The sequence below is a fragment of the Pseudomonas sp. HP_14 genome (assembly GCF_055283875.1).
Genome location: NZ_JBTOQI010000002.1, coordinates 115,343 through 216,239, shown reverse-complemented (window position 1 = coordinate 216,239; position 100,897 = coordinate 115,343). Strand labels below are relative to the sequence as shown.

The window sequence follows — 100,897 nt, the reverse complement described above, 5'->3', positions numbered from 1 at the left end:
TTTTGTTTTCTCCGTGCCCGCCCGGGGGGGTGCTGTTTTGTTTTATAACCCCCCCCCCCCCCCCCCCCCCCCCCCGCTGCTCGTCAGCTCCTACAGCCGGTGTTTACGGCTCGATGACGGGAATGTTAGCGTGCTACTCATCTGTAACCCTTTATAAAAAGCGTGCGAGAGTAGCTACCCCATGAAAAAGACCGTACTTGCCTTCAGCCGTGTATCCCCCGAAATGGCCGAACGGCTGGAACAGGATTTCAACGTGATCGTGCCCGACCCGAAGCTCGGCGATCTGAATGCGCAGTTCAATGACGCGCTGCCCAAGTGCCACGGCATGATCGGCGCAGGTCGACAGCTAGGGCGCGAACAGCTGGCAGCGGCCACTCAGCTGGAGGTGGTGTCGAGCATTTCCGTCGGTTACGACAACTACGACGTCAGCTACTTCAACGAGCGCGGCATCATGCTCACCAATACTCCGGATGTGCTGACTGAAAGCACCGCTGACCTGGGCTTTTCCCTGATCATGAGCAGCGCCCGTCGGGTTGCAGAACTGGACGCCTGGACCAAGGCCGGTCAGTGGAAGCGCAGCGTTGAAGCCGCGCAATTCGGCACGGATGTTCACGGCAAGACGTTGGGCATCGTCGGTATGGGCAACATTGGCGCAGCGGTTGCGCGTCGTGGTCGTCTGGGTTTCAACATGCCGATCCTGTACAGCGGCAACAGCCGCAAGACCGAGCTGGAGCAGGAACTGGGCGCGCAATTTCGCAGCCTGGATCAACTGCTTGCCGAGTCGGACTTCGTCTGCCTGGTGGTGCCGTTGAGCGAGAAGACCAAACACCTGATCAGCAGCCGTGAACTGGGCTTGATGAAGTCCAGCGCAATTCTGATCAACATCGCCCGTGGCCCTATCGTCGACGAAGCAGCGCTGATCGAGGCCTTGCAGAACGGCACCATTCGCGGTGCAGGGCTGGATGTCTACGAGAAAGAACCACTGAGCGAGTCGCCGCTGTTCAGCCTGAAAAACGCCGTAACCCTGCCACACATCGGCTCGGCCACCACGGAAACCCGACAGGCCATGGCGGATCTTGCCTACACCAACCTGCGCGCCGCGTTGCTGGGTGAGAAGCCGAAGAACCTGGTGAATCCGCAGGTGTGGAAGGGTTGAATTTTATCGGCGTTTGAAACATCGCTATCGCGAGCAAGCTCACTCCTACAGAGGTATGTGAATCTGTAGGAGTGAGCTTGCTCGCGATGGCGTATTAGCTGACCCCGCCGACTCAAGCCAGCTTCGCCCCCGCCGGCACCACCCCCTTGGGCTTCCTGAACACCAGCACATTGCCCAGCATCACCAACACCAGCCCCATCAATGCGGGTGCAGTCCATTGGTAGCCTTCGGCGAAAGCCGAGATGTTCAGCGCCACCACCGGGAACAGCACCGTGCAATACGCTGCACGCTCCGGGCCCATGCGGCCGACCAGAGTCAGGTAGGCGGTGAAGCCGATCACCGAGCCTGGAATGACTAGATACAGCAACGAACTGACATAACGGGTCGTCCACTCAAACCCGAACGGCGTGCCACTGAGCAAGCAATACAGGCTGAGCATACTGGCGCCATAAAACATGCCCCAGGCATTTGTAGTCATCGGGCGTAGACCGGCTTTCTGCTGCATGCTCGACAACATATTGCCCGCCGAGAAACACATGGTGCCCAGTAAAGCGAGGCCCAGCCCCATCAGTGTCTCTTGGCTGGCGCTGTGCCCGGACAGTTCAGGCCAGAACAGACAGCCCAGACCGATCAGCCCCAGAGCGCCGCCTGCCAGCACATTGCGGGCGATTTTCTGTTTGAAGAACACCCGCGCATTGAGTGCATTCCACAGGGTCGCAGTGGAGAACACCACGGCGATCAGTCCGCTGGGGATCCACTGGCTGGCGGTCAGGAAACACATGAAGTTGATGCAGAACAGACACAGTCCCTGTGCAACGCAAAGCATGTGCCCGCGCTGGTTGACCTTCTGCAGCTTGCCGCTGAGCAACAGCATCGCAAACAACACCACCGCCGCGAGACCGAATCTGTAAACGATGGAAACCGCAATTGCCACCTCGCCGAGCTGCAACTTCAACGCGATCCAGGTGGTGCCCCAGATCAGGACGGTAAGCAAATAAAGCGAAATGTTCATGACGCGACTCCCAATGTGAGGCATCAGTCTGCGGCGAGCATGAGCCGGTCATTTGCATAATCTTGCGCATTTGCTTCAGCGGTGGCTGGCAGAGAGTGCTGTAAGGCGTAGGATGCGAGCCATGCCAGCCATCGAATCCATCCAGGTCTTTCAGGCCCTGAACAGCTCACCCCATGCTCAACTGGAGCAGAGCGCGGTGCTGGGCGATGGTTTGGTCGCAGCGTTATGGAACAACCGTCACGACTCGCAGGAGTATCACGGCCCCAGCCATCACACGCTGTCGTGCTACATCGACGGCGGCACGGGCACGTTTCGTCGCGATCGGCCTGACCAGAAAGGTAGCCCCGACAAACTGTGCACCCTGCCCGCCGGGCATGAGTCAGCGTGGGTGATCAACGGCGAAATTCGTCTGGCGCACCTTTACATCAGCCCGGAACAGTTCGCCCTGGGCTGCATCACTCTATTGGACCGCGAGCCTCGTGAGCTGCAATTACGGGAGAACACGTTTCACGATGACCCGGAGCAGGCCCTGCGCTTTCGTCAGTTGATCCAGATGAACTGGAATGAGCCCGGCGAACGCTTGCTGACCAGCAGCATGGCCCACGAAATGCTCAGCCGCGCGCTGTTTGATCAGGTCGGCATGCGGGACGGTTTGCGTTTGAAAGGCGGCCTGGCAGCGCATCAGCGTCGACATCTGGTGGAGTTCATCGAAACTCACCTCGCCGAACCACTGAGCCTTGGGCAACTGGCCGGGCTGTGCGCACTGTCTGAATATCACTTCGCAAGGATGTTCCGCGAAAGCTTCGGTTTGCCGCCCCATCAATACCTGCTTGCCCGGCGCCTGAACCACGCTCGCCAGTTGCTGCGCACTACGCACATGGCATTTGGAACGATAGCGCTGGAATGCGGCTTTGCCAGTGCCAGCCATTTCAACAACCGCTTCCGGCAAGCGATGGGGGCTACGCCGGGGGAATACCGGTTGGCGTTTTCCGGGAAACATTTCGCCTGCTCCCTGTAGGAGTGAGCTTGCTCGCGATTCGGTCTGTCAGGCGATGAATACATCACCCGAGATGACGCTATCGCGAGCAAGCTCGCTCCTACAGGGTAGTGTTACAGCGCGACAGTGCAACATCACGCCAGCATCTGATTAATAAAAATCAGCGGCCCGACCAACACCACTGCCGCCGCGAGCACCAACACCAGTCGTGGCAGAAACGGGATAAGGAACACCAGCAACAGCGCACTGGCCATCAACGCCGCAAACCATTGCACCACGCCCATACCCGAGGGTGTGGAAGCCATCGCCGCCCACAGCGAGAGCAACAGGCACAACCAGCCAATGCTCTTTAACAAACGGCTGCGAGCAGGGCTGAGCTTGCCGTGCAGCAATTCACCGTAGTGTTTGGTCATGGACAGGCAGAGCGCCGTGAAGCCCACGTAACACAGCAATGTCGCCAGCAACATCAGTGAACCTCGCTTTCAAGTCGGGCCGACGGTGAATGTCTTTCAACCGTAGCCGTTGCTATCGGCCGCAACGGGCGGAATTTTCTGGCGCCCCAAGCCATGAAGAGCCCGGTAAACAACACTGTCAGATCAAAACCAATCAATACCCAATCATGCTTCTGCACTGAAGCGAGCAAGTAGTGGCCGCTGGTAACGATGTCCAGCAGCGGCAGACCGACAAATAACACCGCACCCAACATCAACTGCTCGCGCCACGCCTGACGGCCTTTGCGCAGCAACGCATGAAACACTGAAAGGCCCCAGACACTGAAGAACAGATTGATCTCCCAATCACTGCGCTCGGCCAGCCCGACCGGGAGCAAGCGATTACCCCAGAAGAATGCAGCAACGGCAAGCATCAACCCGGCCATGCCTGCGATGTTGAGCACTTCCACCAGTCGCAGCTCAAAAGGCAAAACGCCGGCCTTGGCGTGTTTGACCTGACGCTTGGCCAGCCACATCACCAACCCGGTGCCGATCATGGCCGTCCCGGCAATACCAAATACGAAATACAGCCAGCGCAACAATGGCCCGGCAAACTCACCCAGATGCAGCCCGTACATGGCGCCGGACACCAGCAATGGTCCGGAACGCTGAGTTGGCAACGTCAGCACCTCACCACTTACCCCGTTGAACACTACGTTAATACCCGGATCATGAATGACGCTGCTGCCAGCACCGGGCGACACCACGACCGTTGCCGCTGCATCACCCGGGTTATAGACCACCAGGCGACCCACCTCTTTGTCCGGCCACTGCTGCCCAGCCGCCCGCACGATCGGCGCAAGAGGTGCAAGGGCCGCAGCCGTGCCGGTTGCCTTACTAGTGTTGGTATTCGGAAAAACATCAGCAAAAAACGCCTGGGTGTCCTTGCCATAAGAGGCAACGATACTGGCAGGCATGACCAGCGACATGAAGATCACCAGGCTGCTGTAGGTAATCATCAGATGAAATGGCAGCGCCAGAACACCAATTGCGTTATGCCCGTCCAGCCAGGAGCGTTGACCTTTGCGCGGCCGAAAGGTGAAGAACTCCTTGAAGATTTTCTTGTGGGTGATGATCCCGGTGATCAGCGCAATGAACATCAACATGGCGGCAATGGTCGACAACCAGCGACCCCAGGGATGCGGCATTTGTAGCTGGAAGTGGAACCGGTAGAAAAACTCTCCGCCCATGCTGCTGCGCGTCTGGATTTCTTCGCCGGTTTGCGGATCCAGGCTCTTGCGCATGAACGCGCCACGCTTGCCCTCTTGTTCTGCGGTCTGCCACATCAGCCCCAAGGCAGGCTTGCGCTCATCGGGTAGATCGATAAACCAGCGCGTGGCATTCGCCGCGTGTTGCTGCAGATAAGCCTGGGCCCGATCGACACTGGCCTCGGTGTCGACCACCCGAGCCGGGATTTCCGGATGAGTCCAGCGGTTAATTTCGTCCTTGAAGTAGGACATTGTTCCGGTCAGGAATATCGCGAACAACAGCCAGCCGAATACCAGTCCGATCCAGGTGTGCAGCCAGGCCATTGCCTGACGAAAACCTTCCTTCATGACAACCACCGTCCCAGACCGAAAACAACCGCCAGAATGGCCGCAGGCAGCAGGATGCCTGCCCATGCCCGCCATGCCGTACGGCACGCAAAGCACCAGATCACCGCCAACAGATAGGCCACAAATGACAGCATCATGCCGGTGACAACCGCATCGGCGCGGGACATCGGCACCCATTGGGTGATGCACACGCTGGTCAACGCCGCGATCAGATAACCGCCAAACAGTGCGGCCACGATACGCGAAGCGACCGCCAGCCGATAAGCCAGGGAGACACCGGCAGCTTTGGCTTTAGGCGTTCGTTTACGGGTTTGAGGAGCGTCCATCGTCGCGTCGTTCATCAATGAGCAATCGTCAGTAAAGGACAGCGCCCAGTGAAACATGAGCGTTGAATCGGCATGGGGATATCCTGATCGGGAGGCTATCGAGCAGGACATTCTTTGACGTCCCGCACGAACAGAACGCAATATTAATGATAAATATTCTCATACGCAAAAGAGTCTGCCAGAATCCGCGCAATTAAATGGTTCATTGCGGACTGCAGCAGTCATGCCCCTCGCCCAATACGCGCTCAACGAAACTGTCGAAGGCCTGTATCACGCCCATCACAACTGGCTGACGGGCTGGTTGCGGCGTCGGCTTGGCTGCCCGCACAGCGCTGCAGACCTGGCTCAGGATACATTCGTCAAAGTCCTGCTGGCCCGCGATACGCCGCAGATTATCGAACCCAGAGCATTCCTGACCACCATCGCCAAGCGCGTATTGTTCAACCACTACCGCCGTCAGGACCTTGAGCGCGCCTATTACCAGACGCTGGCAGAGATGCCGGAATGTGTCGCGCCTTCGGAGGAAGAGCGGGCGATCATTCTGGAAACATTACTGGAGCTGGACCAGTTGCTCGATGGCCTGCCTGTTGCGGTCAAGCAGGCGTTCCTGTTGTCGCAAGTCGACGGCCTGAGCCACGGTGAAATCGCCACACAACTGGGCATTTCCATCGCCACGGTCAAACGGCATCTGAGCAAGGCGCTGTTGCGCTGCTACTTCGCACTATGAATCCGAACAACGAATCCCTGAACAAGTCAGACATCGCGCCAGCAGTGGCCGAGCAGGCAGTGAGCTGGCTGATCGAAATGCAGAGCGGTGCCCTCGCTCCGCTACGCCAGCAGGCCTGGCAGTTGTGGTTGAACAGCAATACCGAGCACCAACGAGCCTGGGCACATATCCAGCGGGTCAATCAGCGCTTGAGCGGGCTTTCGTCGCCATTGGCGCATGCCGCCATTAATGCACCGAGGTCCAGCAGCCGACGCCAGGCGCTGAAATTGCTCTTACTGCTGGGCGCGGGGTCCGCAGCAGGCTGGGGTTTGCGCGATCAGCTTTCGCTGCAACCGTTGCTCGCCGATTACCACAACGGCGTGGGCGAGCGGCGCAAGATCGCGCTCGACGACGGCAGCGAAATCCACCTGAACACGGCGAGCGCCATTGACCTGCGTTTCGATGCCGAACAGCGCCTTATCAAACTGCTGCAAGGCGAAATCATGCTGACCGTCGCGGACGATCCCCGGCCGCTGAAACTGACCACGGCCGAGGGCAGCATTCACCCGATATCGGCAGCAAGCCGTTTCGACGTGCGCCAGCTCGAAGGTAAAACGCAGTTGGCAGTATTCAGTGGCGCAGTGCAGTTGAACCCGACAACGTTCACCGGCCCTGGCTTGCAGTTACAGGCCGCGCAGCAGGTCGTGTTCAACCGCAATGCATGGGGGCCGGTAAAGGCGCTGGACGCCAACAGCGGCGCCTGGGCCGATGGCATGCTGGTGGCAGCGCACATGCGTCTGCAGGACTTCCTCGCCGAACTGAGCCGCTACCGTCGCGGCCATCTGCAATGCGATGCGAAAGTGGCTGACCTGCTTATTTCAGGGAGTTATCCACTGGCCAACAGCGAGCGGATTCTGGACTTGCTGGAGGTGGCATTGCCGGTGCGCGTCAAACGGTTTACCCGGTATTGGGTGAGTGTTGAGGCGCGAGTTTGAGCGTCAGGTCACAGCCTGATTTGAAGTGAGACGTCTGTAGGAGTGTGCTTGCTAGCGTTAACGGTAAATAGGTTGAGAAATTACCGTCTGCCCTGACGCTATCGCGAGCAAGCTCACTCCTACAGGGCCCGTGTTTGCTGCGCGACAGCGCGGCTGTCTGGACGACGGGGGCGCTCCTGCAGAGGCCAGCTTTTGCAGAAAGAAAGCGGCGAGTCAGCAAACTGATAATTATTTTTCAAAACCGGTGAGCCGTTTTCGATAGCTCGCGTGACAGACAGGGAAAGCACCTTAATCCTCTCGCCCAAGGACTCCTGTATGTCAGTTCGCCCCAGCCGTTTGTCTCCCCTGTCTCGCTCGTTGCGGCATATCGTATTTGGTGCCGGTCTTTCGCTGTGCAGCGTGCCGCTGGTGTATGCGGCTGATGCGGACAGCAAGACGTATCACATTGCCCCAAGCCCGCTTGAGAACGCACTGAATCAGTTCGGGCGCGAAGCAGGCGTGCTGATTTCTTTCGGCTCGCAAGTCACCAGTGGTTTGCAGAGCCGTGGACTGGAAGGTCAATACACGCCTGAACAAGGCTTGGCAGCGCTGCTCGAAGGAACAGGCCTGCAAGCCAATCCCGATGGGCAGAACGGCTTCACCTTGCAGCCGGTGAGCGCACAGGCCAATGGTCCGATTGAGCTGGGCGCGTCGACCGTCGTCGGAGACTGGCTGGGCGAGGCGCAACAAACTGACGTCTTCGAGCACCCAGGCGCGCGTGACGTGATCCGCCGCGAAGAAATCGAGCGGATGGGCGCCAGCACTGCACGGGAAGTGCTCAATCGCATCCCTGGCGTCAATGCCCCGGAAAACAATGGCACAGGCAGCCATGACATGGCACTGAACTTCGGCATTCGTGGCCTCAACCCACGTCTGGCATCGCGCTCGACGGTATTGATGGACGGCATCCCGGTGCCCTTCGCACCTTATGGTCAACCGCAACTGTCCTTCGCGCCGATCAGCATGGGCAACATGGATGCGGTAGACGTGGTCCGCGGTGGCGGTGCGGTGCGTTACGGCCCGCAGAACGTCGGCGGGGTCGTCAACTTCGTGACCCGCGCCATCCCCGATGAGCCAACGCTCAAAGGCGGTTTCCAGACCGAAACCAGCCCTTCCTCCAGCCACGACGGCTTCAAGACCACGGGTAACGTGCTGGCGGGTGGCACGGCCGACAATGGTCTGGGAGGTGCGATTCTGTACACCGGCGTGCGCGGCGGCGACTGGCGTGAGCACAGCGATACCCAGATCGACGACTTGATCCTCAAGGGTAAATACCAGATCGACGATGCCAATAGCGTTAACGCCATGGCTCAGTATTACGAGGGCGAAGCGGATATGCCGGGCGGCCTGAACGTCGCCGCCTACAAGGAAGATCCCTATCAGTCGACGCGCTTGAAGGACAAGTTCTGGGGCCGTCGTACCATGGTCAACTTCGGTTATCGCTACGAAGAAGATGCACGGGTTTTCACTGCCAATACATTCTTCACCAAGACGTTACGCAGCGGCTATCTGGAGCAAGGCAACTTCGTTTCGCTGTCGCCTCGCGAGTATTGGGTACGTGGCCTGGAGACGCGCTTCTCTCAAGGGTTTGCGTTGGGCGAAAGCTGGCATGAAGTCGGCGTAGGTTATCGCTACATCAACGAAGCCGGGCACGAATTGCGTTATCGCGAAAACACCGTGAACAATGTGCTGCCGACCACCAGCAGCCCTTACGACCGCGATACCCGTGGCGCGACTGAAGCCAATGCGATCTACATTGATGACCGTATCGATATTGGCAAGTGGACCATCACGCCGGGCATTCGCTACGAAAGGATCGATACGGCGCAGTCCGATAACTTCAACAACCTCAAATACAAGGGCGACTACAACACCGCCCTGCCCGCTTTGAACGTGCTGTATCACCTGACCGATAGCTGGAACCTGTATGCCAACACCGAAGGCTCGTTCGGCAGCGTGCAGTACAGCCAGATGTCAAGCCGCATTGCCGGGGGCGAAGTCAAACCCGAGAAAGCCCGCACCTGGGAATTGGGTACGCGCTACGACAACGGCAACCTGCGTGCCGAGATCGGCGCATTCCTGATCAACTTTGATAACCAGTACGAGACCAACCAGACCGACAGCAGCGTGATCGCCCGTGGTGAAACCCGTCATCAGGGTATCGAGACCAGCGTCAACTATGCGCTAGCTGGCCTGAACCCTGCGCTGGCGGGCTTCGATGTGTACGCCACCTATGCCTTTGTAGATGCCACTATTCGCGAAGACGGCCCGAACAAAGGCAACCGCGTACCGTTTGCGTCGAAACACAAAGGCACCCTTGGCGTGGCGTATACCGAAGGCCAGTGGAAGCTGAATCTGGACAGTTCGTACCAGAGCGATCAATTCGCCGATAACGCCAACACCCGTACAGAAACAGCCAATGGCGCTGCTGGCAAGATCCCGGGTTACATGCTGTTCAGCACGCGTGCTGCTTACGACTTTGGCCCGCAGCTATCTGACTTGAACGTCGCGGTCGGGGTGAAGAACATCTTCAACCACGAGTACTTCACCCGCTCGTTTGACGACAACAACCGAGGCAAATACGTCGGCGAACCACGCACGGTGTATGTGCAGACGTCTGTGGCGTTTTGATACACCGCGTCGCCTGAATCGTCGGAATGCCGCCCAGACCAAGCCTCGCTCCCACAGTGATCGCATTCCCCCTGTAGGAGCCGGGCTTGCTCGCGATGAACGATTGCGTCTCATGCATCGTCGGAATGCCGCCCAGACCAAACCCGGCTCACACAATGGTTGGGTTGCGCTCAGTGTCCGTTTTTACCAGCGATACGTCGCACTCGCCTGTACGGTGCGTTGCGAGCCGTACCAGCACCAGCCGTAACCGCTACAGGACGCAACGTATTCCTTGTCGGCCAGGTTGGTGACGTTCAGCGCCAGACGCAGGTTGTCCATCGGGTTGTACAAACTCGGGATGTCATAGTGCGCGGCTGCGTCAAACAGCGTGTAGCCAGGCACTTTCAAGGAGTTGGCATCATCCCCCCACGTCGCCCCGACGTAGCGTGCACCGCCGCCGACACCGAAGCCTTTCATCTGACCATCACGGAAGGTGTAATCAACCCAGGCCGAAGCGGTATGACGCGGAATGGCGATGCTGGTCTTGCCTTCGGCAGACTCGATTGCACCACTGGCGAGACCACTTCCAGGCGTTACTCTGACGGTGTTGTTCGACTTCGTCGTCTGGTTATCCAGATAGGCATAGGCCGCCGTGATATCCAGGTTGTCACTCAAGCTGGCTTTACCTTCCAGCTCGAAACCACGCGACTGCACTTCGCCACTCTGTACCTGACAACGGCTGCCGTTACACCGAGGCGTAATGTCCGGATCCAGCGTCAACACATTGGATCTACGAAGATCGAATACAGATGCCGTAATGAAGCTGTTGCTGCCGGGTGGCTGGTACTTGATACCCAGTTCGTATTGCGTGCCTTCGGTTGGGTCAAACGGCTTGTTGCCCAGGCCGGTACCCGATTGTGGCTCGAAAGATTCGGAATAGCTGATATACGGGGCCAGGCCGTTATCGAATAGATAAACCAACCCCAGTCGCCCGGTGAACGCCTCGGCTTCAGTTGAGCTTTTGGTTTTAACTTTGGTGGCGATGTTCTGCGAACTGTTGGTGCTGTCAGCCCAGTCGTAACGGCCACCGGCCAGGAACACCCACTTGTCCCACTTCATCTGCTCTTGCAGATAGAGGCCCTTTTGCTGGCTGCGGCCTGTGGCGTCGGTGAGATAAGGAGGTGTCGTCACGGCACTGCCGTAGACAGGATCGAAGATATCCAGGGTTGCGGTCGCGGGAAAACCGGATGCCTTGGTATCAGTGCTGGTGTTCTGATAATCAGCCCCAAATAACACAGTGTGCTGCAAAGGCCCCGTGGCAAATTTAGCCTGCACCTGGTTATCGATCGTGTAGGAATCAAGATTCACATCAGTCGCGATGACGCTGCGATTGAGTGTGCGGAAATCTGCTTGCAGAGCGCTGTTGTAAACGCTGCGATAGAGACCCTCACTGCGTATGTATCGAGCGTTCTGGCGAATCGTCCAGACATCGTTCAGATGATGCTCGAACAAGTAACCGACGGAGTGGTAATTGCGGTCGCTTTTCTCGACATCCTTCTCGCCATCATAAAAATCGACATCGATGTCACGACCCGTCGGGCTTCTCAGCACCGAGCCAAACGCCGGCACCGCACCGTAGGATGCCCCCTTCGGATCAGCCTGATAATTGGCCAGCAACGTCAGCGAAGTATCTTCACTCGGCCGCCAGGTGAACGCACCGGCGATGGACTGACGACGGGTTTCGGTGTGCTCGACCTGGCCATCAGCATCGTCGTACAAACCGGAAAGACGGTATGAATAAACCCCTTGATCATCGATCGGGCCACCGAAATCGAAGGTCGTACGTTTCTTGTTGAAGGTGCCGTAGGTCAAGCCGATTTCATGAAACGGTGTCTCGGTCGGCAGCTTGCTGACCATGTTCACCACACCGCTAGGGCTTGCCTGGCCGTACAGCACTGAAGACGGGCCACGCAGAACTTCAACGCGCTCAAGGTCGAAGGCGTCTTTCTGTGGGGAGGCATCGCGGCTGCCCGGCATGCGCAAGCCGTCCAGATAAGTCGCGGGCGAAAAGCCACGGATACTCAATTGGTCCAGACGTGAGGCAGTCGCACCGCGCGTTTCGGGCACAACCGCTGCCGTGTAGCGCAGGATCTGGTTCAGGCTCTGGGCACCTTGCGCGGTCATCTGGTCCTTGGTCACCACCGAAATCGATTGCGGGGTTTCAATCAACGCCGTGTCGGTCTTGGTCCCGGTACGACCGCGGGTAGCCACGTAACCGGACACCGGTCCCGAGGCAGTTTCGCCCCGCCAGGCCCCCTGGATATCTGTAGCGCCCAACTCCATCGCACCCGCAACCGACTCGGGCGCAACCTCGATGCGATAGCGACTGGACGACAACGCCGTGGCCCGCAAACCACTGCCAGCAAGCACACGCGCCAGCGCGACTTGGGTATCGAATTCGCCCTGCAGGCCAGCGCTGTTCTTGCCACGGGTCAGCGCCGGGTCGAAGGCCAGCACCAGACTCGCCTGCTCGGCCAGGCTATTGAGCGCCTGGCTCAAATCACCGGCCGGTATCGAGAAATTTCGTACTGAGGCCTGCGAGGCCGAAACGGTTTCAGCAGCATGGAGCGGCGCGATGGCAAACGCCATGACGACGGCCAAAGCCAGTGGTTGCAGAGAATGGACAGCGCGTGACATGGACAATCCTTGGCATGGAAATTAAGTACTCCTAGCCATGACGCACACCGGAGAAAAACAGACAGTGAATGAGATGGATTTTCATTCAAATACACGAGACTTATTTTTTTGCCGCGAAATATTTCTTTCACGCCGGGGTTGAATTGTTCCTCGATAAGCGCCAACACTGTGATTGAGGCCAGACAAAATGAACCTCCTGAAAAGGAGCTCGTCCGATCTCACAAGAGCAAGCCTTAGAAGGGAACAACTATGCAAATCCAGGTCAATTGCGATAACCACATCGAAAGCAGTATCCGACTGGAGGAGTGGGTCCGTACCACTGTAGAAAGCACGCTCGAACGTTACGAAGAGGATCTGACTCGCATTGAAGTCCACATCCGCGATGAAAACGGTGACAAGCCGGGCCCGCATGACATGCGCTGCCAGATGGAAGCCCGTCCAAAGGGTCACCAGCCTATCTCGGTCACTCACAAGGCAGACACCCTGGATCAGGCAGTGGATGGTGCCGCGGTAAAACTTGATCACGCTCTTGAACACTTATTCGGCAAATTGCGCAAAAAACGCGCAGGTGCCCCAATCGTTGACGACACTACGATTGAATCGGAAAACCCCGACGCTCTGTTGCAGGAAGAGTTTCTGGAAAAGGAACAGGAAAAAAGCGTTGCTCAACTGGGTTGAACTACGCTGACCTCAGCTAATTGACGACGCTGGACAAAGGGCGGGCCTGTTAAACAGGCCCGCCCTTTTTCGTTCCGATATCCAAAGGCGTATACAACGCTTAATTGGCTGGCTTTACTCTGACGAACAGCGGGGTAAAGTGCTCAACCTTGATCGGCAGGTTGTCGGCCAGTGTGGCAAGGGCCGCGTCGGTGTCGTCCAGACGGAATACGCCGGAAACCCGAATCCCCTGCATGGCCTGCTCATCGAACTGCAAAACGCCACGCCGGTAGGCTCCGAGCGCTTGCAGCACTTCGCCGAGTGGCCGGTCATTCGCCTTGAGCAAGCCACGAGTCCAGGCAGCCGGGTCGTCGTTACCAATGGCGTTAGGTGCCTGTACAACGCCATCCTTGAGCGTGGCCCGCTGGCCCGTGTTAACCCGAACGTCAGTCAACCGATCAGCATTGGCGGCGACTGCCGATTCAAGCACGCTGACCTGAACCGAACCGTCCTGCCCTTTACGCACCACAAAGCGCGTACCCAGCGCCGTTATGGTGCCTTGACTGGTCTTGACCACGAATGGGCGCTGCTGGTCTTTTGCCACCTGCACCCACATTTCGCCGCGATACAGCTCAATGACACGCTGCCGTTCGTCGAATTCCACGTCGAGTGCAGAGCCGCTATTGAGCCGCAACTCGCTACCGTCGGTCAGCAATATCTCTCGCCGCTCTCCGGTCTCAGTGCGTTCATCGGCCAGCCATACCGGCGCCTCATTGACACTTAACCAGCCAAAAAACAGCACGCCCAGCAAGGCAATGGCTTGCAACGGTCGCGGCGAAATCTTGCCTTTTGCGGGCGGAAAAACCTTGCCCAATGCCTTTCTGGCGGGCTTGGCAGGCAATTGTTCGAAACTGCCCATTACCGCCTGCATGCGGGTAAAGGCCAGTGCGTGCCGTGGATCGGCATGGCGCCAGGCGTTGAATGCCTGCCGATCAGCGCTGCTGACGGCGTCATCATGCAGCAACGCCAACCACTGCGCGGCCTGCCCGATCATCGACTCCGACGGTTCGTGCTCCGCATTCATGACAAGTGGCCCGAACCGTGCAGAGTTTTATAGCAATGCACCAGCACGCTGGCCATGTACTGCTTGACCATGCTGGCGGACACACCCAATACCGTGGCGATTTCGTTGTAACTCAAGCCGTCCAGACGGTTGAGCAAAAACGCTTCACGTGGCTTGGCGGGCAGTCCTTCCAGCATCCGGGAGATTTTTTCGAGTATCTGCAATGCGCTGTGAATCGCTTCGGGGCTGGGAATATTGGCTTCGTCAGCACCCAGCGCAAGAGCGTCCAGGTAAGCCTGTTCGATCTTGCGACGTCGGGCGCCATCGATCAGCAGACGCGTGGCAGTAGTCGTCAAAAATGCACGAGGCTCTTTGAGGTTCTGCGGCTCGGCAAGCGTCAACACACGAATGAAAGCGTCATGAGCAAGATCGGCCGCTCGCTGCGAGCAACCCAGTTTTTTACGCAGCCATCCATGCAACCAGGAGTGATGGTCGCTGTAGAGCTCAGTAAATTGCCGATGACGATGGATCAAGTCGTCATCGGATGCAGGAATGTCGCGCATGCGGCAATGCTTCTTAAACACGAAAAATTATCATTAACGCGGAAGATGCCATCATTCTGTAACAACGGCAAGCGCAGGATCTTTTTCCGATTATTCACTTAATTGTCGAGAACTAAAGGGACAACCCCCCAGTCAATTTATGCAGACCCAACTGGCAGGTACCGAAAATGGATAATCCTTTTCAGCAGATTACCGATGCTTTCCATCCTGACTATCGGGTGAACCTGAGCATTCAAGGCCTCGACGGCAGCATCATGCTGACGTTGTCCAACTCGACTGGCGTGGTTGCCAAACGCTTGATCAGTGCCGCCCAGCGCAATGATCCCAAGCGCTTGCAGCGACTGATTGAAAGCGTGCAATTCGGCATCGCGATCGAAGAAGGTCATAGCGCAATCAAGATTCTGGCGGCCATGACCGACGGCGACGTGAAACGCCTCGCGCCCCCGCCCTCGAAGCTGGCCAACCTGATGGCTACCCGCCCGACCGTGTCGGTGGGGATTTGATGCGGAGCCATCACTGTTTCGATGGCGGCATCCTTCACTTCAACAGCACCTCAGGCCCGACTGTCGATAACCTCCAGCGGGCCTGAATAATTTCGTACTTTTCTATAGAACCCTGTGGGAGCGAATTTATTCGCGAGGGGGTCTTCTCATACGACACACACCTCTTGAGCCTGCTCTGGCCCATTCGCGAATGAATTCGCTCCCACCGTAGAGTCATCGATACACCCCCCACCGAATGCTCAGCTTTCCGTTTTGTCCTTCACCGACGGAAAGCGTGACGAAGCAAATCGCACCACCAGAATCGCAAACGCCAGCAGCAGAATCCCGCCACACAAGTAGATGATCCCCAGATCTGGCGGAGCATGGTGAGAAACGTCGCTGATCAACAACCGCGTCAGGGCAGTGATTGCCACGTAGATCAAGAACCTGATGGGCATGTGGTTGGTCTTGAAATAGATACCTACCATCGCCCCGAGTTCGAGGTAGATAAATAGCAGCAGAATGTCATCAACGCTGACACTGCCTTTACCTATCATTTCTATGAAGGCCAAAATTGCACCGTAAGCAGTGATCGCCCCAATCCCGAAAAGAGCCAGGTAATGGAAAGCCTCTACGCACAGGTTGCCAAGCGAATCCGCTTGGTCGTGAAGGGTTTTGCGTAGCTTTTCAGCCCATTTCAGTTCTGACATCTCTAACTCATCCTGTACAAAAATTGAGCAACACTACCAGGTCAACATAATGCCGCTTTGTGCGTGAAGCGTTGCCGTGCGTGATTCTCAAGCAGGAACGAGGCCATTTGCCAGACTTAAGAGCGCGGCGGGTTGTCGCAAGGCACACAAGAAGAGTAAAAAAGATGCGGGTTAGCCACTATTCAATTTAGAACGATTGGCTTATGCTTGGCACTGTATAAAAAACCAGTATCAGCTTAACCGATTATGCAGCCGTGCAGATCGGCTGGTTCATCTACTCTGCTTCACACGCACACCGGGGGCGTTCCCCTCCAATACTGCACCTGATTACGAGGCCTGACATGGCTGTTGAAACCCTATATCGCAGTACCCGCGACTTGGAGACTACATTCGTGGATCGTAAACTCGCCGATGCACACGACCAGATGCTCGAACTGGCAGAGTCGCTGACCGAGATTCTGATGAAGAACGTGCCGGGCCTCACCGAAAAACAGGCTGAAGACACCAGTATCTTCATGGCCAAGAACCGTGTCGTCTTTGCCGCTGCGTTCAAGAACAACGCGGGTGCACTGGCTGAGCTGGGTCAGGAAGGCTGAATAGCAGTGCAGCAAACACTGGATCTGTAGGAGTGAGCTTGCTCGCGATAGCAGTAAAGCTGTTGAAAAATTATCGTCTGACCAAGTGCTATCGCGAGCAAGCTCACTCCTACATAAAGTGCATTTCAATTCAGTGATTTGCATTGTTTGATAACCACTCACGCGTAACGCCCGGTAGCGATAGCGGTTTCTCTGAAAGACTTTGTTCGATTAGATGGCGCGTCAACATCAAAGCAATTGAGAAGCAGTCTCATCCATGTTAGCCTCGCCAGCACATTTTTGGTGGCTGCCATGGGCGGCGAACTTTGCTTTTCAGAGCGTTTTGCCGTGCCCGATCAAGCCGCCAGGCTTAGCCTCTATCTCGCCCATCGTCCCGCGCTGATCAACTACGCCAAAGGTGTGTTGGGTGATCGCGCGAGCGCCGAGGATGTCGTGCAGGATGCCTTCTTGCGTTTCAACGAGCCGACCAGCACAGCTCTGGAACAGCCTGCAGCTTATCTCTATCGTATTGTGCGCAATCTGGCCCTGGATGCCATGCGCCGACAAAACAGCGAGAGCCGACAGCATCAGAGCCCGCCGCAGTGGATGCAACCCGGTCAGCTGCAGTCCCCCGAACAACAGTTTTTGCACCAGGCTGACATCAGCCGGGTCGCCGCGACGTTCGCTGACCTACCCGAACAAATGCGCATCGCCGTCGAGATGCATCGGCTGGGTGGTTATACTCTGCAGCAAATCGCCAGCCACCTGAACATCTCGCTGTCCATGACCCACCGCCTGGTGCGTGACGCTGTGGTTCAGCTGGCCTCCAGTATCGAAGTTGAACCGTCAGCGCAGATGACTCAACGCAAGGAGCGCCCACGTGCATGAGTTGACGCCTTCCACAGCCAGCCTGGAACAGGCCAGTGACTGGTTACTGGATCTGCAGGCTGAACCCGAGCGCTTCGAGGAGTTCGATCACTGGCTGAACGCCAGCCCGGAGCACCTCACCGCCTGGGCGCAAGTCAATCGCGCCTGGTCAGCTATCGAGCAACCGTCCACTGCCGCACACTGGCCGAAACCAACCGAAGTCGCACGACTTAAGCCGTCACGCCGCAACCGGTCAATGCTTGCAGCGGCCTGCGTCTGCGTGATCGCTCTGGGCGCCGCATGGCTGAACAATCCGGACTGGCAGGCGGACTATCACACCGGCACAGGCGAAACCCGTGTCGTGCAATTGGCGGACGGCAGCCAGTTGACGTTGGCCGCGCGCAGTGCAGTGGATGTGAGCTACAGCGGTGATACCCGACAGATCACCTTGCGCAGCGGCGAAGCGCTGTTTGATGTGGTGCATGACGCACGACGGCCGTTTGAGGTCGATGCCGATAACGTAGTCATCCGGGTGCTGGGCACCTCGTTCGATGTTGCACGCAGTGATGCCGGCATAAAAGTCGAGGTCCGGGAAGGTGCCGTCGGGGTCAACTCCAGCGGTACGCCATACCGTCTTGGCGCAGGCCAACGACTGTGGCTTGATGCCGCCCAGGGCGGGGCTCAGCAAAGCATGGTCGCACCCGACGAAGTGGCCAACTGGGTCAGCGGCCAGCAGTTCTTCGAGAACGCCACGGTGCTCGAAGTCGTTGAGCAATTACGCAAATATCAGCGTGGCTGGATAGTGATCGGTGACGATGCGCTGGGGCAAAAACGGGTAACCGGGCTTTATGATTTGCGCGATACGCAGCGGGCGCTACAAGCGCTATCAAAACCGGTTGGCGCGCAAGTAAAGCAGTATTCGCCGCTGCTTACGGTGTTGAAGTAGGCCTTACGATCATCCCTCGCACAGTAACGTGGGGCCGGGTTTATCCGTGGAGGCGGTATAGCTGACGATGCAAATTGTTGAATGTACAGTCACCTTACCGGTGTTCACGGCGCCTTGATGTAGCGCTGCAAACACTGAACCTGTAGGCGCTGCCGAAGGCTGCGATGGCGGCGTGTCAGCACTTAATGCTTCGCAGCCTTCGGCAGCTCCTACAGAAATGCGCATGATGGCCATGGTTCGTGGCATACAAATCACGCGCCCTCCCCCACCTTCAACAACTGTTCAGCCAACATGTCTGCCACGCGTGCGGGGGAACGTTTTTCGGCTTGGGCATGCGCATACACTTCGGTCAATCGTTGGCCAATGCGCGAAAGATGTCCCGTGATGGTGCCGGGACTTTCCCCTGTGTGCTGCAGGGCAACGTAAATAAGCCCGCCAGAATTGATCACGTAATCGGGAGCATAAAGAATGCCGCGCGCTTCCAGTTGATCAGCCACCTGCAAACTGCTGAGCTGATTGCTGGCCCCGCCAGCCACGGCAGCACAGCGCAGTTGAGCCACCGTCTGACTATTGAGCACACTGCCAACCCCGCAGGGTGCAAGAATGTCGCACGGTGTGCTGAGCAACGCTTCACACGCAATCGGATGAGCGCCGAACTGCTCCATGGCCAGTTGCACACGCCCTTGATCGAGATCGCTGACCAACAAGTCGGCACCGGCAGCATGCAGTTGCTCCGCCAACGCATAGCCCACATTACCCAAGCCCTGTATCGCCACCCGCAAACCTTCGAGGTTATCGCTCCCCAACCGGGCCATCGCCGTGGTTCGAATCCCGGCATAAACGCCCATAGCCGTGTGCGATGAAGGATCACCTGATTCGCTGGTGCTGGTGACATGCCGGGTATGCAGCGCGATACAGTCCATATCGGCGCTGGAGGTGCCACTGTCCAGGGCCGTGATATAGCGCCCGTTGAGACTTTCGATAAAACGCCCGAACGCTTCAAACAAAGCCGCACGGCTGGGCAAGTGTGCAGGTCGCATGATGACTGCTTTTCCGCCCCCTAACGGCAAGCCGGCAAGCACTGCTTTGTAGCTCATGGTTCTGGCCAGGCGGATAGCATCCTCGATCGCGCTCTCTTCATCCGGATAGGAGAGATAGCGACAGCCCCCCATCGCCGGCCCCCGACGGCAATTATCGATCGCGATCACTGCCTTGAGGCCGGTTTCCCGGTCGACGACCAGATGCAGCGACTCGACGCGTGATGTATGCATGAGTGCGAACATCAACGGTGCTCCGGTGTGTTTTTTCTAAAGCGAGTATAGGCGCTGCGAAAAAAAATGATGGACCGCTCGGGACATAGGCGGGAAACACCGTGGCAGCCCTATTTGTAACTGGACGAATGGCATCAGGGGGTCTAAAACAGGTCATGACTGCCAAGGTCTGCTCGGAGAGCGACATGACACCACGTCAACACTGCCTGGCCTGCCTGCAACAAGAACCGTGCGATGTTTTCGAAGCCGCGCTGTGGATATCCGCCGAGCATGATCAGCCGTTCACACCCGAACTGATGCAAGGTTTCATGGACGATCTGTTGCGCCAGACAAGGGCAGCTCTACCGGCCTTACCTGTATCCGAACTGGCACAGCCATTACTGCGGCAACTCAATACGCTGGGCTTCGCTCAGGATGACTGGAACCCGCCAAAGCCCCAGTCAGCGCTGCTGCATAAAGTCGTGGAACGTCGTCGAGGTCAGCCTCTAGGCTTGGCGTTAGTCGCCATGGAGTTGGCCAGGCGCCTGGAGATCAAACTTGAAGGCGTGAACTTCCCCGGCCACTTTCTGGTACGCGTCCCGGGTGCTGACCACCTGCTGGACCCCTGCGGCGGGCGCAGGCTTTACCCCAAGGACTGTCGTGAGCTGTTGGCCCGGCAATTCGGCCCAGAGATGCAACTGCGCGCCGAACACATGGCGCGAGCAACCGATATCAACATTCTGCAACGCATGTCGCGTAACCTGCGTCATCTGCATCAAATCAACGATGATTTCCTGGCCGCCCTCAAGGACGCCAACCGTGTCATGGAGCTGGGCCCGGCAACCACCGCTGATTACCTGGCCCGCGCAAGCCTGTATCGAAGCCTGGAATGCCCGCAGGCCGAGCGTTACGACCTGGAGCACGCGCTGATGCTGAGTGACGACACGGTACAGCGCTTACGACTCACCGAACGGCTGGGTCAGTTACCCCACGGGAGAGCAATTCATTAGGCGAAATCGGGATGTGATTTGCGCACAGCCCAACTCAGCGCCTTCAACCCCATGCCCGTGGTCGATTGTGCGAGGTCTTTTGCACCAGAAGCGCCAAGCACTAAACCAATCACGCCCCACACATAATATGGACTGGCTGCGGCCCGATCTCCATCAAGATAAGCCAGGTATCCCCGGGCAAGGTTAATGGAAGTATTGAGTAGCCCCCAGGCCAGCGCAGCAGGCGGGAATGGAAGCAGCAGAATCGTGCCAGTCCACTTCACCAGTGTGTAGAGGTTCTCAGCGAAGGTCTCGGATTTGCTGAGTGACTGCTCATCAACGTCCTCAATCATGCGTTTGATCATGGCGTCATGCAGAACCTGCAAGTCACGGACCCTGTCATTTGTATTAAAGGTCAGCGACTTCAATGCCTGTTGCGGGTTTCTCAGCAGTTGCGAAAAGAGCGTGCCGACAGCGGGTTGGTTCTTGTAGCTGACCCGGTTGTAATAATAGGTATCCATCCCCGGCACAGTCAGCGTTGACGTAAATACCGCGTAATTTCTGAAGCAAATGCCATCGGGCGCGTTAGGCGTATAAATCAGATTGTAATCGGCCTCATCAGTGCCATTGTGTTTGAAAACGTACACCCCCTCGATCAAGCGACCGTTGAGGTACAACTGGTTAAGCGAACTGTTACCCGCACCCCGCTCACGATCCCGTGAACTGTCGGGGTGATCCGGATATACCGTGGCAAGCAGGTTGATAGCCCATTGGTACTGCGCCTCGGTAAATCCATTCTCCAGATAGGTGATCAGTACGTCCCGGCGCATTTCAAAAAAGCTGCGTTGAGCAAATAGCGCCCTCCTCTTCGCATGATCGGGATGCTGACGGTCGTGATATTCCTCCTTGAGTATCCCGATGTATCTTTCGCCCAGCGGCGCGGCAAGCACTTCTTTTATAACCGGCATGGAGAGTTCAGACAGATCCTCCCCCGTGGATGAGTACATGGGAGCTCGCTCGTCCAGGTTGTAGATAAAATCATTCATGAGTAACTGCGTGAGGGAGACCAGATCGGTATGAGGACCGAAATCTGGTTGAAGCCTTCGAGTGCGGCTATGCAAATCGAAATACACCGTGTCCGTGTTGACGACCAGATCGACACCCTTTCTTTTCAACACATTCGAGATGTAAATCTCTCCCGAGAGTCGGGCGAAGTGGCGATAAGAGATAAGCTGCATGCTGTTCTTGTAGCTCTTTTGCAAAAACTGAATGCGGGCCTCGCATAACGCCAGTTGTCGGCGATATTTATAGGTAGAAGTGTTCCGCTCGCCTCCGACTACCCTCGGTAAATCGGCCAGTTGATAGTCGATTTGGGTGTTTATCAAGGCGGACATACTGTCCTGAAAGTTTGATTCCTGGCTGGCAACCCTACGCACATATTCTGGCTTCCAGGAGGTAGGTTTCAGAATGACCGCTTGCATGAATGCAGCAGTGGCGTCCCGATAAGCTTGCAGGGATTGCGCGATGAGGTAATCCCTGCCACTTGGCTTTGCCGACCATAACGCCACTTCATGGTACAGCTGGAGCCAACTGCCAAACTCGAAAATATCGCGTCCGCCAGGCGCACCGGGAGCGTAAAGCACGTAGTGCTGATCAGTGTCGGTTTCTTCGCTAAACACAATGACATCGCGCAACTGATTGCCCACACCACCGACTTCCAGGGCTCCGGTTTTACGTGTAGCGCCTTGCTGTTGACGATCCGCTCGCAACGCCCAGACCAGGTCCACACCCTTTTCCGAAATATGGTGCTGCAGTTTTGCGGCCCAGGTGCTCAGCGCCAATGCACTGTCGCGTTGATGCAATAGCGCCCGCTGGGTATCAGGTTGACGATAACGGGCTTCAAGTTCGTGCCGGTACTGATGGCGTAAGTCCAGATCAGCCACCAACTCTTTAACGAACTCAAAGGTGAACCTTGGGTGATTGCTGCCCCGGGGCAGCTCTACGCGGGCGTCCGCTTCGACGGCAATCAACGGCAGGCCATTCAGCGCATATTCAAACAGTGACTTCCGATAGAACGGCATCAGGTCCCCTGCTGGGGAGGACCATCTATCTTTCACAATAATAAATACTTTTCGGGGGTCCACGCGGTAACCCAAATGCTGGCGGATATAGTCATCAATTTTTAATAACGCATAGTCCTCCAGCGACTCCAGGCCGGCCAACAACTGACTTGCAGCGTCAGCACGGTCACGGTATTCCCTGGCGAACACTTCATAGCCAGCCTTTTCATGATCACTGGCGTGCTTCAACCAAAGGGGAGTGCTCAGGGCTTGCAGGCGCTGCATGTGCAAGTGAAAACTCTGCCGCCGTGCCTCGTCGAAGGGGGCGAAGATCTGAGACATGTGTACGGCGCTCAGAAAACTCGAAACACCTTTGCCTGCGGCGTTTTTAATCAAGAAGTGGAAATCATCCATTTGCTTGGCACGCATCGCCTTTACCAGGTTGCGTGTCAGGTCATCGGAAGCCAGGCTGTACTGAATTTCAATGTCAGAGGCCTCCGAAAACAGGTCAACTTGTGACAACAAGAGGTCTGCGAGCAATGCGCTGCGCTCTCCTGAGTCGGAAAGTCGTTTGTGAAGCTTTTCATTGAGCGATGAAAGCGAGCTAAATTTTTCTACGCCGTGCATGGCTGTCAGCAACAACACCGGCCCTGTGCTACTTGCCGGACTCAGTATTTCGCCAGCCCGAGACGTCAGGCTGATAACAAAGGTACTGTGCAACAGGGCAGGCGTACGATCCTGCGCGAGCAACGAAACTCTGTACAGGCCTTCCTCTACAGGCTGGTCAAGTATCCACTCCAGACGGGCCTTGTCCTGCTCATCCAGATTTCCGTTCAGGTGACTTATTTCCATCTCACTGAAAAAGGCTTTGCCCTGCAGGGAAGCCCAACGCTTCTGACGGGTAATAAGCCGTCCGGTAGAGTCCGGATTTTTTATGTCCTGTGACCAGAACTCATCCAGCAAATCCAGGTAGTGGTCAGACAAACGCTCACTGGTATAAGCGAATATCGCTTTAAGTCCCTCTCCATCGGTTTGCCTTGCCAGAAACGCCTCATTAGCAGTGTCATGGCGCGTATAGACCGCAACGAAATCACCGCCAAAGGTATCAACGCCGTCAGTAAGCGTCTGAATCATCGCGTCTGTGAGAGAGACCGAACTCAATAACTCTCCCTCCGGATTTCGATGATTGAGGAACAGGATATCGGGGTTGTAATCGACTCCGGCCCTGAGCAGAGCCGCGCTTATGAGGCTCCGTGCCGCTTGACGCAGGCTCGGCATGGAAGAGAGTAATTCGGCTGCCTGGGCTGAGGCGTCGCAAAGCCGGGCCAGTGGCCGCGATATCTGCGAGGAGTGAGAAACATAAGCAGGGGACGTGAAGCGCGACGCTACAGAAAGATCATTCATGGTAAAGCTCCAATAATGCGGTCACGTCCATAAGGCATCCAGCCAGATGAAAGAACACGTGAGCCGCCGGTTCGTGTCTATAAGACGCGTCCGATGGTTCTGCATTGCGGTATATATTGCCCCCCTTGGAGACACGCATTGACGGGCAAAACCCGTATCGCTGACAGACGTATTACCGGCGAACGTAGCTCACGATGGCAAAACGACAATTACGCTTGCTGTAACACTCCATCTCGTAAACCCCTCTTTTTCTGCGATCTGACAGTCACTATCATCCCGGCCACGTTGATTTTGAAGCTCCTGGATCTGCGTATTATTTAGCCGCTGCCGTGCAGCGGCTTTTTTTTGCCATCACATAATGGGCTTCAGCGGTTTTTGTTTGGGAACTTCACCGTTCGCTTCCCGACGTTTACGCGCAATGCTGTCGAAACCCTCTCCCGAAGAACCAAAGTGTTGCAGGCACTTGAGAACATGCACCGCTCGTATGTAATCGGGTAGCAACATTTTCGCGTACCGATCGCCCGTATAAGACTTGGTTTTCATCTCATCGATATGCCTCGCAAAAAACTCCAGCGAGTTCATCTCGTCATCGGGCTTTACGGCCTTGCCATATTTATCAAACTCAACCGCTGCTCTCCCCAGCAAATCGGCAGTCAGGTTATCAATCAACCCGTAGGAATAAAGTGTTTTACCCACTTTGGCGAGATTCGTCGGACTGATCTTCTCGGGATCAAAATCCTTGAACAACGGCTTTAGCTGACCCAGTTCCATTCTTGTCGTGTTGAGTGCGGTACCGTTCTCACCGATTTCATCCAGCATGCGGGTCACATCAACCGGCCGATCAGCCCCTGGCTTCCGGATAAACACTTCTTTGATGGTAAAGGGCGGGAGATATCCCCAAATACTCATATTCAATGCTCCTGCAATAAGTTCCTGTGCCAATAAAACTATCGGGGCCAGCACAACAAACTTTATGGGCAATAGGAGCATTCTTAGAAATCAAGACATGTGCTACACAACGAATAGAAAGCGCCTACAAAAATCTCAGACCCTGCCCTACAAATAAGTGTGTTTAAACGAAATATCTGAATACGCACAGTCCCCTGCGCCATGACAGAAAAAACTTTAAATCACAGGAGTAACTTATGAAAAACACGCTGTTGACGTTGGTAATGTTTGCAAGCCTGCTACCACTGGCTGGCATTTCACTTGCCCAGGAGTGGCAGCCCCCACTGGCCTCTAACCTGTGCTTCAGGAATAGCCAGAATCTCTCGCCCGGCACCGCAACGGCGGGTGAGTACAAGGTGATCCATGGACCGTATACGTCCTCCAGCAACTGCACGGACGCATCGCATGGGTTTGTGCTGAGAACCCAAAGCGGAATGCGCTGGCCGTTGACGGTGGAAAAGCTTGTGGGTGGGGCATGGAGAACCGTTGTCAGGAAAGAATATGATCCCTACCGAAAACTGGGAAACGGTACATTTCGCTTAATCCTAGACAACAGAGAGAGTACGCAAGCGGTGTCGTATAAAGGCAGCTACACAATTCCCCTATAATTTTTGCGCTCTGACCTGAACCAGGATATCCGTTCAGGTCAGGCGTCACGCCGTCGTATTAACGAGAAACTGCCCTCGCGCTGCCTGCGCTCGCGCCTCAAGCGCTAACATCACAGTGATGCCAGTATTAAGCTTGATCAACGTTTCATTTGCAAAGTCATGCCCTTCGGCTATATAGCCTTTGAGAAATTTCAGTTGCCCATCAAAATAATCAAATACATCCACTTTTTTATGCGTGTTGATTTGATTGCCCGCGGTATCGAACTCCAGATCAACCATCGAGAGGACGCTGCCGGTGGTGGTGTCAATTAACCCCAGCGCCTCAAGCCCCAGTGATATCTTGCGTAGCTCTATAAAAGTCGTATTGCGCGGATCAAATTCAGCCAGGTCCATCTCAAAGCCACGAAGTTTCTCATCATCGGGTATGGTTTTATCCGCCCAGTACTGACGAATTTTTTGAAAAATATCCTCTTCCTCCAGGGTAAACCCTGAATCCCCTCTGAAGTGCCTATCAGGCTCAGCCTTGTAGTGTTCAATACGGCCTCTGACTATTTCAAGATTGGCGTAAAGGCCTTCCATGCTATTCATCCTCGATGGTCCATTCTCTGAACTATCGGAACGCAAACTATTTTCTTGATTGAAAACCGTCAACACCCACAACTTTTGCGGATAATTAGACGAGGCCTACATATTGAACAGTAACAATCCTACAAGTAAAGCCGGTCACACAAATCTGACCGGCTTCAATTCCCACACAGCTCAATGGCATCACACGGTATATTTTTGCAGGTTGGCCATCATTTCCTTGAGCGCTTCGACATTGTCCTTAGGGTGTACTGCGTCAGTGAAATCGTTAATCGCTTGCCACTGACTCGCGACATCTTCAGGGCTGAAGCCTGCGCGTGGGTCAAAGTCTGCGCCGAGGCTTCGCTCCCAACGGACCTTACCAATCCAGCCGCCACCGACTTCAAACAAACCAGCCGTTTCATCACAGTGTTCACTGCCCAGGTACACCACCAAGGGGCTGACCAGTTCGGGCTTGAGTAACTCGAACACCTGCGGTGGCAGCAGCCCTTCGGTCATACGGGTGCCGCCGGTTGGTGCGATGGCATTGACCAGAATATTGTTCTTGCTCCCCTCCAGCGCCAGGGTGCGCGTCAGCCCATACAGGCCGAGTTTGGCCATCGCATAGTTCGCCTGACCAAAGTTGCCGTAAATACCGGACGTGGAGGATGTGAAAATCACCCTGCCGTAGTTTTGCTCCCGCAGATGCGGCCAGGCGGCATGGGTGACTTTATAAGCACCTTCGACATGCACCCGGTAAACCAGATCCCAATCGGCGTCGTCCATTTTGGTGAAGGACTTGTCGCGCAGGATGCCGGCGTTATTCACCAGAACATCGACGCGCCCGAAAACATCCAGAGCATGCTGGACGATCTTGTCGCCATCGATCACCGAATCGTGGTTAGCGATCGCAGTGCCACCCGCTTCACGAATTTCAGCCACGACGCGGTCAGCTGCCGAAGCATTGGCACCCTCGCCATGGGCAGAACCGCCGAGGTCGTTAACCACAACCCGCGCACCATGGCGGGCAAACAGCAGCGCGTGAGCACGTCCAAGGCCGCCACCGGCCCCCGTGACGATGACTACCTTGTCTTCAAAACGTATGGCATGACTCATGATCGACTCCGGCAAAAGGTTGCGGGCCGTCAGTGTCGTCCTCCCTTGCACCAGCCACAATCAACACAACCGATGCTGAATAATGCGCAATAACGCAGGGGGATGATTTGCCGCAAGGCGGCCTGTTGTGTCTCGGCAATACTTATGAGATCAGGCGCGCAAAAGCTCAATAAACGCTGCAAGCCAGGGCTGCGCGTCGGTTTCCGGAGTGACGCTCTCACTGCCATCCAGACGCAGCATCTCCTGAACTTCGGTCACGCCCAACTCGGCAAACAATTCGCGGATCAACTCGCCGCCACCGCAGAAAGTGTCCCCGTAGCTGGCATCTCCCAAGGCAATAACCCCACCCGGCAAACCACGCCAGGCAGCGGGCAATACATCGCGAATCTGCGAATAGAGGGCCTGAATGTTATCGGGCAATTCGCCCATGCCGGTAGTCGATGTCACGCCCAGCAGGGCTTGCGGCTCAAATGCCTGCAACTCGGCAAGGCTCACACGAGGATTGTGCAGGACCTCAAAACCGGCATCACGCAGGATCGTCCCGGCATGGCGGGCGACTTCTTCAGCCGATCCATAGACTGAACCGGAAATAATGGCGACTTTCATGAATCATCCTGTAGCAACGTAAAAAACGTTTGGCATTATGCCCCAAGTGGCCGCATGACCTAGAATGCTGGCTTTGCTTCTTTGCTCCGGATACCTTTCATGATCAACGCAAAACTGCTGCAACTGGTAGTTGATGCCTCCAATGACGGCATTGTCGTCGCCGAGCAGGAAGGCGAGGACAATATCCTCATTTATGCCAACAAGGCATTCGAGACGCTGACGGGTTACGCAGTCGACGATATCCTGTATCAGGATTGCCGTTTCATGCAGGGCGATGATCGCCAGCAAGCCGCGCTGGACCTGATCCGCGAAGCGCTGATCAACAAACAGCCGTGCCGTCAGATCCTGCGCAACTATCGCAAGGACGGCAGCCTGTTCTGGAATGAGTTATCGATCACTCCCGTTTTCAACGAAGCTGATCAACTGACTTATTTCATTGGTATCCAGAAGAACGTCACGCAACAGATCGAAGCTGAACAGCGCGTAGTGGAGCTGGAAGCAGAGCTGAAACAGGCCCGTGAAGAAATAGCGTCATTGAAAAAATGACAGACGGGCGAAACAAATTGTTGAATTTATGGTCTGCTTTTTCAATAACGGGTTCCTTCGAGCTCCATCATGTCCCATGAATCTTTACTGACTCAGGCTGAGCTGGATTTCATCCAGAACATGCAACACAACCCTAAGCTGAACGTGCGAGATGCGACACGTAGCTTGACTGTGAACGGCGGAAGGCAAATCCAGGATTTGCTGACACGGCTTGCGGCACACGAGCAGGTGACGATTCAGGCTCAATTCGATAACCAGCAGATGACCTTTCCGCTGCACCTGGTGGAAGACGAATTCCACGCGCTCCATCTGGAACTGGGCGCGCCGTCCATTTTCGAGGAAGGACCGCGGATTCGCCCTTGGCGGCTGACATTGCCCGAGCCGGTCCCCCTGGAAACAGAGAAAGGTGCGATGACTGCACTGTGGGTGCATGAGATTTCATTCAAGGGCGTGCTGCTGGAACATCGCAAGACCACCCGCCCACCGAAATTATTCACCGCCTGGTTCGCACCAGTAGGGCATGCGCCGATCGCCATGCGGGGCACGTTCGAGCGCCTCACAGAGTCAGGATTGGCGGCCTACCGTCTGAACGATCAGAACAAGGAAGACACCGAGCGGCTGCGTCAGTACATCCTCCAGCAGCATCGCAAGATCTACCCGACAATGCATCGCTGAGTTCGAAAGGTTCAGCTGTCCAGACGCCCCTTCAGAAAAAGTTGCAGCCCGCGCCGCATGGAACGCCCTTCGCTACCGATACACGCAACCGGTGACCCCTCCAGCAGTTCACGGGCAAGATCAGCACCTTCACCGGCAAGCAACAGCGGGCAATCCAGCGCCAGAGCAAGACGCTTTAGACGGTGGGAAAAGTCGACGGCAGGCGGATGGTTGCTGTAGAGCACCACTGCCAATGGCTCGACTTTGCCGCACACCAGTGTCAGTTCTTCCAGCGGCTGGCCCAGGGCGAGCACCTGAATATCCAGATCCGGGCTGCCGATCAATAAGCCAGCGACCCACAATTCCAGCTCCCGGCAATGGCCAGGTACCGCAGCAACGAGAACCTTGTACTCAGCCGAGCTGCGACTGAAGTGCAGACGCTGTAAGGCTCGCGCTCGCAGGAAGCTGTCCAGAAACAGCCATTCGCTGAGCTGACCAAACTGATCATGATGAAGCAGTAATTCACGCCAGACAGGCAGAAAAATCTCTTCAAACACCACCGTCATCGGGTAGCTGGAAAACACTCGTCCATAAAGCTGCTCCAGCCGAGACTCGTCGAACGTCCCTACCGCATGCTTTATCTGCTGCTGAAGTTGCGCCCAGTCGCCCGGCAGAACATCGCTGTCGAGCGCCGATGCCTGCAGCCGAACGTCGTTGGTCTTTGCCAGAATCTTGCCGACCTTGCTGACTGCAACGCCACGCTCGATCCAGCCAAGAATGCTGCGCACATCATCAATGTCAGCTTGCGAATACAGGCGATGACCGCTTTCGGTGCGGGTGGGCTGAATCAATCCGTAGCGGCGCTCCCAGGCACGCAACGTGACTGGGTTGATACCCGTGATGCGCGCCACTTCACGAATGGGGAAGAGCTCTTCTTGCTTGAGGCCGGTAGACGACTCCAGGCTGATAGGGAATTCAGTCATGACAAGGATCGTGTGGAAACAATCGGCGCATTGTACGCCTGCGAAAAGGGTATTTCGTCAAAAACCACGACCACAACCGGCTATTCATCAGTGATTTGCAGATGGCCTATGGCTTATTTACCGATTTCAGGAATAATCCTTGCTTGCTTTAACAACGAAGCTGACGCCGCCCAACACCCCGGTGCTGCGTCATGTGACTTCCTTACCCGGGAATCTCACTCGTTTATCGGAGATACATAATGTCTACCACCCCTGTCACCTTGCTGGTTGCGCGTCGCGTCGCCCATGGCCGCTATCAGGAACTGATCGCCTGGCTGCATGAAGGCGAACGACTGGCCACCGACTTCCCCGGTTATCTGGGTTCAGGCGTGCTTGCCCCGCCTCCCGGAGACGATGAATTCCAGATTATTTTCCGTTTCGCCAACGCTGAAACCATGCACGCCTGGGAGCATTCCGAGTCACGAAGCTCCTGGTTGGTGCGTGGCAGCGGCTTATTCGCACAACCTTCGGAACACCGCGTCAGTGGTATCGATGGCTGGTTCGGCTCTGTCGGCCAACGTCCGCCGCGCTGGAAACAGGCGGTTGCGATCTGGCTCGCGTTTTTCCCGGTCTCGCTGCTGTTCAACTTCGTGCTCGGCCCGCTGCTCAACGATCTGCAACTGGTTCCACGCATCATGATCAGCACGTTGATACTCACGCCGCTGATGGTTTTCTGGTTTATCCCGTTGTCGACCCACTTGTTGGCAGGCTGGCTAAACCCGGCACCGACGCCAGAACAGCCACAACCCGAGTCTGTACGCAGCAACTGACTAGGCAGCGACCGGGCCGCTACAGGCTGCCTGGTCCGCAATGCCCCTGCCGCGACAAACTTCGGTATGCTATGCGCTCTCGTGGGGACATCCCCGAACGCATGCATCCAGCAAAGCTGAACAGTCGCTAAATGAATAATCCAATCCTGATTACCGGGGCCAGTCAGCGGGTAGGGCTTGAGCTGGCGATCGAGCTGGCCAAAGCGGGCCATTTCGTTGTCAACGCCAGCCGCAGCATTGCGCACACCGCCGAGCACCCGAATATTGTCTCCTTTCAGACAGATCTGCTGCGCTCAGAAGACCGCATGGCGCTTGTCGAGTACCTGAAAACCAATTATTCAGGGCTTAGAGCCGTCATCCATAACGCCTCGCTGTGGCTTGATGACAGCGTCGACAATTTGAACACCATGTTCAAACTCCATGTAGAAGCGCCTTATCACTTGAACCACGAGTTGGCGGCGCTTCTGGCCAAGAGCAAAAAATCGGACATCATCCATATCTGCGATGAAACCTCATCGCGCGGCAGCAAGAGCCACATTGCCTATGCGGCCACCAAAGTTGCGCTGCAGAACATGGTGCTGTCCTTCGCTGAAAAGTTCGCGCCGGACATTCGGGTAAACGCCATCCTGCCTGGCTTGCTGATCCTCAAGGAAAACAGCGACGAGGCTTATCGTAATCAGGCTCTCAAGAAGGCCCTGCTGGAATTCGAGCCGGGATCACAACCGTTGATCGATGCAGTGTTCTATCTGCTGAATACGCAATACAGCACTGGAAGCAGCGTGGTCGTCAACGGCGGCCGGCACCTCAAAAAAGGGATTTGAAGATCACTCAGGTAGCCGCTGCTACCCTGTATCGTCTCCCACATTCAACATGGCAGGAATACCATGACTGACCAAGAACGCCTTGAACTCGAAGCCGCTGCTTTTCGCAGACTGGTCGCCCATCTGGACAGCCGCAAGGATGTGCAGAATATCGATCTGATGAACCTGTCCGGCTTCTGCCGTAACTGCCTGTCCAAATGGTACAAGGCAGCCGCAGACGAAAAACACATTGAGATCAGCCTCGATGACGCTCGCGAAGTCGTTTACGGTATGCCTTACAGCGAGTGGAAAGCCCAATACCAGAAAGAAGCCAGCGTCGAGCAGCAAGCGACGTTTGCCAAGGAAACCAAGCATGACTGATCTGAACACCCTGCGCGCCAGCCTCGACAGCGGCGAACATCTCTTCGCTGACACCCTGGCATTCATTGCCGCTGGCTATGACTACCAACCCCAGGCGTTCACCAATGGTGGTGTGGAAAATGCTGCCGGCCAGAACGAGGGTTCCTGCAAGACGCTGGGTCTGGCGTTGCTGGAAGGCCTTAGTGACAAACATGCGCTGCTGGCTTTCGGCGAGCACTACCGTTCGGTAGTCGCCACACCTGAAGGCAGCGACCACGGTAATATCCGCGCGCTGATCGCCCATGGGCTGGCGGGTGTGAAGTTTGCCGGTGAGCCGCTGAAGCGCAAGGCCTGACCGACACTGAACCTGCGTTTTTCCAGGGGTATCTTCGATAAGAACTGTCCCCATAAAAAAACCGGCTTGAGCCGGTTTTTTATTGCAATACAAACGCTATCAGAACGATGCGTTCGCAAGGCCATCCAGATAACGTTCGGCATCCAGTGCAGCCATACAGCCTGCGCCAGCGGAAGTGATCGCTTGACGATAAACGTGGTCAGCCACGTCGCCCGCCGCAAACACACCTTCAACGCTGGTAGCCGTTGCATTACCTTCACGGCCACCCTGCACCACCATGTAACCGTCTTTCAGTGCCAGTTGGCCTTCGAACAGCGAAGTGTTCGGTGTGTGGCCGATCGCGATGAACACGCCATCCACTGTCAGCTCTGAAGTGCTGCCGTCGTTGTTTTTCAACCGTGCACCCGTCACGCCCATGTTGTCACCCAGGACTTCGTCCAGCGTGGCGTTCAGCTTGAGTTCGATCTTGCCTTCGGCAACCCGCGCGTGCAGCTTGTCGATCAGGATCTTTTCGGCGCGGAAAGTTTCGCGACGGTGAACCAGAGTCACCTTGCTGGCGATGTTCGCCAGGTACAGAGCCTCTTCAACGGCAGTGTTACCACCGCCCACTACGGCGACTGGCTTGTTGCGATAGAAGAACCCGTCGCAGGTAGCGCATGCCGACACGCCTTTGCCCATGAACGCTTCTTCAGATGGCAGGCCCAGGTAACGAGCGCTGGCACCGGTCGCGATGATCAACGCGTCACAGGTGTAAGTGCCGCTGTCGCCCTTGAGGCTGAACGGCTTGCCAGCCAGGTCTACAGCATTGATGTGATCGAAGACGATTTCGGTTTCGAAACGCTCGGCGTGTTCGCGCATACGCTCCATCAACACCGGGCCGGTCAGGCCGTGCACATCACCGGGCCAGTTATCGACCTCGGTAGTGGTGGTCAACTGACCGCCAGCCTGCATGCCGGTGATCAGCAAAGGCTTGAGGTTGGCACGTGCAGCATATACCGCAGCGCTATAACCGGCAGGGCCGGAGCCGAGAATGATTACTCGGGAATGACGTACATCAGACATGACAGACTCCTATCGACCGACCATTGACGCCGTGGTCGCACCGGCTGGAATAAAAAGGATCGTCGATAAGCACTTGGGGAAGGCTCAGAAACACGACAATCCTGAAAAATGTGAAGCTGCGGCCGAAACCGCAGCAACGTGTTACAGACTGGTAGCGTTTTCGGCCAGGTAATCAGCAACGCCTTTGGCGTCAGCTTTCATGCCTTTCTGACCTGGACGCCAGCCGGCTGGGCAAACTTCGCCGTTTTCTTCGGTGAACTGCAGCGCTTCAACCAGACGGATCATGTCTTCAACATCACGACCCAGCGGCAGGTTGTTAACGACCTGATGCTGAACAACACCTTCACGGTCGATGAGGAACGATGCACGCAACGCAACGCCAGCATCGTGTTCGATGCCGTAAGCGCGGGTGATTTCGTGCTTCACGTCAGCGACCATGGTGAACTCGACTTCACCGATGCCACCCTTCTCTACCGGAGTGCTGCGCCATGCGTAGTGAGTGAACTGCGAATCGATGGAAACGCCAACCACTTCAACACCCAGCTCGCGGAATTTAGCGATGCGGTTGTTATGGGCGATGATTTCCGAAGGGCATACGAAGGTGAAATCCAGAGGCCAGAAAAACAGCACAACGTATTTACCGCGCAGCGAGGACAGTTTGAAGCTGTCGACAATAGAGCCGTCGCCCAGCACTGCAGCTGAATCGAAATCCGGAGCCTGTTTGTTTACCAGTACGCTCATGATGTCTCCCTGAAAAATAAAAATTGAAAAGGATAGGTTGAGAAATTGGTGGCCAGCCTATCGGGGCTGCAAAGATTAAGGAAATATCGTTTCACAATCCACCTCATAGGTAATCCCTATTCCCATGAGCCCCGGATTTCAGCCTGTCCGCAGACTTTACGCCTATGGGATTGTTACTGCGAATGTCCGCTGTCACAGAGGCGCAGCGTTAATCGAACAAACCGCAACCTTCCAGGTTGAACCCTATTCTGTAGGAGCTCACCGAGGTTACGAGGCCAGCGATGACGGTGTATCAGACAGGTCGCCATCGCGGCCTCGCGTTGCTCGTGCGCCCCTACAGGTCCAATGTTTGCTATGCGAAAGCGTTGTGTCAGGGACACAGGGCAATCCGTTACTGATTCAGCGGGCTATCCCTTGAAAACAGGTCATACATTAGCTTCCAACACCGCTTTCACCCGCCAAGCAAAGCCGGTAAGGTCGGCGGGTTTTCCATCATTCGGAGGCTGCCATGCCTGCTCCCGCTCTCTCGGGCCCGCAATATCTGCGTGAAGGCCTGAAACTGGTGCTCAGCCCAGGCCTGCGTCTATTTGTACTGCTGCCGCTGACTATTAATCTGCTGCTGTTTGCAGGCCTGATTTATCTGGCTATGCATCAGTTCGGCATGTGGGTTGATACGTTCATGCCTGAATTGCCAAGCTGGTTGAGTTTCCTTAGCTATATCCTCTGGCCGCTGTTCGTCGCGCTGGTGATTTTCATGGTGTTTTTCACGTTCACCATGCTCGCCAACATCATCGCGGCTCCCTTCAACGGCTTTCTGGCAGAAAAAGTCGAAGTGGTAGTACGTGGAACCGATGACTTTCCGCCGTTCAGTTGGGGTGAACTGATCGCCATGGTGCCACGCACCTTCGGTCGGGAGATGCGCAAGCTTGGCTATTTTCTGCCTCGTGCACTAGCCCTGTTCATCCTGTCGTTCATCCCCGTCGTTAACCTGATTGCTGCGCCGCTATGGCTGCTATTCGGGGTCTGGATGATGGCCATCCAGTATATCGACTATCCGGCGGACAACCACAAGCTGGGCTGGAACGAAATGCTCGCCTGGCTACGCGCCAAACGCTGGCAGAGCCTGAGCTTCGGCGGCATTGTTTATGTGGCGTTGCTAATCCCGGTAGTCAACATCCTGATGATGCCGGCCGCTGTCGCCGGGGCAACTTTATTCTGGGTGAGGGAACGGGGTGAGGAAGCGTTACTGATACAGAAACCCTGAGAATAATAAAAAGGCCCTTAATCGGGCCTGTTTATTTCCACCCCCATAAGTAGAGCCATGCCAGCTAAATTGATAAAAGTATAAAAAAAAGACCTACACAACTTTAAAACTGTTCCCACTCAAATAAAAAAACAAGCTTGAACTTGCCTGGCAAACTATTGCCTTTCATTAGCAACTGCCTGCCGCAGTCCTACAAAACGCTTTCCGCAGGACGTTTATGTAGGAGCATAATTCCGTTTTCTATCTCGCCCTATTTTATTGATGCTAAAACCTGGCCGGTTCCTACACGGAAGATTTTGGCACTCCTGTTGCTATTACAGCTATACAACAAGGAGTGAGCAAAACATGGAAATCAAGCCAACTACCATTCACCCGAATACTAAGACCGGGCAGAAAAAAACCTCAACAGCAGACTCCGGAGGGTTCGCGCAGATCCTGAACGGTGTAACCAAATCGACGTCTGCTCAAAAGATCGAAGCGCAGCCCGCCGCGTTGTGTCGCCTGACAAAACCACGATCACATCTGCAACTCACCAGCCTCAATCCAGTCAGCGGCCCACCCAAGCCCAAGCCCGCGGCACTGCAAACAATTGGCGAATCGCGGATTTTGCCGTTTGTTTTGTCTACTACGCGCTGAAGGCAGCAGACATGACGATGCAGATTGATAAAGACGTCAAGGGTGCGACCTCTATAACCGGGTCGAGCACTGCCATAAACAAAAGCTCCGCTAACCCAGGCAATGCTGGATCTACCTCTTCGTTTGGCAAAGTCTTTGAGGAGAAGATGAACTGCTACAGACCGGATAGGCAGCCGGTCGGCCGAATACTATCAAACGAGCAGATCAGGGAAGACATCATGATGGAGGCGCGGACATCGCCCGAAGACGCGTACCGGCTGGCGCACAGCTATGCTTTCAACTCACTGTGACTCGATAAACCCGACGTTACCCAGAAAGAAAACTGCATTAACACTACATATATACTGAATGAGAGACCTACAAAGAAAACTTGCGGCCTCGCCGGACGACAATCTTTCTCTTGCAGTCCATCCAACTAAATATCTTTACCGTTTATCCAGCTTACTATTAACTCGCAGTGCGCCCACCTCAATCATATCCACACCCGTCACAAATCCATCACCCCACCGCCACATAAACGAAATCATTGCGGTCGACACTGGCTGTCATGAGCCAAATTCTTCACATCACCTTAATTACCGAAACCTTCGCTCCCGAGATCAATGGCGTTGCCAATACCCTGGGCCGTTTGTGCGACGGGCTGCGGCTGCGCGGGCATCGGGTGGAACTGGTGCGGCCACGTCAGGCTGGCGATGCAGCGCTGGCCGCCGATGATCTGATGCTCTGCCGAGGCTGGCCGATCCCGGGTTATCCGGGCCTGCAATGGGGGCAGTCGTCGATGCATAAGCTGCTGCGCCGTTGGCAGCGGCAGCGACCGGACGTGCTGTATATCGCCACTGAAGGTCCGCTGGGGCTCTCGGCGTTGCGGGCGGCGCGACGGTTGGGGATTACGGTGATCAGCGGCTTCCACACCAACTTTGCGCAGTACACACAGCAATACGGCATGGGTTTCATGAACCGTTTGCTGACTCATTACCTGCGCTGGTTCCACAACCGCTCGAAGGTGATACTGGTCCCCAGCATCAGCCAGAAAATCGCGCTTGAGAGAAGGGGCTTCGAGCGTATCGAGCTGCTTTCACGAGGAGTAGACAGCGGGTTGTTTCATCCGTCGAAACGCTCGCAGACGCTACGCGACGGTTGGGGGGTGGGCGCTGGCGATATCGCCGTACTACACGTCGGCAGGCTCGCGCCGGAAAAAAACCTGAGTCTGCTCAAGTCGGGTTTTGAAGCTTTACGCATCAAGTATCCGCAGCGCCAGTTGAAACTGGTGATTGTGGGCGACGGTCCGCAACGCGCAGCGCTGCAACAACAACTTCCGGACGCTATCTTCTGTGGCACTCAGCGCGGTGAGGCGCTGGCCGAGCACTACGCATCAGGGGATGTATTTCTGTTCCCGAGCCTGACCGAGACCTTTGGCAATGTCGTGCTGGAAGCACTGGCATCGGGGCTGGGCGTGGTGGCTTATGACGAGGCTGCGGCAGGGCAGCATATTCGCCACGGGCATAACGGCGCGCTGGCCATGCCAGGCGACGAGGCGGCCTTTATTGATGCGGCCTGCTGGTTGCTGGAAGACAGCGAAACCTTGAGACGTGTGCGTCTCAATGCCCGGCAGCACGCGAGCCGTCAGGGCTGGGGGGCGATCATTGATCTGTTCGAACGGAAAATGCTCAGTGCCTGCCCGCTGCCAGAACCCGTCACTTCTCGACAGGTCCATGGCACCGAGTTGAAGCTCAAACGCTAGACCAGCGTGGTCAGTGCATCGCGGCTGAACGGCAGAATGTCTTGCTCACGTCCTTCGCGAACTTTCACAGCCCAATCCGGATCCACCAGCAACGCACGCCCCACGGCCACCAGATCAAACTCATCAGCGTCCAGACGCTTGAGCAGATTCTCCAGGCTGGCGGGCTGAGCGACCTTGTCGGTGTTGACCATGAACTGCAGGAACTCACCATCGAGCCCGACACTGCCTACGGTAATGGTCGGTTTGCCGGTCAGTTTGCGCGTCCAGCCTGCCAGGTTGAGATCGGAGCCTTCGAACTCAGGCTCCCAGAAACGTCGCGTCGAGCAGTGGAAAATGTCTACTCCGGCGTCCGACAGTGGCTTGAGAAACTCGCCAAGCGCTTCTGGGCTCTGCACCAGCCGAGCGCTGTAATCCTGCTGCTTCCACTGCGAGAAACGGAAAATAATCGGGTAGTCCTGCCCCACCGCAGCCCGCACCGCTTTGACCAGCTCGATAGCAAACCGCGACCTGTTGGCCAGGCTGCCACCGTACTCATCGTCGCGCTGATTGCTGCCCTCCCAGAAGAACTGATCAACCAGATAGCCATGAGCACCATGGATTTCTACCCCGTCCATGCCAATGGCCTGTGCGTCTTTTGCGGCCTGGGCAAACGCGGCGATGACATCATCGATGTCCTGTTTGCTCATGCCATGCACAACGACCTGGCCCTCCTTGAGTTTTTCCATAGGCCCGTAGGCAGGGACGCTGGCATCCGGCTCCGTGCCCAGACGACGCACTGCACCGACATGCCACAACTGCGGAACGATCTTGCCGCCCTCGGCATGCACCGCATCGACGACTTTCTTCCAGCCAGCCAAGGGCGCGTCACCGAAGAACTGGGGGACGTTGGGGTAGCCGTTTGAGGCTTGGTGATTAACAGTCGTGCCTTCAGTGATGATCAGACCAACACCGGCTGCAGCGCGGCGACGGTAATACTCGATCACTTTCGAGTTGGGGACATGACCGGGGGAGAACGAGCGCGTCATAGGTGCCATGACAACACGCGACGACAGTTCAAGACTGCCCAGACGGAAGGGTTTGAACAGGGCTTTAACCGGCATGCGAGGCTCCTTGAGATCGTTACGAATCGCCAAGAATAGGGCGCGGCATCAAGCGAGTGACAGCACTATTGATTTGGGTGATTGGGATTGAGAAGCGGCTCAGCGATGCCCATCCCTTTCGGGAGCTCGCTGCCTCGCGGCAAACACTGACCTCGCGTCAAACCGGTAGGAGCGAACTTGTTCGCGAAAGGGCCGGCACATCCGCTGCATCTGCTTGCTCTGGAATACCGCCTTCCCCGCTAAAGCCATTCCTACGGATGCAGCATTAAAGCCCAGACAGAAGCCCCGCGGCATCAGCCCAACGCTTTCTCAATGGCCTGAATGACAGCTGGATCATCGGGCGTTGTACGCGGCGAGAATCGTGCGAGTACTGCACCATTTTTACCGACCAGAAACTTTTCAAAGTTCCAGGTGATATCCCCGGGAAACTCGGCACCTTCGCCCGCCAGCAAGCGGTAAAGCTGATGACGATGAGGGTCATTCACCTCAAGCTTCTCGCCCAACGGGAACGTCACGCCATAGTTGAGACTGCAGAACTCCTGGATTTCCTGCGCAGAACCTGGCTCCTGCCCGGCAAACTGGTTGCACGGCAGGCCCAGCACGCTGAAGCCCTGGTCCTTGTATTGCTGATAGAGATTCTCGAGCGCCGCGTACTGAGGCGTCAGCCCGCACTTTGAAGCGACATTGACGACCAGAACCACTCGCCCCTTGAAGGTCGCCAGAGAAAGCTCCTGACCATCCAGATCCTTCAATTTAATGTCGTGAAACGCACTCATGACCCACTCCCCCTCAAATCCAGCGGACAAAAAAGGCGCCTACCAGGCTGCGTGAACCAAGTCGTTCGCGCAGAACCTGCCTGGGCGCCTTTTCAGCTACCTGAGCTTAGCAGCTCAAATCAATGGTGGTGACCACCTTCGCCATGCACGTGACCGTGGGCGATTTCTTCCTGGCTGGCATCACGAATATCAACGATCTTGACTTCGAAGTTCAAGCGCTGACCGGCCAGTGGGTGGTTGCCGTCAACAGTGACGTCGTCGCCGTCCAGGTCGCGGATGGTGACGATCTGCATGCTGCCGTCAGGACCGGAAGCGTGGAACTGCATACCCACTTCCAGTTCGTCGACACCTTCGAACATGCTGCGGCTCAGAGTGCTGACCAGTTCTGCGGAGTATTCGCCGTAGGCGTCTTCCGGCTCGATAGCGACTTTCACTTCGTCACCAACGTTCTTGCCGTCCAGCGCCTTTTCCAGGCCCGGGATGATATTGCCTGCGCCTTGCAGGTAAACCAGCGGCGCGCCGCCAGCGGAACTGTCGATGACCTCACCAGCGTCATTGGTCAGGGTATAGTCAATAGAGACAGCCTTATTGGCGGCGATCGGCATGGGGCAAAACCTTTGCTTAAGATTGAAGAACGATCAAGTTTAACCAAGCCATCGCTCGAAAGCGAACGCAACTCTGACGGACGGAGACAGACGGGCCATATTGAATAACGTGACAGTCACTGATTTCCGGCAGGACGAAGAGGGCCATTGGGTGGCGGTGTTGTCGTGCGGGCATACTCAACACCTGCGCCATCAACCGCCCTGGCAATCACGTGCCTGGGTGCTCGATCCCGTACAGCGCCTGCAAAAAATAGGTCAGGGCTTTCACTGTGGCTGGTGTGCGCAGGCCTCGGATAACGATAACCTTAGCCACCGTTGAGACGCTGCGGATCGACAGCGCCCCGTTTCCCGGTCAATGGTGTGGTCACGTCCGCCATGGCCCTTGTACTGCTCAAGCGAGAACCCTGAATGCAGACTTTCTTTATTGCCCCCACAGACTTTGGTGTGGGTCTGACATCCATCAGCCTGGGTCTGGTGCGTACTCTTGAGCGCGCCGGGTTGAAAGTCGGCTTTTTCAAACCTATCGCTCAACCGCACCCTGGTGATCTTGGCCCGGAGCGTTCCACGGAACTGGTTGCCCGTACGCACGGGCTTAATCCGCCACGACCGCTGGCCCTCTCTCATGTGGAGCGGATGCTCGGTGACGGCCAACTGGATGAACTGCTCGAAGAAATCATCAGCCTCTATCAGCAGGCAGCCGTTGGCAAAGACGTCTTGATTGTCGAAGGCATGGTACCGACCCGTCACGCCAGTTATGCAGCCAGGGTCAATCTGCACCTGGCCAAGAGCCTGGATGCGGATGTGATTCTGGTCTCGGCACCGGAAAACGAAGTGCTGGCTGAACTCTCGGGCCGCGTCGAACTGCAGGCTCAGCTGTTTGGCGGTCCCAAGGACCCGAAAGTCCTGGGGGTGATTCTCAATAAAGTCCGCACTGAAGAAAGCATGGAAGCGTTCGCCGCACGGCTCAAAGAGCATTCGCCACTGTTGCGCAGCGGCGACTTCCGTTTGCTGGGGTGCATTCCCTATCAGGCCGAGCTGAACGCCCCACGTACCCGCGATGTAGCAGAGCTGCTCGGCGCACAGGTGATCAACGCCGGTGACTACGATCAGCGGCGCATGTCGAAAATCATTATTTGCGCGCGCACCGTGCTCAATACCGTGCAGTTACTCAAACCCGGCGTACTGGTCGTAACGCCTGGCGATCGCGACGACATCATTCTTGCCGTCAGTCTTGCGGCCATGAACGGCGTGCCTCTGGCAGGCTTGCTGCTGACCAGCGACACCGTGCCTGACCCGCGCATCATGGAATTGTGTCGCGGGGCCTTGCAGGCAGGCCTGCCTGTTCTGTCGGTGAGCACCGGTTCCTATGACACCGCCACGCTGCTCAATCAGCTGAACAAAGAAATCCCCATTGATGACCGCGAGCGTGCCGAGATCATTACTGATTTCGTCGCCAGTCATCTGGACGCCAACTGGCTGCACCAGCGCTGCGGCACCCCGAGAGAATTACGCCTGTCCCCGGCGGTGTTCCGTTATCAATTGATCCAGCGGGCTCAGGCCGCCAACAAACGCATCGTGTTGCCCGAAGGCAGTGAGCCGCTGACCATTCAGGCCGCCGCGATCTGTCATGCACGCGGGATCGCCCGTTGCGTGCTGCTCGCCAAGCCGGAAGAAGTCCATTCGGTAGCCAAGGCGCAAGGCATCGAACTGCCGCCCGGCCTGGAAATTCTTGATCCGGATGTGATTCGCGAGCGTTACATCGCACCGATGGTCGAGTTGCGTAAAAGCAAAAGCCTCAATGCGCCGATGGCTGAGCAGCAACTGGAAGACACCGTGGTGATCGGCACCATGATGCTCGCGCTGGACGAGGTCGACGGGCTGGTTTCCGGTGTCATTCACTCCACCGCCAATACCATTCGCCCGGCCCTGCAACTGATCAAGACCGCACCGGGCTGTACGCTGGTGTCTTCGGTGTTTTTCATGCTGTTTCCGGATCAGGTACTGGTCTATGGCGACTGCATCATGAACCCACACCCAAGCGCCGCCGAGCTGGCGGAAATCGCCTTGCAAAGCGCCAACTCGGCAGTGGCCTTCGGTATTACGCCACGGGTCGCTATGATCAGCTATTCCAGCGGCAACTCGGCCAGCGGCGAAGAGGTTGAAAAGGTCCGTGAGGCAACACAACTCGCCCAGGAGACTCAGCGCGACCTGCTGATCGACGGCCCGCTGCAATACGATGCTGCCGCCAACGAGAACGTCGCCCGTCAACTGGCACCCGACAGCGCTGTAGCCGGTCGCGCCAATGTGTTCGTGTTCCCCGACCTGAACACCGGTAATACCACCTACAAAGCCGTACAACGCAGCGCCGACTGCGTCAGTATCGGGCCGATGCTGCAAGGCCTGCGCAAACCGGTGAACGATCTTCCCCGAGGCGCACAGGTGGATGACATCGTCTACACCATCGCATTGACGGCGATTCAGGCTGACACCCTTTCCTGACACACTGCTGCATCACACTCACGGTGCTGTCGCCTGCCGGGCGACAGCACTCGAATAATCTTCTGGAGCCCTTCCGGTATGGATTTCCTGCCTGCCCCATTGCGCGGCTTCATCGCCTCGCTGCTGTTGGCGCTCAACACCATTGTTTGTTGTACGCCGCTGTTCGTGGTCGCAATCTTCAAACTTTGCCTGCCCTTCCCCGCCGCTCAGCGCGTGACGGACTGGCTGATGAGCCACATTCATGAAGCGTGGATCGCCAACAACAATCACTGGATGAACCTGATCGGGCACACCCGCTGGCATTTGAGTGGTCTGGAAAGACTGGATTACGAACACTCGTATCTGGTGACCAGCAATCACCAGAGTTGGGTCGACATCATGGTGTTGCAGTACGTCTTGAACCGCCGGATTCGCCCGTTGAAGTTCTTCCTCAAGCAGGAGTTGATCTGGGTACCGGTGATCGGCCTGGCGTGGTGGGCGCTGGGTTTCCCGTTCATGAAGCGCTACTCCAAAGCCTACCTGGCAAAACACCCGGAGAAGCAAGGCAAGGACCTGGCAACCACTCGCCGCACCTGCGCCAAATTCCGCAATAACCCGGTAGGTATTTTCAACTTCGCTGAAGGCACCCGTTTCACCAGCGGCAAACACGCCGCGCAGTCATCACCGTTCCGCTATCTGCTCAAACCCAAGGCAGGCGGCATCGCGTTTGTTCTGGATGCGATGGGTGAACAGCTGGAGTCGATCATCAACGTCACGATTCATTACCCACAGGGTCGGCCAGGTTACTGGGATCTGCTGTGCGGTAATGTTCCGGAAGTGGTCGCGCATTTCGAAGAGATCAAAATTCCGCCGCATTTCATTGGCAAGAATTACGATCAGGACGGCGAGTACCGCCTGGAATTCCAACAGTGGATCAATAAGCTGTGGGAGGAGAAGGATCAGCTATTGGCGCGGTTGCACAGCGAGTATCCGGGTGACGCGAAACCATAACACCCTGTAGGAGTGAGCTTGCTCGCGATAGCGGACTGTCAGTCATTGGATGTTTAACTGACAGACCGCTATCGCGAGCAAAGTGGATCGCCACCCCGGTCACTAAAAGTCCCTTAGCGCCGCGAGACAGCGCGGATAAACCGTCGATCCAGATAAGTATTCCTAATTCTATTACCAGAACGTGCCGCGCAACGTCAGCATGTGGTTGCGCGGTTCGCCGTACCAGTTGGTGGCAAAGGTCGAGCCCACAGTGGCGTAGTAGTTTTTGTCGAAGATGTTGTTGGCGTTATAGGTGACCGTCCAGTGATCATCCACCCGATATTCAGCAAGCGCGTTCCACACCGCATAGCCCGCCTGATCAAATTCGTAGTCACTGGTAACACCTTGGTAAGTAATGGTTCCGCTGTAATAGTTGGCGCTCTGAAGATTAACACCGCCGCCCACTTTCAAATCAGACAGGACGCCCGGCAGCCGATAAGTCGAAAACAGTTTGAACAAGTGCTTGGGTGTCACTGAGCTCAACGGCGCACTCGAATCCTTGTTGCGGTTCATGTTGTACGTGTAACCCGCCATCAGCATCCAGTCGGGAAGGATTTCACCCGACGCTTCGAGATCGATACCTTTGCTGACGACCTCGCCCTGATTGACGTAACAGCAACTGCCCGCAAACAGAGAAGACGTGGTTGGATAGCTCGGATCACGTACTCCCTGGTTTTCCCGCTTGGTGTAGTAAAGGGCGAAGTTGGTGTTGACCGCGCCGCCAAACAGCTCACCCTTCAGACCGGTTTCATACGTCTTGCCTTCCATCGCCTCCATGGGCGTACCTGGCGGAGGGCCCTCCAGCAAGTTGACCTGAGGCTTGTAGATCTCTGAGTAACTGCCATACACCGACCACTCATCACTCAGGTCATAAACCAGCCCACCATAAGGCGTGACTTTGGTCGGTTCGCGCATGGAGATTTCCGACTGGGTCGTCCAGGTCGTACCGACACGAGTCTTGTAGGTCTGATCAAACTTGTAGCGCTGTGCACGGGCGCCCACGATCAAGTGCAGCGGTTCCATCAACTGCAAACGCACGCTACCGTAGACACCGTACTGCTTCTGGTTGTTGGGGTTGTAATCGCGACTGTATTCGGTAGTGTCCGCTGGCTCGGCAAAAGGCGTACTGGCCGGGTCGAAAACGTTGACCGCTCCAGTCGCCTCCGCAAACCTGGCTGTACCCAACCATCGGCTGGTGATCTCTTGATAATCAGCGCCCACCACAAGCGAATGCTGCAAGCCGAACATCTCGAAATTGCCGGACACGTTGGTGTCCCACATTCGCTGCTGGTTTTCCTGCTTGACCGCCGTGCCATACCAGGTCAGCCCGCCTCCGGTTGTCGGGTTAACGCCTGCGCCATTGCTGGTTGCGCTTTTGAAATAGCCCACGTCCCATAAATCGGTGTAGGAAATATTGAGCTTCCAGTCATCCGAGAGCTGGTGGTCAATCTTGGCGAACACTTCGCGCCCCGTCGCGTCGGTGTAGGCCCAGTTCTGGGTTAGACCGGTGTGCCGTGGGAGTTTGAGGTCCGAGCCGTCCAGATAGCGTGGCACCGAGCTTTGCGTGCCGTTTTCATGGGCTTTGTTGTATCGAACACCGAACGTCAGCATGGTGTCATCGGTGACGTCCGCTTCCAGTACGCCATAGAAAAAAGGTTTTTCCGTACTGCGGTTATCAACGAAATACTGCCGATCGGTATTGGCTAACACCATCCGTCCACGTAGCTTGCCGTCGAATGCTATCGGGCCAGTGACGTCCAGTTCCTGACGGTAGTTGTCCCAGCTGCCTGCCGACGCCGTGAGCTTCAACTGAAATGCGTCCATGGGGCGCTTGCGCACCATATTGACGATGCCGCCTGGATCACCGGTCCCGCCAAACAGCGCAGCAGAACCGCGCAACACTTCGAGGTGGTCGAACTCCGCCAGATCGAACACGTTGGATGAATAGAAACTGCCCAGCGAACTGCCCTGCGCCATAGGGGCCGCACCATCGAGCTGGAAGTTCTGAATGGTGAAGCCCCTGGACAGAATGTCGGCCGTTCTGAAGGTGTTGTTCTGCACGGTGATACCCGGTGTTGCCCGCATCGCATCGTTGATATCGGTCATCTGCTGATCGGCCATCAACTGCTGGCTGACAATCGAAATCGACTGCGGTGTCTGACGCAGACTGGTCGGCGTCTTGGAGCCAACGCTGGTCAGCCCGGTGGTGTACGAACCCGAGTTCTCGGTTGCCTCCCCCATGCCCTGCCCCTGAATACTGGTCGCGCCGAGCTCAATGGCGGCATCGTTGCGCCGGGAAATCACCAACGTCGAGCCTTGCTGCTGATAAGTCAGGCCACTGCCATCAAGCAAGCGCTGTAGTGCATCCAGCGGTTCAAGGTTGCCCTTGATAGCAGGTGCATTGCGCTGGGCAACAATACTGTCATCGACCGCAATGGTCAGGCCCGCGGTTTCTCCCAACTGCCTGAGCGATGTCGCCAGAGGTTGCGAGGGCAAATCAAGGGAAACAGGTGCAGCCATTGCGTGGCCCGCCAAGGCCAGAGACATGGCAACCGCAAGATTCTTCAGGGGATGACAAAACATGAGGTTTCTCGTTATAGGCAGCAGATACCTAATGACGCGGTAACGGATAAAAATCCTGATGTGCAAACGAGAATTATTTTCGGCCGTCCCTTAACGTGCACGTAGTTGGGTAATGCCATTGCTCTGCTCAACCTCAACGGCCGCGATTTTCGGCAACGCCGACAGGAAGCTGTCGATGTCGGAAAGCTGCACCACTGCCGTGATCAACGGTGATTTCTTGCCCCCGATACTGCGCACTGGCTGTTCGCGATAGCGAGAGATGCTTTCAGCGATCTCGGCCAGATCCGCCTGCGTGAAGATCAATCGGCCACGCTCGAATGCGAACGCATTGGCCGCGGGAATGACCAGGCGCTGCAATGGCTGGTCGCGACGGATTTCGGCTACTTGATCCTGAGTGAGCTGCAGACTCGTCGCGTCACCGTCGACCTGAACCTTGCCCCGCTCGACGCTGACCCGCAGACGGTCATCAAGCCTGTTGACCACAAAGCGCGTGCCCAGCACCGTTACCCGCGCCAGCCCTGCGTCTACGATAAACGGCCGGTCGGCAGCATGGGCCACATCAAAAATGACTTCGCCCTGCATCAGAAAAACCTGCCGCTGCAGCCCTTCGTAGCGCACCTGCACACGCGTGTTGGCCCCCAGAACAATCTCGCTGCCATCGGGTAAACGCTGCTTGAGTTGCTCGCCAAGACGGGTAAAAAACTGTTGTTCGTAAGCCCCGCTGCGACTGCCGTACCGCCACGCCAGACCGGCAACGAGTAACCCGCTCAGCCCCAGCAGGCCGGTGCGCATGAAGGTGCGGCGACTGCTGCGCTTTTCCATGGAGTGGGCCAGCGCCTGGGTTTTACGGGTTGAGGTGAAATCGCCCCACAACTCGCAGAAGGCCTGATATTCCACTCGATGCTGGGAATCGGCACGCAGCCACACCTCAAATCGGGCGCGATCAGGATGATCTTCAGGAACGTCGAGCAAACGGGTAAACCAGCGCGCCGCCTGCTCCCGGGGCGAACTCACGGGCAAAGAGTCTCGCGAGCGGCGCGCAGGTCGAGCAAGGCACGCATCAGATGGCGCTCAACCATACTCAGGCTGATATTGAGCAGACTGGCGATATGCGCCTGGCGGTGCCCCTCGATACGGGCCAGCCAGAAGACTTCACGGCAACGTGGCGGCAGGCAATCCAGAATGCGTTGCAAGGCTTCAAGACGCTGCTGCAAATCAGCGAGATGTTCGGCTGATGGCGCGAACTCTTCGTTCACGTTGTCATGCGTCAGGCATGCACCTTCATCATCGTAAAGAGACAGGTAACGAGAGGCGTCGCGGTAATGATCGATCAGTACGGTATGCGCAACACGGCGCAAATAGGCGTTGGGTTGCTCGATGGTGATTCGCTGGCTCGCCAGCATGTAGCGAATGAAAGCGTCGTGAAGGATATCGTAGGCGCTGTGAACGCAACGCGTCTGCCTGCTCAGGCTGAGCAACAGATCGGTGTAAGCCCACCGCAAGTTGATACCGTTCCAGTTCATCCGTTTCATCCATGCTGCTGGCGACTGGACCTACCTGTCAGTGACAAGGCGTCAGCCGCTCGGAGCGCAAGGATAAAAGCTTTAATGAAATAGCGCAAATAGGAAGCATTACTATTTGCGCTATCCGGGTCAAACGGTCATCAACACCCGCCTTGAATTACTGCTGGTACTGCTCATATTGCTGACCCGGAATCGGCTTGAGGTTAACCTCTACCCGACGATTTTGGGCACGGCCATTGACGTCGGCGTTGCTGGCAATCGGCTGATCAGGGCCTGCGCCACGTACCGAAAGACGAGCAGGATCAACGCCCTGCGACGTCAGGTAGGTACTCACGCTTTGAGCGCGCTGCTGGGACAAGTCCATATTGTGCTGACGCGAACCGGTACTGTCGGTGTAACCGACAATCTCGATGTTGTTCTGGTTGAACTGCTTCAGTGACCCGGCCAGATTGTTCAGCGGCGAATAGAAGCTGCTGGCGATGGCCGAAGAGTCGGTTGCGAACGTAATGTTGCCAGGCATGATCAGCTTGATCTGATCACCTTGACGCTGAACCTCGACACCCGTGTTGGCCATGCTCTCGCGCAGTGCCTTTTCCTGCTTGTCAGCGTAGTAACCGTAACCGGCAGACGCGGCGCCCACTACGGCGGCACCGATCAAGGCACCCTTGCCGCGATTGTTGTGATCAATAGCCGCGCCCGCTACTGCGCCCGCCAACGCACCCAGCCCGCCATATTTCGCAGTCTTGCTCACACCGCCAGAGTTCTGTGCCTGGCCTTGGTTGTCATAGGGATTCTGCGACGCACACCCGGAAAGCAGGGCCACGGCAGTAGCGACAATAATCAAACGACGCGAGGTAAACATTGGAATGCTCCTGAATTCTATAAACAGCAGGTCCTGGGACTTGTGATCGGATTAGAGCATGGCAGCCCGTAAAGATTCCTTAACCATGCCTGAACGATGCTCAAGCCCTAACGAATGGGTTCTCACGCATTTCATCACCCAGTCGCTCCGGACCATGCCCGGTCACTGTTTGATCTTCATTGGCGCGATGACTTTCAGATTTGTTTTTGACGCCAAAAGTTAAATAAAAATAACCTACTGATTAATAACAGATAAATGACAATTAAGGCTTTTGTAAAAGGAGCCGTCCCCCCCCTGTTTTTTTTAAAACCTCACCATATACTGGCATTAGGCAATCAAGTGAGCAGTCTCGTGAATCGAGGTGTAATCATGTCGGTCCGCAGGTCGAAAATCGGTTGTCCTGAATTGCCACTCAGCTCATATACCCAATCCATCCCGTGCAAGGCAGCGTATCGACGCCGAGAAGGTACGCGGCCATGTTGAAAAAGATCCCCGTCGCCGAGTTGACGCTCGGTATGCACATACACGAATTCTGTCGGCCTCGAACCAATGAACCGTCGTGGGCGAGCGATGTTGAAGTCAAACTCAATGATCCTGATTTCTTTAAGCAGATAAAGGAATCGGCCGTCACTGAGGTGTGGATTGACACCAATCTGGGCCTGAACACCAAAGGTATGGGCTCAATTACGCCCATCCATCAACAGGCTGAAGACACCAGTGATACAACGCCTTCGAGCATGGCCGAGGAATTGGCGCGTGCCAAACTGATCTGCGGTCGCGCCAAAAACGCAGTGATGACCATGTTCAGCGAAGCCAAGATGGGCAAAGCCATGAACGTGGCGGACGTGGGGCTGCTGGTTGAAGAAATCTCCAATTCGATACTGCGCCATCCCCATGCGTTGATCAGTCTGTCACGCCTGAAAACCTCCGACGAATACACATACATGCACTCTGTAGCAGTGTGTGCGCTGATGGTGGCGCTTGCCCGGCGCATGAATCTGGACGAAGAGCAGGTACGTGAAGCGGGTGTCGCCGGGCTGATGCATGACGTGGGCAAAATGATGATTGACCCGCTGATTCTCAACAAGCCGGGTCGGTTGACCCCTGAAGAATATGCGGTGATGAAGCACCACCCCGAGGCAGGCCTGAAGATTCTGCAGGACAGCAATCAGGTCAACGCCACCGTGCTCGATGTGTGCCTGCACCACCATGAAAAGTTCGACGGCTCTGGCTACCCACACGGCTTGGCCGGGGAGCACATCAGCCTGTTTGCCAGAATGGGCGCAGTGTGTGACGTGTACGACGCCGTCACTTCCGACCGGCCTTATAAAAAAGGCTGGGGTGCCGCCAATTCAATTAGGGAAATGGCCAACTGGAAAGGTCACTTCGACGAAAAAGTCTTCCAGACTTTCGTCAAGACGCTGGGGATTTATCCGGTTGGCACACTGGTGTCTCTGGCCAGCGGCCGCCTGGCAGTCGTTACCGAACAGAGCGAAAAATCGTTGCTGATGCCAAGCGTCAAAGTCTTCATGTCCGCCCGGACGCGACGCCCTCTCACACCGACAGTGATCAACCTGGGCAATTCACAGGAACATGACACCATCCTGAAGATTGAAACGCCGGAAGACTGGGGCATCACCGACATCGATGAGTTGTGGATGGGGGCCAAAGCAGGAGCGGCCAACTGAGGCTCAGCTCAGCAAGCCCAATTCCTGCGCGCGGGCCACGGCCTGGGTACGACGCTCGACACCTAACTTGCCATTGATATGGCTGGCGTGAGTTTTAACAGTGTGCAGCGAGATGAAAAGCTGGTCGCTGATTTCCTGGTTCGAACACCCTTGGGCAATCAAATGCAGGACGCTAAGCTCTCTCACGCTGAGGGTATCCGTAGCGTGCAACACATCAGCGCTCTCACGCGATGGCGGGCAGGTCGCCAGCGGAATTTTTTCCAACAGGGCATCACGTGCGGCACAGGGAGCCTCTTGCAGGAGTTGCTCGCGCAACCAGCCAGGATGATGCTCAATCAAATCATGAAACGGCAGCAGCGCTCCGCCAGTCGCTGCACGTAGACTCTGATCAAGCAGGCTGCGAGCCTTTGCCTCCTCGCCACACCCCATCAGCAACACCATCTGCTGAACCAGCGCTGTAAGATTGAGAAGCTGACCGTCGACGTTGCGGGCATGATTTCCCAGCCGTTCAAGGCGCTGGGTGCTGGCCCCGACTTGACCCTGGATGCGCTCAAGCACGGCGCACTGCAACTCCACATAATGAGGCAGTTGGGGATGGCATTCAGGCGAGGGCGCTGGAGTTTCACCGCTATAGGTTTGAGTCAGTCGCAGCAACCATGCCTCAGCCAGATCGAACCGGCCTTGCGCCAGCCAAAGCTCGCACTTGACCAGCGTAATCATCGCCAGATAGTAAATCGCTGGCACATCCCAGATATGCATCAGCCTTTCGGCTTCAGACAACTCCGCGAATGCCTCGGCGAAACGCCCCTCGCGGCCGAGCAAACCGGCGAGCACGCAGTGGCCGATCAGCACGCTGATATCCCGGCACGCCCGCGCTTCAGCGAGCCCCGCGATCAGTTGTGCCCGGCCAGCATCATTCTGCATACGCAGGGTCAGTAGAAAACCTTCATAAAGCGTCAGCCGCGCGCGTATCGCATATAGCCTTTGCGCAGGCAGACCTTTCAGCCGTTGCAACCCGTGGCGAACTTCGTCCAGCGCACGCAAGATTTCGCCTCGTGCCTGCAAGGCACGAGCCCGATCGTAATGCGCAAGGGCTTCAAACAGCGGGTTGGCGACCCGTTGCGCGAGTTCAAGCGCCTCACGGTTGAGCGCCCGCGCACGCCACAGATCGCCCTCGGCAATGGCCAGATTGGCGAGGGTCGAAAGGCACATCAGGCGCTGGCCGTAACGCTTTCGCGGCAGGCTGAGTAATGCTTCGCTGCAACAGCGCTGAGTCTTTTCGGTATCCCCTCGCCCTCGGGCAATAATCCCGCTCAGCGCAAGCCACTGCGCGAGCATGGACTTCTGCGCCGTAGCAGAAGGCGCCGGAAGAAAGCGGCTAAGGTGCTCGGCCAGTTCTTCTGCAGCGTCGAGCTGACACGCCAGCCCGAGTGCCCAGGCATACAAGACAATCAGCCGTGGCGTGCTGATCAGCAGGCTGTCTGGCAGGTCCATTTTCCAGCGTAACAACATGCCGACGTTTTGCTCAGCGAGTAATTGTTCTTCAGAAAGGTTCTGCACCAGGTTGGCTGCAACGTCCAGATGCCCAGCCCGCAACGCCTGCTCGACCGCCTCATCCAGCAACCCCTGCTCGCTGAACCAGCGGCAGGCATTCAGGTGCAAACGATTTTGTGGCGGCCCGGCCTGCGTCCTGGCGCGCAGCAGATCGGAGAATAAATGGTGGTAACGGTACCAACGCCCATGCTCATCCAGCGGGACGAGAAACACTTGATGCGCCTGCAGATAGCGCAGCATTTGCGCGCTGTCGTGGCTGTCCCTGACGGCGTCGCACAATTCAAAACAAAAGCGTTCAAGGCACGCGGTGTCATATACGAACGTCTGCACATCACCAGGCAGGCAATCGATGACTTCTTCCAGCAAGTAATCGCGAATCAACCCTTCACCGCCGTGCAGCGCCTGAGGCAATTCACTGTCAGTGCCGACTTCGGAAGCTGCCAGTAACCAGAAACGCAACCCGGCAACCCAGCCCTCACTACGCTCAATGAGGCTTTGCAGCGCATCGGCGTCCAGTGAGCTGCTGCGTGGCCCTAAAAGCGCCAGGGATTCGCCATGGGTCAGACGCAAATCCTGTTCGTTGAGCTCCACGAGTTGCCGCGAGAGTCGCAAGCGCGCCAGATGCCATTCAGGACGCTGGCGGCTGGTGACCATGACGATCAGCCCGGCGGGTAAATGATTGAGGAAGAATTGCAGGCAGCGATCCAGTACCGGTCCCTGTGCCAGGTGGTAGTCGTCGAGGACCAGTAGCACAGGTTTACCGAGCATCAGGTGCATCGACAGCTCATCAAGCAAGCCATCCAGCCACTCTTCAAAAGCGAAGGGCTGATGACGCTGACGCATTTTCAACAAGCCCAGCGCCTGCGCGCCCAATTGCGGGAAGAACTGTTGCAGGGCAGCGAGCAGACGCTCCAGAAAACGCCCCGGGTCGCTGTCTCGCGGGCTCAGCCCCAGCCAGACACTTTGCCATTGCTCAGGCAGATTCTGGCAAAACTCCACCGCCAGCGAACTCTTGCCGAAACCTGCGGGCGCACTGACCAGCAATAACCGCCCGGATAGCCCGGCGGTCAGGCGTGCGCACAAACGTTCACGGGTCACGTAGCCGTCAGGCAAGGGAGGTCGAAAGAATCGCCCCTCCAGCGCGGGAACCGCGTTGCCTGCGAATACTTGCAAACGGGACAAGTCAGTCATGGCCGGCTCTTGTTGAAGTCTTATCGGCTTGGCGAATGCTCTGGAGACTAGCCGGTAAGTCTGCCGTTTTGAAGGCACCGCGGGAAAAGACTGTAACAATTTGCCTACAATCATCGAAACGAATACAGACCCATAAAAAAGCCCCTGTTACGGGGCTTCGAGCAAAAATGGGGCTTTGGAAGATCGCAGAGTAAGCGGAGGACCTGTAGGAGCCCACTTGTTGGCGAAACGTCGGACCTGCGCAATCAGGCTCTAAGTCTCGCCAACAAGTTGGCTCCTACAAAAATCTATTAGCGCACCCCCTCCTGACGCAGTGCATTAGGCGTGAACTCACTGGTGGTAGCGGTGAAGCCAAAGTCATACGCGCGCTTCTCTTCGTTCTTCATGCCCAGCGCAAGGTAGCGGCCCGACTGCAGGTCATAGATAGCTTCCAGGGCATACCACGGCACTTGTTTATCGTAGTAGTTCTCGGCATGAGCCTCCGCGACGCGCCACAGTTGGCCGCGGCCGTCGTAATGGTCGATGACCGCTGCCTGCCAGGTGTCTTCATCAATAAAGAAGTCACGCTTGGCGTAAATGTGGCGCTGGCCTTCCTTGAGCGTTGCGGTGATGTGCCAGACACGGCGCAGTTCATAGCGGGCAAGATCCTGATTGATGTGCCCGGCCTTGATGATGTCAGCGTATTTGAGCTTCGGATCGTCCAGCTTGTAGCTGTTGGCCGCGATATACATCTCTTGTTTGCCAACCAGTTTCCAGTCGTAACGATCCGGTGCACCGTTGAACATGTCCAGGTTGTCAGAGGTACGCAAGCCATCAGCCGCAGTGCCCGGCCCGTCATAGGAAACTTGAGGGGCGCGTCGAACGCGACGTTGACCGGCGTTGTAGAGCCATGCGGAGCGCGGTTCAGCAACCTGATTGAGGGTTTCGTGCACCAGCAATACGCTGCCAGCCAGACGCGCTGGCGCGGTCACTTCCTGCTTGAAATAGAACAACACGTTGCCGGGATTCTTAGGATCGTAGTCCTTCATCTTGTCGCGGAACACGAACTGATCGCTGAAATACACCAGGCTGTATGACCCGTTAGGCTGCGGAGTGGCCTGGGTTACCAGACGCTTTACGCTCCCCCCACGATAACGCCCGATGTGGTTCCAGATGACTTCGTTGGCACTCTGCGGAATCGGAAACGGCACCGCCGTATCGAAATTCTCAAGGCCGTTACCGCCGCCTACCGCCTTGGTATTGGTGGCGTTTTTCTTGATAGCGGCGAACACCTCATCCGGCACTGTCGCGCCACGATGAGACGGATAGACCGGCATTTTGAAAGTTTCCGGGTAACGCTTGAACATCGCGTACTGACCCGGCGCGAGGTTGGCCTTGTACTGCTCCACGTTAGCGGCGGTGATGGTGAACAGCGGCTTTTCACTGGCGTACGGGTTGGCGAGGAAGCCTTTGGCATCTACTGCCCCGGCATTCTTGGGCATTGGGCTCCAGGCAGGAATGGTGTTGGCAGCATTGCCGGCCTTTTCAGCGCCCATGGGCGTCAGGGTAGTTCCAAGCTTTGCTGCTTCAGATTCAGACACAGCCGCCATGACGCCGGTTGCCAGCAGCGACAACCCGAGCACACCGACTTGCAACAGACTTTTTGTTATTTTCATATTCATCGTCGTCCTGAAAAACCGTGTTCTTAGAAGTTCATGCCAAAGCTGAGCGACACGAAGTCGCGATCATCGACCGTGGTGTACTTGCCATCAAAGAAGTTGGTGTACGAAAGTGCCGCTGTGTAGGTGTTCTGGTATTCGGCATCCAGACCGAGGCTGACCGCTTTACGGCCTTCCTCGAAGTTGCCACCAGGGCCAGGCGAGTAACCCTTGACGTCATGCGACCAGGCAACGCTCGGACGCAGGTTCACGCCGGCAAAAACGCTGTTGTAATCCCAGATGGCGCGAGCGCGATAGCCCCAGGAGTTGGCAGTGGTGAAGCCATCGTCTTCGCAATAGCGACTCACGTTGTTTTGAGGTGCAGTTCCCAGAGTTTGGGCGTTGAGTGATGTGCAACGGCCGTTGGCCAGCGGGCCTGGACCGTAGCTTGGGTCACGGCCGTAGCGGATTTTCGAAGTGCTTTCCAGCCCGCCAACGTGTGTCCAGCCCACTTCACCCACGACTGTCAGGCGCTCGGCGCCCATCACCTGATCAAAGAACTGGGTAAACGAGGTTTGCAGTTGGGTGATTTCTTTGCGGCGGTAACCTGGTTGATCGGTGTCGGCTTGGCCTTGCAGCGGTGATACGGTTACGTCCAGTGGCGTGATGCCTGAATACAGGATGTCGGTGGTATTGATCTGCACCGGAGCGTTTGGACGGTAGCTGATCTCACCGCTCCACGCGGTACCGGTAGGCAACGTGGTGGAGAAGCTCAAACCGTACAGTTGAATATCTTCTGGGTATTCAACGTAGTAGCTGGAGTTGCCCGCAACGACCAGTGGCATCAAAGAGGCAACCAGACCCGGTTGCGCAGCCAAAGGACCGAGTGCAGCGATCAGCGCAGCAGGGTTGTATGAGCCCGCTGGAGCGCCCCGACCACTGAAAATTGGCGCGCGACTGTGGTAGTTCATGAAATAAGCGCCGAACTCAGTGTCCAGCGGCTCGAAGTTGTAGTGCATCGCTACGCCAAACTGACCGCCATCACGGGCATCACGATCAGGACCACGGCGCACGACTGCACCCTCATCAGGGTTACCCCACCTGACACCTTGAGCAGCCAGAGCATTGAACACGGTCGGCCGCGCAACCGCCGGCAGGGCAGCAGCCAGACCAGCCTGGCTGCGCAACACTGCAAGATTGCCATCGCAACCATCCGAAATCACATCGGGCTGCGAGAAGAACGTGCCACAGTTATCGGTAACGGTCTGGTCCCACTCAAGCTGGTAAAAACCTTCTGCCGAAAGATTTTCAGTGATGCTTTGCGACAGATAGAACATGTTGACCGGAATCAGGCCTTCCTTGATTTCCGCGCCTGGACGACGGAACGCAGACACGTCGACCGGGTTGATGCTGTTGATACCGCCCTGGATGAAAGTACTTTCACCCCAACTGACCACTTGTTTACCGAACCGCACAGAACCTGGCTCATCACCGATGCTGTAGTTGTGGTAAACGAAGGCGTCGAGAATCTGCCCGCCGGAAGACTTCGCGCCTTCCTTGCGATTGGAATCGCTGATGTCCTTGAACTCGCGGTTCTCGTCCTTGAGTTCAAAGTCGTACCAGTATTTGCCACGCACAAACACACCGGTGTCGCCGTACTTCAACTCAAGATCGTGAATGCCCTTGAAGATTTTCGAAAACGTTTCACCGCGTTTGAAGTTCAAGTGGCCGTCATCGGACGTCTGCGACAGGCCATGCCCGCCGTTGTTGGAACCGATGAGATTCTTGTTGGCTTTCTCGGTAGACCAACTGGCGCCCACGGAGAGCGACGAGTCGAACTTGCCTTCGATTTCGCCAATGTTGAAGCTGACGCCGAAAGCAGGACCGGCGAGCGTAGAAGCGAGACTGACGGCCAAAGGCAGTTTTGCCCGGCGCCAGAACTGGTTTGCTGATGTCATCGACGCTACTCCATGTGTTTTTTATTGTTTTGGCAGTGGTACTGCTAAAAACGGCACAGTCGATCTTGCGACAGACAGTCCAACGCTCATCGGGTAACCCAGAAGGTTACAACGGATCAGTGTCTTCATTCGTTTCTACCCAGCCCCTGATACCGACTATAGCCAGCAGGTCGCACTGCTTGATCCCTCTAAAGTGTGATTTGCAGTCCAAGACTCTCTGCCGCGCGTATTTGCGCCCGATGACGTCAGCGGGCTCGTGGGGAGAATGGCTTAATTTGCGGATTTGGCAAGCCAAGCGCTTGCTTGGTCAGAGCCAAGCCGACAAACCGTGCTCAGCGGGCACGGCTCAGACCCGGGCAAGGTGAAAAAAGTGCCGTATTCACCTTGCCCGCAGGATCAGAGCGTCGAGAGAAAGCTGCTGTTGGTGCTTTGCCATTCGACGATATCCAGCCGCATACGCTTCTTGTCGAGCTTGCCGACACTGGTCTTGGGAATTTCAGTAACAACCGCAATCTGGTGCGGGATCGCCCACTTGTTGATATGCCCCAGTTCGACGAAGGGCTTGAGGTGCTCCTTCAGATCCTTCGCCTCGATGCTGTGCCCCTCTCGCACCACCAGCAATGCGAAAGGCCGCTCACCCCACTGCGGATCAGCGATCCCCACCACGGCAACTTCGCGAACCCCGGGATGGCGACTGCACAGATCCTCTAGCGCCAGGGACGAAATCCATTCGCCCCCGGTCTTGATCACATCCTTGATCCGGTCACGAATGTCTATGACACCCATGCTGTCGAGTGTCGCCACGTCTCCCGTGTGCATCCAGCCACCGGCCCACATCTCGGCGCCTTTTTGCGGCTCACGGTAATAACCTTCACTCAACCAGGGTGCTCGCAGCACCAGCTCGCCCATGGACTCACCGTCGGCGGGAAGGAAGTTACCGTCCTCATCGACAATCGCCGCGTCCACCAGAATGCCCGGCACGCCGGCCTTGATTCGATACGTGACACGCTCGTCCTCGCTCCCCGCACGCAGTTCGTCGTTCAGATGCGCAACCGAAATCAACGGACCGGTTTCCGACATGCCATAAGCGGCAGTCAGTTGAATGCCACGCGCCTTGGCCGCTTCATACAGCGTGCGGTTCAATGAGCTGCCGCCAATGATGATCTTCCAACCACCAAAATCCATGTCCTGGGCGCTTTTGCAGTTGAGGACCATTTGCATGATAGTCGGCACGCAATGGGAAAAAGTGACTTTCTCCTTGCGCCACAACTCGACCAGAAACTCCGGATCATAGCGGCCGGGATAAACCTGTTTGACCCCCAGCATCGTCGCCGCGTAAGGCATGCCCCAGGCATGCACGTGAAACATCGGCGTGATGGGCATGTACACATCATCGGTGCCCAGCAATCGCTCGGCACTGCCGACAATGGTTGCGACACCCATGGTGTGCAGCACCAACTGGCGATGGCTGAAATACACGCCTTTGGGGTTGCCCGTGGTGCCGGTGGTGTAGAACGTCGTGGCCACGGAGTTTTCGTCGAAATCCTCGAACTCGTACTGCGCGCCGGCCTGAGCCAGCAGCGTCTCGTATTCGCCCACCAGATTGGGCAATTCAGCAGTCTTTTCCGGCAGGTCCGTCAGTAGCAGGGTTTTCTCGACGGTGGTCAGATGCCCGGCCATTGCCTGATACAGGCCGACGAACTCGCTGTTGACCAGCACGAACTTATCTTCGGCATGGTTCATCGTGTAGACGATTTGATCCGGCGAGAGCCGAACGTTGATGGTGTGAATCACGGCGCCAATCATTGGAATGGCAAACATGCACTCAAGGTAACGGTGGCTGTCCCAATCCATCACCGCCACTGTATCGCCAGCTTTGACACCTGCGGCACTGAGCACATTGGCCAACCGGCAGACGCGCTCGATCAGTTCTGGATAGGTATAGCGAACGGTGTCGCGGTAGACGATTTCCCGGGTTTTTTCGTAACGGCTGCCTGACATCAATAGCCTCTTGATCAACAGAGGATATTGATAGGCACCGTCGGCTGGCGGAATAACGCGGGTCTGCAACATAAGAGTTCCTTTTCAAAGTGCACGGGCGTGGCTTGAAATATGGACTCTAGAGCGGTACCTCGCCAGTCAAATCAGCCAAAGGGATGATTTGCCGGGGACGGGAAGCTTACTCCTGCGCCCCTGATCTTGTAGGACCGGCTTTAGCCGGTCCTACAAGATTGCGCAGAACCTGCTCAATCAATGACTCTCAGTCAGCGCCAGCTTCAGGCCCAACGCCACCAACACGCCACCCATGGCGCGATCAAACCAGTGGCCCATACGCGCAAAGCCTGCACGCACACGCTCCTGGCTGAACAGCCGCGCGACCATGCAAAACCACAGCCCCGTTGCGACGGCCAGGTAAACGCCATAACCCGCCTGGACCCACAATGGCGTGTGCGGGTTGATCACTACGGTGAACAACGACAGGAAAAACAGCGTGGCCTTGGGGTTCAGGCCGTTGGTGATAAAGCCACTGGTAAATGCACCGCGAGCCGTGCGCTCACCGCCTGCAACGTTGACCGGCGCATCACTGGCGCTGGCAGGTTTGGCCCGTAGCGCCTTGAAGCCGATGTACAGCAAATAAGCGGCGGCGGCCCATTTGAGCGCGTTGAACAGCACGATCGACTGCGAAACAATCAAGCCTATCCCCAGCAGCGAATAACCGACGTGCAGGAAAATCGCCGTCCCCACGCCCATAGCGGTGTAGGTGCCCGCCTTGCGTCCATGGGCCACACTTTCTCGTACGACCACGGCGAAATCCGGTCCGGGGCTGGCGACAGCGAGCAAGTGGATCAAGGCAACGGTGAGAAACTCGGCCCAATACATGGTGATTCTCCAAAAATAAGCTGGCCAAAAGACAGGCAGGCTCAAAAATGTAAGCAAGCGTTTCGCTCTGATAGGCTAGCCACATTAAGCCTTCAATACGTCCATTAACAGGTACAGCTGATGAGCAATCACGGTAAAGCAGTTTTCCTCGACCACACGTCCCTCGACCTTGGCGATCTGGACTTCGGCGCATTGCGTGAATGCTTCAGCGAGTTGACGCTGCATGCCAGCACGAGCTCAGATCAAGTGATTGAACGCCTGCAAGGCGCTCAGGTGGCGATCAGCAACAAGGTCGTGATCGATTCCAACACGTTCGCCGCATGCCCTGACCTCAAGCTAGTGCTGGTGACGGCCACCGGCACCAATAACATCGACCTGGTTGCGGCCCGTCATCATGGGGTTACCGTGTGCAACTGCCAGGGTTACGGCACCCCATCAGTCGCTCAACACACCTTGATGCTGTTGTTGGCACTGGCCACCAGCCTGCCCGACTATCAAAAAGCAGTGCAGCAAGGCCTCTGGCAGAAGTCGAAGCAGTTCTGCCTGCTGGACTTCCCAATCGTAGAACTGGAAGGCAAGACTCTGGGCCTGTTGGGCCATGGGGAGTTGGGCGGTGCCGTGGCAAAACTGGCTGAGGCATTTGGCATGCGCGTCGTTCTCGGGCAAATACCCGGCCGCCCTGCTCGCCCGGACCGCTTGCCGCTGGAAGAACTGCTGCCTCAGGTTGACGCCCTGACCCTGCATTGCCCGCTCAATGACGACACCCGCGACATGATCGGCGCACACGAGCTAAGCCTGCTCAAGCCGCACGCGTACGTTATCAATACCGCCCGCGGCGGGCTGATCAACGAGCAAGCCCTGGCCGATGCATTGCGTAACGGTCACTTGGGCGGTGCGGCTACCGACGTGCTCACGGTTGAGCCGCCGACAGCGGGTAACCCGCTACTGGCAGGCGACATTCCACGCCTGATCATCACGCCTCACAGCGCTTGGGGTGCACGCGAGGCACGGCAACGGATCGTCAGCCAAGTGACCGAGAATGCACGAGGATTCTTTGCTGGCAAACCGGTTCGCGTGGTGGGTTAGGCCGCAAATCCCTGTAGGAGCTGCCGAAGGCGGTCGGTCATATAAATCGCCTTCGCAGCCCTCGGCAGCTCCTACAGGGATCGCAACGCCGTTGCTGGCTCCAAACTGTTAGACTCCGAGCTTTTTCGAGGAGCCCACCATGGACCCGCGCAGTGAAGTGTTACTCCGTCAGGCCGAACTGTTTCAGGGCTCCCTGCTACTCGCCGGCCTGCCTGCTGATGATTTGCTCGGCCGCCTGCCGAACGCGCAAGGCTGGTGCTGGCACGCAGGTGATCAGGCTGCACTGGATGCACGCTTTGAAGGTCGTAGCCATTTCGGCGTAACAGTCCCTGAGCTGCCATTCGAGGCCGCCGTGGTGTTCTTGCCCAAAGCGCGAGAGCTGACCAACTACTTGCTCAATGCCCTCGCCTCGCGTCTGGCGGGACGCGAGCTGTTTTTGGTCGGTGAAAAACGCAGCGGTATCGAAGCTGCCGCCAAACAGCTGGGCCCGTTTGGCCGCGCCCGCAAGCTGGACAGCGCCCGTCATTGCCAGCTGTGGCAAGTCACCGTTGAAGACGCTCCAAAAGAGGTAACGCTGGAAAGCCTCGCCCAGCAATACGAAGTCGAAATGGAAGACGGTCCGCTCAAGGTTGTCAGCCTGCCGGGCGTTTTCAGCCAGGGCCGACTGGACCGTGGCTCGGCATTGTTGCTGCAGAACATCGACAAGCTGCCCAGCGGCAATTTGCTCGACTTCGGCTGCGGCGCTGGTGTGCTGGGGGCTGCGGTAAAACGTCGCTACCCGCATAACAATGTGATCATGCTCGACGTCGATGCATTCGCCACAGCCAGCACCCGTCTGACCCTTGCTGCAAACGGGCTGGAGGCTGAAGTGCTGACAGGCGACGGTATCGATGCGGCCCCCATGGGTTTGAGCACGATCCTGAGTAATCCGCCCTTCCATGTCGGGGTCCACACGGATTACAAAGCCACGGAAAACCTGCTGAGAAAAGCACGACAACATCTGAAATCAGGCGGCGAACTTCGGTTAGTTGCCAACAGTTTCCTCAAGTATCAACCCATCATTGAAGAGCATTTTGGCGTGTGTGCAATCAAGGCTGAAGGAAATGGCTTCAGAATCTACCGCGCCAAGCGGGCTTGAAAATAAGCACTTGCCCAAAGCGAAAGCTGAAGGCAGAATCCGCTCCGTCCTAGGGGAGTAGTCTCCCACGAGCGCCATGCTCGTCCGGTACGCATCAACATACTTGGTCCTCAGACCATGGTGCGTACGACCCCGAATCCGCTCAGACGGATCGGTGGTTTGACAAGACCTATGACACGAACACCTTACCCGGGGCGGGGAGGCTGTACGTGTCGTAGCCGTGTCGACCCGCCCCTTAGGAAAACCTGATGCTGGAATCCCTGTTGGTCCCCACCGCTGTCGTTGCCTTGGCCGAAATCGGTGACAAGACCCAACTCCTCGCGCTTATTCTGGCCGCTCGCTTTCGCAAGCCCTGGCCGATCATTGCGGGCATTGTCGCCGCGACGTTGGCCAACCATGCCGCGGCCGGTGCCGTAGGTGCCTGGTTCAGCAGTTTCCTGTCGGACGCAACCCTGCACTGGATTCTCGCCGTAAGCTTCGCCGCCACCGCGCTGTGGACCCTTGTCCCGGACAAAATGGACGACGACGATGCCAATACCGCACGCAAATTTGGTCCATTCATGACCACGCTGATCGCGTTCTTCATTGCCGAGATCGGCGACAAGACGCAAATCGCCACGGTCATGCTTGCCGCGCAATATTCGTATCTCTGGCTGGTGATTCTGGGGACTACGCTGGGCATGTTGCTGGCTAACGTGCCGGTGGTACTGGCCGGTAATTTCGCCGCCGAGAAACTGCCTCTGACCCTGATCCGTCGCCTGGCAGCGAGCGCGTTCTTCGTACTGGCGCTGGTGGCGGTGTACAAGGCAATGCAGGTGAGTGGCTGGATTTAAGGACATTGGCCGGTAGGAGCGAACTTGTTCGCGAGAGGTGTCAGACCTGAACCACCGCGTCAAACCCTCTCGGCAACAAGTTACCTCATACGCGCACCGCACCACACGGTAGGAGCGAACTTGTTCGCGAGGCGGCATCAAGGACGCCACGCTTCGCCAATAATCAGCGTCTACAGAACAAGCAAACTCCTCAGGATTTTTTAGCAGCGTTGTAGAGCGGCATCACCTTGGGAATTGCCGCCTGCAACGATGCAATACGACTTTCCGAAGCCGGGTGAGTACTCATGAACTCAGGCTGCGAGCCACCGGAATTCTGAGTCATTTTCTGCCACAGGGTAATGGCGGCATTCGGGTTGTAACCCGCTCGTGCCGCCAACTCCAGACCGAGTAGATCTGCCTCGTTTTCGTTACTGCGACTGTTAGGCAAGGTCAGACTGTAATTAACCACGGTATCAGCCAGCGCCATGCTGTCCTGCCCTAACCCGAGGATGGCGCCCGCCCCTTGCTTGGCCATGGCAACGCCGTACGCTTTGGACATCGACTCACGTCCGTGCTCACGCAAGGCATGGGCAATTTCATGGCCCATCACCGCAGCGATCTCATCGTCTGTCAGCTTCAACTTATCGATCAGGCCGGTGTAGAAAATGATCTTGCCGCCCGGGCCACAGTTGGCGTTCAGCTCATCACTCTTGATCAGGTTCACTTCCCACTGCCACTGCGCAGAATCCGGACGCAGCTTGGGTGCCTGACCGATCAGGCGGTCGGCAATCGCATGCACACGTTTGGCATTGGCGCTGGTTGTATCCAGCACGCCCTTGGTCGACGCCTCGCCCACGGTTTCCTTGTAGGACTGGGCATACATCTGATTGACCTCATCGGTCGAGAGCATGCTGAACATGTACTGCTTGCGCTCGACACCGACCGAATCGCCGCTGGTGGTATTCACGGCCTGACAGCCGCCGAGCAGGATGGCTGCGGTCAAGGCACATAGAGCAAACTTCTGACGCATGATAAATCTCCCTCTGAACATGGCGCTCATCCTAGGCGGAGAACGACTTATGCGCCAGATACTGGCTGACAGGCGCTTTGTCCGCGAAAAGCGGTGATGGTTCCCCGGATGACTGCCTATCCATAAACGACACTTCGGCACGATTTGCGCCCCTTTTCGGGTGCAGTGTTCATGATTTTGAAAGTAAACGCCGATAGCCTTAGATAGCGCAACGCCACGTCTGGAGTTCTCATGAAGTTCAAATCGATTCAGTTTTCCATCGCAGCGCTGGCGGGCGCGATCGTGCTGTCTGTTGTCGCCGCCCTGGTTCTCTACTCGCTTTTCGCCAGCGAACGTACGCAAACACTGGTCGACGAAAGAACCCAGTCATTATTTGAACAAGTAATGGAGCAGCGCCTTAGTGCACTGGTTCAGACTCAAGCCAGCGAGATCAAGCGCGAGCTCGAAGCACCTTTGCTGATCACCGCAGGCCTGGCCCGCGTCAATGCGCTGCTGGCGCTGACAGACAGCAAGGGCGAGCCACAGCTGAAAGCCACCCGTGAGCAATTGCTCAATCTGCTTCGTCACAACGTGGAACAGAACCCTAAAGTGCTCGGTGCTTATATAGGCTGGGAACCCAACGCCCTGAACAATAATGACGCGGACTACATAGGCTCATCCGACACCGGTAGCGATCCAGCCACCGGCCGCTTCATGCCCTGGTGGTATCGCAACACTGATGGAACGCTGACCCTGGAAAAGCTGGCCAGCCTTGAAGACACTAAAATGCTGTCCACCGGCGTACGTGCCAGCGAGTACTACATCTGCTCCCGTGAAAACAAAAAGCCTTGTGTCATTGACCCGGCACCCTACAAGGTCGGCGGGAAAATGGTGATGCTGTCTTCGTTTATTGAACCGATCATGGTCAACGGCGTATTTCAGGGCATCGTCGGCGCGGACCTGTCAGTCAATTTCATTCAGGACATGCTCATTTCCGCCGACAAGAAACTGTACGACGGTGCAGGCGAGATGGCCTTGATATCCAGCGGTGGGACCCTCGTGGCCTACACCCGGGACGCGACAAAGCTGGGTGAAAAAGCGACGACTATTCTCGACGCCAACGAAATCGACAACCTGAAAAAAATCGCCGCTGGCGAGGTGCTTTACGACATAGACCGCGATCACGGTCACATTGAGGTTTACATGCCGTTCGGCATCGGTGCCACCGACGCGCGCTGGACCCTGATGATTCAAGTGCCGCTCAGTGCAGTCATGGCGGACGTGGACAAACTCCGTGGCGAACTCGATACCCAGCGCAAAGATGACATCTTCGGCATGACCGTGGTCGGGCTGCTCATTGCGGCGCTGGGCCTGGTGGTCATCTGGCTGGTCGCACGTGGCATCGCCAAACCACTCAAACAGATGGTGCTGATGCTCGACGATATTGCCCAGGGCGAAGGCGACCTCACCCGTCGCCTGAAAAGCGACCGGGTCGATGAAGTTGGCCAGATCGCCATTCGCTTCAACACTTTCCTGAGCAAGCTGCAGGCCATGATCACTCAGGTCGTCGCCTCGGTGCAGAAGGTCAGCGACTCTTCGGAACATACCGCCGACATTGCTATCCGCACCAATCAGGGCGTGCACAAGCAAATGTCTGAAATCGAACTGGTTGCCACGGCCGTCCACCAGATGACAGCCACCGCGCAAGACGTGGCACGCAATGCCACCCAGGCAGCGCAAGCGGCGAGTCATGCCGACGGGGCTGCCAATCAAGGGATGCAGATCGTACAGAACACCTCTAACTCCATCAGTGCCCTCGCATCGGAGATCGGCCGGGCGGTGACCGTCGTTCAGGCGCTCGCTGCCGACAGCGAAAACATCAATGCGATCCTGACGACTATTCGGGGTATTGCCGAGCAAACCAATCTGCTGGCACTGAACGCAGCGATCGAAGCGGCGCGTGCTGGTGAACAGGGCCGAGGCTTTGCCGTGGTCGCCGACGAAGTGCGCAATCTGGCGCAGAAGACTCAGCAGGCCACTCAAGAAATACAGAACATGATCCAGCAACTGCAAAATGGCACTCGCCAGGTGGTGCAGGTGATGGAAGACAGCCAGGGCAAGACTGAGGAAAGTGTCGGCCATGCCGCCGAGGCCGCACAGGCACTTGAGACCATTACCAAAGCGGTTTCGGTCATCAACGACATGAACACCCAGATCGCCAGCGCCGCCGAGGAACAGAGCTCGGTCGCCGAAGACATCAACCGTAACGTCACAAACATCGGCGAAGTGGCCAACGAAGTCGCAGGCGGTGCCGACGAATCCAGCCAGGCCAGCGCAGAACTGACCAAACTGGCCGAGCAGCAGCGGCGGTTGATCAATCAGTTCAAGGTGTAAAGGGCGGGCAGTCTTCCTGTCAAACAGCTTATAACGACCTGTATCGGGAATGCTTTTCTGTAGCTGCCGAGGGCTGCGATGCGGTTATTCTGACTGGCCGTCATCGCAGCCTTCGGCAGCTCCCATAAGTCTAGACGGCACGGTGCGATGGACAGCGGGGAAACCCTTATCGAACCTGATGCACTCTTCCCGGTTGAAACCGCCCCCCTGTAGGAGTGAGCTTGCTCGCGATAGCGTCAGCACAGGCGATATATTCATCGACTGACAGATCGAATCGCGGGCAAGCGCGCTCCTACAGGTCCAATGTTTGCAGCACTTATCACAACGGCGTCAGGCACTCAGGCGCATTGAGCTTCGGATCGTTGACCAGATTGGCCAGCGGACGCTCGCGCAGCGCGGTTTGTGGAGCAGCGAGCAACGCTTGCAAGGTCGGCAATGGTGTATCGGCCGCAAGCCAGTCCTTCTGCCCTTGAGCGTCGAGAATCAAGGGACGGCGCTGACTGACAGCCAGTTGAGTGACCACCGCAACACTCAGGTACGTATGCTCCTGCACCGGATACGCTTCCCAGATCGCCGCAAAAAACAGCGCCGAGCCCTCTCCCGGTGTCAGCCAGAAAGGCCGTTTGCGGGTAGTACCGCGCCATTCATAAAAACCGTTGGCAGGCAGCAGACAGCGGCGCAGGCGAAACGCCTCGCGAAACATCGGTTGCTCGGCCAGGGTCTCGGCACGGGCGTGAGCGGGGGTACGAGACAGATCAGTCAGCCACGGCGGGGTGAGTCCCCAACGCGCACGTGCCAGTTCAAGATCGCCCTCAGTCCCGGCAACGGCACGTAACATGAGTACCGAATCCGCTGGCGAGATATTCCATTGCGCTTGTTGGTCAGCCGGAAAACCCGGCAAGGCCGCTAAAGCGGGCGTCCAACGAAACAGCGCATAACGTCCACACATGGGGCTATAAAACTCGTTTGGACGCGCTGAACTGTGGAGACAAGGCCATTAAGCCGCTCAACACACCAGCACGTCAGGGAAATTGTCCGGTTCATCACCGGGCTCGCCTCCAGAGAAAGGCAGCGCCGCATTGTACTCAGTGATCAACTGTCGCGCCTGCTCCACCTGATCGTTGTCCACCAGCAGCCCCAGCAGGCCGAGGGCTGGCAACTCGCCAAGGGCGCCCAGCAAGTGCTGGCCGGTGAGGTGCGCTTCTATACCTTCGCTGGCGAGCATGCCCTGTAGCAGCTCGCCTTCCATCAGGTTTTCCGGCTCGTAGACTTTCTGCATTATTCGTTCTCGCTGCGAACGTCCAGACGCCAGTCTTCACCATCGGTTTGCAAGTCGAAGACAATGGGCCGACAACAGACCGGGCAATCCTCTATGTACTGCTGGTCACCGCCAGACAAGTCCAGTACCGCCTCGACCGGCTCGCCGCAGTAAGGGCAGTCGTAACTCTGAATTTCCTGCATCGCGGTCTCCGGGATCAGTTGTGCGTATAATCGCGGTCTTTCAAGGCTCTGCTAGAGTCTGGACGTGTTTTCCAGACTTGGCCTCCCCTATTACTTTGTCACCCCCTACAAGAGAGCATGATGGGCGAATTTGATGCCATCCGACCTTACAACGACGCTGAAGTCTCAGCGGTGCTTGAGCGTTTGCTCAGCGACAAAGAGTTTCTCTCGATCCTGACCCGCTTCCGCTTCCCGAAACTGGCAGGCGCTTTAGGCTGGGCATTACAACCGATCATCGCCCGCAAGCTGCGTCGTCAGTTCGTGGGTATCAATTCGGTCGCCACCTTACAGGACAAGGTCGAATACTACGTCGACCACACCATTGAGCGCGCTACCGACGGTGTGACCTACACGGGTGTCGAGCAGTTCAAATCCGGCAGCGCCTATCTGTTTCTGGCCAACCACCGCGATATCGTGATGGACCCGGCGTTCGTCAATTACGCCGTGTACCACGCAGGCCTGCCGACACCGCGTATCGCGATTGGCGATAACCTCCTGCAAAAACCTTTTGTCAGCGATCTGATGCGCCTGAACAAGAGCTTCATCGTGCACCGCTCCATCGCAGGGCGCCGGGAAAAAATGGCGGCGTACCAGTTGCTGTCTGCCTACATCAACCACTCGATTCGCAACGACTGCCAATCGATCTGGATTGCCCAGGCAGAAGGTCGCGCCAAGGACGGTGATGACCGTACCGAGTCGGCAATCCTCAAGATGTTCCACATGAGCCGCAAGGACGAACCGTTCGCCGAGGTGATTCAGTCACTGAACCTGACGCCGGTGTCCATCAGCTATGAATACGACCCTTGCGATCATGCCAAGGCGCGCGAGCTGTACATTCGTGCCACCACCGGCACTTACAGCAAGGTGCCGGGCGAGGATGACGTCAGCATCGCCTTGGGCATTACCGGCTACAAGGGACGCGTCCATGTGAACTTTGCGCCCCCCATCACCGAGCTTTTCGAAGACACCAAAGCGCTGGCCATTGAAATGGACCGGCAAATTCTCGGTGGCTACCGCTTGTTCCCCGTCCATTACCTGGCTTACGCACAGTGGGCCGATGCAGATTCGTCGCTCAATGTGCCGTTGGCCAAGGATGTGTTTGCCGCGCCCGAACTGACCAAGGCTCAGGAAGAATGGCAACGTCGTCTCGACGAGTGCCCGGCAGAGCATCAGCCTTACCTGATCCAGCAGTATGCGACGCCTGTACGCAATCAATACCGGGTAAAGGCTGGCATCCCGCTCTGATCCTGCTGACGGTAAAAAAGGCGCTGATATCTAGCGCCTTTTTTATGCCTGAAATTGTCAGACAATTTTCTTCGTCGTCACGGTTCCGTAACCTGACCCGGGCACTCTATGGCTCCCTCGAGGCAGAACCTCGACCCAATGGAGCTCGTCATGCTGCACGCCAAAAACCAGGACCGCCTTTATCTGATCGCTCCGAGCGACGAGCAGGAAGCGTTGATCGACGCCTGGTCGTTCAACGTTCAGGACCGCAACTGGCTGGTGTATTGCGCGCTTGGCGGCCATCAGCATCCCGACCTGCCGGACATGGATCTGCAGACGGGCTTCAGTTTTCTGGACTTTTATCAGCAGGCGGCTTGAGACGCATACAGCATTCGCAACAAAAGCAGGCCTCAGAATTGAAACACATTCCCTGTGGGAGCTGAGCTTGCTCGCGATGAGGCTTGACGCGGTTCACCTTAGATCGCGTCCAGCCGCATCGCGAGCAAGCTCAGCTCCCACAAGAGACTGTGTTCGCAGCGCAACAGGGACCTGCCCACAAAAAAGCCCGGCATCTCGCAAGAGAGCCGGGCTTTTTTACAACAGCGCTGGTGTTACTGAGCCAGTGTGTTGCCGATGGTCTGGTCCTGGAACAGACGCGTCAGAGCGTCGCTCAACACATCGCTGACCAGGCGGGTGTTGGTTTCCTGGTTCGGGGCCATGCCGAAGCGCTGGTCCAGCGAAGCAGCATAGCGACCTGCGTAGTTGCGACCGTTGTTCTGCACCTCGGCACGGAACGTGGCGCTGATGGTTGCCTCGGTCACATACAGGCCTTCTTTCGGCGACTGATATTTCAGGTCAGCCAGGGTCACAGTCAACTGTGGACCGCCGCCGCCCGGTGACGGGGTGAAGCCCAGCAGACGCACTGCGGCTTCGGCCTGTGCCTGCAACTTGGGCACAACGTCTGCGCCAGCAACGCTGACTGCGCTGGTTTCCGGATACATACCACCGCGAGTCCCCAGCGTTGGGCTTGGGCGACCATCGACCACGCGCACGACCACTGGCTGACCACGGCCTACCGGCGCCAGCTGAGCGTTCAGCTTGGGTTGCGGGCTAAGTTGTTGCGGGCTGTGGGCACAACCGACCAGAGTCAGACTCGTTACAGCAAGCAAACCAAACAAAATGCGACGCAGCATGCTCATCTCTCCAATGGGCCAGGCACTAAATGTGCCGCAGTATAGCGGCCTCCCGGCGCCGCCAACCAGTGAAAATCGGACCGCGTCAGTCATGCAATGGTTCAGCAACACGCACGTCACGACGGTGTCATGTGTACCGTGCAGACTTGCGCCTAAACCAACCGGGAGCCACACCATGGACTTTATCTGGTCACTCTTCAGTTCTCGCCCCAAGTACCGTCACTACGCACGCATTGATCAGATCGGAATCTGCCGCGCTTTCAAGCAATGCAGCCAGCCTCCTGGGGGTCAGGGCTGGGTGGAAGTCGCTGAGCAGAATCTGTCCTGGCTGAACCAGCCACTGCCGCTCAACGCCCGCCTCGTGCGCCGCTCCGGACAACCTGCAGCCCGCCAGCTGCGCATGGCCTGACCGAAAAGCGAATAAAAGTCACTTAAGCCGATCAATTCCTGTCGTTTCATCGCTATAATCTCCCCCCGATTATAAGGACGTCTCCTGATCGGGCCTCGCAGCATGGCTAATCTCCGGATTAGCGCCTCCGTAATGCCCACAGAGAGCCGCCCACACAGGTCATATGCACGCAGATTGCGTGTTGGTCAGTGCCCTATGGCTCGAATATTTCGAACCTTTCGCTCGCCAACACCTCAGGATGCATGCAGTTGATCTGCCGGTGCTGTGATCGTGCAGCCCTTTTTGAGGTTGAGGTTCGCGTCTCCAAAAGAGCGCGAAAAAAACGGGTTTCACTACTTCACAAGAGTGTGGCGAGCAAATGAACAGGTACGCGTTTGTAAATGCACCATTAGCATCAGACCCAGCCCTTTTGAACAGGATCAATTGCTGCTGCGCAGCCTCCATGACTGGAGTCTGAAGCCTGTCCGCTACGGATTTGGTTGCATAACCGGATGCCTTGACGATAGTCGAATGGCTGACCGGGCTGAAAAATGCGTTCATGCTGCCCTGATGAACTGTTGATTAAAGTCCGTTTGGTGGCCTCCGTTGATGATGCGAAGAATTGCGAAGAATCGGACATGCAGATCCTGGCCAGGGTTATCGGGGCACAACTTTGAACAAAGCCCCGCTACCAGGCATCTGACCTCAGGATCGTATGCCGTCAATTTGGTGCTGCAGATTTTGGAGACGCGTTAATGGCGCATAACGAAGCAGTCGATGTGGTATTGGTTGGAGCGGGCATCATGAGTGCCACTCTTGCCGTACTGCTCAAGGAGCTCGACCCCGGCCTCAAGCTGGAAGTCGTTGAGCTGATGGACTCTGGCGCTGCGGAGAGTTCCAACCCATGGAACAACGCCGGTACCGGCCATGCCGGGCTGTGCGAGCTCAATTACACCCCACCGGCAAAAGATGGCGCCATCGACATCAAAAAGGCCGTGCAGATCAATACCCAGTTCGAAGTCTCCAAACAGTTCTGGGCTTATCTGACGCAAAAAGACACCTTTGGCTCCTCGAAGAATTTCATTAGCCCGGTGCCGCATCTGAGCTTCGTCCAGGGCGAGAAAGGCATTGCCTTCCTCAAGACCCGTTTCGAAGCCATGCACAAACACCATGCTTTCTCGTCCATGGAATACACCGAAGACAAGGCCACCCTTGCCGAGTGGATGCCGCTGATGATGCCCGGCCGCCCAGCCGACGAGCAGATCGCCGCCACTCGCGTGATGAATGGTACCGACGTCAACTTCGGCAACCTCACCAATCAACTGCTCAAGCACCTGAGCAGCAGCCCTGACGCGCAGGTCAAGTACTGCAAGCGCGTCACCGGTTTGAGCCGTAAAGGCGCAGGCTGGAGCGTCAGCATCAAAGACGTGAACAGCGGCACCACCCGTGAAATCGATGCGAAATTCGTATTTCTGGGCGCGGGTGGCGCGGCGTTGCCGCTGCTGCAGATGTCGGGCATCGAAGAAAGCAAAGGCTTCGGCGGTTTCCCGGTCAGCGGTCAGTGGCTGCGTTGCGACAATCCCGAAGTGGTCAAGCACCATCAGGCCAAGGTCTACAGCCAGGCAGCGGTCGGCTCGCCGCCGATGTCAGTGCCCCACCTGGACACCCGCGTGGTGGACGGCAAGAAATCCCTGCTGTTCGGACCTTACGCCGGTTTCACTACCAAGTTCCTCAAGCACGGCTCGTTCCTTGACCTGCCGCTTTCGGTACGCATGGCCAATATCAAACCGATGCTGGCCGTGGCTCGCGACAACATGGACCTGACCAAATATCTGGTCAGCGAGGTCATGCAGTCCATGGAGCAGCGCCTTGAGTCACTGCGCCGTTTTTATCCACAGGCGAAAGCCGAAGACTGGCGCCTGGAAATCGCTGGCCAGCGGGTGCAGATCATCAAAAAGGACGCCAACAAAGGCGGTGTCCTGCAGTTCGGCACCGAGCTGGTCTCGGCTAAAGACGGGTCTCTTGCAGCGCTGCTGGGTGCATCGCCAGGCGCTTCGGTAACAGTTTCGATCATGCTGGACCTGATCGAGCGCTGCTTCCCGGAAAAAGCTCGCGGCGAGTGGGCAAGCAAGCTGAACGAAATCTTCCCGGCTCGCGAAAAAGCACTGGAAACAGACGTGGAGCTCTACGAGCGTGTCAGCGCCCAGAACAACGAGCGTCTGGAACTGATCGAGAAACACAGCGAAGCGCACAGCATCGCCTGACTCTGCTGGTGAAAAACTGCAGGTCAAAAAAAACGCCCCTCGGGGCGTTTTTTTATGGCGGTAAAAACTCAGCCGCGAGCTTTTTCGATCAACTCGATGTATTCATCGGCGTTGCGCTGATCTTTGATCAGAGCGATGAAGTCATTGCCGTGCTCGTCTTTGCCATCAAGGTCGTAACCGGCTTCGAGGAAGAACACCAGAAAACGCTCGAAATCATTGACCCGCAAGCCACGGTAAGCCTTGATCAGCTTGTGCAGCGATGGCGATGTAGCGTCAACCGGCTCAAAGAGCAAAAACGCTTTAACCTGCTCATCGCCGATTTCGTCACCAATCAACTGCTTCTTATCTTTACGCATTGCGTGCTCCAACTGGATCGCTGACTTGTTAACCGGCGGGCAGTTTACCCCCGGCTCGGCGAAAGGCTCAACGAGTACGAACGGCCCCAGTGTGCAAATCCGCCCATACATGGCCGTTGGCATAGCTCAGGAACTGGCAGTACAGCTTCTCGTTGCGCAGCAGGTCCATCAGTGTTCGGTATTGCGCGACCGGGTAATACAGATTCAGCACTCGAGTCTTGTCATCAAAAACCGGCTTTTTAAGGCTTTTGCTCTCACTGTCGAAATGAATCAGCACCTCATTGATCGTGGCGCCCTTGTTCATCGGCTTGCCTTTAAGGCGTAGCAGTACCGGTGCCGTGACAGGAATGGGAGTCTGATTGGATTGACGCTGATTACCCACCACCACTGAATACTCGGTGATCTGCAGCAATTGTTGCTGCTCGGGTTCGCCTTCACGCAGATTAAGGTCGTCTGGCGGCAGGTATTGGGCGTGCATGGGTTCAGCTGAAACAGGCGCTGCAACTGGCAGGCAGCACAGCAGCGCGAGTGTTGCACTACGGATCAAAAGCTTCATTTCGACTTCCCGCAAGGACAGGGCTGGCACTTTAGCATGCGGAAAGACTCGGTCCCTGTAGGAGTGAGTTTGCTCGCGATGGCCTTCGTTCAGTCGATGCATTCGTTGAATGAAAAACCGAATCGCGAGCAAGCTCACTCCTACAGAAAAGCATTGCAATTCAGATAGCTATCTCGCTTCACAGAAGGTAGCTCTACATCCCTTTAACCGCATAAATCCCGGCAGCATTGCGCCAGTAGCCTTTGTAATCCATGCCGTAACCGAAGATATAGCGGTCAACGCACGGCAGGCCTACGAAGTCGGCCTTCAGGTCAGGGCGTGCTTTGCGGTCGTGGTCTTTATCGATCAACACGGCGGTGTGCACAGCGCGGGCACCGGCGTGTTTGCAGAAGTCGATGATCGCGCCCAACGTGTGACCTTCGTCAAGAATGTCATCGATGATCAGCACATCACGGTCGATAAACGAGACTTCCGGCTTGGCCTTCCAGAACAGATCGCCGCCGCTGGTTTCATTGCGATAGCGAGTGGCGTGCAGGTAAGACGCCTCCAGCGGGAAGTTCAGGTGAGTCAGCAGCTTGCCCGAGAAGATCAGACCGCCGTTCATCACGCAGAACACCACCGGATTACGCTCGGCGAGTTCGGCATTGATGTGCGCGCCAACGCGGGCGATGGCCGCTTCGACTTCAGCTTCTGTGTACAGGCAGTCAGCCTCGCGCATGATTTGACGGATATGCTCGAGATCAGCGGACATGACGCTCTCCAGGGGGGCAGTGTAAGAAAAGCGGGCAAAGGTACGCATCCGCTTCAGTCAGAGCAAGCAATTCTGGACTAACGTGTCAGGAATTGTCTGAAAACACCGTAAGGCACGTAGGACAGTAACAGCTGAATAGATTAACCTAGGCCGTTTTTTTGCCCCCCGCCGGAGCTTTTTCCTATGCCTATCCGTGAGATCCGCCATCCGCTGATCCGCCACAAGCTCGGCCTGATGCGCCGCGCTGACATCAGCACCAAGAATTTCCGTGAGCTCGCTCAGGAAGTCGGTGCCCTGCTCACCTACGAAGCCACCGCCGATCTGCCGCTGGAAACCTATGAGATCCAGGGCTGGGCCGGTACTGTGCCGGTCGAAAAAATCGCCGGAAAAAAGATCACTGTAGTGCCGATTCTGCGTGCTGGCATCGGCATGCTCGACGGCGTACTCAGCCTGATCCCGGGCGCCAAAGTCAGCGCCGTGGGTGTCGCGCGCAACGAGGAAACCCTTGAGGCGCACACGTATCTGGAGAAACTGGTTCCGGAAATCGACGAGCGTCTGGCCATGATCATTGACCCGATGCTCGCCACGGGTGGCTCGATGGTTGCCACAATCAATCTGCTGAAAAAAGCAGGCTGCAAGGAAATCCGCGCCATGGTCCTGGTCGCTGCGCCAGAGGGCATTGCCGTGGTCGAGGCCGCGCACCCTGACGTGATCATCTACACCGCGTCCATTGATGAGCGCCTGAACGAACATGGCTACATCATTCCGGGCCTGGGCGATGCCGGTGACAAAATTTTTGGCACCAAGCAAAAGGATTAATGATGAGGCAGGACGAGTTCAACGATCCACTGTGGCGCACCGTGCTGTCCGGTGCGCAGATGCTCTTCGTGGCGTTCGGCGCGCTGGTACTCATGCCGCTGATCACCGGGCTGGATCCTAACGTCGCACTGTTTACCGCAGGCCTGGGTACATTGCTGTTTCAGATCGTCACCGGACGTCAGGTGCCCGTCTTTCTGGCATCGAGCTTTGCGTTCATCACTCCGATCATTCTTGCCAAGGGCCAGTTTGGCCTTGCGGCGACCATGGGCGGCGTCATGGCGGCGGGTTTCGTCTACACCTTTCTCGGCCTCGCCGTGAAGATCAAGGGCACTGGCTTCATCGATAAGCTGCTGCCACCTGTTGTGATCGGCCCGGTGATTATCTCCATCGGCCTGGCCATGGCGCCGATTGCGGCCAACATGGCGATGGGCAAAAGTGGCGACGGCGCGGAGTTGATCCCGTACAGCACTGCGATGTTGATCTCGATGCCTGCGCTGCTGACCACCTTGGTCGTAGCGGTGTTTGGCAAAGGCATTTTCCGCCTGGTGCCGATCATCTCCGGCGTGCTGGTGGGCTTCGCCCTGTCGTTCTACTTTGGCGTGGTCGACACCGCAAAGATCGCGGCCGCTCCGTGGCTGGCACTGCCAGCGTTCACGGCACCGGAGTTCAACTGGCAGGCGATTCTGTTTATCGTGCCGGTAGCCCTGGCGCCCGCTATTGAACACATCGGAGGTGTGATTGCGGTCGGCAGCGTGACCGGGCGTGATTACCTGAAGAAACCTGGTCTGCATCGCACGTTGTTTGGTGACGGCATAGCGACCACCGCAGCAGGCCTGTTCGGCGGTCCACCCAACACGACCTACGCCGAAGTGACTGGCGCCGTGATGCTGACCAAGAACTACAATCCGAAGATCATGACCTGGGCGGCAGTTTTCGCGATCACTCTGGCGTTCATCGGCAAGTTCGGCGCACTGCTGCAAAGCATTCCTGTGCCAGTGATGGGCGGGATTCTCTGCCTGTTGTTCGGCTCGATTGCCGCGGTCGGCATGAACACCCTGATTCGTCACAAGGTCGATCTGGCAGAAGCCCGCAACCTGGTGATCGTTTCAGTCACTCTGGTGTTTGGTATTGGCGGGGTATTGATCGGTACCGGCAACGGCCCTGACGACTTCGGCCTAAAAGGCATCGCCCTGTGCGCCGTAACCGCTATCGCATTGAACCTGCTGCTGCCGGGTAATGACGGCTGGAAGAACAAGCATCTGGATGATCAGCTGCCTTAAAGGCAGATCGTAGTCCCTGTAGGAGCCAACTTGTTGGCGAGGCGCCATACCTGTGTACGCAGGCCTATTGTCTCGCGAACAAGTTCACTCCTACAGCCGTGAGGCAGTGCCTACAAGGCCAGGCACTCCCCTCACAAGATCACCGGCGCCCGCTCGCACAGCGTGTTCAGTTGCGCAGCCCAGTTCGGGTCGTCATTCAGGCACGGTATAAGCACCAGTTCCTCCCCCCCAGCAGCCTTGAACTGTTCAGCGCCGCGATCACCGATCTCCTCCAGCGTCTCGATGCAATCGGCGACGAACGCCGGGCACATCACCAGCAGCTTCTTAACGCCCTGTGCGGCCAGTTCTTCCAGACGTGCCTCGGTGTAGGGTTCGATCCATTTCGCACGCCCCAGCCGCGACTGGAACGACACTGACCATTTACCATCGGCAATGCCCATCTGTTTGGCAAACACCGCTGCCGAGCGCAGACACTGTGCGCGATAGCAGGTGGCGAGGACCTCCGGCGATGCGTTCTTGCAGCAGTCAGCATCCTTGAAGCAATGATTGCCGGTCGGATCAAGCTTGGTCAGGTGCCGCTCGGGCAAACCATGGAAGCTCAGCAGCAGGTGATCATGAGGCTGTTCAAGGTGCGGCTTTACACTTGCAACCAAAGCATCGATGTATTCGGGCTGGTCATAAAAAGCCTGTAATACCGAGAACGTCACGTTCAGTGACTTGGCCTTTACAACCCGTTTGGCCTCTTCGATCACCGTCGTCACCGTGCTGTCGGCGAACTGCGGATACAGCGGCGCCAGGGTGATCTTGCTGATGCCTTGCGCAGCCAGTCGAGTGAGCACGGTTTCAATGGAAGGCTCGCCGTAACGCATCGCCAACTCGACGGGCCCGTGGCTCCACTCTTTGCTCATGGCTTGCTGCAGACGCTTGCTCAACACCACCAGAGGCGACCCTTCATCCCACCAGATGGAAGCGTAGGCATGCGCGGATTGCTCCGGGCGCTTGATCAGGATCAAAGACACCAACAGTCGGCGAACCGGCCACGGCAAATCAATGACGTAGGGGTCCATCAGGAACTGGTTGAGATAACGGCGAACATCAGCCACAGACGTGGAGGCTGGTGAACCCAGGTTGACCAGCAACAGCGCGTGATCGGTCATGCAACATCCTATTTCAGTGACGGCCGAGGAAATCGTCCAGGGCAGTGTGCAGTTCGGTAAACCGGAATGTGAAACCCGCCTCTTCCAGGCGAGCAGGTCGAGCACGCTGACCGCCCAACAGCAAAACAGACAATTCGCCTAACAGGATTTTCAAAGCCAGTGCAGGCAACGGCATGAATGCAGGGCGGTGTAGAACACCTGCTAGCGTCTTGGCAAACTCATGATTGCGGACCGGGTGAGGTGCGCAGAGATTATACGGACCTTGTGCATCACTCTTGTGCAACAGAAAATCAATTGCAGCGATTTGGTCTTTGATGTGTATCCACGGCATCCACTGCCTGCCGTTACCGATAGGCCCGCCCATACCGAATTTGAAAGGCGGTAGCAGACGCTGCAACATTCCGCCGTCCCCGGAGAGCACCAGGCCGGTCCGAATGATCACCACCCGTACACCCTGAGCTTCGGCTCGCTGCGCAGTTTCTTCCCAGGCACCACACAGGTGACTGGCGAAATCCTCTTTGACAGGCTGCGACGTTTCATCCAGTTCACGCTCGCCCCCGTCACCGTACCAACCCACCGCCGAACCACTGATCAGTACCTGCGGTTTTTGCGCCCGCGACTCAAACCAGGCCAGCAATTGCTCGGTCAAGCCAATGCGACTGTCCCACAACTGAGTTCTGCGCTTCCGCGTCCAGGGTCGGTCTGCGATCGGCACACCGGCAAGGTTGATCACCGCATCGAGCGGCTGTTCACTCAGTTCGCTGAGCTGGGCAACCCCTCGAACAGCAATGCCACACAGCTTCGGAACGTCATGAGGTCTGCGACTCCAGACCGTGACCTGATGACCCTGTTGCGTCCAGAGCTGGCAAAGCTGCCGCCCTATCAAACCAGTACCGCCGGTCAGCAATATGTGCATGGCAGGTTTCCTTGCGTGGCGTTCGCGAGTATTCGGTAGTCTATTTTTTATGGCCGCATCTGTTCACGTCAGCAGATTGCTCTTGAACAATAGGTCAAACATCACGAGGGAGCAGACAGCCCATCCTTTCGGATAGTTGCCCAATACCCTCAAGTGTCGGATTTTAAGCTCGAGCCGTACGAGACACATTGCGCTGGATCCGGACAGTAGATCACAGCTAGTTATACCGAAAAACGATATTGTACAGGTTTTAACTACGGCGTAGTCTGTGCAGACAAGGTAACGAGGCCCCTATGACTGTACCTATCGCAATCATCGGTACCGGTATCGCCGGACTCTCAGCTGCCCAAGCGCTCCATGCCGCCGGGCATCCCGTACATCTTTTCGACAAAAGCCGCGGCAGTGGCGGAAGGATGTCCAGCAAACGCAGTGATGCTGGTTCGCTTGATATGGGCGCACAGTATTTCACTGCCCGCGACCGCCGTTTCATGGCCGCCGTCCAGCAGTGGCAGACTCAGGGCTGTGCCGCCCCGTGGACACCGTCGCTTTATAACTCGCACGCGGGCCAACTCAGCCCGTCCCCCGACGAGCAAGTGCGCTGGGTGGGCAAACCGGGCATGAGCGCAATCACCCGCGCCATGCTTGGCGACCTTGAGGTGTCGTTCTCTTGCAGGATTACCGAGGTATTCCGGGGTGAACAGCACTGGAATCTGCAGGATGCCGACGGCCAGAGTCATGGTCCGTTCAGCCACGTCATCATTGCTACGCCAGCTCCGCAGGCAACCGCGCTACTGGCCAGTGCGCCTAAACTTGCTGGCGTAGCGGCCAGTGTGAAGATGGAGCCCACCTGGGCCGTCGCGCTGGGATTCGGCAGCGCCCTGCAGACACCTCTGGAAGGCTGCTTCGTGCAAGACAGCCCCATCGACTGGCTTGCCCGTAATCGCAGCAAACCCGGACGCGACAACACCTTGGACACTTGGGTGCTGCATGCCACCAGCACCTGGAGCCGCCAGCACCTGGACATGCCCAAAGAGGCAGTCATTGAGCATCTGCACGGTGCGTTCGCCGAGTTGATCGGCTGCGCAGTGCCAGCTCCGACGTTCAGCCTCGCGCATCGCTGGCTGTACGCTCGCCCCGGTAGCGCGCATGAATGGGGCGCGTTGTCCGATCCGGATCTGGGCATTTATGTATGCGGTGACTGGTGCCTGTCGGGCCGTGTAGAAGGTGCATGGCTCAGCGGTCAGGAAGCCGCGCGCCGTTTACTGGAACACCTGAATTGAACCGCCTCAATCCGCGCAAACTGCTGCTGTCGAAATGGACGGCAGCACAGCCGCTCAACCGGGAAAAGCATTTCCTGGTCACCGAGTTGTTCCGCGACGACGAAGGCACGGTGCTGGAAATCGAACTGCAAGCGGTGCTGACCCAGCGCAGTGAACGCCTGCCCTGGCAAACCTTGCAGGACTCGGATGCCTGGAGAATGGGCTGGAAGTAACGCGCAGGCAGCTGCGTCATGGAAGCAGCCGTCCGCCTCAGCCGGGAAGACCGCATCACTGACAGCAGCAATACGCCGACTGTAACTCCCCCTCACTTACAGGACATGGAACAGGGAGCTCTTCTCGCGAGCAAGCTCTGCTCCCACATGACCCGCGCCATCCAGCCCCCAGCCCCCAGCCCGATACAAAACCTATACAAACCATTTGACTTGTACACTGCTGAACCTATGATGAACCAACGTTGTACAGAAAATTAACTCTGTACAAGTCAGTTCAGAGGTTCGCATGCTCTCACCGGCAGTCCATAAACCGAAACTTGGCATCAGTGCCTGCCTCATGGGCGATGAGGTGCGGTTCAATGGGGGTCATAAAGAATCCCATTTATGCACCCGCGAGCTGACCGAGTACTTCGAATTTGTCACCGCCTGCCCTGAAGTGGCGATCGGCATGGGCATCCCTCGTGAACCGATTCGTCTGGTCGGCGATGCGCAAAGCCCTCAAGCCGTCGGCACAGTCAACAAAGACCTCAATGTCACTCAGCCTCTGGCCGACTACGGCGTCAAGATGGCGCAAGAGCTGGGCGATATCTGCGGCTACATCTTTATGCAGAAGTCGCCGTCCTGTGGCCTGGAGCGCGTCAAGGTCTACACGGAAAATGGCGCCCCCGTTGAGGGGGGAGGACGCGGGATTTATGCCCAGGCGTTTTGCGAACGCCACCCAAACCTTCCGGTAGAAGAAGACGGCCGCCTGAATGACGCGGTGCTGCGCGAAAACTTCATTACCCGGGTGTTTGCCTACGCCGCCTGGCAGGAACTGCTCAAGGCTGGCATTACCCGTCGCAGCCTGACCGAATTTCACTCGCGCTATAAATATCAGCTCATGGCCAACGACCCCGTGCAATACAAAGCGCTGGGCAGCCTGCTGGGCAACATGGGCCGCAGTGACCCGAACGACATCGCGCCGCGCTATTTCAGTGACCTGATGAGCGCCCTGAAAAAGCCCGCCACTCGCCGTACTCACACCAATGTCCTGCAGCACATCAGCGGCTACCTGAAGCAAACCCTCAGTAGCGCTGACAAGCAGGAAATTCAGCAACTCATCGCGCAGTACCACCAAGGCATCGTGCCGTTGATCGTGCCGCTGACGCTGCTCAAACACCACTTCCGCCAGCACCCGGATCCGTATGTAGCCCTGCAGGTTTACATGCAGCCTCATCCGGAAAATCTCAGCCTGCGAAATGCGATCTAACCCATGACCGACACTCTGATCAAGATCCCCGCACCCGAGCAAAACAGCGAAGAAACCGCTGCGCAAGGCAACTGGCTGCCCATCCGCGAGGTGGCTCGCCAGACCGGCGTCAACGCCGTCACACTGCGGGCCTGGGAGCGACGCTATGGGCTCATCGTGCCGCACCGCACAGCCAAAGGTCATCGGTTGTACTCCCACGAGCACGTCCTGCGAGTGATGAATATTCTGACCTGGCTTAATCGTGGTGTATCGGTCAGCCAGGTCAAAAACCTTATCGACAGCCGTCAGCCCGACACCGGCATTGCCGGTAACGACTGGGACGACCTGCGCCAGAACCTGATCAAATCCATTGCTGAACTGGCCGAGCGCCGCGTCGACGACCTCTTCAACCAAGCCATGTCGCTCTACCCGCCACGCACGGTCTGCGAGCAACTCCTGCTGCCACTGCTGGCTGAGCTGGAGTTCCGCTGGCAGGGGAAATTTGGCGGGCAGATGGAGCGCGTGTTCTTTTACTCATGGCTGCGCAGCAAACTGGGTGCCCGTATCTACCACAACAACCGTCAACTCAGCGGTACGCCGGTCCTGTTGGTGAACCACTCCGACCTGCCGCTGGAACCGCAGTTGTGGCTGAGCGCCTGGCTGGTCAGCAATGCTGATTGCCCGGTGGAAGTTTTCGACTGGCCGCTACCCAACGGCGAACTGGCACTGGCGGTCGAACACCTCAAGCCGCGGGCAGTGCTGCTCTACTCCAGCAAAGCGTTGCATCACGGGCAACTCCCGAAACTGCTGAGCAACGTCCAGTGCCCGACCGTGCTGGCTGGTGCCTGTGTGCGTATTCATTGCGACGACCTCGCCATGACCATCAACAAGATACAAGGGCTGCATCTGGCTGAAGACCCGCTCGGCGCCCTCGCCGCCTTGCAGCTACTGGACCTTCTCTAAGGAATAAACATGCAACTGCTATGGCTGCGCAGCGACTTGCGCGTTCACGACAATACCGCCCTCAGTGCTGCCATGGAGCAGGGTCCTGTTGTGGCTTTGTATCTCATCAGTCCTGGTCAATGGCTCAGCCATGACGATGCGCCGTGCAAAGTGGATTTCTGGTTGCGCAACCTGGTGGAACTGCAAAAAGCGCTGGGCGCACTGAACGTGCCGTTGCTGATTCGCGTGGCCGACAGTTGGGATCAAGCACCGCAAGTACTGCTGGAGCTGTGTCGCGAACACGATATCCAGACCGTACATGCCAACGAAGAATATGGCATCAACGAGACCCGCCGGGATGAAGCCGTTGCCGACGCCCTTCAAGACGCCGACATTCAGTGGCGCAGCTACCTGGATCAGTTGTTCTTCAAACCCGGCAGCGTGCTGACCAAAACGGGCACCTATTTCCAGGTCTTCAGCCAGTTCCGCAAAGTCTGCTACGCCCGCATGCATCAGGCCATGCCGCCGCTTGTTCGCCTCCCAGAACCGCAGACTCCGCTGGACATAAAGAGTGATCACATCCCCCAACAGGTAAAGGGTTTCCCAACGCCCACTCAGGCACTTCAAGCCTTGTGGCCTGCGGGTGAAGACGAAGCCAGTCGGCGTCTGGCCGAGTTCAGCGATGAGCAGATCGACTATTACCGCTCCGAACGTGACTTCCCGGCCAAACCCGGCACCAGTCAGCTTTCGGCCTACCTGGCCGCAGGCGTGATCTCGCCGCGCCAATGCCTGCACGCGGCCCTGAGCAGCAATCAGGGTGAATTCGAAACTGGCAGCGTCGGCGCCGTCACCTGGATCAACGAGCTGCTGTGGCGCGAATTCTATAAACACATTCTGGTTGGCTTCCCACGCGTCTCACGCCACCGTGCTTTCCGCCCGGAAACCGAAGCGCTGAAATGGCGGGACGCGCCAGAAGAGTTGGCCGCGTGGCAAGAAGCACGCACCGGTCTGCCGATCATCGACGCTGCCATGCGCCAATTGCTCGACACCGGCTGGATGCACAACCGCCTGCGCATGGTCGTAGCGATGTTCCTGACCAAAAACCTGCTGATTGACTGGCGCGAAGGCGAACGCTTCTTCATGAAGCACCTGATCGACGGTGACCTGGCCGCCAACAACGGTGGCTGGCAGTGGAGCTCTTCTACAGGCACGGACTCATCGCCCTACTTCCGGATTTTCAATCCATTGTCGCAATCGGAAAAATTCGACCCTGAAGGACGCTTCCTGAAGCAGTGGCTACCGGAACTGGCCGAGCTCAACAAGAAAGAAGTCCACAACCCCGCCGCTGCCGGTGGCTTGTTCGGCGTTGCCAACTATCCAAAACCTATTGTCGACCTGAGCAGCAGTCGCGCCCGTGCATTGGCCGCGTTCAAGGCCCTGCCTCATCGCCAGCCCGCAGCCGGAGTTGCTGATGACTGATTTCCTGCAGCGCTTTGCTCATGAGTTTGCCGCTCTGGACAAGAACAGTCTTGACCGGCTCGGCGAGTTGTACAGCGAGGACGTGCAGTTCACTGATCCGCTGCATCAGATTCATGGGCTGCCGCAAATGCGCCGCTACTTCGCCGATCTGTACGCCAACGTGACCGATTTGCGTTTCGACTTCCATGGTTTTGACCAGGTCAGTGAAGGCAACGGTTATTTACGCTGGACCATGAGCTACTCACATCCGCGCCTTGTCAGAGGTAAAACCATCCGGGTTGAGGGCTGCTCGCATCTGCTCTGGCGCGACAAGGTTTATCAACATCGCGATTATTTCGACGCAGGCGCTTTGCTGTACGAGCACTTGCCGATCATGGGCCAGCTCATCAGTTGGCTGAAAAGGAGACTGGGATGAGTAATCCGAACATGCGACGTATCTGGTTGACCGGAGCCAGCAGTGGTATTGGTCTCGCGCTCGCTGAAGAGCTGCTCATCGCCGGTCACCATGTGGCGCTCACGGCCCGGACGCTGCCCCCCCTTGAAGCACTGGAGCGGCGCTTTCCCGGCCAGGTATTGCTCGCGCCGGGGGATTTGAACGACGGCGAGCAAATTACCGCCATCGGCGATCGCATCGATCAGGAATGGGGCGCTCTGGACAGCGCAATCATCAACGCCGGCACCTGCGAATACATAGACACCAATCACTTCGATGCTGCGCTGCTTGAGCGAGTGGTTCGCACCAACCTGCTGGCCAGCTCTTATTGCGTGCAAGAGGCGTTGTTGCTGCTACGCAAAGGCAACAAGCCGCATCTGGTCGGCGTTTGCAGTTCGGTGACGTATCTGCCGCTGACCCGCAGCGAGGCCTACGGCGCGTCCAAGGCGGGTATGCGCTACCTCTTCGAATCCCTGCGGATTGATCTGGCCCACGAACACATTGACGTTACCGTCGTCAGCCCTGGCTTCGTTGATACCCCGCTGACCGCCAAGAACGACTTCGCCATGCCCATGCGCTGGCCGGTCAAGAAAGCCGCGAAATATATTGCCGAACGCTTGCAGCGGAATCGTCGGCCCATGGAAATAGCCTTCCCCGGATTGTTCATCATGACCCTGCGGTTACTGGCGCTGCTCCCCACCCGTGTACAACTCGCGTTAGGAAAACGCATGGCCCGCTCAGCGGCCCAGACCAAGGATGCCCAATGAAAATCGCCATCATCGGCAGTGGTATCGCCGGCCTGACCAGCGCCTATTTGCTGAACCGCTCTCACGACATCACGGTGTTCGAGGCAGCCGACTGGATTGGCGGGCATACCCATACCGTTGATGTACAGGTGAGCGGTCGCGATTACGCCATCGATACCGGTTTCATCGTGTTCAACGACTGGACCTATCCAAACTTCATTCGCCTGCTGGGTCAGCTCGGGGTCGCGTTCAAGCCTACCGAAATGAGCTTCTCCGTCAGCGACCCGAAGACCCGGACCGAATACAACGGTAATAACCTCAACAGCCTGTTCGCCCAGCGAAGCAATCTGCTGTCTCCGAGTTTCTGGGGCATGCTGCGCGACATTCTGCGTTTTAACCGTGAAGCACTGAGCGATCTGGAAAACCAGCGCATTGCTCAGGACACAACCTTGGGCGACTATTTGCACAGCCGGGGTTACGGCACACGTTTCATTGAGCACTACATCGTGCCCATGGGCGCGGCGATCTGGTCCATGTCCCTGGCAGACATGCTCGCATTCCCACTCCAGTTCTTTGTGCGCTTCTTCAAGAATCATGGTTTGTTGTCAGTCAGCAACCGGCCGCAGTGGTGCGTCATCGAAGGCGGTTCCAGCCGTTATATCGAACCCCTGACCAAGTCTTTTGCCGAGCGGATTCGCCTGTCGTGCCCGGTCAATCGCGTTGAGCGGGATGCAGAAGGCGTGACCGTTCATAGCGCCGCAGGCATCGAACGCTTCGACAAAGTCGTGTTCGCCTGTCACAGCGATCAGGCCCTGAAAATGCTCGCGCAACCGAGCGTAGCCGAACGGGAAATCCTCGGTGCCCTGCCCTACGCCGAAAACGACGTGGTGCTGCATACCGACACGAGTCTGTTGCCCAAGCGACCGCTGGCCTGGGCCAGCTGGAACTACCGGCTCGGCGGTGGCGAGCAACAACTGGCCGCCGTGACTTACGACATGAACATCCTGCAGGGCATCGACAGCGAAACGACGTTCTGCGTCAGCCTCAATCAGACCCAGGCCATCGACCCGAACAAAATTCTCGCTCGTTACCGCTACGCCCATCCGCAATACAGCCTGGCAGGCGTAGAGGCGCAGGCGCGCTGGTCCGAACTCGACGGTGTTAACCACACCTGGTTCTGCGGCGCGTACTGGGCAAATGGTTTCCATGAAGACGGCGTGATCAGCGGACTGCGCGTCGCCTCGGCACTGGGCGAATCATTGTGAACAGCGCCCTGTACAGCGGCTGGATCGCCCACCGGCGTTTTGCGCCGCGAGCCCACGACTTCCGGTATCGAATAGGCCTGCTGTATCTGGACCTGCACGAACAAAGCGCTGTGTTGAATGTGTCGCCGGTCGCTGGCAACAGTCGCTGGGCGCCGTTTTCGTTTCGCGAAACGGACTACCTGCGAGAACAAACCCGGCAAGGCATCCCACTGATAGACGCTGTGCGCGAGCGCGTCAGCCAGGCCATCGGTCATACGCCGCAGGGCAGGATATGCCTGCTGACCCAAGCGCGCAGTTGGGGCCTGGCGTTCAATCCGGTCAGCTTTTTTTATTGCTTCGAAGAAGACGGCACTCTGGCGGCAATTCTCTGTGAAGTAAGCAATACCCCATGGCGCGAGCGCTACCACTATGTATTGCCGGCCGATGGCGAGGGGCATCAGCATTTCGCGGTGGCCAAAGCCTTTCACGTTTCACCGTTTCTGCCTCGCGACCTTGAGTACCGCATGAGTTTCAGCCCACCGGGCGAGCGTCTCGGCGTACACATGGCGGACTGGCAAGGCGAGCTGAAAATTTTCGACGCCACGCTCAACCTTGAACGTCAGGACCTGAACCGGGGCAACCTGCATCGTTATCTGCTGGCCTTTCCATGGATGACCGCCAAGACCTGTCTGGCGATTTACTGGCAAGCCCTGCGTCTGCTTTTGAAACGTATTCCGATTTTTCCTCATCAGGCCGCTGACGGCGACTACCGCACTGCCGCCACGCAATTGAAGGGTCAACGCCATGAAAAGCAGTAGCAGCAGTTTTTCGGCCAATCTGGGCACCAACAGTTTGACGGCCAATATCCTGCGACGAGGTGTACTGCGTCAGCTTGCGCGGCTGCGTACCGGCCAACTGGTAGTCACTGAAGGTGGAGAACGCCATGTGTTCGGCGCTGCCGGATCACTGGTCCAGGGAGAAATCCAGGTTCTTGATTCCGCGGTCTGGGGCATGGTCGCCAGCAATGGCTCCATCGGCGCAGGCGAAGCGTACATCCACGGCTACTGGACTTCGCCCGACCTGACTGCGGTCATCAGGGTGTTCGTCAGTAATCTGGATGTACTGGATGCCATGGAGGGCGGCATGGCGCGCCTGAGTCGTCCGTTCATTCAAGGGCTGCACTGGCTGAATCGCAATACCCGTGAAGGCTCGCAAAAAAACATCGCCGCTCACTACGATCTGGGCAATGAGCTGTTCGAACAGTTCCTGGATCCAACCATGATGTATTCCGCCGCGCAGTTCCTGACACCGGAAGACACGCTGGAACAGGCGCAACTGAACAAACTGGAGCGTATCTGCCAGAAGCTGGGTCTCAAAGCCGATGATCACTTGCTGGAAATCGGCACCGGCTGGGGCAGCTTGGCGATTTACGCCGCGCAGCACTATGGCTGCAAAGTCACCACCACGACCCTCTCCAAAGAACAGTTTGCGTACACCGAGAAGCGCATCGAGACGCTGGGCCTGCAGGACAGGATCACCCTGCTGCTCAAGGATTATCGGGACCTCACCGGGCAGTTCGACAAGCTGGTGTCCATCGAAATGATCGAGGCAGTCGGTCACCGTTTTTTGCCCACCTACTTCAAGCAGTGTGCGCATTTGCTCAAGGACAATGGCCTGATGCTGCTGCAAGCCATCACCATCCGCGAGCAACGCTACGAACAAGCCAAACGCAGCGTCGACTTCATCCAGCGTTACATCTTCCCCGGCGGCGCATTGCCCTCCGTGCACAAGATGCTGGAAATCGTCGGCCGCGATACCGACATGAATCTACTGCACATGGAAGATTTCGGCCTGCATTACGCCCGCACCCTGCGCCTCTGGCACGACAACTTCAAGCACGCACACGGCAACCTCGCGGAATTGGGGTACGACGATTACTTCCTGCGACTCTGGGAGTTTTACCTGTGTTACTGCGAGGGTGGTTTCCTGGAACGCACCATTGGTACAGCGCAGTTGCTGCTGGCGAAACCTTGCGCAATGCCACAACCATTGCTGGGCCGTTTCGATGCTTAAACAGATAGCCAACGCCGCGCTGTTCCAGATGGGCTGGTTTGCCTGTGTGATGGGCGGCAACAGCTATTGGTTGCTGATACCGGTCGGCGTGCTGCTTATTCATTTGCTGTGGATAAGCTCGTGGGCTGCCGAAGGTAAATTACTGCTGTGGATAACTGCACTGGGTACGGTGCTGGACAGTGCGCTGATGCTGTTGGGCGTCTTCGACTTCGGCGGTAATGGACTCTTGATTCCACTGTGGCTGATTCTGCTCTGGGCAGTATTGGGCACCACGCTCAGGCATTGCCTGGCCTGGACGGCAAAACCCTGGTGGCGCGCCAGCCTGCTGGGGGCGATAGGTGGGCCGATGTCGTATTACGCCGGCTCGCAACTGGCTGACGTGCAATTGCCGCTGGGCTTGTGGCCCAGTATGGTTTTGCTCGCGGTGCTATGGGCTGCAGTGTTTCCACTTCTGCAATGGCGGGCTGGGCGCTTGCTCGCCGGTCAGTCAGATAACATGCCTGCCTCGCACTGACATACACTGCGCGCCTATGACCCCTATCCTGATCCCGACCCGCCCGATCCCTACCGAAACCGCTATCACGTGTTCGACCTGCGCAGCCTGCTGCTGCCAGCTTGAAGTCATGCTGATTACCGACACCGGCGTGCCTGAACGCTTTATTGACACCGATGATTGGGGCGGCGAAGTCATGTTACGCCTGGACGACGGCTGGTGCGCCGCACTGGATCGCAACACGATGAGGTGCACTATCTATGAGGTACGTCCGCTGATCTGCCGGGAGTTCGAAACCGGGTCAGAGGAGTGCATGAATGAAAGGCTGGGGATTGAAGGGGCTTATCTATAGCTGACATGTAGCCTGTAGGAGCTGCCGCAGGCTGCGATAAGGTCGGAGAGGTCTTCAGCCATACCGCGTTATCGGTCATCGCGAGCAAGCTCGGCTCCCACATCAAGTGTAAGAGCCGAGCTTGCTCGCGATGGCATTACAGCGGCATCGTGTAATGCAGCGCGTAGCTTTCGATACCGTCGTTTGGCTCTTTGATACCGGCGTTCGAGTAGTGAGTCGCGCGGATGCCCACTTCATGACCGCCATTGAAGCGCAGGCCGAAACCGATGCGGTCTTCAAACTGGAAGGCCGAACCCAGCTTGCGGTCTTCAACCTGAGTGTTGGAGAACACGGATACACCGACACCCGCTTCGATGTATGGCTTCACCGAATCACCGGCGAATTCGTAAACGAAAACCGGAGAGAACGAAAGACTGTTGTTGCTGGAACGCTTGTCGCCATCCCAATACGTGTATGCACCATCAAAGTAGCCAGTCAGGCGACCCACGTCGCTCTGCAGCCAGCTCTGATCCCAATCAAACTTCATGCCCAAGCGGTAAGTCTGGGTCGATTCACTGGTCTGGCCGACCGAGAATTCAACGCCAGCGGCTTGAGTCAGAGAGGTTTGCCCCATCAAGGCGGCCGCAAGCGCAGCCAGACACAACAGACGCTTCATCAGAAACTTCCTATTTTCGAATGCAATTATTAGATGTTGTTACAGATAACCGGCTTGCTATAGAAATCTGACCTGGAACGTTAGTTCCAACGCCGAGCGAAGCTTTTCACGATTTTTTTACAAACCGAAGAATCGCACACTGTCAGATTTTTTCCATAGTGTAGGTAGGATGTTTCGAAAATTATACGGATCTGCGCTGGTCCAGAACTGGGTTTCCTGAGCGTAGCCGTCGTGCAGCAGGCCCTGCTGAGCCAGCAGCCGCTGGAGCTGCCGCGCCACGGCGTGGCCGGTGTCAATCAAAACAACCGATTCGGGAATCATTTCTCGCAGCAGCGGCTTGAGGAACGGATAATGGGTGCAGCCAAGGATAATCGTGTCGCAGCCTTCCGCCAGTAAAGGCTGGACATAACCCTGCACCAGCGCACGCAGTGTCGGGCTGAACAAATCACCGGCTTCTATTAGCTCTACAAGCCCTGGACACGGTTGCGTCACCACCCGCATATCGCCCGCGAAACGGTCGAGCAAGGCGGCGAACTTGGCACTTTGCAAAGTCCCCGTGGTTGCCAGTACTCCGACAACGCCGCTGCGTGTCGCTGCGGCAGCTGGCTTGACTGCCGGTTCCATACCGACAATTGGCCAATCCGGGTAATGCTCACGCAGTTGAGCCGCGGCTGCCGCAGTTGCCGTATTGCAGGCCAGCACCAAAGCCTTGGCACCCTGCTCGCGAAAGAATTGGGCAATGATCATGCAGCGCTCGCGGATGTATTGCGCAGACTTCTCGCCATAAGGGATATGTCCACAGTCCGCGACGTAGAGCAGCGACTCATTGGGTAACAGGCTGCGAATCTCACTCAGCACCGACAAGCCACCCACGCCGGAATCAAATACGCCGACCGGCGCATCGCTGGGTTTAGTCATGTTGCCGGGTACCGCAAACGCTGCATCCAGGGTCACGCTTGACCTTCAGCTCGCGAAAACGCGTGGTCAACGCATCAATCAACAACAAACGCCCAACCAGCGGCTCGCCAAAACCGACCAGAACCTTGAGGGCTTCGAGGGCTTGCAGGCTACCGACAAGACCGACCAAAGGACCGATCACGCCCGCTTCGCTGCACGTCAGTTCGGCTTCGCTGCCGTGACCGTATAGACAGTGGTAGCAAGGGCTGTCAGGTCGACGCGGATCGAACACCGACAGCTGACCTTCGAGGCGAATCGCCGCACCGCTGACCAATGGCTTGCCCGCTGCGACACAGGCCGCATTGACTGCACCACGGGTGGTGAAATTGTCCGAACAATCGAGCACCAGATCGACATCCGCAACTGCCGCACTCAGGGAGTCAACGTCCAGCGCGGAGCGATGAGGGACCAATGTGACGTCGGGATTGATCGCCGTCAGACGAATAATTGCCGAGTCCACCTTGCTCTGCCCGACAGTCTGGCTGTCGTGAATGATCTGGCGTTGCAGGTTGGTCAGGTCGACCGTGTCGAAATCCGCCAGGTGCAGTTCACCGACACCAGCCGCCGCCAGGTACAGCGCAACCGGTGAGCCAAGACCGCCGAGCCCGACTATAAGCACCCGGCTTTGCTTGAGCTTGAGCTGGCCGTCGATATCGACGTGCTGCAACAGAATCTGTCGGCTGTAGCGCAACAGTTCCTGATCAGTCAGCACGGCAGACGCCCGAAGGTAATGCGCTCGTGGTCACCCAGATCGCGACGGGTCTGGATCTTCTCGAAACCATGGCTGCTCAACAAGTCGCGTACCGCCGCGCCCTGGTCGTAACCGTGTTCAAGCAACAACCAGCCTTCACCGTTCAGATAGGTCGGGGCCTGCGCGATGATCATGCGTATATCGTCCAGCCCGTCCGACCCTGCAACCAGCGCGCTGCTCGGCTCAAAACGCACATCGCCAGCCACCAGGTGCGGGTCCTCGGCGGCAATGTACGGCGGGTTGCTGATGATCAGATCAAAACGCTGCCCCTCAAGGGAGCTGAACCAATGGCTGCTCAGCACCTTGGCGTTATCCAGATGCAGACGCTGGCGGTTACGCTCGGCGAGGGCAACTGCTTCAAGCACCCGATCTACCGCCGTCACCTGCCAGACCGGACGCTCGCTGGCCAAAGCCAGAGCAATTGCGCCGGTACCGGTGCCCAGATCGAGCACACGTGTCGGTGCAAACGCGGGCACCAGTTCCAGCGCGGCCTCAACCAGCATTTCGGTTTCAGGACGCGGTATCAGGGTATGAGGGGCAACATCCAGATCCAGCTTCCAGAAGCCCTGCTGGCCCAGAATGTAAGCGACGGGTTCCCCCGTGCGACGGCGTTGCAGGTGGGAGGCAAACGTCAGAGCGGCTTCGCTGCTGACAATTCGCTCCGGCCAGGTGTGCAGGAAGCTGCGCGGTTTACCCAGCGCAGCGGCCAGAAGCAGTTCAGCATCAAGACGGGCAGTTGGTGAATCAGGAAGCTCGGCGCTTCTTAACAGGCTGGCGATGATGGTCATTTACTCACCCAGTGCCGCTAGTTGATCTGCCTGATATTCGGCAAGCAGCGGCTCTATCACTGCATCGACACCACCGGCTAAAACTTCATCCAGCGAATACAAGGTCAGATTCACGCGGTGATCCGTTACTCGCCCCTGAGGGAAGTTATAGGTTCGAATGCGCTCGGATCGATCACCCGAGCCCACCAGCAGTTTACGCTCACTGGCAATGGCATTGGCAGCGGCGCTGGTTTGCTGGTCATTAAGCTTCGCGGACAGCCAGGACATTGCACGGGCGCGGTTCTTGTGTTGCGAACGCTCTTCCTGGCACTCAACGACGATACCCGACGGAAGGTGGGTAATCCGAATCGCCGAATCGGTCTTGTTGACGTGCTGACCACCCGCGCCCGATGAACGATAGGTGTCAACGCGCAGGTCCGCAGGATTAATTTCGATTGCCTGTTGCTCGTCCGGCTCAGGCAACACCGCGACGGTGCACGCCGAGGTGTGAATACGGCCCTGAGATTCGGTTTCCGGAACCCGCTGCACGCGGTGTGCGCCCGATTCAAACTTCAGCTTGCCGTAGACGTTCTCGCCCTCGACCCGGGCAATTACCTCTTTATAGCCGCCATGCTCGCCTTCGTTTTCGGACAGAATCTCTATCCGCCAGCCGCGACGCTCGGCATAACGCGAATACATGCGGAACAGATCGCCAGAGAAGATCGCCGCCTCATCGCCACCGGTTCCGGCGCGAATTTCAAGGAACACGTTACGCCCGTCGTTGGGATCCTTGGGCAGCAGCATGCGTTGCAACTGGCTCTCCAGATCAGCGAGCAACTGCTTGGTCTCGCGAACTTCCTCGACAGCCATTTCACGCATGTCCGGATCGCTGTCCTTGAGCAGCGCCTGGGCACCGTCCAGATCAGCCAACGCCTTTAGCAGCTGTTTATAGGCGGCAACAATCGGCTCTACCTCGGCGTACTCACGGGAGTACGCACGGAATTTGGTCTGATCCGAAATAATCTCGGCATCGCCGAGCAACGCGGTCAGTTCCTCGAAGCGATCGCTGAGGACATCGAGTTTGTTGAGCAGTGAGGCTTTCATTGCGGGGGTTTATCCGTCGAGCCCTCACCGAGGGCAAAAAGTTCCTGGGCCATGGCCAGCGCGTCGAGGCGGCCTTCGGCAGAGAGTTTTTTCAATTGCACGCTGGGTGCATGCAGCAACTTGTTGGTCAACCCGCGAGCCAACTGCACCAGCACGTCTTCGGCATTGCTGCCGTTGGCCAGCATACGCTGAGCCTTGAGTAATTCCTCGTCACGCAGCCTTTCGCTTTGCTGGCGGTAAGCCCGCAACACATCCACCGCGGCCAGTTCACGCAGGCGGAACATGAAGTCATTAGTGCCTGCTGCCACCAGCTCTTCGGCAGCCTGCGCAGCGCCCTGGCGACTCTTGAGGTTCTCGGCGACGACTTCATGCAGATCGTCGACTGTGTACAGATAAACGTCGTCCAGCTCACCGACCTCGGGCTCGATGTCCCGTGGTACGGCGATATCAACCATGAAAATCGGCTTATGCTTGCGCAGCTTCAGCGCACTTTCAACAGCACCCTTGCCGAGAATCGGCAATTGGCTGGCCGTGGAACTGATCACGATATCGCTGTTGACCAGTTCGGCCGGTATGTCCGAGAGCAATACCGCGTGAGCGCCAAACTCGGCAGCCAGAATACTTGCGCGCTCAAGGGTCCGGTTGGCAACCACGATGCGCTTGACGCCCAGATCGTGCAGATGGCGGGCGACCAGCGTGATAGTTTCGCCTGCACCGATCAGCAAGGCCTGACTGCGTTGCAGATCACTGAAGATCTGTTTCGCCAGGCTGACCGCGGCAAACGCCACGGAAACCGGGTTTTCACCGATAGCCGTGTCAGTACGCACCTGCTTGGCCGCACTGAACGTGGCCTGAAACAGTCGCCCCAGCAGCGGGCCAATAGTCCCGGCTTCCCGGGCCACGGCATAGGCGGATTTCATCTGACCAAGAATCTGCGGTTCACCGAGCACCAGCGAGTCGAGCCCGGAGGCCACCCGCATCATGTGACGAACTGCCGCATCGTCGGCGTGCACGTAAGCACTCGCGCGCAGCTCTTCGAGGCTCAAATGATGATAATCAGCGAGCCAGGCAAGAATCGTTTCAGAACCAATCTGATCCTGCTCGATGTACAACTCGCTACGGTTACACGTAGAAAGGATCGCAGCTTCGCGGCTGTTGGTGAGGCGGCAAAGCTGCTGCAAGGCCTCAACCAGCTGCTCTGGCGTAAATGCCACGCGCTCGCGGACGTCTACCGAGGCAGTCTTATGGTTGATACCAAGTGCAAGGAAGGCCATTCAAGGTCGCTGATGGTGACGTGAAGCCGACAATTGTCCTACTTCAATAGACTCAGAACAACCACCGTTGACTATTGTCCTAATAGACTCGCGCTGCAGATGCCCCCATTTGGGGCCTGCAGCACAAATAAATACGCGTTCCGGCAGTTTTCCAACCGGCTGTGGGTTTGCTCCCAGCCTTGTGTCATGATGCTCAAAACCGCAGGTAAGTCGTCCCTTCTTATATATGAATAGATCCTCCGCGCTGTTTCTCGCCCTTGTCTTTCTCAGCGGTTGCCAGTCCATGGCGCCGGTCCAGCCGCAGGCTACGCCTGTGCCGAAAGACACCGCCCCCGCACCTGAAGCCAAGCCTCAGGTTTACGGCTCGTTCACCCAGGAAACCCTCGTCAGCCTGTTAAGTGCCGAACTGGCTGGCCAGCGCAATCGCTTTGATATTGCCCTGGACAACTACGTGACCCAGGCAATCAATACTCAGGATCCAGGTGTTTCCGAACGGGCCTTCCGGATTGCCGAGTACCTGGGCGCTGATCAGGCGGCACTGGATACTTCGCTGATCTGGGCCAGAAACGACCGGGATAATCTTGAAGCACAGCGCGCGGCAGCGATTCAGCTGGCCCGGGCCGGGCGTTATGACGACTCCATGATTTACATGGAAAAGGTCCTGCAGGGTCAGGGCGACACGCATTTCGACTTCCTTGCGCTGTCTGCCTCTGAAACGAACCCGGAAACCCGCAGCGCATTGCTCACCAGCTTTGACCGCCTGCTGGTCAAGTATCCGAACAATGGTCAGCTGATTTTTGGCAAGGCGCTGTTGCTGCAACAGAACGGCGAGGCCGAGGCCTCGTTGAAGTTGCTGGAAGACAACCCGCCCAAAGACGGCGAAATCGCTCCCATATTGCTCCGTGCCCGACTGCTGCAAGGCATGAACCGGGGCAAGGAAGCGCTGCCGATCCTTGAAAAAAGCATCAAGAAGTACCCGGATGACAAGCGCCTGCGCCTGACCTACGCCCGTATGCTGGTCGAGCAAAATCGAATGGAAGACGCCAAAGTGCAGTTTTCCAGCCTTGTGCAGCAATATCCCGATGACGACGAGCTGCGCTTTTCCCTGGCACTGGTCTGCCTCGAAGCCAAAGCATGGGACGAAGCAGAAGGCTACCTGGAAGAGCTGATTGCTCGGGGTGCCCATGAGGATTCCGCGCACCTGAACCTGGGTCGCATCCATGAAGAGCGCAATGATCAAGCGAGTGCACTGGCCGAGTACGCTCAGGTCGGTCCGGGTCCGGACTTCCTCTCCGCGCAACTGCGTCAGGCCGATATCCTGATGAGCAACGGCAGTGCCGCCGAAGCCTCCAAACGCCTGGCCGAAGCTCGCGAAGCGCAACCTGACTACGCGATCCAGCTGTACCTGATCGAAGCTGAAACCCTCTCCAGCAACAATCAGGTCGATCGCGCCTGGCAGTTGCTGACTCAAGCACTCAAGCAATACCCGGACGACCTGAACCTGCTGTACACCCGTTCGATGATGGCGGAGAAACGCGGCGACCTGGCACAGATGGAAAAAGACCTGCGCGCGATTCTGAAACGCGAACCGGAAAACGCCATGGCGCTCAACGCGCTGGGCTATACCCTTTCCGACCGCACCACACGCTACGCCGAAGCCAAGGAACTGATCGAAAAAGCCCACAGCCTCAATCCGGAAGATCCTGCAGTACTCGACAGCCTTGGCTGGGTAAACTACCGCCTGGGCAATCTGGACGAGGCCGAACGCTTGCTGCGCCTGGCACTTGAACGCTTCCCCGACCACGAAGTAGCCGCTCACCTGGGCGAAGTGCTCTGGGCGAAAGGCGAACAGCGCGAAGCCCGAAAAATCTGGGGAAAAGCCCTCAAAGAACAACCTGACAGCCCTATTCTGCGCAGCACCCTGTTGCGCCTGACCGGATCCGAGACTCTTTAATTTTATGTTTTTGCGCCACCTAGTCGTATTCAGCCTCATAGCCCTGCTCGCCGGTTGCGCCGGACTCACTTCCCGGGAAGCCGTTGAAGGCAAGGGCGATCCCGCGCAGTGGCGCCAGCACAAAGAACAACTGACCACCCTCGATGGCTGGCAGATCAACGGAAAAGTCGGCATTCGCGCGCCCAAAGATTCAGGCAGCGGCACGTTGTTCTGGCTGCAACGCCAGGATTACTACGACATTCGCCTGTCTGGCCCCCTGGGACGCGGCGCGGCACGCTTGACGGGACGACCTGGCAGCGTAGCGCTGGAAGTCGCCAATCAGGGACGCTATGAAGCGCCGACTCCGGAAACCCTGCTCGAAGAGCAACTGGGCTGGAAATTGCCGGTGTCGCATCTGGTCTGGTGGGTTCGCGGCCTCCCCGCTCCCGACAGCAAAAGCCGCCTGACCCTTGATGGCGACAGCCGACTGGCCAGCCTCGAACAAGATGGCTGGCAAGTCGAATACCTCAGTTATGTCGAGCAAAACGGTTATTGGCTGCCGGAGCGCGTCAAACTGCACGGACAAGACCTTGACGTCACGCTGGTGATCAAGGACTGGCAGCCACGCAAACTGGGTCAATAAACATGAGCGAAGCACGTCTGACTCTGCCCGCTCCGGCCAAATTGAACCTGATGCTGCACATTCTCGGCCGTCGCCCTGATGGCTATCACGAACTGCAGACCCTGTTTCAGTTTGTCGATTACGGCGACGAACTCAGTTTCGCGGTTCGCCAGGACGGCGAAATCTGCCTGCAGACCGATGTTCCCGGCGTCCCCCATGACAGCAATCTGATCGTCAAGGCCGCTCGCGCACTGCAAAAACAATCCGGCTGCACCCTCGGCATGGATATCTGGCTGGAAAAACGCCTGCCCATGGGCGGCGGAATCGGCGGCGGCAGCTCCGATGCGGCAACCACTTTGCTGGGCCTGAACCATTTATGGAATCTGGGCTGGGATGAAGATCGCCTTGCGGCGCTGGGCCTCACCCTTGGTGCCGACGTCCCGGTTTTCGTCCGTGGACACGCCGCATTTGCTGAGGGTGTGGGGGAAAAACTCACCCCTGTAGACCCGGAAGAACCGTGGTATCTGGTACTCGTGCCGCAAGTATCTGTAAGTACAGCAGAAATTTTTTCAGATCCACTGTTGACACGTAACACTCCTCCCATTAAAGTGCGCCCCGTTCCCAAGGGAAACAGTCGAAATGACTGCTTACCGGTTGTAGCAAGGCGTTATCCAGAGGTACTTAACGCATTGAATTTGTTAGGTAAATTTACCGAAGCAAAATTAACCGGAACTGGAAGTTGTGTGTTTGGGGCCTTCCCAAACAAAGCTGAAGCTGATAAAGTCTCGGCCCTTCTTACAGAGACCCTTACAGGGTTTGTAGCAAAAGGAAGCAACGTTTCGATGTTGCATCGCAAGCTGCAAAGTCTGCTCTAAAAAGGAACCGAGTACTCGGTACTCGTTGCAACAGATACAGGGGCGTCGCCAAGCGGTAAGGCAGCAGGTTTTGATCCTGCCATGCGTTGGTTCGAATCCAGCCGCCCCTGCCATTTTCCTATACTCATCCAGGTTACCCTCAGCCTTCAGGTACTGCGCGTGTCCAAGATGATGGTCTTTACGGGGAACGCTAACCCCGATCTGGCTCGACGTGTCGTACGTCAGCTGCATATCCCACTAGGTGATGTTTCTGTCGGAAAATTTTCCGACGGCGAGATTTCTACTGAGATCAATGAAAACGTCCGCGGTAAAGACGTCTTTATCATTCAGCCGACTTGCGCACCGACCAACGATAACCTGATGGAACTCGTCGTGATGGCTGATGCCTTCCGTCGTTCCTCAGCGTCCCGAATCACTGCTGTGATTCCTTACTTTGGTTATGCCCGTCAGGATCGCCGTCCGCGTTCCGCACGTGTGGCTATCAGCGCAAAAGTTGTTGCTGACATGCTTACCGTAGTCGGGATCGATCGTGTTCTCACGGTTGATCTGCATGCTGACCAAATCCAGGGTTTCTTCGATATCCCGGTAGATAACATCTACGGCTCCCCCGTTCTGGTGGATGACATCGAAGATCAACGCTTTGAAAACCTGATGATCGTTTCCCCGGACATTGGTGGCGTCGTGCGTGCACGTGCTGTTGCCAAGTCTCTGGGTGTTGATCTCGGGATCATCGACAAGCGCCGTGAGAAAGCCAATCACTCTGAAGTGATGCATATCATCGGTGATGTCGAAGGGCGTACCTGTATTCTGGTCGATGACATGGTCGATACCGCCGGCACTCTGTGCCATGCGGCCAAGGCCTTGAAAGAGCATGGCGCTGCCAAGGTCTTTGCCTACTGCACACACCCTGTGCTGTCGGGTCGGGCGATCGAAAACATTGAAAATTCCGTGCTGGACGAACTGGTGGTGACTAACACCATCCCGTTGTCCGCTGCTGCACAAGCCTGTAGCCGTATCCGTCAACTGGATATCGCTCCGGTAGTTGCCGAGGCGGTCCGCCGCATCAGCAACGAAGAATCGATCAGCGCGATGTTCCGCTAAGGGTTTTCCCTGAGCTGACACCCTGTTGACGAAAAGCGCCCCGCCCTGACATTCGGTCAGGGCGGGGCTTTTTTGCCCATATCGTCCTGACGTCGGTCGCAAACGTCAGGTCGAATGTGGCTAATTTGGAGATACAAAATGAACGATTTTACTTTGAATGCTGAACTGCGTTCCGACCTGGGGAAAGGTGCGAGCCGCCGCCTGCGTCGTCTCGCAAGCCTGGTTCCAGCTGTAGTTTACGGTGGCGACAAAGCCCCTGAATCCATCAGCCTGCTGGCCAAAGAAATTGCAAAACTGCTGGAAAACGAAGCTTCGTACAGCCACATCATTGCGCTGACCGTTGATGGCAAAAAGCAAAACGTGATCATCAAAGCTCTGCAACGTCACCCGGCCAAAGGCCACGTGATGCACGCTGACTTCGTACGCGTTGTTGCTGGTCAAAAACTGACCGCAATCGTACCTGTACACTTCATCGGCGAAGAAGCTCCAGTGAAGAAAGGCGGCGAAGTTTCGCACGTTACTTCCGAGCTGGAAGTAAGCTGCCTGCCGAAAGATCTGCCTGAGTTCATCGAAGTAGACGTGTCTGCTCTGGAAATCGGTTCGATCGTTCACCTGTCCGACGTTAAAGCGCCTAAAGGCGTTGAGTTCGTTGCTCTGGCGCACGGTACTGACCTGGCTATCGCCAACGTCCACGCACCACGCGTTGCACCGACCGAAGACGAAGCAGAAGGTACTGCTGAGTAATTCATTACTCGGTAATACCGGAGTTGCTCGGGAGACCGCTGTAAAAGTCAGGCAAAACGGGCAGAATCGCGGAGTTTACATCATGGTAAATGAGCAGTTTTCTTCCAGTTTTGCCGCTGCCTGCAGCGGTTTCAACCACAACTCCAGAAAAGGGCCCCTGTCGTGACTGCCATACAACTGATCGTTGGCCTGGGAAATCCAGGCGCTGAATACGAACAGACCCGGCACAACGCAGGGGCTCTTTTTGTTGAGCGTATCGCTGACGCGCAACGAGTCAATCTCGTCGCCGAGCGCAAATTTTTTGGCCTGACCGCACGCTTCACTCATCAAGGTCAGGATGTTCGTCTGCTGATTCCCACCACCTATATGAACCGTAGCGGCCAGTCCGTCGCGGCGCTCGCTGGTTTCTACCGAATACCGGTTGATGCCATCCTGGTGGCGCATGACGAACTTGATCTGCCACCGGGCGTTGCCAAGTTCAAACAGGGCGGCGGTCATGGCGGGCACAACGGGCTGCGGGACATCATCGCGCAACTCGGCAATCAGAATACTTTTCATCGCTTGCGGCTTGGCATCGGCCACCCGGGCGACGCCAACAAGGTCTCCGGTTTTGTTCTGGGTCGAGCGCCGCGCGCCGAACAGGAAAAGCTGGACGCCAGCATCGACTTTGCCCTCGGCGTGCTGCCGGATATCTTCGCCGGTGAATGGAACCGGGCGATGAAAAACCTGCACAGCCAGAAGGCCTGACATCACTCGAGGGGAAATACCATGGGCTTCAATTGCGGCATCGTCGGCCTGCCCAACGTCGGCAAATCCACCCTGTTCAACGCCCTGACCAAGTCCGGTATTGCAGCGGAGAACTTCCCCTTCTGCACCATCGAACCGAACAGCGGCATCGTGGCCATGCCCGACCCGCGCCTTGCGGCATTGGCAGTCATCGTCAATCCCAAGCGAATCCTG

Annotated in this window: 99 protein-coding genes, 1 tRNA gene, 2 pseudogenes and 1 riboswitch (1 of these 103 only partly in view); of the genes and pseudogenes, 56 read left to right on the top strand and 46 right to left on the bottom strand. The window is 57.0% G+C overall.

What is annotated here, in order from left to right; translation table 11 throughout:
• The first annotated feature begins 181 nt into the window (after positions 1–181).
• Complete coding sequence (locus ACYASS_RS03150) at positions 182–1,156, top strand: 2-hydroxyacid dehydrogenase (protein WP_243245560.1); 975 nt, start codon at positions 182–184, stop codon at positions 1,154–1,156.
• 112 nt (positions 1,157–1,268) lie between these two features.
• Here ACYASS_RS03150 and ACYASS_RS03145 read toward each other — a convergent pair whose 3' ends face one another.
• Positions 1,269–2,168 (bottom strand): DMT family transporter, encoded by a 900-nt coding sequence (locus tag ACYASS_RS03145; RefSeq protein ID WP_463585046.1) that lies wholly within the window; start codon positions 2,166–2,168, stop codon positions 1,269–1,271.
• Between the two features lie 121 nt (positions 2,169–2,289).
• Here ACYASS_RS03145 and ACYASS_RS03140 point away from each other — a divergent pair, with 121 nt between their 5' ends.
• Entirely contained in the window at positions 2,290–3,186 is an 897-nt protein-coding gene (locus ACYASS_RS03140) for a helix-turn-helix domain-containing protein (RefSeq protein WP_463585045.1), read from the top strand.
• Between the two features lie 113 nt (positions 3,187–3,299).
• Here the strand turns inward: ACYASS_RS03140 and ACYASS_RS03135 are convergent, their stop codons facing one another.
• From ACYASS_RS03135 to ACYASS_RS03125, 3 genes are read right to left on the bottom strand one after another with little or no spacing between them, the layout of a single operon-like run.
• A complete protein-coding gene (locus ACYASS_RS03135) occupies positions 3,300–3,632 on the bottom strand; it encodes a DUF3325 domain-containing protein (protein ID WP_463585044.1) in 333 nt (110 codons plus the stop codon).
• Positions 3,632–5,212 carry a PepSY-associated TM helix domain-containing protein gene (locus ACYASS_RS03130; protein WP_463585043.1) on the bottom strand — a complete coding sequence of 527 codons (1,581 nt, stop codon included), beginning with the start codon at positions 5,210–5,212 and terminating at the stop codon, positions 3,632–3,634. Before ACYASS_RS03130 ends, ACYASS_RS03135 begins: the two co-directional genes overlap by 1 nt.
• Entirely contained in the window at positions 5,209–5,553 is a 345-nt protein-coding gene (locus ACYASS_RS03125; protein WP_463585042.1) for a DUF3649 domain-containing protein, read from the bottom strand. The genes ACYASS_RS03130 and ACYASS_RS03125 overlap by 4 nt, the downstream gene beginning before the upstream one ends.
• A 208-nt stretch (positions 5,554–5,761) precedes the next feature.
• Between ACYASS_RS03125 and ACYASS_RS03120 the strand changes: the two genes are divergently transcribed.
• The 3 genes from ACYASS_RS03120 to fecA all read left to right on the top strand — a co-directional run bounded on the left by ACYASS_RS03120 (position 5,762) and on the right by fecA (position 9,909).
• A complete protein-coding gene (locus ACYASS_RS03120; RefSeq protein WP_122662172.1) occupies positions 5,762–6,265 on the top strand; it encodes a sigma-70 family RNA polymerase sigma factor in 504 nt (167 codons plus the stop codon).
• On the top strand, positions 6,262–7,239 hold the full coding sequence (locus ACYASS_RS03115) for a FecR domain-containing protein (RefSeq protein WP_463585041.1): 978 nt from the start codon (positions 6,262–6,264) through the stop codon (positions 7,237–7,239). Before ACYASS_RS03120 ends, ACYASS_RS03115 begins: the two co-directional genes overlap by 4 nt.
• A 315-nt stretch (positions 7,240–7,554) precedes the next feature.
• Positions 7,555–9,909 (top strand): TonB-dependent Fe(3+) dicitrate receptor FecA, encoded by a 2,355-nt coding sequence (gene fecA, locus ACYASS_RS03110; RefSeq protein WP_463585040.1) that lies wholly within the window; start codon positions 7,555–7,557, stop codon positions 9,907–9,909.
• Positions 9,910–10,092: 183 nt separating this feature from the next.
• Here the strand turns inward: fecA and ACYASS_RS03105 are convergent, their stop codons facing one another.
• Positions 10,093–12,585 (bottom strand): TonB-dependent siderophore receptor, encoded by a 2,493-nt coding sequence (locus tag ACYASS_RS03105; RefSeq protein WP_463585039.1) that lies wholly within the window; start codon positions 12,583–12,585, stop codon positions 10,093–10,095.
• Positions 12,586–12,834: 249 nt separating this feature from the next.
• On the opposite strand from ACYASS_RS03105, the gene ACYASS_RS03100 reads away from it, so the two are divergent.
• Entirely contained in the window at positions 12,835–13,263 is a 429-nt protein-coding gene (locus ACYASS_RS03100; protein WP_122662180.1) for an HPF/RaiA family ribosome-associated protein, read from the top strand.
• Positions 13,264–13,363: 100 nt separating this feature from the next.
• Here ACYASS_RS03100 and ACYASS_RS03095 read toward each other — a convergent pair whose 3' ends face one another.
• Complete coding sequence (locus ACYASS_RS03095) at positions 13,364–14,326, bottom strand: FecR domain-containing protein (protein WP_463585038.1); 963 nt, start codon at positions 14,324–14,326, stop codon at positions 13,364–13,366.
• Positions 14,323–14,868, bottom strand: coding sequence for a sigma-70 family RNA polymerase sigma factor (locus tag ACYASS_RS03090; RefSeq protein WP_122662184.1), 546 nt, complete (start codon positions 14,866–14,868; stop codon positions 14,323–14,325). The genes ACYASS_RS03095 and ACYASS_RS03090 overlap by 4 nt, the downstream gene beginning before the upstream one ends.
• 167 nt (positions 14,869–15,035) lie before the next feature.
• Here ACYASS_RS03090 and ACYASS_RS03085 point away from each other — a divergent pair, with 167 nt between their 5' ends.
• A complete protein-coding gene (locus tag ACYASS_RS03085; protein ID WP_463585037.1) occupies positions 15,036–15,371 on the top strand; it encodes a DUF3509 domain-containing protein in 336 nt (111 codons plus the stop codon).
• 239 nt (positions 15,372–15,610) lie between these two features.
• Here ACYASS_RS03085 and ACYASS_RS03080 read toward each other — a convergent pair whose 3' ends face one another.
• Positions 15,611–16,060 carry a phosphate-starvation-inducible protein PsiE gene (locus ACYASS_RS03080; protein WP_243245571.1) on the bottom strand — a complete coding sequence of 150 codons (450 nt, stop codon included), beginning with the start codon at positions 16,058–16,060 and terminating at the stop codon, positions 15,611–15,613.
• Positions 16,061–16,401: 341 nt separating this feature from the next.
• Here ACYASS_RS03080 and ACYASS_RS03075 point away from each other — a divergent pair, with 341 nt between their 5' ends.
• The 3 genes from ACYASS_RS03075 (at position 16,402) to ACYASS_RS03065 (ending at position 18,448) form a co-directional block, all read left to right on the top strand.
• On the top strand, positions 16,402–16,656 hold the full coding sequence (locus ACYASS_RS03075) for a YebG family protein (RefSeq protein ID WP_095102175.1): 255 nt from the start codon (positions 16,402–16,404) through the stop codon (positions 16,654–16,656).
• 291 nt (positions 16,657–16,947) lie between these two features.
• The gene (locus tag ACYASS_RS03070; RefSeq protein ID WP_463585036.1) at positions 16,948–17,523 is read left to right on the top strand and encodes a sigma-70 family RNA polymerase sigma factor; all 576 of its coding nucleotides are present in this window, start codon (positions 16,948–16,950) and stop codon (positions 17,521–17,523) included.
• Positions 17,516–18,448 (top strand): FecR family protein, encoded by a 933-nt coding sequence (locus tag ACYASS_RS03065; RefSeq protein WP_463585035.1) that lies wholly within the window; start codon positions 17,516–17,518, stop codon positions 18,446–18,448. The genes ACYASS_RS03070 and ACYASS_RS03065 overlap by 8 nt, the downstream gene beginning before the upstream one ends.
• 251 nt (positions 18,449–18,699) lie before the next feature.
• Here ACYASS_RS03065 and ACYASS_RS03060 read toward each other — a convergent pair whose 3' ends face one another.
• Positions 18,700–19,731: a Leu/Phe/Val dehydrogenase gene (locus ACYASS_RS03060; protein WP_243245575.1), complete on the bottom strand. Its 1,032-nt coding sequence runs from the start codon at positions 19,729–19,731 to the stop codon at positions 18,700–18,702.
• Positions 19,732–19,904: 173 nt separating this feature from the next.
• Between ACYASS_RS03060 and ACYASS_RS03055 the strand changes: the two genes are divergently transcribed.
• On the top strand, positions 19,905–20,708 hold the full coding sequence (locus tag ACYASS_RS03055) for a SirB1 family protein (RefSeq protein WP_463585034.1): 804 nt from the start codon (positions 19,905–19,907) through the stop codon (positions 20,706–20,708).
• Here the strand turns inward: ACYASS_RS03055 and ACYASS_RS03050 are convergent.
• From ACYASS_RS03050 to ACYASS_RS03030, 5 genes are all read right to left on the bottom strand, one after another.
• Positions 20,705–24,151, bottom strand: coding sequence for a dermonecrotic toxin domain-containing protein (locus ACYASS_RS03050; protein ID WP_463585033.1), 3,447 nt, complete (start codon positions 24,149–24,151; stop codon positions 20,705–20,707). The genes ACYASS_RS03055 and ACYASS_RS03050 overlap by 4 nt on opposite strands.
• A gap of 351 nt (positions 24,152–24,502) precedes the next feature.
• On the bottom strand, positions 24,503–25,060 hold the full coding sequence (locus ACYASS_RS03045) for a hypothetical protein (RefSeq protein WP_463585032.1): 558 nt from the start codon (positions 25,058–25,060) through the stop codon (positions 24,503–24,505).
• 692 nt (positions 25,061–25,752) lie between these two features.
• Positions 25,753–26,286, bottom strand: a complete 534-nt coding sequence (locus tag ACYASS_RS03040; RefSeq protein ID WP_463585031.1) for a hypothetical protein — start codon at positions 26,284–26,286, stop codon at positions 25,753–25,755.
• Positions 26,287–26,475: 189 nt separating this feature from the next.
• Positions 26,476–27,387 carry an SDR family oxidoreductase gene (locus ACYASS_RS03035; protein ID WP_463585030.1) on the bottom strand — a complete coding sequence of 304 codons (912 nt, stop codon included), beginning with the start codon at positions 27,385–27,387 and terminating at the stop codon, positions 26,476–26,478.
• A 150-nt stretch (positions 27,388–27,537) separates the two neighbouring features.
• Positions 27,538–27,993, bottom strand: a complete 456-nt coding sequence (locus tag ACYASS_RS03030) for a flavodoxin (protein WP_463585029.1) — start codon at positions 27,991–27,993, stop codon at positions 27,538–27,540.
• Positions 27,994–28,092: 99 nt separating this feature from the next.
• Here ACYASS_RS03030 and ACYASS_RS03025 point away from each other — a divergent pair, with 99 nt between their 5' ends.
• Both ACYASS_RS03025 and ACYASS_RS03020 read left to right on the top strand, forming a co-directional pair.
• Entirely contained in the window at positions 28,093–28,539 is a 447-nt protein-coding gene (locus ACYASS_RS03025; RefSeq protein ID WP_243245582.1) for a PAS domain-containing protein, read from the top strand.
• Positions 28,540–28,608: 69 nt separating this feature from the next.
• The gene (locus tag ACYASS_RS03020) at positions 28,609–29,214 is read left to right on the top strand and encodes a hypothetical protein (protein WP_243245583.1); all 606 of its coding nucleotides are present in this window, start codon (positions 28,609–28,611) and stop codon (positions 29,212–29,214) included.
• 11 nt (positions 29,215–29,225) lie between these two features.
• On the opposite strand, the gene ACYASS_RS03015 is transcribed toward ACYASS_RS03020, so the two are convergent.
• The gene (locus ACYASS_RS03015) at positions 29,226–30,176 is read right to left on the bottom strand and encodes a MerR family transcriptional regulator (protein WP_463585028.1); all 951 of its coding nucleotides are present in this window, start codon (positions 30,174–30,176) and stop codon (positions 29,226–29,228) included.
• Positions 30,177–30,415: 239 nt separating this feature from the next.
• On the opposite strand from ACYASS_RS03015, the gene ACYASS_RS03010 reads away from it, so the two are divergent.
• The 4 genes from ACYASS_RS03010 to ACYASS_RS02995 all read left to right on the top strand — a co-directional run bounded on the left by ACYASS_RS03010 (position 30,416) and on the right by ACYASS_RS02995 (position 32,500).
• Positions 30,416–30,985, top strand: coding sequence for a putative antibiotic biosynthesis monooxygenase (locus tag ACYASS_RS03010; protein WP_243245585.1), 570 nt, complete (start codon positions 30,416–30,418; stop codon positions 30,983–30,985).
• A 131-nt stretch (positions 30,986–31,116) separates the two neighbouring features.
• Entirely contained in the window at positions 31,117–31,806 is a 690-nt protein-coding gene (folM, locus tag ACYASS_RS03005; protein ID WP_243245586.1) for a dihydromonapterin reductase, read from the top strand.
• 63 nt (positions 31,807–31,869) lie between these two features.
• Positions 31,870–32,166, top strand: a complete 297-nt coding sequence (locus tag ACYASS_RS03000) for a DUF1244 domain-containing protein (RefSeq protein ID WP_243245587.1) — start codon at positions 31,870–31,872, stop codon at positions 32,164–32,166.
• Positions 32,159–32,500, top strand: coding sequence for a HopJ type III effector protein (locus ACYASS_RS02995; RefSeq protein ID WP_463585027.1), 342 nt, complete (start codon positions 32,159–32,161; stop codon positions 32,498–32,500). Before ACYASS_RS03000 ends, ACYASS_RS02995 begins: the two co-directional genes overlap by 8 nt.
• A gap of 99 nt (positions 32,501–32,599) precedes the next feature.
• On the opposite strand, the gene trxB is transcribed toward ACYASS_RS02995, so the two are convergent.
• Together trxB and ACYASS_RS02985 are read right to left on the bottom strand one after the other, a co-directional pair.
• Positions 32,600–33,562: a thioredoxin-disulfide reductase gene (trxB, locus tag ACYASS_RS02990; protein WP_243245589.1), complete on the bottom strand. Its 963-nt coding sequence runs from the start codon at positions 33,560–33,562 to the stop codon at positions 32,600–32,602.
• A 141-nt stretch (positions 33,563–33,703) separates the two neighbouring features.
• Entirely contained in the window at positions 33,704–34,303 is a 600-nt protein-coding gene (locus ACYASS_RS02985) for a peroxiredoxin (RefSeq protein WP_243245590.1), read from the bottom strand.
• Positions 34,304–34,811: 508 nt separating this feature from the next.
• Here ACYASS_RS02985 and cysZ point away from each other — a divergent pair.
• The 4 genes from cysZ (at position 34,812) to ACYASS_RS02965 (ending at position 37,944) form a co-directional block, all read left to right on the top strand.
• Positions 34,812–35,567, top strand: coding sequence for a sulfate transporter CysZ (gene cysZ / locus ACYASS_RS02980; protein WP_463585026.1), 756 nt, complete (start codon positions 34,812–34,814; stop codon positions 35,565–35,567).
• 345 nt (positions 35,568–35,912) lie between these two features.
• Positions 35,913–36,203, top strand: a complete 291-nt coding sequence (locus tag ACYASS_RS02975; RefSeq protein ID WP_463585025.1) for a hypothetical protein — start codon at positions 35,913–35,915, stop codon at positions 36,201–36,203.
• Positions 36,204–36,214: 11 nt separating this feature from the next.
• Positions 36,215–36,493 (top strand): hypothetical protein, encoded by a 279-nt coding sequence (locus tag ACYASS_RS02970; protein WP_463585024.1) that lies wholly within the window; start codon positions 36,215–36,217, stop codon positions 36,491–36,493.
• Positions 36,494–36,750: 257 nt separating this feature from the next.
• Entirely contained in the window at positions 36,751–37,944 is a 1,194-nt protein-coding gene (locus ACYASS_RS02965; RefSeq protein ID WP_463585023.1) for a glycosyltransferase family 4 protein, read from the top strand.
• Here the strand turns inward: ACYASS_RS02965 and ACYASS_RS02960 are convergent.
• The 3 genes from ACYASS_RS02960 to ACYASS_RS02950 all read right to left on the bottom strand — a co-directional run bounded on the left by ACYASS_RS02960 (position 37,941) and on the right by ACYASS_RS02950 (position 40,425).
• Positions 37,941–39,044, bottom strand: coding sequence for an NADH:flavin oxidoreductase (locus ACYASS_RS02960; protein ID WP_463585022.1), 1,104 nt, complete (start codon positions 39,042–39,044; stop codon positions 37,941–37,943). The genes ACYASS_RS02965 and ACYASS_RS02960 overlap by 4 nt on opposite strands.
• Positions 39,045–39,337: 293 nt before the next feature.
• Positions 39,338–39,820: a glutathione peroxidase gene (locus ACYASS_RS02955; RefSeq protein WP_463585021.1), complete on the bottom strand. Its 483-nt coding sequence runs from the start codon at positions 39,818–39,820 to the stop codon at positions 39,338–39,340.
• 119 nt (positions 39,821–39,939) lie between these two features.
• Positions 39,940–40,425, bottom strand: coding sequence for an FKBP-type peptidyl-prolyl cis-trans isomerase (locus ACYASS_RS02950; protein ID WP_243245597.1), 486 nt, complete (start codon positions 40,423–40,425; stop codon positions 39,940–39,942).
• Positions 40,426–40,534: 109 nt separating this feature from the next.
• Between ACYASS_RS02950 and ACYASS_RS02945 the strand changes: the two genes are divergently transcribed.
• From ACYASS_RS02945 to ACYASS_RS02935, 3 genes are all read left to right on the top strand, one after another.
• Positions 40,535–40,744: a DUF3565 domain-containing protein gene (locus tag ACYASS_RS02945; protein ID WP_243245670.1), complete on the top strand. Its 210-nt coding sequence runs from the start codon at positions 40,535–40,537 to the stop codon at positions 40,742–40,744.
• Between the two features lie 89 nt (positions 40,745–40,833).
• Positions 40,834–42,924, top strand: coding sequence for a phosphate acetyltransferase (gene pta, locus ACYASS_RS02940; protein WP_463585020.1), 2,091 nt, complete (start codon positions 40,834–40,836; stop codon positions 42,922–42,924).
• 78 nt (positions 42,925–43,002) lie between these two features.
• Entirely contained in the window at positions 43,003–43,914 is a 912-nt protein-coding gene (locus ACYASS_RS02935; protein WP_463585019.1) for an acyltransferase, read from the top strand.
• A 171-nt stretch (positions 43,915–44,085) separates the two neighbouring features.
• Here ACYASS_RS02935 and ACYASS_RS02930 read toward each other — a convergent pair whose 3' ends face one another.
• The 5 genes and pseudogenes from ACYASS_RS02930 to ACYASS_RS02910 form a co-directional block, all read right to left on the bottom strand.
• Positions 44,086–46,536 (bottom strand): TonB-dependent siderophore receptor, encoded by a 2,451-nt coding sequence (locus ACYASS_RS02930; RefSeq protein WP_463585018.1) that lies wholly within the window; start codon positions 46,534–46,536, stop codon positions 44,086–44,088.
• Positions 46,537–46,626: 90 nt separating this feature from the next.
• Positions 46,627–47,550 carry a FecR family protein gene (locus tag ACYASS_RS02925; RefSeq protein WP_463585017.1) on the bottom strand — a complete coding sequence of 308 codons (924 nt, stop codon included), beginning with the start codon at positions 47,548–47,550 and terminating at the stop codon, positions 46,627–46,629.
• A complete protein-coding gene (locus tag ACYASS_RS02920; protein ID WP_463585016.1) occupies positions 47,547–48,059 on the bottom strand; it encodes an RNA polymerase sigma factor in 513 nt (170 codons plus the stop codon). The genes ACYASS_RS02925 and ACYASS_RS02920 overlap by 4 nt, the downstream gene beginning before the upstream one ends.
• A 157-nt stretch (positions 48,060–48,216) precedes the next feature.
• A complete protein-coding gene (locus tag ACYASS_RS02915; RefSeq protein WP_243245603.1) occupies positions 48,217–48,921 on the bottom strand; it encodes a YiaD family glycine zipper/OmpA-like lipoprotein in 705 nt (234 codons plus the stop codon).
• 100 nt (positions 48,922–49,021) lie between these two features.
• Positions 49,022–49,099: pseudogene (locus ACYASS_RS02910) on the bottom strand (MBL fold metallo-hydrolase); the annotation flags it as partial.
• A gap of 298 nt (positions 49,100–49,397) precedes the next feature.
• Between ACYASS_RS02910 and ACYASS_RS02905 the strand changes: the two are divergent.
• On the top strand, positions 49,398–50,609 hold the full coding sequence (locus ACYASS_RS02905) for an HD-GYP domain-containing protein (protein WP_463585015.1): 1,212 nt from the start codon (positions 49,398–49,400) through the stop codon (positions 50,607–50,609).
• Between the two features lie 3 nt (positions 50,610–50,612).
• On the opposite strand, the gene ACYASS_RS02900 is transcribed toward ACYASS_RS02905, so the two are convergent.
• From ACYASS_RS02900 to ACYASS_RS02880, 5 genes are all read right to left on the bottom strand, one after another.
• Positions 50,613–53,354: a LuxR C-terminal-related transcriptional regulator gene (locus ACYASS_RS02900; RefSeq protein WP_463585014.1), complete on the bottom strand. Its 2,742-nt coding sequence runs from the start codon at positions 53,352–53,354 to the stop codon at positions 50,613–50,615.
• A 290-nt stretch (positions 53,355–53,644) separates the two neighbouring features.
• Complete coding sequence (locus ACYASS_RS02895; protein WP_463585013.1) at positions 53,645–55,009, bottom strand: DUF1329 domain-containing protein; 1,365 nt, start codon at positions 55,007–55,009, stop codon at positions 53,645–53,647.
• 29 nt (positions 55,010–55,038) lie between these two features.
• Positions 55,039–56,949, bottom strand: coding sequence for a DUF1302 domain-containing protein (locus ACYASS_RS02890; protein WP_463585012.1), 1,911 nt, complete (start codon positions 56,947–56,949; stop codon positions 55,039–55,041).
• Positions 56,950–57,345: 396 nt separating this feature from the next.
• The gene (locus ACYASS_RS02885) at positions 57,346–59,022 is read right to left on the bottom strand and encodes a fatty acid--CoA ligase (RefSeq protein ID WP_463585011.1); all 1,677 of its coding nucleotides are present in this window, start codon (positions 59,020–59,022) and stop codon (positions 57,346–57,348) included.
• Positions 59,023–59,199: 177 nt separating this feature from the next.
• Positions 59,200–59,829 carry a LysE family transporter gene (locus tag ACYASS_RS02880; protein WP_463585010.1) on the bottom strand — a complete coding sequence of 210 codons (630 nt, stop codon included), beginning with the start codon at positions 59,827–59,829 and terminating at the stop codon, positions 59,200–59,202.
• Positions 59,830–59,949: 120 nt separating this feature from the next.
• Here ACYASS_RS02880 and ACYASS_RS02875 point away from each other — a divergent pair, with 120 nt between their 5' ends.
• The 3 genes from ACYASS_RS02875 to ACYASS_RS02865 all read left to right on the top strand — a co-directional run bounded on the left by ACYASS_RS02875 (position 59,950) and on the right by ACYASS_RS02865 (position 62,886).
• The gene (locus ACYASS_RS02875; RefSeq protein WP_463585009.1) at positions 59,950–60,915 is read left to right on the top strand and encodes a 2-hydroxyacid dehydrogenase; all 966 of its coding nucleotides are present in this window, start codon (positions 59,950–59,952) and stop codon (positions 60,913–60,915) included.
• 139 nt (positions 60,916–61,054) lie between these two features.
• A complete protein-coding gene (locus ACYASS_RS02870; protein ID WP_463585008.1) occupies positions 61,055–62,053 on the top strand; it encodes a methyltransferase in 999 nt (332 codons plus the stop codon).
• A gap of 39 nt (positions 62,054–62,092) precedes the next feature.
• A riboswitch (yybP-ykoY riboswitch) is annotated at positions 62,093–62,213 on the top strand.
• An 88-nt stretch (positions 62,214–62,301) separates the two neighbouring features.
• Positions 62,302–62,886, top strand: coding sequence for a TMEM165/GDT1 family protein (locus ACYASS_RS02865; protein WP_463585007.1), 585 nt, complete (start codon positions 62,302–62,304; stop codon positions 62,884–62,886).
• Positions 62,887–63,076: 190 nt separating this feature from the next.
• Here ACYASS_RS02865 and ACYASS_RS02860 read toward each other — a convergent pair whose 3' ends face one another.
• Positions 63,077–63,895: a M48 family metallopeptidase gene (locus ACYASS_RS02860; protein ID WP_463585006.1), complete on the bottom strand. Its 819-nt coding sequence runs from the start codon at positions 63,893–63,895 to the stop codon at positions 63,077–63,079.
• Between the two features lie 231 nt (positions 63,896–64,126).
• Between ACYASS_RS02860 and ACYASS_RS02855 the strand changes: the two are divergent.
• Both ACYASS_RS02855 and ACYASS_RS02850 read left to right on the top strand, forming a co-directional pair.
• Positions 64,127–65,413 (top strand): annotated as a pseudogene (locus ACYASS_RS02855) (methyl-accepting chemotaxis protein); the annotation flags it as partial.
• 12 nt (positions 65,414–65,425) lie between these two features.
• The gene (locus ACYASS_RS02850) at positions 65,426–66,268 is read left to right on the top strand and encodes a methyl-accepting chemotaxis protein (protein ID WP_463585049.1); all 843 of its coding nucleotides are present in this window, start codon (positions 65,426–65,428) and stop codon (positions 66,266–66,268) included.
• Positions 66,269–66,587: 319 nt separating this feature from the next.
• On the opposite strand, the gene ACYASS_RS02845 is transcribed toward ACYASS_RS02850, so the two are convergent.
• The 3 genes from ACYASS_RS02845 to ACYASS_RS02835 are packed head-to-tail and all read right to left on the bottom strand — an operon-like array spanning position 66,588 to position 67,729.
• Positions 66,588–67,217 (bottom strand): SOS response-associated peptidase, encoded by a 630-nt coding sequence (locus ACYASS_RS02845; RefSeq protein WP_463585005.1) that lies wholly within the window; start codon positions 67,215–67,217, stop codon positions 66,588–66,590.
• A gap of 57 nt (positions 67,218–67,274) precedes the next feature.
• A complete protein-coding gene (locus ACYASS_RS02840) occupies positions 67,275–67,547 on the bottom strand; it encodes a putative signal transducing protein (protein ID WP_122666303.1) in 273 nt (90 codons plus the stop codon).
• Complete coding sequence (locus ACYASS_RS02835; RefSeq protein WP_243245615.1) at positions 67,547–67,729, bottom strand: CPXCG motif-containing cysteine-rich protein; 183 nt, start codon at positions 67,727–67,729, stop codon at positions 67,547–67,549. Before ACYASS_RS02835 ends, ACYASS_RS02840 begins: the two co-directional genes overlap by 1 nt.
• A 120-nt stretch (positions 67,730–67,849) precedes the next feature.
• Between ACYASS_RS02835 and ACYASS_RS02830 the strand changes: the two genes are divergently transcribed.
• Both ACYASS_RS02830 and ACYASS_RS02825 read left to right on the top strand, forming a co-directional pair.
• Positions 67,850–69,013 (top strand): 1-acyl-sn-glycerol-3-phosphate acyltransferase, encoded by a 1,164-nt coding sequence (locus ACYASS_RS02830; protein WP_463585004.1) that lies wholly within the window; start codon positions 67,850–67,852, stop codon positions 69,011–69,013.
• A 150-nt stretch (positions 69,014–69,163) separates the two neighbouring features.
• The gene (locus tag ACYASS_RS02825) at positions 69,164–69,370 is read left to right on the top strand and encodes a hypothetical protein (RefSeq protein ID WP_122666290.1); all 207 of its coding nucleotides are present in this window, start codon (positions 69,164–69,166) and stop codon (positions 69,368–69,370) included.
• Between the two features lie 233 nt (positions 69,371–69,603).
• Here the strand turns inward: ACYASS_RS02825 and ACYASS_RS02820 are convergent, their stop codons facing one another.
• Positions 69,604–70,185: a YajG family lipoprotein gene (locus ACYASS_RS02820; RefSeq protein WP_463585003.1), complete on the bottom strand. Its 582-nt coding sequence runs from the start codon at positions 70,183–70,185 to the stop codon at positions 69,604–69,606.
• Between the two features lie 175 nt (positions 70,186–70,360).
• Between ACYASS_RS02820 and ACYASS_RS02815 the strand changes: the two genes are divergently transcribed.
• The gene (locus ACYASS_RS02815) at positions 70,361–70,594 is read left to right on the top strand and encodes a hypothetical protein (RefSeq protein WP_463585002.1); all 234 of its coding nucleotides are present in this window, start codon (positions 70,361–70,363) and stop codon (positions 70,592–70,594) included.
• 734 nt (positions 70,595–71,328) lie between these two features.
• The gene (mqo, locus tag ACYASS_RS02810; RefSeq protein WP_463585001.1) at positions 71,329–72,837 is read left to right on the top strand and encodes a malate dehydrogenase (quinone); all 1,509 of its coding nucleotides are present in this window, start codon (positions 71,329–71,331) and stop codon (positions 72,835–72,837) included.
• Between the two features lie 68 nt (positions 72,838–72,905).
• Here the strand turns inward: mqo and ACYASS_RS02805 are convergent, their stop codons facing one another.
• From ACYASS_RS02805 to ACYASS_RS02795, 3 genes are all read right to left on the bottom strand, one after another.
• A complete protein-coding gene (locus ACYASS_RS02805) occupies positions 72,906–73,193 on the bottom strand; it encodes a PA4642 family protein (protein WP_463585000.1) in 288 nt (95 codons plus the stop codon).
• Positions 73,194–73,260: 67 nt separating this feature from the next.
• Positions 73,261–73,749: a hypothetical protein gene (locus ACYASS_RS02800; protein WP_243245622.1), complete on the bottom strand. Its 489-nt coding sequence runs from the start codon at positions 73,747–73,749 to the stop codon at positions 73,261–73,263.
• A gap of 193 nt (positions 73,750–73,942) precedes the next feature.
• Positions 73,943–74,500, bottom strand: a complete 558-nt coding sequence (locus tag ACYASS_RS02795) for a hypoxanthine-guanine phosphoribosyltransferase (protein ID WP_087272989.1) — start codon at positions 74,498–74,500, stop codon at positions 73,943–73,945.
• 183 nt (positions 74,501–74,683) lie between these two features.
• On the opposite strand from ACYASS_RS02795, the gene upp reads away from it, so the two are divergent.
• Positions 74,684–75,319, top strand: coding sequence for a uracil phosphoribosyltransferase (upp, locus tag ACYASS_RS02790; protein ID WP_243245623.1), 636 nt, complete (start codon positions 74,684–74,686; stop codon positions 75,317–75,319).
• Positions 75,320–75,321: 2 nt separating this feature from the next.
• Entirely contained in the window at positions 75,322–76,599 is a 1,278-nt protein-coding gene (locus ACYASS_RS02785) for a uracil-xanthine permease family protein (protein WP_122666281.1), read from the top strand.
• Between the two features lie 131 nt (positions 76,600–76,730).
• On the opposite strand, the gene hemH is transcribed toward ACYASS_RS02785, so the two are convergent.
• Both hemH and ACYASS_RS02775 read right to left on the bottom strand, forming a co-directional pair.
• Positions 76,731–77,756 carry a ferrochelatase gene (hemH, locus tag ACYASS_RS02780; protein WP_463584999.1) on the bottom strand — a complete coding sequence of 342 codons (1,026 nt, stop codon included), beginning with the start codon at positions 77,754–77,756 and terminating at the stop codon, positions 76,731–76,733.
• Positions 77,757–77,769: 13 nt separating this feature from the next.
• Positions 77,770–78,672: a TIGR01777 family oxidoreductase gene (locus tag ACYASS_RS02775; RefSeq protein ID WP_463584998.1), complete on the bottom strand. Its 903-nt coding sequence runs from the start codon at positions 78,670–78,672 to the stop codon at positions 77,770–77,772.
• 293 nt (positions 78,673–78,965) lie between these two features.
• Between ACYASS_RS02775 and ACYASS_RS02770 the strand changes: the two genes are divergently transcribed.
• The 12 genes from ACYASS_RS02770 (at position 78,966) to ACYASS_RS02715 (ending at position 89,154) form a co-directional block, all read left to right on the top strand.
• On the top strand, positions 78,966–79,952 hold the full coding sequence (locus ACYASS_RS02770) for an NAD(P)/FAD-dependent oxidoreductase (RefSeq protein WP_463584997.1): 987 nt from the start codon (positions 78,966–78,968) through the stop codon (positions 79,950–79,952).
• Positions 79,949–80,164: a TIGR02450 family Trp-rich protein gene (locus ACYASS_RS02765; protein WP_243245627.1), complete on the top strand. Its 216-nt coding sequence runs from the start codon at positions 79,949–79,951 to the stop codon at positions 80,162–80,164. Before ACYASS_RS02770 ends, ACYASS_RS02765 begins: the two co-directional genes overlap by 4 nt.
• Positions 80,165–80,450: 286 nt before the next feature.
• Positions 80,451–81,413: a YbgA family protein gene (locus ACYASS_RS02760; protein WP_122664713.1), complete on the top strand. Its 963-nt coding sequence runs from the start codon at positions 80,451–80,453 to the stop codon at positions 81,411–81,413.
• A gap of 3 nt (positions 81,414–81,416) precedes the next feature.
• Positions 81,417–82,355, top strand: coding sequence for a MerR family transcriptional regulator (locus ACYASS_RS02755; protein WP_463584996.1), 939 nt, complete (start codon positions 81,417–81,419; stop codon positions 82,353–82,355).
• Positions 82,356–82,364: 9 nt separating this feature from the next.
• A complete protein-coding gene (gene phrB, locus ACYASS_RS02750; RefSeq protein WP_463584995.1) occupies positions 82,365–83,813 on the top strand; it encodes a deoxyribodipyrimidine photo-lyase in 1,449 nt (482 codons plus the stop codon).
• Positions 83,806–84,228, top strand: coding sequence for a nuclear transport factor 2 family protein (locus ACYASS_RS02745; RefSeq protein WP_463584994.1), 423 nt, complete (start codon positions 83,806–83,808; stop codon positions 84,226–84,228). Before phrB ends, ACYASS_RS02745 begins: the two co-directional genes overlap by 8 nt.
• Complete coding sequence (locus tag ACYASS_RS02740; RefSeq protein WP_463584993.1) at positions 84,225–85,013, top strand: SDR family NAD(P)-dependent oxidoreductase; 789 nt, start codon at positions 84,225–84,227, stop codon at positions 85,011–85,013. The genes ACYASS_RS02745 and ACYASS_RS02740 overlap by 4 nt, the downstream gene beginning before the upstream one ends.
• Positions 85,010–86,257: an NAD(P)/FAD-dependent oxidoreductase gene (locus ACYASS_RS02735; RefSeq protein WP_463584992.1), complete on the top strand. Its 1,248-nt coding sequence runs from the start codon at positions 85,010–85,012 to the stop codon at positions 86,255–86,257. Before ACYASS_RS02740 ends, ACYASS_RS02735 begins: the two co-directional genes overlap by 4 nt.
• Positions 86,254–87,054, top strand: a complete 801-nt coding sequence (locus ACYASS_RS02730; RefSeq protein ID WP_463584991.1) for a DUF1365 domain-containing protein — start codon at positions 86,254–86,256, stop codon at positions 87,052–87,054. Before ACYASS_RS02735 ends, ACYASS_RS02730 begins: the two co-directional genes overlap by 4 nt.
• Positions 87,041–88,309 (top strand): class I SAM-dependent methyltransferase, encoded by a 1,269-nt coding sequence (locus ACYASS_RS02725; RefSeq protein ID WP_463584990.1) that lies wholly within the window; start codon positions 87,041–87,043, stop codon positions 88,307–88,309. Before ACYASS_RS02730 ends, ACYASS_RS02725 begins: the two co-directional genes overlap by 14 nt.
• Positions 88,302–88,823, top strand: a complete 522-nt coding sequence (locus tag ACYASS_RS02720; protein ID WP_463584989.1) for a DUF2878 domain-containing protein — start codon at positions 88,302–88,304, stop codon at positions 88,821–88,823. The genes ACYASS_RS02725 and ACYASS_RS02720 overlap by 8 nt, the downstream gene beginning before the upstream one ends.
• A 16-nt stretch (positions 88,824–88,839) precedes the next feature.
• Positions 88,840–89,154, top strand: a complete 315-nt coding sequence (locus ACYASS_RS02715) for a YkgJ family cysteine cluster protein (RefSeq protein WP_463584988.1) — start codon at positions 88,840–88,842, stop codon at positions 89,152–89,154.
• Positions 89,155–89,290: 136 nt separating this feature from the next.
• Here the strand turns inward: ACYASS_RS02715 and ACYASS_RS02710 are convergent, their stop codons facing one another.
• From ACYASS_RS02710 to hemA, 6 genes are all read right to left on the bottom strand, one after another.
• Positions 89,291–89,809 carry an acyloxyacyl hydrolase gene (locus ACYASS_RS02710; protein ID WP_243245638.1) on the bottom strand — a complete coding sequence of 173 codons (519 nt, stop codon included), beginning with the start codon at positions 89,807–89,809 and terminating at the stop codon, positions 89,291–89,293.
• A gap of 117 nt (positions 89,810–89,926) precedes the next feature.
• Complete coding sequence (gene murI / locus ACYASS_RS02705) at positions 89,927–90,727, bottom strand: glutamate racemase (protein ID WP_463584987.1); 801 nt, start codon at positions 90,725–90,727, stop codon at positions 89,927–89,929.
• Entirely contained in the window at positions 90,720–91,478 is a 759-nt protein-coding gene (locus tag ACYASS_RS02700) for a molybdopterin-synthase adenylyltransferase MoeB (protein ID WP_463584986.1), read from the bottom strand. Before ACYASS_RS02700 ends, murI begins: the two co-directional genes overlap by 8 nt.
• Entirely contained in the window at positions 91,472–92,305 is an 834-nt protein-coding gene (prmC, locus tag ACYASS_RS02695) for a peptide chain release factor N(5)-glutamine methyltransferase (protein ID WP_243245641.1), read from the bottom strand. Before prmC ends, ACYASS_RS02700 begins: the two co-directional genes overlap by 7 nt.
• The gene (gene prfA, locus ACYASS_RS02690) at positions 92,306–93,388 is read right to left on the bottom strand and encodes a peptide chain release factor 1 (RefSeq protein WP_122664699.1); all 1,083 of its coding nucleotides are present in this window, start codon (positions 93,386–93,388) and stop codon (positions 92,306–92,308) included.
• On the bottom strand, positions 93,385–94,662 hold the full coding sequence (gene hemA / locus ACYASS_RS02685) for a glutamyl-tRNA reductase (RefSeq protein WP_122664698.1): 1,278 nt from the start codon (positions 94,660–94,662) through the stop codon (positions 93,385–93,387). Before hemA ends, prfA begins: the two co-directional genes overlap by 4 nt.
• A 226-nt stretch (positions 94,663–94,888) precedes the next feature.
• On the opposite strand from hemA, the gene ACYASS_RS02680 reads away from it, so the two are divergent.
• From ACYASS_RS02680 to ychF, 8 genes are all read left to right on the top strand, one after another.
• Positions 94,889–96,616: a tetratricopeptide repeat protein gene (locus ACYASS_RS02680; protein ID WP_463584985.1), complete on the top strand. Its 1,728-nt coding sequence runs from the start codon at positions 94,889–94,891 to the stop codon at positions 96,614–96,616.
• A gap of 4 nt (positions 96,617–96,620) precedes the next feature.
• Positions 96,621–97,238 (top strand): lipoprotein insertase outer membrane protein LolB, encoded by a 618-nt coding sequence (gene lolB / locus ACYASS_RS02675; RefSeq protein ID WP_243245643.1) that lies wholly within the window; start codon positions 96,621–96,623, stop codon positions 97,236–97,238.
• Positions 97,239–97,240: 2 nt separating this feature from the next.
• Complete coding sequence (gene ispE / locus ACYASS_RS02670; RefSeq protein ID WP_463584984.1) at positions 97,241–98,092, top strand: 4-(cytidine 5'-diphospho)-2-C-methyl-D-erythritol kinase; 852 nt, start codon at positions 97,241–97,243, stop codon at positions 98,090–98,092.
• 38 nt (positions 98,093–98,130) lie between these two features.
• Positions 98,131–98,205 (top strand) — tRNA-Gln (locus ACYASS_RS02665).
• A gap of 46 nt (positions 98,206–98,251) precedes the next feature.
• On the top strand, positions 98,252–99,193 hold the full coding sequence (locus ACYASS_RS02660; RefSeq protein WP_002552145.1) for a ribose-phosphate pyrophosphokinase: 942 nt from the start codon (positions 98,252–98,254) through the stop codon (positions 99,191–99,193).
• 138 nt (positions 99,194–99,331) lie between these two features.
• Positions 99,332–99,937 (top strand): 50S ribosomal protein L25/general stress protein Ctc, encoded by a 606-nt coding sequence (locus ACYASS_RS02655; protein WP_463584983.1) that lies wholly within the window; start codon positions 99,332–99,334, stop codon positions 99,935–99,937.
• A gap of 162 nt (positions 99,938–100,099) precedes the next feature.
• Complete coding sequence (gene pth, locus ACYASS_RS02650; protein WP_027902866.1) at positions 100,100–100,684, top strand: aminoacyl-tRNA hydrolase; 585 nt, start codon at positions 100,100–100,102, stop codon at positions 100,682–100,684.
• Between the two features lie 21 nt (positions 100,685–100,705).
• Positions 100,706–100,897, top strand: partial view of a redox-regulated ATPase YchF gene (gene ychF, locus ACYASS_RS02645; protein ID WP_463584982.1) — the 5' portion only. The gene runs 909 nt beyond the window's last position; the window shows 192 of its 1,101 coding nt (coding positions 1–192); the start codon lies at positions 100,706–100,708; its stop codon lies off the right edge, out of view.

Coding starts and splice junctions, on each gene's coding strand:
- ACYASS_RS03150 (WP_243245560.1), top strand. CDS start 182: ATGAAAAAGACCGTACTTGCCTTCAGCCGTGTATCCCCCGAAATGGCC.
- ACYASS_RS03145 (WP_463585046.1), bottom strand. CDS start 2,168: ATGAACATTTCGCTTTATTTGCTTACCGTCCTGATCTGGGGCACCACC.
- ACYASS_RS03140 (WP_463585045.1), top strand. CDS start 2,290: ATGCCAGCCATCGAATCCATCCAGGTCTTTCAGGCCCTGAACAGCTCA.
- ACYASS_RS03135 (WP_463585044.1), bottom strand. CDS start 3,632: ATGTTGCTGGCGACATTGCTGTGTTACGTGGGCTTCACGGCGCTCTGC.
- ACYASS_RS03130 (WP_463585043.1), bottom strand. CDS start 5,212: ATGAAGGAAGGTTTTCGTCAGGCAATGGCCTGGCTGCACACCTGGATC.
- ACYASS_RS03125 (WP_463585042.1), bottom strand. CDS start 5,553: ATGAACGACGCGACGATGGACGCTCCTCAAACCCGTAAACGAACGCCT.
- ACYASS_RS03120 (WP_122662172.1), top strand. CDS start 5,762: ATGCCCCTCGCCCAATACGCGCTCAACGAAACTGTCGAAGGCCTGTAT.
- ACYASS_RS03115 (WP_463585041.1), top strand. CDS start 6,262: ATGAATCCGAACAACGAATCCCTGAACAAGTCAGACATCGCGCCAGCA.
- fecA (WP_463585040.1), top strand. CDS start 7,555: ATGTCAGTTCGCCCCAGCCGTTTGTCTCCCCTGTCTCGCTCGTTGCGG.
- ACYASS_RS03105 (WP_463585039.1), bottom strand. CDS start 12,585: ATGTCACGCGCTGTCCATTCTCTGCAACCACTGGCTTTGGCCGTCGTC.
- ACYASS_RS03100 (WP_122662180.1), top strand. CDS start 12,835: ATGCAAATCCAGGTCAATTGCGATAACCACATCGAAAGCAGTATCCGA.
- ACYASS_RS03095 (WP_463585038.1), bottom strand. CDS start 14,326: ATGAATGCGGAGCACGAACCGTCGGAGTCGATGATCGGGCAGGCCGCG.
- ACYASS_RS03090 (WP_122662184.1), bottom strand. CDS start 14,868: ATGCGCGACATTCCTGCATCCGATGACGACTTGATCCATCGTCATCGG.
- ACYASS_RS03085 (WP_463585037.1), top strand. CDS start 15,036: ATGGATAATCCTTTTCAGCAGATTACCGATGCTTTCCATCCTGACTAT.
- ACYASS_RS03080 (WP_243245571.1), bottom strand. CDS start 16,060: ATGTCAGAACTGAAATGGGCTGAAAAGCTACGCAAAACCCTTCACGAC.
- ACYASS_RS03075 (WP_095102175.1), top strand. CDS start 16,402: ATGGCTGTTGAAACCCTATATCGCAGTACCCGCGACTTGGAGACTACA.
- ACYASS_RS03070 (WP_463585036.1), top strand. CDS start 16,948: ATGGGCGGCGAACTTTGCTTTTCAGAGCGTTTTGCCGTGCCCGATCAA.
- ACYASS_RS03060 (WP_243245575.1), bottom strand. CDS start 19,731: ATGTTCGCACTCATGCATACATCACGCGTCGAGTCGCTGCATCTGGTC.
- ACYASS_RS03055 (WP_463585034.1), top strand. CDS start 19,905: ATGACACCACGTCAACACTGCCTGGCCTGCCTGCAACAAGAACCGTGC.
- ACYASS_RS03050 (WP_463585033.1), bottom strand. CDS start 24,151: ATGAATGATCTTTCTGTAGCGTCGCGCTTCACGTCCCCTGCTTATGTT.
- ACYASS_RS03045 (WP_463585032.1), bottom strand. CDS start 25,060: ATGAGTATTTGGGGATATCTCCCGCCCTTTACCATCAAAGAAGTGTTT.
- ACYASS_RS03040 (WP_463585031.1), bottom strand. CDS start 26,286: ATGGAAGGCCTTTACGCCAATCTTGAAATAGTCAGAGGCCGTATTGAA.
- ACYASS_RS03035 (WP_463585030.1), bottom strand. CDS start 27,387: ATGAGTCATGCCATACGTTTTGAAGACAAGGTAGTCATCGTCACGGGG.
- ACYASS_RS03030 (WP_463585029.1), bottom strand. CDS start 27,993: ATGAAAGTCGCCATTATTTCCGGTTCAGTCTATGGATCGGCTGAAGAA.
- ACYASS_RS03025 (WP_243245582.1), top strand. CDS start 28,093: ATGATCAACGCAAAACTGCTGCAACTGGTAGTTGATGCCTCCAATGAC.
- ACYASS_RS03020 (WP_243245583.1), top strand. CDS start 28,609: ATGTCCCATGAATCTTTACTGACTCAGGCTGAGCTGGATTTCATCCAG.
- ACYASS_RS03015 (WP_463585028.1), bottom strand. CDS start 30,176: ATGACTGAATTCCCTATCAGCCTGGAGTCGTCTACCGGCCTCAAGCAA.
- ACYASS_RS03010 (WP_243245585.1), top strand. CDS start 30,416: ATGTCTACCACCCCTGTCACCTTGCTGGTTGCGCGTCGCGTCGCCCAT.
- folM (WP_243245586.1), top strand. CDS start 31,117: ATGAATAATCCAATCCTGATTACCGGGGCCAGTCAGCGGGTAGGGCTT.
- ACYASS_RS03000 (WP_243245587.1), top strand. CDS start 31,870: ATGACTGACCAAGAACGCCTTGAACTCGAAGCCGCTGCTTTTCGCAGA.
- ACYASS_RS02995 (WP_463585027.1), top strand. CDS start 32,159: ATGACTGATCTGAACACCCTGCGCGCCAGCCTCGACAGCGGCGAACAT.
- trxB (WP_243245589.1), bottom strand. CDS start 33,562: ATGTCTGATGTACGTCATTCCCGAGTAATCATTCTCGGCTCCGGCCCT.
- ACYASS_RS02985 (WP_243245590.1), bottom strand. CDS start 34,303: ATGAGCGTACTGGTAAACAAACAGGCTCCGGATTTCGATTCAGCTGCA.
- cysZ (WP_463585026.1), top strand. CDS start 34,812: ATGCCTGCTCCCGCTCTCTCGGGCCCGCAATATCTGCGTGAAGGCCTG.
- ACYASS_RS02975 (WP_463585025.1), top strand. CDS start 35,913: ATGGAAATCAAGCCAACTACCATTCACCCGAATACTAAGACCGGGCAG.
- ACYASS_RS02970 (WP_463585024.1), top strand. CDS start 36,215: ATGACGATGCAGATTGATAAAGACGTCAAGGGTGCGACCTCTATAACC.
- ACYASS_RS02965 (WP_463585023.1), top strand. CDS start 36,751: ATGAGCCAAATTCTTCACATCACCTTAATTACCGAAACCTTCGCTCCC.
- ACYASS_RS02960 (WP_463585022.1), bottom strand. CDS start 39,044: ATGCCGGTTAAAGCCCTGTTCAAACCCTTCCGTCTGGGCAGTCTTGAA.
- ACYASS_RS02955 (WP_463585021.1), bottom strand. CDS start 39,820: ATGAGTGCGTTTCACGACATTAAATTGAAGGATCTGGATGGTCAGGAG.
- ACYASS_RS02950 (WP_243245597.1), bottom strand. CDS start 40,425: ATGCCGATCGCCGCCAATAAGGCTGTCTCTATTGACTATACCCTGACC.
- pta (WP_463585020.1), top strand. CDS start 40,834: ATGCAGACTTTCTTTATTGCCCCCACAGACTTTGGTGTGGGTCTGACA.
- ACYASS_RS02935 (WP_463585019.1), top strand. CDS start 43,003: ATGGATTTCCTGCCTGCCCCATTGCGCGGCTTCATCGCCTCGCTGCTG.
- ACYASS_RS02930 (WP_463585018.1), bottom strand. CDS start 46,536: ATGTTTTGTCATCCCCTGAAGAATCTTGCGGTTGCCATGTCTCTGGCC.
- ACYASS_RS02920 (WP_463585016.1), bottom strand. CDS start 48,059: ATGAACTGGAACGGTATCAACTTGCGGTGGGCTTACACCGATCTGTTG.
- ACYASS_RS02915 (WP_243245603.1), bottom strand. CDS start 48,921: ATGTTTACCTCGCGTCGTTTGATTATTGTCGCTACTGCCGTGGCCCTG.
- ACYASS_RS02905 (WP_463585015.1), top strand. CDS start 49,398: ATGTTGAAAAAGATCCCCGTCGCCGAGTTGACGCTCGGTATGCACATA.
- ACYASS_RS02900 (WP_463585014.1), bottom strand. CDS start 53,354: ATGACTGACTTGTCCCGTTTGCAAGTATTCGCAGGCAACGCGGTTCCC.
- ACYASS_RS02895 (WP_463585013.1), bottom strand. CDS start 55,009: ATGAAAATAACAAAAAGTCTGTTGCAAGTCGGTGTGCTCGGGTTGTCG.
- ACYASS_RS02890 (WP_463585012.1), bottom strand. CDS start 56,949: ATGACATCAGCAAACCAGTTCTGGCGCCGGGCAAAACTGCCTTTGGCC.
- ACYASS_RS02885 (WP_463585011.1), bottom strand. CDS start 59,022: ATGTTGCAGACCCGCGTTATTCCGCCAGCCGACGGTGCCTATCAATAT.
- ACYASS_RS02880 (WP_463585010.1), bottom strand. CDS start 59,829: ATGTATTGGGCCGAGTTTCTCACCGTTGCCTTGATCCACTTGCTCGCT.
- ACYASS_RS02875 (WP_463585009.1), top strand. CDS start 59,950: ATGAGCAATCACGGTAAAGCAGTTTTCCTCGACCACACGTCCCTCGAC.
- ACYASS_RS02870 (WP_463585008.1), top strand. CDS start 61,055: ATGGACCCGCGCAGTGAAGTGTTACTCCGTCAGGCCGAACTGTTTCAG.
- ACYASS_RS02865 (WP_463585007.1), top strand. CDS start 62,302: ATGCTGGAATCCCTGTTGGTCCCCACCGCTGTCGTTGCCTTGGCCGAA.
- ACYASS_RS02860 (WP_463585006.1), bottom strand. CDS start 63,895: ATGCGTCAGAAGTTTGCTCTATGTGCCTTGACCGCAGCCATCCTGCTC.
- ACYASS_RS02850 (WP_463585049.1), top strand. CDS start 65,426: ATGATCACTCAGGTCGTCGCCTCGGTGCAGAAGGTCAGCGACTCTTCG.
- ACYASS_RS02845 (WP_463585005.1), bottom strand. CDS start 67,217: ATGTGTGGACGTTATGCGCTGTTTCGTTGGACGCCCGCTTTAGCGGCC.
- ACYASS_RS02840 (WP_122666303.1), bottom strand. CDS start 67,547: ATGCAGAAAGTCTACGAGCCGGAAAACCTGATGGAAGGCGAGCTGCTA.
- ACYASS_RS02835 (WP_243245615.1), bottom strand. CDS start 67,729: ATGCAGGAAATTCAGAGTTACGACTGCCCTTACTGCGGCGAGCCGGTC.
- ACYASS_RS02830 (WP_463585004.1), top strand. CDS start 67,850: ATGGGCGAATTTGATGCCATCCGACCTTACAACGACGCTGAAGTCTCA.
- ACYASS_RS02825 (WP_122666290.1), top strand. CDS start 69,164: ATGCTGCACGCCAAAAACCAGGACCGCCTTTATCTGATCGCTCCGAGC.
- ACYASS_RS02820 (WP_463585003.1), bottom strand. CDS start 70,185: ATGCTGCGTCGCATTTTGTTTGGTTTGCTTGCTGTAACGAGTCTGACT.
- ACYASS_RS02815 (WP_463585002.1), top strand. CDS start 70,361: ATGGACTTTATCTGGTCACTCTTCAGTTCTCGCCCCAAGTACCGTCAC.
- mqo (WP_463585001.1), top strand. CDS start 71,329: ATGGCGCATAACGAAGCAGTCGATGTGGTATTGGTTGGAGCGGGCATC.
- ACYASS_RS02805 (WP_463585000.1), bottom strand. CDS start 73,193: ATGCGTAAAGATAAGAAGCAGTTGATTGGTGACGAAATCGGCGATGAG.
- ACYASS_RS02800 (WP_243245622.1), bottom strand. CDS start 73,749: ATGAAGCTTTTGATCCGTAGTGCAACACTCGCGCTGCTGTGCTGCCTG.
- ACYASS_RS02795 (WP_087272989.1), bottom strand. CDS start 74,500: ATGTCCGCTGATCTCGAGCATATCCGTCAAATCATGCGCGAGGCTGAC.
- upp (WP_243245623.1), top strand. CDS start 74,684: ATGCCTATCCGTGAGATCCGCCATCCGCTGATCCGCCACAAGCTCGGC.
- ACYASS_RS02785 (WP_122666281.1), top strand. CDS start 75,322: ATGAGGCAGGACGAGTTCAACGATCCACTGTGGCGCACCGTGCTGTCC.
- hemH (WP_463584999.1), bottom strand. CDS start 77,756: ATGACCGATCACGCGCTGTTGCTGGTCAACCTGGGTTCACCAGCCTCC.
- ACYASS_RS02775 (WP_463584998.1), bottom strand. CDS start 78,672: ATGCACATATTGCTGACCGGCGGTACTGGTTTGATAGGGCGGCAGCTT.
- ACYASS_RS02770 (WP_463584997.1), top strand. CDS start 78,966: ATGACTGTACCTATCGCAATCATCGGTACCGGTATCGCCGGACTCTCA.
- ACYASS_RS02760 (WP_122664713.1), top strand. CDS start 80,451: ATGCTCTCACCGGCAGTCCATAAACCGAAACTTGGCATCAGTGCCTGC.
- ACYASS_RS02755 (WP_463584996.1), top strand. CDS start 81,417: ATGACCGACACTCTGATCAAGATCCCCGCACCCGAGCAAAACAGCGAA.
- phrB (WP_463584995.1), top strand. CDS start 82,365: ATGCAACTGCTATGGCTGCGCAGCGACTTGCGCGTTCACGACAATACC.
- ACYASS_RS02745 (WP_463584994.1), top strand. CDS start 83,806: ATGACTGATTTCCTGCAGCGCTTTGCTCATGAGTTTGCCGCTCTGGAC.
- ACYASS_RS02740 (WP_463584993.1), top strand. CDS start 84,225: ATGAGTAATCCGAACATGCGACGTATCTGGTTGACCGGAGCCAGCAGT.
- ACYASS_RS02735 (WP_463584992.1), top strand. CDS start 85,010: ATGAAAATCGCCATCATCGGCAGTGGTATCGCCGGCCTGACCAGCGCC.
- ACYASS_RS02725 (WP_463584990.1), top strand. CDS start 87,041: ATGAAAAGCAGTAGCAGCAGTTTTTCGGCCAATCTGGGCACCAACAGT.
- ACYASS_RS02720 (WP_463584989.1), top strand. CDS start 88,302: ATGCTTAAACAGATAGCCAACGCCGCGCTGTTCCAGATGGGCTGGTTT.
- ACYASS_RS02715 (WP_463584988.1), top strand. CDS start 88,840: ATGACCCCTATCCTGATCCCGACCCGCCCGATCCCTACCGAAACCGCT.
- ACYASS_RS02710 (WP_243245638.1), bottom strand. CDS start 89,809: ATGAAGCGTCTGTTGTGTCTGGCTGCGCTTGCGGCCGCCTTGATGGGG.
- murI (WP_463584987.1), bottom strand. CDS start 90,727: ATGACTAAACCCAGCGATGCGCCGGTCGGCGTATTTGATTCCGGCGTG.
- prmC (WP_243245641.1), bottom strand. CDS start 92,305: ATGACCATCATCGCCAGCCTGTTAAGAAGCGCCGAGCTTCCTGATTCA.
- prfA (WP_122664699.1), bottom strand. CDS start 93,388: ATGAAAGCCTCACTGCTCAACAAACTCGATGTCCTCAGCGATCGCTTC.
- hemA (WP_122664698.1), bottom strand. CDS start 94,662: ATGGCCTTCCTTGCACTTGGTATCAACCATAAGACTGCCTCGGTAGAC.
- ACYASS_RS02680 (WP_463584985.1), top strand. CDS start 94,889: ATGAATAGATCCTCCGCGCTGTTTCTCGCCCTTGTCTTTCTCAGCGGT.
- lolB (WP_243245643.1), top strand. CDS start 96,621: ATGTTTTTGCGCCACCTAGTCGTATTCAGCCTCATAGCCCTGCTCGCC.
- ispE (WP_463584984.1), top strand. CDS start 97,241: ATGAGCGAAGCACGTCTGACTCTGCCCGCTCCGGCCAAATTGAACCTG.
- ACYASS_RS02655 (WP_463584983.1), top strand. CDS start 99,332: ATGAACGATTTTACTTTGAATGCTGAACTGCGTTCCGACCTGGGGAAA.